67 protein-coding genes and 2 pseudogenes (1 of these 69 running past the window's edge) are annotated in these 115,343 nt (G+C 72.4%); 39 read left to right on the forward strand and 30 right to left on the reverse strand.

Going from position 1 to position 115,343, the window contains the following annotated elements:
- Window positions 1-204 precede the first annotated feature (204 nt).
- The 8 genes from ACIRVH_RS40825 to ACIRVH_RS40860 all read left to right on the forward strand — a co-directional run bounded on the left by ACIRVH_RS40825 (window position 205) and on the right by ACIRVH_RS40860 (window position 9,521).
- Window positions 205-2,580, forward strand: a complete 2,376-nt coding sequence (locus ACIRVH_RS40825; RefSeq protein WP_403964733.1) for a glycoside hydrolase family 65 protein — start codon at window positions 205-207, stop codon at window positions 2,578-2,580.
- Between the two features lie 45 nt (window positions 2,581-2,625).
- A complete protein-coding gene (locus tag ACIRVH_RS40830) occupies window positions 2,626-3,393 on the forward strand; it encodes a LytR/AlgR family response regulator transcription factor (RefSeq protein WP_403964735.1) in 768 nt (255 codons plus the stop codon).
- 113 nt (window positions 3,394-3,506) lie between these two features.
- On the forward strand, window positions 3,507-3,848 hold the full coding sequence (locus tag ACIRVH_RS40835) for a hypothetical protein (protein ID WP_403964737.1): 342 nt from the start codon (window positions 3,507-3,509) through the stop codon (window positions 3,846-3,848).
- A complete protein-coding gene (locus ACIRVH_RS40840) occupies window positions 3,845-5,590 on the forward strand; it encodes a cation acetate symporter (RefSeq protein ID WP_403964739.1) in 1,746 nt (581 codons plus the stop codon). The genes ACIRVH_RS40835 and ACIRVH_RS40840 overlap by 4 nt, the downstream gene beginning before the upstream one ends.
- Window positions 5,587-6,795, forward strand: coding sequence for a sensor histidine kinase (locus ACIRVH_RS40845; RefSeq protein WP_403964741.1), 1,209 nt, complete (start codon window positions 5,587-5,589; stop codon window positions 6,793-6,795). The genes ACIRVH_RS40840 and ACIRVH_RS40845 overlap by 4 nt, the downstream gene beginning before the upstream one ends.
- Before the next feature lie 28 nt (window positions 6,796-6,823).
- The gene (locus ACIRVH_RS40850; protein WP_403964743.1) at window positions 6,824-7,396 is read left to right on the forward strand and encodes a DUF6817 domain-containing protein; all 573 of its coding nucleotides are present in this window, start codon (window positions 6,824-6,826) and stop codon (window positions 7,394-7,396) included.
- 43 nt (window positions 7,397-7,439) lie between these two features.
- Window positions 7,440-8,198 (forward strand): IclR family transcriptional regulator, encoded by a 759-nt coding sequence (locus ACIRVH_RS40855; RefSeq protein WP_403964745.1) that lies wholly within the window; start codon window positions 7,440-7,442, stop codon window positions 8,196-8,198.
- Between the two features lie 126 nt (window positions 8,199-8,324).
- Window positions 8,325-9,521, forward strand: a complete 1,197-nt coding sequence (locus tag ACIRVH_RS40860) for a PP2C family protein-serine/threonine phosphatase (RefSeq protein WP_403964870.1) — start codon at window positions 8,325-8,327, stop codon at window positions 9,519-9,521.
- On the opposite strand, the gene ACIRVH_RS40865 is transcribed toward ACIRVH_RS40860, so the two are convergent.
- Window positions 9,461-9,886 carry an ATP-binding protein gene (locus tag ACIRVH_RS40865; RefSeq protein WP_403964747.1) on the reverse strand — a complete coding sequence of 142 codons (426 nt, stop codon included), beginning with the start codon at window positions 9,884-9,886 and terminating at the stop codon, window positions 9,461-9,463. The genes ACIRVH_RS40860 and ACIRVH_RS40865 overlap by 61 nt on opposite strands.
- Window positions 9,887-10,084: 198 nt before the next feature.
- Here ACIRVH_RS40865 and ACIRVH_RS40870 point away from each other — a divergent pair, with 198 nt between their 5' ends.
- Together ACIRVH_RS40870 and glpK are read left to right on the forward strand one after the other, a co-directional pair.
- A complete protein-coding gene (locus tag ACIRVH_RS40870) occupies window positions 10,085-10,852 on the forward strand; it encodes an IclR family transcriptional regulator (protein ID WP_403964749.1) in 768 nt (255 codons plus the stop codon).
- 46 nt (window positions 10,853-10,898) lie between these two features.
- Complete coding sequence (gene glpK, locus ACIRVH_RS40875; RefSeq protein ID WP_403964751.1) at window positions 10,899-12,413, forward strand: glycerol kinase GlpK; 1,515 nt, start codon at window positions 10,899-10,901, stop codon at window positions 12,411-12,413.
- Window positions 12,414-12,426: 13 nt separating this feature from the next.
- Here glpK and ACIRVH_RS40880 read toward each other — a convergent pair whose 3' ends face one another.
- Complete coding sequence (locus tag ACIRVH_RS40880; protein ID WP_403964753.1) at window positions 12,427-16,065, reverse strand: NB-ARC domain-containing protein; 3,639 nt, start codon at window positions 16,063-16,065, stop codon at window positions 12,427-12,429.
- Window positions 16,066-16,086: 21 nt separating this feature from the next.
- Here ACIRVH_RS40880 and ACIRVH_RS40885 point away from each other — a divergent pair, with 21 nt between their 5' ends.
- From ACIRVH_RS40885 to ACIRVH_RS40895, 3 genes are read left to right on the forward strand one after another with little or no spacing between them, the layout of a single operon-like run.
- Window positions 16,087-16,548, forward strand: coding sequence for a hypothetical protein (locus ACIRVH_RS40885; protein ID WP_403964755.1), 462 nt, complete (start codon window positions 16,087-16,089; stop codon window positions 16,546-16,548).
- Complete coding sequence (locus ACIRVH_RS40890; RefSeq protein ID WP_403964757.1) at window positions 16,545-19,385, forward strand: tetratricopeptide repeat protein; 2,841 nt, start codon at window positions 16,545-16,547, stop codon at window positions 19,383-19,385. The genes ACIRVH_RS40885 and ACIRVH_RS40890 overlap by 4 nt, the downstream gene beginning before the upstream one ends.
- A 34-nt stretch (window positions 19,386-19,419) precedes the next feature.
- On the forward strand, window positions 19,420-22,635 hold the full coding sequence (locus ACIRVH_RS40895) for a DEAD/DEAH box helicase (RefSeq protein ID WP_403964759.1): 3,216 nt from the start codon (window positions 19,420-19,422) through the stop codon (window positions 22,633-22,635).
- A 223-nt stretch (window positions 22,636-22,858) separates the two neighbouring features.
- Here the strand turns inward: ACIRVH_RS40895 and ACIRVH_RS40900 are convergent, their stop codons facing one another.
- Window positions 22,859-22,996: a hypothetical protein gene (locus ACIRVH_RS40900; protein ID WP_403964760.1), complete on the reverse strand. Its 138-nt coding sequence runs from the start codon at window positions 22,994-22,996 to the stop codon at window positions 22,859-22,861.
- On the reverse strand, window positions 22,996-24,570 hold the full coding sequence (locus ACIRVH_RS40905; RefSeq protein WP_403964762.1) for a GMC family oxidoreductase: 1,575 nt from the start codon (window positions 24,568-24,570) through the stop codon (window positions 22,996-22,998). Before ACIRVH_RS40905 ends, ACIRVH_RS40900 begins: the two co-directional genes overlap by 1 nt.
- Between ACIRVH_RS40905 and ACIRVH_RS40910 the strand changes: the two genes are divergently transcribed.
- Complete coding sequence (locus ACIRVH_RS40910) at window positions 24,563-24,952, forward strand: hypothetical protein (protein WP_403964764.1); 390 nt, start codon at window positions 24,563-24,565, stop codon at window positions 24,950-24,952. The two genes, ACIRVH_RS40905 and ACIRVH_RS40910, sit on opposite strands and share 8 nt — an antisense overlap.
- 319 nt (window positions 24,953-25,271) lie before the next feature.
- On the opposite strand, the gene ACIRVH_RS40915 is transcribed toward ACIRVH_RS40910, so the two are convergent.
- Complete coding sequence (locus tag ACIRVH_RS40915) at window positions 25,272-26,042, reverse strand: ATP-binding protein (RefSeq protein WP_403964766.1); 771 nt, start codon at window positions 26,040-26,042, stop codon at window positions 25,272-25,274.
- 77 nt (window positions 26,043-26,119) lie between these two features.
- Here ACIRVH_RS40915 and ACIRVH_RS40920 point away from each other — a divergent pair, with 77 nt between their 5' ends.
- From ACIRVH_RS40920 to ACIRVH_RS40945, 6 genes are all read left to right on the forward strand, one after another.
- Window positions 26,120-27,052 (forward strand): cyclase family protein, encoded by a 933-nt coding sequence (locus ACIRVH_RS40920; protein WP_403964768.1) that lies wholly within the window; start codon window positions 26,120-26,122, stop codon window positions 27,050-27,052.
- Window positions 27,053-27,220: 168 nt separating this feature from the next.
- On the forward strand, window positions 27,221-28,807 hold the full coding sequence (locus ACIRVH_RS40925; RefSeq protein WP_403964770.1) for a GMC oxidoreductase: 1,587 nt from the start codon (window positions 27,221-27,223) through the stop codon (window positions 28,805-28,807).
- A gap of 146 nt (window positions 28,808-28,953) precedes the next feature.
- Window positions 28,954-30,780 carry a glycoside hydrolase family 15 protein gene (locus ACIRVH_RS40930; protein WP_403964772.1) on the forward strand — a complete coding sequence of 609 codons (1,827 nt, stop codon included), beginning with the start codon at window positions 28,954-28,956 and terminating at the stop codon, window positions 30,778-30,780.
- 222 nt (window positions 30,781-31,002) lie between these two features.
- On the forward strand, window positions 31,003-31,842 hold the full coding sequence (locus ACIRVH_RS40935; RefSeq protein WP_403964774.1) for an SDR family oxidoreductase: 840 nt from the start codon (window positions 31,003-31,005) through the stop codon (window positions 31,840-31,842).
- A gap of 33 nt (window positions 31,843-31,875) precedes the next feature.
- Entirely contained in the window at window positions 31,876-33,321 is a 1,446-nt protein-coding gene (locus ACIRVH_RS40940) for a cytochrome ubiquinol oxidase subunit I (protein ID WP_403964776.1), read from the forward strand.
- Window positions 33,318-34,358 carry a cytochrome d ubiquinol oxidase subunit II gene (locus tag ACIRVH_RS40945; protein WP_403964778.1) on the forward strand — a complete coding sequence of 347 codons (1,041 nt, stop codon included), beginning with the start codon at window positions 33,318-33,320 and terminating at the stop codon, window positions 34,356-34,358. The genes ACIRVH_RS40940 and ACIRVH_RS40945 overlap by 4 nt, the downstream gene beginning before the upstream one ends.
- A 45-nt stretch (window positions 34,359-34,403) precedes the next feature.
- Here ACIRVH_RS40945 and ACIRVH_RS40950 read toward each other — a convergent pair whose 3' ends face one another.
- Both ACIRVH_RS40950 and ACIRVH_RS40955 read right to left on the reverse strand, forming a co-directional pair.
- Entirely contained in the window at window positions 34,404-35,354 is a 951-nt protein-coding gene (locus ACIRVH_RS40950) for a DUF389 domain-containing protein (protein WP_403964780.1), read from the reverse strand.
- Between the two features lie 23 nt (window positions 35,355-35,377).
- Complete coding sequence (locus ACIRVH_RS40955) at window positions 35,378-35,905, reverse strand: gluconokinase (RefSeq protein WP_403964782.1); 528 nt, start codon at window positions 35,903-35,905, stop codon at window positions 35,378-35,380.
- A gap of 127 nt (window positions 35,906-36,032) precedes the next feature.
- Between ACIRVH_RS40955 and ACIRVH_RS40960 the strand changes: the two genes are divergently transcribed.
- On the forward strand, window positions 36,033-37,004 hold the full coding sequence (locus ACIRVH_RS40960) for a 2-hydroxyacid dehydrogenase (RefSeq protein ID WP_403964784.1): 972 nt from the start codon (window positions 36,033-36,035) through the stop codon (window positions 37,002-37,004).
- A gap of 52 nt (window positions 37,005-37,056) precedes the next feature.
- Here ACIRVH_RS40960 and ACIRVH_RS40965 read toward each other — a convergent pair whose 3' ends face one another.
- Window positions 37,057-38,019, reverse strand: coding sequence for an alpha/beta fold hydrolase (locus ACIRVH_RS40965; RefSeq protein WP_403964786.1), 963 nt, complete (start codon window positions 38,017-38,019; stop codon window positions 37,057-37,059).
- A gap of 128 nt (window positions 38,020-38,147) precedes the next feature.
- The gene (locus tag ACIRVH_RS40970; protein WP_403964788.1) at window positions 38,148-39,104 is read right to left on the reverse strand and encodes a LysR family transcriptional regulator; all 957 of its coding nucleotides are present in this window, start codon (window positions 39,102-39,104) and stop codon (window positions 38,148-38,150) included.
- Window positions 39,105-39,220: 116 nt separating this feature from the next.
- Here ACIRVH_RS40970 and ACIRVH_RS40975 point away from each other — a divergent pair, with 116 nt between their 5' ends.
- Genes ACIRVH_RS40975 through ACIRVH_RS41000 form a run of 6 tightly spaced genes read left to right on the forward strand, consistent with a single transcriptional unit; the run spans window position 39,221 to window position 45,964 of the window.
- Window positions 39,221-40,093 (forward strand): FAD binding domain-containing protein, encoded by an 873-nt coding sequence (locus tag ACIRVH_RS40975; protein WP_403964790.1) that lies wholly within the window; start codon window positions 39,221-39,223, stop codon window positions 40,091-40,093.
- Between the two features lies 1 nt (window position 40,094).
- Entirely contained in the window at window positions 40,095-40,616 is a 522-nt protein-coding gene (locus tag ACIRVH_RS40980) for a (2Fe-2S)-binding protein (RefSeq protein ID WP_403964792.1), read from the forward strand.
- Window positions 40,613-42,985 (forward strand): aerobic carbon-monoxide dehydrogenase large subunit, encoded by a 2,373-nt coding sequence (locus ACIRVH_RS40985; protein ID WP_403964794.1) that lies wholly within the window; start codon window positions 40,613-40,615, stop codon window positions 42,983-42,985. The genes ACIRVH_RS40980 and ACIRVH_RS40985 overlap by 4 nt, the downstream gene beginning before the upstream one ends.
- A 10-nt stretch (window positions 42,986-42,995) precedes the next feature.
- Window positions 42,996-43,922: an XdhC family protein gene (locus ACIRVH_RS40990; protein ID WP_403964796.1), complete on the forward strand. Its 927-nt coding sequence runs from the start codon at window positions 42,996-42,998 to the stop codon at window positions 43,920-43,922.
- A complete protein-coding gene (locus ACIRVH_RS40995) occupies window positions 43,915-44,823 on the forward strand; it encodes an AAA family ATPase (protein ID WP_403964797.1) in 909 nt (302 codons plus the stop codon). Before ACIRVH_RS40990 ends, ACIRVH_RS40995 begins: the two co-directional genes overlap by 8 nt.
- Complete coding sequence (locus tag ACIRVH_RS41000) at window positions 44,816-45,964, forward strand: VWA domain-containing protein (protein ID WP_403964799.1); 1,149 nt, start codon at window positions 44,816-44,818, stop codon at window positions 45,962-45,964. Before ACIRVH_RS40995 ends, ACIRVH_RS41000 begins: the two co-directional genes overlap by 8 nt.
- Window positions 45,965-45,994: 30 nt before the next feature.
- Here ACIRVH_RS41000 and ACIRVH_RS41005 read toward each other — a convergent pair whose 3' ends face one another.
- The 11 genes from ACIRVH_RS41005 to ACIRVH_RS41055 form a co-directional block, all read right to left on the reverse strand.
- On the reverse strand, window positions 45,995-47,587 hold the full coding sequence (locus ACIRVH_RS41005) for a class I tRNA ligase family protein (protein WP_403964801.1): 1,593 nt from the start codon (window positions 47,585-47,587) through the stop codon (window positions 45,995-45,997).
- Between the two features lie 10 nt (window positions 47,588-47,597).
- The gene (locus ACIRVH_RS41010) at window positions 47,598-48,929 is read right to left on the reverse strand and encodes an HAD-IA family hydrolase (protein ID WP_403964803.1); all 1,332 of its coding nucleotides are present in this window, start codon (window positions 48,927-48,929) and stop codon (window positions 47,598-47,600) included.
- Complete coding sequence (locus ACIRVH_RS41015) at window positions 48,926-50,185, reverse strand: hypothetical protein (protein ID WP_403964805.1); 1,260 nt, start codon at window positions 50,183-50,185, stop codon at window positions 48,926-48,928. The genes ACIRVH_RS41010 and ACIRVH_RS41015 overlap by 4 nt, the downstream gene beginning before the upstream one ends.
- Window positions 50,185-51,513 (reverse strand): aspartate aminotransferase family protein, encoded by a 1,329-nt coding sequence (locus ACIRVH_RS41020; RefSeq protein ID WP_403964807.1) that lies wholly within the window; start codon window positions 51,511-51,513, stop codon window positions 50,185-50,187. Before ACIRVH_RS41020 ends, ACIRVH_RS41015 begins: the two co-directional genes overlap by 1 nt.
- An 83-nt stretch (window positions 51,514-51,596) precedes the next feature.
- Window positions 51,597-52,418 (reverse strand): hypothetical protein, encoded by an 822-nt coding sequence (locus tag ACIRVH_RS41025; RefSeq protein ID WP_403964808.1) that lies wholly within the window; start codon window positions 52,416-52,418, stop codon window positions 51,597-51,599.
- Window positions 52,419-52,450: 32 nt separating this feature from the next.
- The gene (locus ACIRVH_RS41030) at window positions 52,451-53,266 is read right to left on the reverse strand and encodes a hypothetical protein (protein ID WP_403964810.1); all 816 of its coding nucleotides are present in this window, start codon (window positions 53,264-53,266) and stop codon (window positions 52,451-52,453) included.
- A gap of 6 nt (window positions 53,267-53,272) precedes the next feature.
- On the reverse strand, window positions 53,273-54,046 hold the full coding sequence (locus ACIRVH_RS41035) for an ABC transporter permease (RefSeq protein ID WP_403964812.1): 774 nt from the start codon (window positions 54,044-54,046) through the stop codon (window positions 53,273-53,275).
- The gene (locus ACIRVH_RS41040; RefSeq protein WP_403964814.1) at window positions 54,043-55,014 is read right to left on the reverse strand and encodes an ABC transporter ATP-binding protein; all 972 of its coding nucleotides are present in this window, start codon (window positions 55,012-55,014) and stop codon (window positions 54,043-54,045) included. Before ACIRVH_RS41040 ends, ACIRVH_RS41035 begins: the two co-directional genes overlap by 4 nt.
- Window positions 55,011-56,084, reverse strand: a complete 1,074-nt coding sequence (locus ACIRVH_RS41045; protein ID WP_403964816.1) for a hypothetical protein — start codon at window positions 56,082-56,084, stop codon at window positions 55,011-55,013. Before ACIRVH_RS41045 ends, ACIRVH_RS41040 begins: the two co-directional genes overlap by 4 nt.
- A complete protein-coding gene (locus ACIRVH_RS41050; protein WP_403964818.1) occupies window positions 56,081-56,905 on the reverse strand; it encodes a hypothetical protein in 825 nt (274 codons plus the stop codon). The genes ACIRVH_RS41045 and ACIRVH_RS41050 overlap by 4 nt, the downstream gene beginning before the upstream one ends.
- Entirely contained in the window at window positions 56,902-58,143 is a 1,242-nt protein-coding gene (locus tag ACIRVH_RS41055) for a M16 family metallopeptidase (protein WP_403964820.1), read from the reverse strand. Before ACIRVH_RS41055 ends, ACIRVH_RS41050 begins: the two co-directional genes overlap by 4 nt.
- Before the next feature lie 408 nt (window positions 58,144-58,551).
- Between ACIRVH_RS41055 and ACIRVH_RS41060 the strand changes: the two genes are divergently transcribed.
- The gene (locus ACIRVH_RS41060) at window positions 58,552-58,743 is read left to right on the forward strand and encodes a hypothetical protein (RefSeq protein ID WP_403964822.1); all 192 of its coding nucleotides are present in this window, start codon (window positions 58,552-58,554) and stop codon (window positions 58,741-58,743) included.
- Between the two features lie 40 nt (window positions 58,744-58,783).
- Here ACIRVH_RS41060 and ACIRVH_RS41065 read toward each other — a convergent pair whose 3' ends face one another.
- From ACIRVH_RS41065 to ACIRVH_RS41085, 5 genes are all read right to left on the reverse strand, one after another.
- A complete protein-coding gene (locus ACIRVH_RS41065) occupies window positions 58,784-61,882 on the reverse strand; it encodes an AfsR/SARP family transcriptional regulator (RefSeq protein WP_403964824.1) in 3,099 nt (1,032 codons plus the stop codon).
- Between the two features lie 248 nt (window positions 61,883-62,130).
- A complete protein-coding gene (locus tag ACIRVH_RS41070; protein ID WP_403964826.1) occupies window positions 62,131-62,982 on the reverse strand; it encodes an NmrA/HSCARG family protein in 852 nt (283 codons plus the stop codon).
- Window positions 62,983-63,200: 218 nt separating this feature from the next.
- Window positions 63,201-64,349 carry an ABC transporter substrate-binding protein gene (locus ACIRVH_RS41075; RefSeq protein ID WP_403964829.1) on the reverse strand — a complete coding sequence of 383 codons (1,149 nt, stop codon included), beginning with the start codon at window positions 64,347-64,349 and terminating at the stop codon, window positions 63,201-63,203.
- 298 nt (window positions 64,350-64,647) lie between these two features.
- Window positions 64,648-67,431, reverse strand: a complete 2,784-nt coding sequence (locus tag ACIRVH_RS41080) for a SpoIIE family protein phosphatase (RefSeq protein ID WP_403964831.1) — start codon at window positions 67,429-67,431, stop codon at window positions 64,648-64,650.
- A 7-nt stretch (window positions 67,432-67,438) separates the two neighbouring features.
- Window positions 67,439-67,651, reverse strand: a complete 213-nt coding sequence (locus ACIRVH_RS41085) for a hypothetical protein (RefSeq protein ID WP_403964833.1) — start codon at window positions 67,649-67,651, stop codon at window positions 67,439-67,441.
- Here ACIRVH_RS41085 and ACIRVH_RS41090 point away from each other — a divergent pair.
- The 6 genes from ACIRVH_RS41090 to ACIRVH_RS41115 all read left to right on the forward strand — a co-directional run bounded on the left by ACIRVH_RS41090 (window position 67,650) and on the right by ACIRVH_RS41115 (window position 71,517).
- A complete protein-coding gene (locus ACIRVH_RS41090; protein WP_403964835.1) occupies window positions 67,650-68,363 on the forward strand; it encodes a FadR/GntR family transcriptional regulator in 714 nt (237 codons plus the stop codon). The two genes, ACIRVH_RS41085 and ACIRVH_RS41090, sit on opposite strands and share 2 nt — an antisense overlap.
- Before the next feature lies 1 nt (window position 68,364).
- The gene (locus tag ACIRVH_RS41095) at window positions 68,365-69,198 is read left to right on the forward strand and encodes a sterol desaturase family protein (protein WP_403964837.1); all 834 of its coding nucleotides are present in this window, start codon (window positions 68,365-68,367) and stop codon (window positions 69,196-69,198) included.
- A gap of 1 nt (window position 69,199) precedes the next feature.
- Window positions 69,200-69,907 carry a lysoplasmalogenase family protein gene (locus tag ACIRVH_RS41100; RefSeq protein WP_403964839.1) on the forward strand — a complete coding sequence of 236 codons (708 nt, stop codon included), beginning with the start codon at window positions 69,200-69,202 and terminating at the stop codon, window positions 69,905-69,907.
- Between the two features lie 155 nt (window positions 69,908-70,062).
- Complete coding sequence (locus tag ACIRVH_RS41105; protein WP_403964873.1) at window positions 70,063-70,356, forward strand: HAD family hydrolase; 294 nt, start codon at window positions 70,063-70,065, stop codon at window positions 70,354-70,356.
- Window positions 70,357-70,359: 3 nt separating this feature from the next.
- Window positions 70,360-71,064 carry a copper homeostasis protein CutC gene (locus tag ACIRVH_RS41110; protein WP_403964841.1) on the forward strand — a complete coding sequence of 235 codons (705 nt, stop codon included), beginning with the start codon at window positions 70,360-70,362 and terminating at the stop codon, window positions 71,062-71,064.
- Window positions 71,065-71,094: 30 nt separating this feature from the next.
- The gene (locus ACIRVH_RS41115) at window positions 71,095-71,517 is read left to right on the forward strand and encodes an HIT family protein (protein WP_403964843.1); all 423 of its coding nucleotides are present in this window, start codon (window positions 71,095-71,097) and stop codon (window positions 71,515-71,517) included.
- A gap of 25 nt (window positions 71,518-71,542) precedes the next feature.
- Here the strand turns inward: ACIRVH_RS41115 and ACIRVH_RS41120 are convergent.
- Together ACIRVH_RS41120 and ACIRVH_RS41125 are read right to left on the reverse strand one after the other, a co-directional pair.
- Window positions 71,543-71,737, reverse strand: a pseudogene (locus tag ACIRVH_RS41120) (UTRA domain-containing protein); the annotation flags it as partial.
- Between the two features lie 219 nt (window positions 71,738-71,956).
- Window positions 71,957-75,538: a BTAD domain-containing putative transcriptional regulator gene (locus tag ACIRVH_RS41125; RefSeq protein WP_403964845.1), complete on the reverse strand. Its 3,582-nt coding sequence runs from the start codon at window positions 75,536-75,538 to the stop codon at window positions 71,957-71,959.
- Between the two features lie 1,305 nt (window positions 75,539-76,843).
- Here ACIRVH_RS41125 and ACIRVH_RS41130 point away from each other — a divergent pair.
- Together ACIRVH_RS41130 and ACIRVH_RS41135 are read left to right on the forward strand one after the other, a co-directional pair.
- A complete protein-coding gene (locus ACIRVH_RS41130; RefSeq protein ID WP_403964847.1) occupies window positions 76,844-78,496 on the forward strand; it encodes a GMC oxidoreductase in 1,653 nt (550 codons plus the stop codon).
- Entirely contained in the window at window positions 78,489-79,181 is a 693-nt protein-coding gene (locus ACIRVH_RS41135) for a LuxR C-terminal-related transcriptional regulator (RefSeq protein WP_403964849.1), read from the forward strand. Before ACIRVH_RS41130 ends, ACIRVH_RS41135 begins: the two co-directional genes overlap by 8 nt.
- 81 nt (window positions 79,182-79,262) lie before the next feature.
- Here the strand turns inward: ACIRVH_RS41135 and ACIRVH_RS41140 are convergent, their stop codons facing one another.
- The gene (locus tag ACIRVH_RS41140) at window positions 79,263-79,970 is read right to left on the reverse strand and encodes a LuxR C-terminal-related transcriptional regulator (RefSeq protein WP_403964851.1); all 708 of its coding nucleotides are present in this window, start codon (window positions 79,968-79,970) and stop codon (window positions 79,263-79,265) included.
- Window positions 79,971-80,227: 257 nt separating this feature from the next.
- On the opposite strand from ACIRVH_RS41140, the gene ACIRVH_RS41145 reads away from it, so the two are divergent.
- A complete protein-coding gene (locus ACIRVH_RS41145; protein WP_403964853.1) occupies window positions 80,228-81,388 on the forward strand; it encodes a cytochrome P450 in 1,161 nt (386 codons plus the stop codon).
- On the opposite strand, the gene ACIRVH_RS41150 is transcribed toward ACIRVH_RS41145, so the two are convergent.
- Entirely contained in the window at window positions 81,378-83,300 is a 1,923-nt protein-coding gene (locus ACIRVH_RS41150; RefSeq protein ID WP_403964855.1) for an ABC transporter ATP-binding protein, read from the reverse strand. The two genes, ACIRVH_RS41145 and ACIRVH_RS41150, sit on opposite strands and share 11 nt — an antisense overlap.
- Window positions 83,297-85,033: an ABC transporter ATP-binding protein gene (locus ACIRVH_RS41155; RefSeq protein ID WP_403964857.1), complete on the reverse strand. Its 1,737-nt coding sequence runs from the start codon at window positions 85,031-85,033 to the stop codon at window positions 83,297-83,299. The genes ACIRVH_RS41150 and ACIRVH_RS41155 overlap by 4 nt, the downstream gene beginning before the upstream one ends.
- 184 nt (window positions 85,034-85,217) lie before the next feature.
- On the opposite strand from ACIRVH_RS41155, the gene ACIRVH_RS41160 reads away from it, so the two are divergent.
- The gene (locus tag ACIRVH_RS41160) at window positions 85,218-112,925 is read left to right on the forward strand and encodes a type I polyketide synthase (RefSeq protein WP_403964859.1); all 27,708 of its coding nucleotides are present in this window, start codon (window positions 85,218-85,220) and stop codon (window positions 112,923-112,925) included.
- A gap of 66 nt (window positions 112,926-112,991) precedes the next feature.
- A pseudogene (locus tag ACIRVH_RS41165) lies at window positions 112,992-115,343 on the forward strand (type I polyketide synthase); its annotated part runs 2,967 nt beyond the window's last position; the annotation flags it as partial.

Raw genomic sequence — 115,343 nt, forward strand, 5'->3', positions numbered from 1 at the left:
ACGAGCCACCCGTTGTCCGTGCCTAGCCGCTGCCGCTCGTTGTCCGTGCCTGGCTGCGGGCCGGTGGGGGCTGGTCGCGCAGTTCCCCGCGCCCCCATGGGGGGGGCGGCGGGGGGGGCCCCCGCCGCCCCCCCCCCCCCCTCCGCAGGCCGATCTCCCGACAGCGAGGCAGACTGGACCGAGGAGGACGGAAGGACCGCTTCGGTGACGGGTCTGCTGTGGGAGTACGACGGCTACGACCCCGCGGAGGAACGCCTGCGGGAGTCCCTGTGCACGCTCGGCAATGGCTACTTCGCCACCCGCGGAGCGCTGCCCGAGTGCGTCGCGGACGCCGTGCACTACCCCGGCACCTACGCGGCAGGCTGCTACAACCGGCTCACCTCCGAGATCGGCGGGCGCCGCGTCCAGAACGAGGACATGGTCAACCTGCCCAACTGGCTGCCGCTCCGCTTCCGCCCCGCCGAGGGCGACTGGCTCACCCCCGACACCGCCCCGGTCGTCGAGCACCAGCAGGTCCTGCACCTGGACCCGGGCGTACTGGAGCGCCGTACCCGCTACCGGGTCGGCCTCGACGGCACGCTCCTCGTCCGGCAGCTCCGCCTCGTCCACATGGCCGACCCGCACCTCGCCGCCCTGCGCACCGACCTCACCGTCGAGGGCCGCACCGCCGAGCTGGACGTCGAGGCCGCGCTCGACGGGAGCGTCACCAACTCCGGCGTGGCCCGCTACCGGGACCTGGACGGCCGCCACCTCGCCCATGTGGAGGCGGGCAGCGCGGCCGCGCCCGGCACGATGTGGCTGCGCTGCCACACCCGTACCTCGGACACCGCCATCGGGCTCGCCTCCCGGCTGGTCGCCGACGTGCCGGTGTCGGACGCCCACGAGACGGAGCGGGCCGTACAGCACCTGTGGCTGTCTCTGGAGCCCGGACGTACGGTCACCGTCGACAAGACCGTCGCGCTGCACACCTCCCACGACCCGGCCATCAGCGACCCGCTGTGCGCGGCCCTCGACCGGGTCACCGACGCGCCCGACTTCGACGAGCTGCTCACCTCGCACCTCACGGCCTGGGAGCAGCTGTGGCGGCGGGCCGAACTCGACGTACCGGGAGATCCCGGCCGCATCCTGCGCCTGCACCTCTTCCACGTGCTGCAGACCCTCTCCCCGCACACGGCCGACCTCGACGTCGGCGTGCCCGCACGGGGCCTGCACGGCGAGGCGTACCGGGGACACGTCTTCTGGGACGAGCTGTTCGTCCTGCCCTACCTCAACCTCCATCTGCCCGAGGTCTCCCGCGCCCTGCTCCACTACCGCCACCGCCGCCTGGACGCGGCCCGGCACGCGGCCCGCGAGGCCGGCCTGCGCGGTGCGCTGTACCCGTGGCAGAGCGGCAGCGACGGCCGCGAGGAGACCCAGGAGCTGCACCTCAACCCCCGGTCGGGGCGCTGGCTGCCCGACCACTCCCGGCTGCAGCGGCACGTCGGCTCGGCCGTGGCGTACAACGTCTGGCAGTACTGCGAGGCCAGCGGCGACATGGACTTCCTGCACACCGAGGGCGCCGAGACGCTCCTCGAGATCGCCCGCTTCTGGGCCGACTCGGCCACCTACGACGAACACCTCGGCCGGCACCGCATCCGGGGCGTGGTCGGCCCCGACGAGTACCACGACGCCTACCCCGGCGCACCCGAACCCGGCCTGGACGACAACGCGTACACCAACGTCACCGCCGCCTGGGTCCTCACCCGCACCCTGGACCTGCTGCGCACCCTGCCCGAGCCGCGCCGCCGCGAACTCGTCGAGAGCACCGGCCTGGAGGAGAGCGAACTCGCCCGCTGGGAGGAGGTGTCCCGCACCCTCCACGTGCCCTTCCACGACGGAGTGATCAGCCAGTTCGAGGGATACGGCAACCTCGCCGAACTGGACTGGCACGGCTACCGCGAACGGTACGGCAACATCCGCCGCCTGGACCGGATCCTGGAGGCGGAGGGCGACACCGTCAACCGCTACAAGGCGTCCAAACAGGCCGACGTCCTGATGCTCGGCTACCTGTTCTCGCCGGCCGAACTCCGCTCCCTCTTCGCCTGGTTGGGCCACCGCCTCGACGAGGAAACCTGGACCGCGACGGTCGACCACTACCTCCACCGCACCACGCACGGCTCCACCCTCAGTGGCCTGGTCCACGGCTGGATCCTGGCCCGTGCCCGCCGCGCCGACGCCTGGTCCTTCGTCCAGGAGGCGCTGCGCGGGGACATCGCCGACGTCCAGGGCGGCACCACCGGCGAGGGCATCCACCTCGGTGCCATGGCCGGCACCCTCGGCCTCGTCCAGCGCTGCCTGACCGGCCTGGAGACCCGCGACAGCGAACTCTGGCTCGACCCGGTCCCGCTCCCGGAACTCTCCTCGTACGGCTTCTCGTTGCGCTACCAGGGCCACTGGGGCGTACGGCTGCGGCTGCGTCACGGCCAGCTGGAGGTCGCCATGCCGAAGGCCTCGGGGCCCACACCCATCGACATCCGGCTGCCGGACCGCGTGGTGCGCGTCGGTCCGGGGGAGAGGGTGCGCATGCGGCTGCCGGACTGACAGTCTGGGTGTTCGCAGGGAAGCGGAGACGAGGAGATACGGGAGATGCTGCGCGCACTCGCGGTGGACGACGAGGAACCCGCCCTGGAGGAGCTGCTGTTCCTGCTGGGCGGCGACCCGCGGATCGGTACCGTCCTGCCCGCCCTGGACGCCACCGAGGCGCTGCGCCTGCTCGAACGGGCCAGGGAGGCCGGGCCGGACGACGCCGAGGCCGTCGACGTCGTCTTCCTCGACATCAACATGCCCGGCCTCAGCGGCCTCGACCTGGCGGACCTGCTCGGCGGCTTCGCCGCACCGCCGCTGATCGTCTTCGTCACCGCCCACGAGGACTTCGCACTCAGGGCGTTCGACCTCAAGGCCGTGGACTACCTCCTCAAGCCCCTGCGCAAGGAGCGCTTCGCGGAGGCCGTACGGCGCGTCGCCGAGCTGACCCGGGCCGTGCAGGGTCCGGCCGGCGCGCTCGGCGACCAGGTGCCCGTGGAACTGGGCGGGGTGACACGCTTCGTCTCCATCGCCGACATCACCTACGTCGAGGCGCAGGGCGACTACGCGCGCCTGCACACCCCGCACGGCAGCCACCTGGTGCGGATCCCGCTGTCCGCGCTGGAGGAACAGTGGCGCTCCCGCGGCTTCGTCCGCATCCACCGCAGCCGCCTGGTCGCCCTCGGCCGCATCGAGGAACTACGCCTGGACGGCGGCAACCTGACCGTCCGCGTCGGCGACCGGATCCTCGCCGTGAGCCGCCGCAACGCCCGGGAACTGCGGGACCTGCTGGCGCGGCAGGCCCAGGGCGCGGTGGGCAGGCCGCGGTGACCGCGGACGGCTGTGGCGAGCGGGTGCGAACCTCGTCCGGCGTCTACCTCACCGATGGCGCGCTGCGTACACTCACCGCAACAAGGTGATCACCGCGGCGTCGGGAGTGCGTCATGGGTGCGGAGTCCGTCCCTCGCAGAGAGGTGGTCACCGGAGGGCCCGGCACCGAACGCGCCGGCCCGCCCCGGCCCCGCCCCGCGACCGCCCAGGCCGACGACGGCTCGGCTGTGAGGTCATTGATGCGCCGTCAGTTCCGAGCGGCGCTCACCGCCACCCTCCTGCTCGCGGTCTCGCTGGGCCTGCTTCCCGTACTGCTGCGGATGCTTCCGCTCGCCGACACCCGGCCGGGCGTCTGGCTCGTCCTGGGCGTGGCGCCGTATCCCGCCCTGCTGTGCACCGGCGCCTGGTACGTCCGCCGTGCCGAGCGCAACGAGGGTGACGTGACCACGCGTTGAGCCAGACGTACGGAATCGCCGGTGTGACGGCCGTGGTCCTGGCCACGGTGCTCGTCGGCGCGCTGGGTCTGCGGATCTCCCGGACCACCTCGGACTTCTACGTCGCCTCGCGCAGCGTGCCGCCGCGGCTCAACGCGTTCGCCATCAGCGGCGAGTACCTGTCCGCCGCCTCCTTCCTCGGCGTCGCCGGACTGGTCCTCGCCCAGGGCGTCGACATGCTGTGGTTCCCGATCGGCTACACCGCCGGGTTCCTGGTCCTGCTGGCCTTCGTCGCCGCCCCGCTGCGCCGCTCCGGCGCCTACACCCTGCCGGACTTCGCCGAGGCGCGCCTGGAGTCCCGGGCCGTCCGGCGGATCGCGAGCGTGCTCGTCGTCGGCGTCGGCTGGCTCTATCTGCTGCCCCAGCTGCGCGGCGCCGGACTGACCCTGCGGCTGCTCACCGGCGCGCCCAGCTGGTTCGGCGGCCTGGTCGTCGCCGCCGTGGTCACCGTGGCGGTGGCCGCCGGAGGCATGCGCAGCATCACCTTCGTCCAGGCCTTCCAGTACTGGCTGAAACTCACCGCCCTGCTGGTGCCCGCCGTGTTCCTGCTGCTCGCCTGGCGCGCGGACCACACCCCGGCCCCGTCCTGGGACGAACGGCCCGTCTTCCAGCGCTCCACCCAGGTGCGCTTCGACCGTCCGCTGACCCTCACCGTCCACGAGCCGGTTCGGATCACCGCGACCGGAACCGTCGACGGACGGCCCCTGGACGGCGGCCCGCTCACCCTCGACGCGGGCCCCCACCGGATCGGCGCCGACACCACCCTGCGCTTCCCGTCCGGCGCCCCCGTGCCCCTGCGCGACGCAGGCGCTGCCCAGGCGACCCCGTCGAGCTGGGCGAACCCGCTGTCGGCCGGCCGTGAACAGCGGGGCCTGTACGCCACCTACGGGCTGATCCTCGCCACGTTCCTCGGCACGATGGGCCTGCCGCACGTCGTCGTGCGCTTCTACACCAACCCCGACGGCCGCGCCGCCCGCCGCACCACCGTCGTCGTACTCGGCCTGCTCGGCGCCTTCTACCTGCTGATCCCGCTCTACGGCGTGCTCGGCCGCCTCTACGCGCCCGACCTGCTGCTCACCGGCGACACCGACGCGGCCGTCCTCGTGCTGCCGCAGCGGCTGATGGGCGGAGTCGGCGGCGACCTGCTCGGCGCCCTCGTGGCGGGCGGCGCCTGCGCGGCGTTCCTGTCCACCGTCTCCGGACTCACCATGTCCGTCGCCGGCGTCCTCGCGCAGGACGTGCTGCCGACCCTCGGGATCCGGCACTTCCGGCTGGCGACGCTGCCGGCGATCGCGGTGCCCACCGCCGCCAACACGGTCGTCAGCGACCTGCCGGTGGCCGACGCGGTCGGCCTGGCCTTCGCCGTGTCCGCCTCCTCGTTCTGCCCACTGCTCCTCCTCGGCATCTGGTGGCGCGGCCTCACCCCGCCCGGCGCCGTCGCCGGACTGATCCTCGGCGGCGGCTCGGCGCTCACCGCGGTGACGGTGACCATCGCGGGCGGGGCCCGCTCCGGCCCGCTCCACGCCCTGCTGGCCTGGCCCGCCGTCTGGTCGGTGCCCGTGGGGTTCGCGGCGATGGTGCTGATCTCCCTGGCCACCCGCGACCGCGTCCCGGCGAGCGCCGCCGCCATGATGGCCCGGCTCCATCTGCCCGAGACAGTCGCCGGCCGGCCTGCTCTGCTCGGCGCCCAGGGGCGCCCGTGAGCGCACTCGGCACCGTCGCCCTGGTTCTCGCCGCGCTCGCCCTGTTCGCGCTCGGCGCCGCCCTCGGCCATGCCGGCGCCCGCCGGCAGCAGGAGAACCCGGCCGGTCCCGGCACCCCCGTCGAACGGGCCACCTTCCACACCCTGCACACCGCCTCGCTCGCCGCACCGCCCCTGCGCGCCGGCCTCACCCCGGACACCGCCCGCAAGGCGGCCCGGCGACTGCGCCCCCTGCTCGGCACGGTCGCCCTCGCCCTCACCGACGAGGAGTCCGTGCTGGCCTGGGACGGCGTCGGCGACCACCACCGCGACGAGGCCGAGGCGCACCTCGCCCACGCCCTGCGCACCGGCCGCACCCAGACCTTCGCACTGTCCTGCGACAACGACACCTGTCCCGTCCGCCGGGGAGTCGTGGCACCGCTCACCGTCGACGGCCGGAACCCCGGCACGCTCGCCGCGTTCGGCGACCAGGAGTCCGCCGTGATCGTCCGGGCCGCCGAGGAAGTGGCCCGCTGGGTCTCCGTCCAGCTCGAACTCGTCGACCTGGACCGGGCCCGCTCCAGCGTGATCGAGGCGGAGATCCGGGCCCTGCGCGCCCAGATCTCCCCGCACTTCATCTACAACTCCCTCGCGAGCATCGCCTCTTTCGTCCGTACCGACCCCGAGCGGGCCCGCGAACTCCTCCTGGAGTTCGCCGACTTCACCCGCTACTCCTTCCGCCGGGGCGGCGACTTCACCACCCTCGCGGAGGAGCTGCGTTCCATCGAGCAGTACCTCGAACTCGCCCGCGCCCGCTTCGGCAGACGCCTGGAGGTGACCCTGCGGATCGCCCCCGAGGTGCTGCCGGTCACCCTGCCCTTCCTCTGTCTGCAACCCCTCGTCGAGAACGCGCTCAAACACGGTCTGGAGGAGTCCGTCGACCGCAGCCGCATCACGATCGTCGCGGAGGACGAGGGCACCGAGGCCCGGGTCGTCATCGAGGACAACGGCGTCGGCATGGAGCCGCAGCGCCTGCGCGAGATCCTGCGCGGCAGGGGCGGCCCGTCCGCCGGCATCGGCCTGAGCAACGTGGACATGCGACTGCGCCAGGTGTACGGCGACGCGCACGGCCTGGTCATCGAGACCGGCGTCGGGGCCGGCACGAAGATCACCGTACGCGTCCCGAAGTTCCGCTCCGGTGTCCGTCCGGTCCACCCGACGACATGACCTCGACGACATGAGGGAGAAAGAGCGCATGGACGCGAACACCGAGCCCGCCTTCGCCGTGGCCGCCGACCGGGCCGTGGCCCTGCTGCGCGAGCTGGGGGCGGAAGGCATGACCCACCCCGGCGGCACCCTCCTCGCGCACCTGAGGCGTGTCCAGGACCGGCTCGCCCTGTGGCAGGCCCGGCCCGCCCTCCAGCTCGCCGGGCTCTGCCACGCCTGCTACGGCACCGACGGCTTTCCCACCGGACTGCTGCCCGTGGACCGCCGTACGGACCTCGCGGCGGTGATCGGCGCCGAGGCCGAGGAGATCGTCCACGTGTACGCCTCCTGCGACCGGAAGGCCACCTACCCGGACCTCGCCCGGCCCGGTGCCCCCTTCCACGACCGCTTCACCGGCCTCTCCCGGGTTCCGGAGCCGCAGCTGCGCCGGGACTTCGCCGAACTGTCGGCCGCGAACGAACTCGACCTCGCCCGCATCGACCCCGCCTTCCGCGACCAGTGGGGCCCCGACCTCTTCGCCCTCTTCACCCGGCTCCAGAACCTGCTCAGCGCCGACGCCTGGCTCGACTGCCGTACGGTCCTGGCCGCGCCCGCGATGTGACCCCTGCTTGCCTGAGCCCGGGTGCGCGACGCAGTCTGTTCGTATGGGCGCTCAGGACGGCCCGACGCTCATCACGTCCGTGCAGCGTGCCTTCCGGCTGCTGGAGGCGGTGAGCGCGCACGAGAACGGCGCGCCGGCGAAACAGCTGGCACGTGAGACCGGGCTGCCCCTGGCCACCGCCTATCACCTGCTGCGCACCCTGGTCCACGACGGATACCTGCGCAAACTCGACGACGGTGTCTTCGTCCTGGGCGAGAAGCTGACGTCGCTGCACTCGGCGGGCAACACACAGGCGCTGCTCAGCCGCGTCCGCCCGACGCTCTCCGCGCTGCGGGACGAGCTGGTCAGCGCCGCCTACCTCACGTTCTACGAGGACGGCGAGATCAGGGTCGCCGAGATCGTCGACGGCCCCCGCGCGCCCAGGGCAGAGCTCTGGGTGGGGTTCGAGGACGCCGCACACGCCACCGCACTGGGCAAGTCCGTGCTGCGGGAACTGGACGAGGACGGCCGCCAGGAGTACCTGTCCCGGCACCACCTCCCCGATCTCACGCCGCGGACCATCACCAGCCGTCCGGAACTGCTGCGCAGGCTCGACACCTCCCCCCTGGCACCGGCCGTCACCGACCTCGAGGAGTACGCACTCGGCACGGTGTGCGTCGCCGTGCCCGTCTACTGCGGGGACACACTCGGCTCGCTCGGCGTCTCCATGCCGGTGGAGCGGCACGCGCAGCTCCAGGAGGTCCGGTCCCGGCTGATCACGATCGCGAGCCGTGTGACCAGGAGCCTCTCGCTCACTATCTGAAAATCCACGCCTTGTGGCTGCCCACGCTCAGCACGTTTCCTGGTTTGACCGGATATTCCGGGATGTGTACACCGTAAAGGCGAGGACTTCGGACTAGACATGAGCCAGGCGCGACACCACTGGCCGATGCGGCTGTCGAACGAACGAGCTCTGCCCTGGGCAGACACCCACCGGCGTGCCGCCGGGCCGCTCGCCGCCGTTCTGCACGTGCTGCCGGTGCTGATCGTCGCCGTCATCGTGGTCGCCGACCTCGCCGGTGGCGCGGGGATGATCTGCCTGCCGCTGCTGGTGGCCGGACCCGCGCTGGCCGCCACCACCAACGGGCCGCGCGGCGTGCTCTGCGTCGGCCTCCTGGCCGTGGTGCTGGGCGCGGTGCTGGGCACCAGAGGCGGGGTTCCCGCGCGCGAACTGGCGGCCGTCCTGTCCGCCATAGTGGCCGTCACCGCGGCGAGTGCCCTGGCCAGCGCCCTGCGCGGCCGCCGGGAGCGGGTCCTCGCGGCCGTCCGCACGGTCGCGGAGGCCGCCCAGCACGCCCTCCTCCAGCCCGTCCCGGAGACCGTCGGCCCGTTCCAGGTGGCCGTCCGCTACTCCGCCGCCGCGGCGGAGGCCCGCATAGGCGGGGATCTCTACGCCCTGGTGGACACCCCGCACGGGGTCAGGCTGATCGTCGGCGATGTGCGCGGCAAGGGGCTGCCCGCGGTGGGGACCGCGGCCCTGGTGCTCGGCGTCTTCCGTGAGGCCGCCTACGACGAGCCCGACCTGCTCGCCGTCGTCGGCCGGATCGAGCGAAGCCTGGCGCGCAATCTCGGCCCCGACGACTTCGTCACCGCCGTGGTGGCCGGCTACCCCGGGACGGGGCAGCTGGAGGTCGTCAACTGTGGACACGCGCCCCCGCTGATGATCTCCGCGTCCGGAGAGGTCGAGGCGGTGGAGGCCGACGATCCCGCTCCGCCGCTCGGGCTGCGCGCCCTGTCGGGTCAGGACCCGCGACTCCAGGTGCTGCCCTTCGCCGACGGGGACCAGCTGCTGCTCTACACCGACGGGGTGACCGAGGCCCGGGATCACGCTCGCGAGTTCTACCCGCTGGCCGAAGGGGTGGCCCGGCACACGTGCGACGAGCCGGCGCGGACGCTCACCGCGCTCCATGAGGAACTGCTGGCCCATGTGGGCGGGCGGCTGCACGACGACGCCGCGCTGCTTCTGCTGCGCAAGCGGACCGTGGTCGAACCTGTCCCCGCGCAGTTCCGGTCGGATGCCGGGCTTCAGATCGCGACGAGGTCGGCCCAGCGGGTGACCCCGCCGGCGTCGACGCGTATGCCATGACGCGCAGCGAGGGCGTGCACGATCGCCTCGCCCCGGCCGTGCTCGTCCGGGTCCATCCCGGCCCGGGACCGTCCGCCCAGCAGCGCGGGGCCGGTGTCGGTGACCTCGACGCGCAGGGTGCAGTGCTCGTCGGACCGAATCCACGACAGCCGCAGCCTGGCCGGGGGCAGGGCGTGCACGATCGCGTTGGTGACCAGCTCGGACACCATCAGCAGAGCATCGTCGACGATCTCCGAGGACACGTCCCAGTCGTCGAGGACGGCGCGCACACGGCGGCGTACGGCCGGTACGGCGCCGGTGACCGGAGGCAGCGGACACACGTGTTCGCACGCCTCACGCAGCAGCGTGTTGAGCTGAGCCGCCATGTTCACTCCTCGGGTGTTCTTGCCGGTCGTGCGCCGTTCCGTGGTCACTTCTCCGGGCTTTGAAGCACGTTATGGAGACAAACCGGGCGGGTCAATGAACGGTGGTCGGCATTACCGAACGCCAGGCGTCCCGCCCGAAGCCGGGGCGCCCAACCCGCCCGTGAAGCGAAGCGCCCGTGGCGGTAATACGCTCGCTTCATGGCCGGCCCAGTCCAGTCGATCGAACGGGCGGCGGCGATCCTGCGGCTGCTGGCCGCCGGGCCCCGCCGGCTCGGGCTAGGCGAGGTGGCGGCCTCCCTCGGCCTGGCGAAGGGCACCGCCCACGGCATCCTGCGCACACTCCAGCACGTGGACTTCGTGGAGCAGGACGCGGCGACCGGAAAGTACCAGCTCGGGGCCGCCCTGCTGCACCTCGGCACCAGCTACCTGGACGTCAACGAGCTGCGGTCGCGCTCCCTCAACTGGGCCGACGCCCTCGCCGCCCGCAGCGGGGAATCGGTGCGCCTCGGGACCCCGCTGGAGGGCCGCGTTCTCGTGGTCCACCACGTGTTCCGGCCGGACGACACCTTCCAGACCCTGGACGTGGGCTCGCTGCTGCCCCTGCACGCCTCCTCGCTCGGCAAGGTACTGCTGGCCTACGGGGCGGCGTCCCTGGAGCCGGGCCAGGAACTGCAGCTGGAGTCGTACACCCGGCACACCCTGGTCACTCCCGAGCAGCTGACCCGGGCGCTCGCCGAGGTCCGGGAACTCGGCTGGGCCGCCGAGATCCAGGAGATGAGCATGGGCGAGGCGGGGCTCGCCGCGCCGATCCGGGGCCACGGCGGCCTCGTCGTCGGCGCCATCGGGCTGTCCGGTCCCGTCGAGCGGATCTGTGACAGCCAGGGCCACCCCCGCCCGAGTCAGATCACCCTGATCCGCGAGGCCTCGCGGGCGATCTCCAGAGACCTGGGGGCCACTCGCTGGTAGACCCGGACCCGCCGCTCCCCGACCCGTCGGAAGGCAGAACCCGATCATGGCTGAACGGTACGTAATGTCCATCGATCAGGGGACCAACTCCACCCGATGCATTCTGTTCGACCACCGTGGACGGCTGGTGTCGGTCGCGCAGAGGGAGCACCAGCAGCACTTTCCCCGGCCCGGCTGGGTCGAGCACGACGCCGTCGAGATCTGGCACAACCTGCAGCGCGTCGTGCCCGAGGCCCTGTCGGGCGCCGGCCTCGACACGGGACAGGTCGCCGCCATCGGCCTGGCCAACCAGCGGGAGACCACCGTGCTCTGGGACCGGCGCACGGGCGCCCCGCTGGGCCGGGCGATCGTGTGGCAGGACACCCGTACGGCGCCGCTCGTCGAGGCCCTCGGACAGCAACCCGGAGAGGAGTTCTTCCTGGAGCGGTGCGGTCTGCCGCCCTCCACCTACTTCTCGGCACTGCGGATCCGCTGGCTGTTCGACCACGTCAAGGGCCTCGAACAGCGCGCGGAGGACGGCGAGGTGCTGTTCGGAACGATCGAGAGCTGGCTGATCTGGAACCTCACCGGCGGCGCCGACGGCGGCCTGCACATCACCGACCCCACCAACGCCAGCCGCACGATGCTGATGAACATCCGCAGCCTCACCTGGGACGAGGAACTCCTGGCCTTCTTCGGCGTGCCCCACTCGATGCTGCCCGAGATCAGGTCCTCCGCCGAGACGTACGGCGACGCCCGTTCGCTGCTCCCGGGCGTCTCCATCACGGCCGCCCTGGGCGACCAGCAGGCCGCCCTCTTCGGCCAGACCTGCTTCTCCCCGGGCGAGGCGAAGTGCACCTACGGCACGGGCAGCTTTCTGCTGCTCAACACCGGTCATGATCTCGTGCGGTCCCGGAACGGACTCCTCACCACCGTCGCCTACAAGATCGGGGACTCGCCGCCCGTCTACGCCCTGGAAGGCTCGATCGCCGTCACCGGCGCACTGGTCCAGTGGTTCCGCGACCGGCTGGGACTGATCAGCAGCGCCCCGGAGATCGAGACCCTCGCGCGGTCGGTCGAGGACAACGGCGGCTGCTACATCGTGCCCGCCTTCTCGGGTCTGTTCGCACCCCACTGGCGCAGCGACGCCCGCGGGGTCATCGTCGGCCTCACCTCGTACATCACCAAGGGACACCTGGCCCGAGCCGTCCTGGAGGCCACCGGATGGCAGACGCGCGAGGTCGTCGACGCCATGAACGCCGACTCCTCGCTCGCCCTCAAGCAGCTCAAGGTGGACGGCGGCATGACGGCCGACAACCTGCTCATGCAGTTCGTGGCCGACGTGCTCGACGTGCCCGTGGTGCGGCCGATGGTCGCCGAGACCGTCTCCCTCGGCGCCGCCTACGCGGCCGGCCTCGCCGCCGGCTACTGGTCGGACCTGGAGGTACTGCGCCGCAACTGGCACCGGGCCGGCCAGTGGCTGCCCGACATGGACCCCGAGGTGCGGCAGTGGGAGTACGAGAACTGGCAGCGGGCCGTGGAACGGTCGCTGGGGTGGGTGAGACCGCCGCGGTCGCCCTGACCGGGGCCCGCGGTCAGGGTCGCGGTCCCGTGTCGGCGGCCCGGACCGCGGATGCGACCAGCACCTGCGTGAAGGCGGCGATGTCCGCCGTGTCCAGGCGCTCGACCACCTTGCCGAGCATCTCCCCCCAGTCGGGACAGAAGTCGTACGCGAGCAGGTGCCCTTCCCGGTGCGTGCCCACGCGGGCGTCGAGCAGGGCGTCCAGCCCGGGCGCCGGCAGGATGACGGGCGCCTGGAAGATCTTCCGCTCCGCGGCGCCGGGGCCGAACCAGCTCTGGCCCAGCAGCAGGGCCGGGTCCACCAGCCGCCCCGCGCCTTCGCACCAGACGACCACGTGCCCCAGAACCTCCCCGTTGCCCGCGACCATGGGCGGCAGTTGCCACTCGGGAAGGTCGAGTGCCCTTCCGTCGCCCCGGGTCACGCGCAGTGCGGCCGGGATCAGACGGCTCTGCAGACCCATGACGCGCAGCGCCGCGGTGAACGCCAGGGACAAGAAGATGGGGGAGGGTGCCTTCTGACCGCCCAGGTGATGGGCGGTCGCGCCGATCAGGCCGTACAGAGGGCGCGCGTCCGGCGGAGCGATCCGGGTGAGCGCAACGGCGTCGCGCCAGGCGAACTCGGGCATCCGGTGCGGACCGCTGCCGCCCGACGGCGGGAGCGGAAAGGCTTCGGGCGCGTCCGGCTCCTCGGAAGGCTCGTCCAGGGTGGCTTGTTCAAGGGGCTCCAGGAACTCGCGTGCCTTGGTCGCAAGAGGCAGGTGGCTCTGCCCCGCCGCCTCGAACAGCGTGAGGCTCTCTCGCATCAGGGCCCGGCACAGCTCCACGTCCCCGTCCGGATGCCCCACCCGATACCGCGTCCAGGCCAGAACCGCGCGCCGGTGGACGACCGTGGCCAGCACCTCCGACCCGGCTTCGGTGTGCGTGGTGAGCAAGGCCTCGGCCCGGTCGATCATCGACTCCGCGGCGTCCAGGATCCAGGTCTCCACGGTGAGCCCGGCGTCCTGCCTGGCGAAGCTGCCGACCATCACGGCGTGGGCGGCCTCCACCAAGTGGTCCGCGTGGCGGCGCATGACGATCACGGCCGTCCGGTCGGCGGGTTCCGGAATTCCGGCGGTGACGGCGAGGGACTCCTCGAGCCGGCCCGTGGAGGCCTTGACCATGGCGTCCAGGAAGCGCAGATCCGTACTCGCCTCCGCCTCGTCCGGGGCCTCGGCCCTGGCCTGGTCGATGACCAGCGCCGCCGAGTCCCACTCCTGGATCCACACAAGCGTCTGGGCCTGTTCCAGCCGGGTCCGGAAGGCGAGTTCCGGAGTCACGTCCTCGCGCCGCAGCACTACGTCGAGCCGGGAGTGGGCGCGGGCGATGTCGGAGATCCTGTTCAGCGCCACTGCCGCGCGCATCTCCGAGACAAGGGCCAGCACGAGGTGCTGCACGCCCTCCGCGTCGAGTGTGTCCATGCCCTCCAGCAGGGTCCAGCCGGTCCGGGCCGCCTCCGCGGCCTCCTCGAACCGTGCCAGGTTCAACAGGCACTGGGCCAGGCTGGTCGTCGTCGCGGCCCGCCGGTAGACCCGGTCGTCCACGGCCGCCCCGTCGGCCTCGTCCACGATCTCCAGCGCCTCCCGCAACAGCCCCTCACTGCGCGCCGGATCACCGTGCACCGTCGAGATCGCTCCGGCGACATTGGCCAGCAGCGCGACCGTGTTCTCGTCCGCCCGGCCACTGCCGTGCACGTTGCGCGCCACATGGACCGCGTGCTCGATCAGAGTGGCCGCCTCGCTCCACGTCTGTTGCCTCTGGCTCTCCGCCAGTCGTCTTGCCAGCTCGAACACGAACCGGCTCTGCATCCCGTCCACCGCGTCGCCGTCCAGCATCCCCCGCGTGATCTCCTGCACGATGCGATGGATCGCGAGCACGCCGTCCCGGGGATCGACCAGCGAGAACCTGCGCAACTGGGCCACGGCGCCGTAGACGGCCGGTCCGGTCGGCAGGTCGAGCGTGGCGAGGTGCAGCGGAATGAAGTCCGGCGCCAACAGGGCGCATCGGGCCAGCAGTTCGGCGGCGAGCCGGTGCCCCGAGGTCTCGGGCGAGCCGAACGCCTGCTCCAGTACCTTCCGTACGCTCAGAGTGACCGCGGCCGTCAGTGTCGCGCCCTGCCGGTAGTCGAGCGGCACGAAGCCGGGGTCGTCGAGCAACCGGGCCCGGCAGTCGTCCAGTTCCGTCAGGTACACCTCGACCGGGCACTGGGTCGCCGCTATGTAACCAGTGGCCTGGGCGATGGCGAGCGGGATGCACTCCACCGCGTCGACCAGCGCGGACACCTCGGCGCCCGAGGCAGCCGGCAGCCTCTCCCCGGCCCACTCGACGGCCTCCTCCTCCGCCATCCGCTCCACGACCAGCCCGCCGTCCGCCGCGGCCCAGGCCGAGTCGCGGGTGGTGACCAGCAGGTGCGCGCCGTCGCAGACGGGCAGCAGTCCGGCCAGTTGCTCGCGGTCGGCCACGTTGTCGAACACCAGCAGCAGCCGGGGGCCGAGGTGGGCCAGGCGGCGGCCGACCTGGGCGAGGATCTCCTCCTCGGTCGCCGCCTCGGTCTCCTGCCGCTCCTCGGCGAGCATCCGCCGGTAGGCGGCGAGGACGTCCTCCCGGGTGTCGGAGGGAATCCACCAGACGAACTCGTACGCGTCCCGGTGCCGGTGGGCGTACAGCCGGGCGATGCTCGACTTGCCGATCCCGCCGAGTCCCGACACCACCACGCGGACCGTGCCCGCATCGGGCTCCCGCAGGAACCGCTCCCTGAGCGCCGTCAGTTCCCGTCCTCGGCCGCGCACGCCCGCGGCCGACGGCACGTCACGGAACGGGGCCCGGACGGGTCCGGGCGCCTCGCCGGCCACTGCCCCGGACGCGGCCCGACGGCCGTGCAGGAGACCGGGAAGCTCGTCCAGCCGGACCGTGCGCCGGGCGAGGCGGCGGTCCCCGGACCACTGGAACATCTTCACGAACAGGGCGTCGACGGTGCTGTCGACCTCGGCCGCCGCCATCGCGACGGGGGAGAGCCGCAGCAGCTCCAGCCGGGCCTGGTCGAGGAGCTGCTCCCAGGGGCCGATCCGGGTCTCGATCTCCAGCCGGCGCAGCAGCGCGTGGTCCTCGCTGGTGAGACCGAGCGAGGCCGGAACGAGGCCCTCGCACTCCGCCAGCCACCGGCCGGGGTCCGGCACGGCCCGGGCCCGCGCCACCGCGTCCCGCAGGGCCTGCCCCGACGGGTGCACGGGGGCGTCCGAGAGGAACCGCAGCACCGCCGTACCGCCGGGATCCGCTGCTCCCCAGCGGCGGGCCAGCCGCACCAGCTCCGGACCGGACCACGAGCCCGGCTCGACGCGGGTCTTCGCCTGGGCGAGCAGCAGCGGCCGGTCCTCCGCGTCACGCACCTCGAAGTCGATGGCCTCGTCGGCGCCCTCCACCCGGAAGGTGCCGGCCTCAGGGTGCTCCTCCGGGGTCCGGATCAGCTGCAGAATGGCGCACGCCGTCTGGAACCCCATCCCCCGTGCCGTGTCGACTCCGCCCACGTGCCGCCCCCTGTCCCTCGACTCACCCACCAGCATGCCCGCCACCACTGACAGCCCTGCCCCGATGCCGGTCTTGATCTTCAGGATGGACAATAGGCGTACGGAGCAGGGTTCTTGAGAGCACAAGACGGGGGCATGATGCTGGAGGAACTGATTCTGGCCGGAGGCACCACGGTGGTCGGAGCCATGGCCACCGACTCCTGGACGCTCGCGCGGGGCGGGATCGCCAAGTTGTTCGGCCGCCGCGGAGAGGGGCAGCAGGCGTCCATCGAGGCCCAGTTGGACAACAACGCGGCGCTGGTCGTGCGGGCGGACGACGCCGAGCGGGTACGGCAGAGCCTGCTCCCCGTGTGGCAGCTGGAGTTGGAGTCGCTGCTCGGTGAACACCCGGACGCCGCCGGTGAACTGCGGGAGCTGATCGACGAGATCCGGCAGCAGCTGCCCGAGACGCAGCGCGCATGGGTGCAGAACAACGTCGCGAAGGACGGCGGTCAGGTCTTCGCGGTCCAGGGCGGCAACGTCATCGTGCACCAGGCTCCTCCGGGCCAGGGAGGCGGCGGCGGAGAAGCCAAGTGACCCATGCCGTCCCGGGGCCCCGGCAGGTGGTCCGTGTCGAGGGCGGGTTCGGGTACGGCGTCATCGGTGCCGATCTGCACGTCTTCCCCGACCGGGGCCCGGTCTACCTGCTCTCCGAGCACCGGCCGGCCGGCGCCCCCGCGGACCAGGACACCGCCTGGCTCACCGCCCAGCCCAGCCGCCTGCTCAACGCCCGTTTCCAGGCAGTCGACTTCACCGGTCGCGACCGGGAGCGGGCCGAGCTGGCAGCGTGGCGCGACGGCGACGGCCCGCGCGCAGCGGCCCGCTGGCTGCACGGCCCCGGCGGCCAGGGCAAGACCCGGCTCGCGTCCCGGTTCGCCGCCGACAGCGCCGCGGCGGGCTGGAAGGTCGTCACGGCCACCCACGGTTCCGGCGCCGTCCAGCCGCACCTGGGCAGCCAGGACCTGCGCCTCGACGGTGCCGCCGGGCTGCTGCTGGTCGTGGACTACGCCGACCGCTGGCCGCTCTCCCATCTGACCTGGCTGTTCAGCAACAAGCTGCTCGACCGGCAGCTGCCGACCCGGGTGCTGCTGCTCGCCCGGTCCGTGAGCCCGTGGCCTGCCGTGCGCGCCGCGCTCGACGACACCGGGACGCAGACCGGCGACCGCGCGCTACGGCCGCTGGACGACCGGACCGGTGGACTCGGCGAGCGGCAGACCATGTTCACCGTCGCCCGGGACTGCTTCGCCGCCCGCTACGGTCTGACCGACCCGTCCGTCATCGCCGCACCCGACTACCTGGACCGGCCGGAGTTCGGTCTCGTCCTCGCCCTGCACATGGCCGCCCTCGTGGCCGTCGACGCCCACACGCGGGGCAACAGACCCCCGCAGGACATGGCGGGCCTGTCCGCCTACCTGCTCGACCGGGAACACCGGCACTGGACCCGGCTCTACGAACTCCGGCTGGAGGGCCTCGACTTCGAGACCCCGCCCAGCTCCATGAGCCAGGTGGTCTTCACCGCGGCCCTCACCGGCGCCGCCGCGCACTCGGACGCCACCGCGTTGCTGGGCGGTCTCGGTCTGGAGCGCCCCGGGCGGCTGCTCGCCGACCACACCACCTGCTACCCGCCCGAGGAGCCCGGCGCCGTCCTGGAACCGCTCTACCCCGACCGGCTCGCCGAGGACTTCCTCGCCCTGAGCCTGCCCGGACACCAGGTGACCGGCCATCCCACCGCTCCCTGGGCGGCGGACGTCGTCGGCGCGCTCGTCGCCCGCACCCCGGACGGCTCGCCACCCGCCCACCTCGCCCGTGCCCTGACCTTCCTGGCCTCGGCGGCCGCGCCGCACCGCTGGCCACACGCCGTCCGGCACCTGGAAACCCTGCTGCGCGCGGACCCGGCCCTGGCGGTCGACGCAGGCGGTGCGGCCCTGACCGCGCTCGCCGCCCTCGACCTCGCCCCCGCCGTCCTGGAAGCCGTCGACGCGCAGGTGCCCCGCCAGGGTCAGCCGGACCTCGACGCCGGGATCGCCGCCTTCACCCGGCGCCTCACCGACCACCGGCTCGCCGCCACCGACGACCCCGCCGAACACGCCCGGCTGTACCAGGACCTCGGATTCCGCATGCTGCGCGCCGGGCATCGGGACGAGGCCATGGCCGTCACCGAGCAGGCGGTCGGCATCCTCCGGCGGCTGGCCGCCGCCGACGGTGGTGCGTACGAGCCGGCTCTGGCCACCGCCCTGGCCGAGCTGAGCGAGCGTGCCTTCGCGGCGGGCCGTGCGGAGGCGAGCCGCCGGGCCGCCGAGGAGGCCGTCGGCATCTTCCGGCGGCTGACCGCCCTCGACGCGGCGTACGAACCCGGCCTCGCCGTCTCCCTGTCCTACCTGGGCCAGGGCATGACGGAGGCGCGCAAGCCCGAGGAGGGCCTCGCGGCGACCGAGCGGGCCATGGGGATCTTCCAGCGGCTGGCGGCCACCGACCCCGCGACCTACGAGCCCGGTCTCGCCATGACGCTGGCCAACGCGGCCATCTTCTCCTGGCGATTGCGGCGTTGGCCGGACGCCCTGACCGCTGCCGAGCGCGCGGTGACCGTCATCCGGCGACTGGTGGCCGCCGGACCCGCGGCACACGCGTCCGCCCTCACCCGGGCCGTCGCGGTGGACGAGTCCGACCTGGCGACGGCCCTGGCCAACCTGGGCTTCTTCCTGTGGGGCGCGCGCCGCCGGGACGAGGCGGTGACCGCCCTCCGGGAGGCGGTCGGGATCAACCGGCGGCTGGCCGAGGCCAATCCCACCGCCCATGAGGCCGAGCTGGCCAGGGAACTGTCCTCCCTCGGCACCTACCTCTCGCACAGCGGGCAGGGGAAGGAGGCCCTGGTCGTCAGCGAGGAGGCCCTGGACCTCTGCCGGCGGCTCGCGGCGGAACGTCCCGCCGCGTTCGAGCAGCTGCTGCGCAAGGTGTCCGAGGCCCACGAGGCGGTGGTGAACCGGCGGAGCGGCGAGGGAAACAGGACCTGGACGCTGGAGGAGCACTACGTGGCCCTCCTCAACCAGGACGAGGTCTGGCAGGACGCGCAGGACCGCCGCCACCGTCTGGACGACATGGACCCCGGCTACTGCGGGAACGTGCTGCGCTTCCTGCTCCGGCGGGCCGACGTCGTCTTCGAGACGCTGGCCGACGGGCTCATCGTCTCCGCCGAGTCGCTCGGCCGGTGGGACGGCGAGGGCGCCGCGGCGTGGCTCGCCCGGCAGCCGCTCGCGGTCGCGCTGCGCCGCCGGTCGGAGGGCAAGCCCGCCCGGCCGGAGTCCTGCCACTGCGGATACGCGATCCAGCCCGGCTGGAATCATGATCACTGCTATCCCGGCATCATCGTCGACTGAAGCCGAAGTCGGCCGGGCGGACAAGGGGGGACTCGTGGGGGACGCGGCCGAGCTCGGCCTGACGGTGGTGGAGGTCGTGCGCGAGCGCTGGGGCGTCAGGCTCGACGACGACGGCCTCATCGCCCGCTTCACCGAACCGGGATGGAGCTACGAGGAGGAGGTGCCGCGGCCCTGCCCCGAGTGCGACGGCAGGATGCACGCACTGCGCAGGCCGTACGAGTCGGGCGGGCGGCTCTACCGCTACGTGGCCGTGGTCTGCCCGGTCTGCCCCGCGGCGTACACGCTCGCCGACCTCGGTGTGAAGACGTACGACAAGCTCGTCCCCCAGCCCGGGGCACAGGCGAGGTCCACACCGGAGGCGAAGAAGCCGACGGCCCCACGGCTGCGGGTGTCGCGGCCCACGACGGCGACGCGGGTGTCGTCCCTGCTCCTCGGGCCGTGCCCCACGGAGCCCGGCGTCACCATCACCCCCATCCACGCTTCCTCGCGCCCCGCATGGCCCGCCGACCTGCCGGTGCCGACGGAGAGCGAGGAGCGCCGGCTGCTGTGGTGCAAGGTGACCGACCCGGCCTGGCGCCCGCCCGAGGGCGCGGTGGCGGCGGCCGACGACGTCCGGGTCGTCCTCCCCGACGGCCCCGCCTTCGCCGACCTGCGCGGCCACCTCGCCGACCGGGGCGTACCGTTCCGTGCCGTCCGGCACTGGACGGAGAACGAACAGGTCGGCACGGTCTCCGACTTCGGCTCCACCACCGGGCTGACGGCCCACCCCGCCCGTACGTTCCCCACGGGCTCCGCGATGCCGCCCTCGCCCGTCGCCGGGCCCGGCGCCCACGCGGCCCGGGACGCGTTCGAGGCCCAGTGGGACGCCCTGGAGGACGTTCCGGACGCCGACGGCATCCCGCACGTGCCGGTGACCGACCTCGTCCCCGAGGACTGGACCCGGCTGCTGCCGCACCCCACCTTCAACCCGGCCCAGGCCGACGCCGTCCCCGCGGTGCTGGAGGGCGACGACCACCTGATCGTCGTCGCCCCGACCGGCGCGGGCAAGACACCCGTCGGCATGGTCGCCGCGCTGCGGGCCCACGCCGACGGCCGCAAGGCGGCCTGGCTGGTGCCCCAGCGGTCGCTGACCGACGAACTCGACCGCGAACTGGAGATCTGGCGGCGGCACGGGCTCACGGTCGTCCGGCTCACGGGGGAGTACGCCGTCGACGTCGACCTCATCCGCGAGGCCGACGTCTGGGTCGCCACCACCGAGAAGTTCGAGGCGATCTGCCGGAACGGCTCGCTGGGCGGCGCCCTCGCCGAGGTCGGTTGTCTGGTCGTCGACGAGATCCACCTGCTCGGCGATCCGGCGCGCGGCGCCGTGCTGGAGGCGGTGCTCACCCGGGTGCGCGAGGACAGCGCCCGGACACGCATCGTCGGACTGTCGGCGACCGTGGCCAACGCCGACGAGGTCGCCGACTGGCTGGGCGCCCGGCTGATCCGTACCGCATGGCGGCCCACCCGGCTGACCTGGCAGATCCCCCTGCTCCCCGCGCCGAGGGACGGCGAACGCACGACGCGGGCCGCCGTGGCCCGCACCGCCGCGGCCGTGCGACTGGCCCGGGCCGTCACCGACGAGGGCGGCAGCGTGCTCGTCTTCTGCAGCAGCAAGCGGGGCGTGCGCGCGACGGCCCTCGCCCTCGCCGCGGACCGGGGCGTGCCGACCCGCGGCGTCGACGCGGACGACACGGAACTCGTCGAGCGGCTGTGCGGCAAGGCCGGTGTGGGACTGCACTACCGCGACTGGCCGTTCAAGCGCGAGGCCGAGCGGGCGTTCCGGGCCCGCGAGACCGACGTCCTCGTGGCGACCTCCACCGTGGCCGCCGGGGTGAACCTCCCGGCCCGCGCCGTGATCGTGCGTGACGTCCGGCTCGGCCAGGACCGGATCGAGGTGTCCATGGTGCAGCAGATGTTCGGCCGCGCCGGGCGGGTCGGCGCGGGGGAACGGGAGGGCTGGGCCTTCCTGCTGGCGGACGAGACGGAGCGCCCGGAGTGGCAGGCCCGGCTGACCGCCGGATACACCGTGCGCTCACGGATCGGCGACCGGCTGCCCAACCACCTGCTCGCCGAGGTGGTGCAGGGTCGGGTGGAGTCGCTGGAGGAGGCCGAGGACTGGTGGACCGGGACGTTCGCCTTCCACCAGGGGCACGACAGCGTGGAACCGCTCCACGACGCCGCGCTCTATCTGGCGGAGGCCGGCCTCCTGCGCTCCGCCCGTGGGCCGCAGGGCCAGGAGTTCCTGGAGGCGACCGAACTGGGCATGCTGACCAGCCGGTTCATGGTCGACGCCGAGCCGGCCCACGAACTGGCCGAAGGGGTGCGCGGGCTGCCCGTACCGGAGGACGCGGACCGGTCCGAGCAACTGCTGACCAGGCTGCTGACCATGCAGCTCCCCGACCTGGCGGACGCGGCCTTCAGCGACCGGGCGCGCGCGACGCTACGGCGGGTGCTGCGCCACCAGGGCCGGGTGGAGCAGCTGGAGCAGGACCCGGAGCAGCCGGACCAGGACGAGGGGCTGCGTCCCGGGGAACTGGCCTACGCGGTACTCCTGCTGGCGGCCTGCAGCCCGCAGGCGTTCGCCACGCGCGGCGGTTACGTGCTCGGCATCCCGGCCGACAGCCTGACCGGCGTCCTGGACGAGGCCCAGCGCTATCTGGCCTGGCTGGGTGCCCAGGGCGAGCTCGGCACCGTCCACCCCTGGGCGGCCGTCGTGGCCGCTGACCTCGCCGAGCGCATCCGCTGGCGCACGCTGGGGCCGGGCCGCGGGGCCGGGCGGCTGCTGTGGATGTGCGGGCGCATGGCCACACCCCAGCTCGCCCCCCGCCTCGTACCGCGGATGTGGCGGGCGGCCCGGGACGCCGGGGTCGGCGCCCCGGACTGGACGGGCACCACCCCGCCGCGCGACAGCGCGCTCCCGCCCGGGCGCTACGAGGCGCTGCTGAAGCAGCGGACCACCGGCACCGTCCTCACGCAGAACTCCGGCTCCGTGCAGGTGACGGCCCCGCACGGCGCGGTGATCTGCCTCTGGAACGGCGCGACGACGGTCCGCTACGCGTCGGACGGCACCCCGGCCCGGCTGGACCACCCGCCCGCCGCTCCCGACGATCCCTCGGCGGGCCGGCGCGGCGCGGCGGTCTTCACCCGCGGCGACCACCTGGCCGCCGGCTGGCTCGCGGCCTACAACGCGACCGGGAACGGGGCATGAAGCGGCCGGACCCACCGCGCTCGTGTCCCCCGAAGGGGGCCGGACGCACCCTGGGTCCGGCCCGGCACCCGGTCACACACTGTCACCGCTCAACTCGGTGGTTGTGTCACGGACTTCCTGATGTGCAGCAGGGGTCCGCAGGGTCGGCGGAACCCTGCGTGCCGTGTGGTGTCGTCGCGGTTCGGGACGGGCCGTGGTCAGCCGCGCAGTGCGGAGGCGAAGATCACCGGCAGTGCGGAGCAGCGGGGTGCGGCGGCGAAGCCGGTGAGGAGACGGCCCAGGCGGCCTCGCCGCGGACCGGGCCGGCGAGGGCCCGGTCGATCTCCCCCACCTGGTCGGTGGCGGGTACGGAAGTCGCCATCACGCAGTTCCCTCGGCGCCGTTGCCCGCCTTGATGAGGTCGGCGGCCCTCTCCGCGGCCATGATCGTGGGCGCGTTGGTGTTCCCGCGCGTCACCGACGGGAACACCGAGGCGTCGACGACCCGCAGGCCGGCCACGTCGTACACGCGCAGCTCGGGATCTACCACCGCGCCGATGGCACAGGTCGACGTCGGGTGGTAGAGCGTCTGCCCGGACCGCTGCGCCCAGGCGAGGAGGTCCGCGTCGGAGTCCGAGGCCGGCACGTCGCCGTACGGCCCCGTGACGACGTCGGCCACCGCCTGCTGCGCCGCGATCTCCAGGGCGATCCGGATCCCGGCGACGATGCAATCCCGGTCCTCGGCCGTCATCAGGTAGTTGTGCAGGATCCGGGGCGCGGCGTCCGGCCGCGGGGAGCGCAGGCTCACCGCGCCGCGGCTGGTCGGGGCCACCACGCACGGGCCGAAGGCGAAACCGTGCTCGGTGACCGAGCCGAGCCCCTCCTGATGGAAGAGCACGGGGGCGGCGTGGAACTGCACGTCCGGCGCGACCAGACCGTCCCGGCTGCGGAAGAAGCCGCCGGCCTCCCCGATGTTGGAGGTCAGCGGGCCGCGCCCCTCGGTCTGCAGCAGCACTGCGTTCTCCGGGCTCGCCGCGCTGATCAGCGACTCGACATCGGTACGGAAGTTCAGCAGCGTCATGTAGTGGTCCTGCAGACCCTGGCCGACCGGCAGATCGCGTACGACGTCGATGCCGAACGCGGACAGGGCGGCCGCGGGGCCGATCCCGGACAGCATCAGCAGCTTCGGCGACTCGTAGGCGCCCGCGGACAGGAGCACCTCGCGCTCGGCACGGATCACCTCGACGGTGCCGTCCCGCTCCACCTCCACACCCGTCGCCCGGCCACCCTCGATCACGACGCGGTGGGCGCGGGCCGAGGAGAGCACGGTGAGGTTCGGCCGTTCGAGCGCGGGGTGCAGATAGGCGACGGCCGTGCTGCAGCGCATGCCGCCGCGCTGCGTCAGCTGGTAGCGGCCGACGCCGAACTGCGTCTCGCCGTTGAAGTCGTCGTTCGCCTTGTGCCCGGCCTGCTGGGCGGCCTGCACGAAGACCGAGGAGAGCGGGTGCCCCGACCGGCCGTCACTGACCGTCAGCGGCCCGCCCACCCCGTGGAACTCGTCCGCGCCGCGCTCGTTGTCCTCGGCGCGCCGGAAGTACGGCAGCACGTCGGCGTACGACCACCCCGTGGCCCCGGCCGCGGCCCAGCCGTCGTAGTCGGCGCGGCTGCCCCGGATGTAGACCATCGCGTTCATCGAGCTGGAGCCGCCGAACATCTTCCCGCGGGGCAGGTAGGTCCGTCGGTCGCCGATCCCCGGCTCCGGGTCGGAGTCGAGGTCCCAGTCGAGGCCGGACTTGAACAACTGTGGGAAGGCGGCCGGGACATGGACCTCCTGCGCGGTGTCGGGGCCGCCCGCCTCGATCAGCGCCACCCGGACTCCGGGGTCCTCCGACAGCCGGGCCGCCAGCACGGAGCCCGCGGATCCGGCGCCGACGATGACGTAGTCGTACATGCTCATTCCGTCCCCTTTGATTGAAGAGTGCTTTGCCTGCGATCCCGGGCCGCAACGTCCGGCCGGCCCGGTGCCGTCCCCGCTGACCGGTCGAACGCGGCGGGTCGAGGACGCGCACGAGGAAGTGGAGCCGGTCGGCCAGCTCCCGCCGTTGCCACGGTCCCTGGTGGACGCCGAAGTGGTCGAGGGGGTATTCACGCACCTGTGCCCACTTCCCGGCCTTCTTGGCGAGCCTGCCGTGACGGGTCGGTTCGGGCCGGCCTCCGGCGCCGCGCGTGCGCACACCTCCTTACGCCAGGTCGGGCCCGCCGTGCCGGCGCAGATCCCGTCGGCGTCGGGGGTGCTCGTCATCGCCATGGACCCGGGCGGCCCGACGGTCGGCAGGTGATGCGGCGGCCGCTTGGTGAGGGCACGGGCGTCGTCGCGCGGACCGTGCCCGGTCAGGCTCTTCGGCCGACCGGCCAAGGCATGGCGCACGACGTGCGCCGGCGTGGCGAGGCCGTCCACCGCCGGCGTCAGCGCGACCGCCGCGGCCATCCGTGCGTCTGGGGCCGCGACCGCGATCGCGACGACATGACGCCGACGTACGACGTCCCCCACAGCACGATCCGGTCGGATCGACGCCGGGCGGACGCGCGGTACTCCTGCCGCTGTCGCGGGTCCCGCCGAAGCCGTGCGCCACGGGAGAGCCCGTGGGCACAGGTGGCTCAGGAGGTTCGCTCGGCGGGGAGGGCCTGTTCCGCCCAGATGACCTTTCCCTCGCGGCCGTGCCGCGTGCCCCAGCGGTCGGCGAGCTGGGCGACCAGCAGCAGGCCGCGGCCGCCCTCGTCGAAGGTCCGGGCACGGCGCAGGTGCGGAGCGGTGCTGCTGGCGTCGAAGACCTCGCAGGTGAGCGTGGGGGCGAAATGGACGTAGTCGGCCCAGGCCGCTGAGCGGCCGCCGGGGAAGTCCAGCGCCCGCTCGTCCTCCACGAGGTTGTCGGCCTGGAAGGTGACGGCGAAGGACGCCACCACGCAGACCCAGGCGGTGACGACGAGACCGAGGGCCACCGCCACCCGGGGAACCACGAGAAACGCCGAGCCGAGGTGTCCGGGAAGCCAGACCACCGCCACCACCAGCGCGGCAGCCGCGATGAAGATCGACACCCCTGGTCCGGGCGCGGTCCCGAACACGTAGCGCTGCGTCCACGTGCCCCGCGATTCACGTCGAGCCCAGAGGCGCACTCGCTCGTCCGGGACGGTCGAGAAGGTGACCAGGGTCAGGACGAGATAGGGGAGGAGACAGGCGAACAGCACCAGCACGCCCACGTCCGCCGCCGGGATCGACGACGCGCGCGCGTCGAGGCCGAGGAGGACCGCTGTCGTGCAGGCCGCGACGACGGCGCTCGCTGTCGTTCGACGGCGTTCGGAGAGCCGGCGCTGCACGGACGAGCTCCACGGGATACGACGGTGGCGGACGTGCTCCGGTGCCGGTCGCATCGAAGGTACGGCATCCACCGGTTCTGCTGCGGGCGACTCGGTGTGCGGGAATCCGGCTGCTGCCGGATGGTGGGGAGATGCGGACGTCCCAGGTGATGAGCGAGGCCGACTTCCGGTCGCTGTACCGAACGCTGAGGGACTCGGCGCCCGGCGGCGACGCGGGCCGGGGCGCCCTGGAGACGATCACCGGGGCGCAGGTGCTGGCGGCCGTCCGCGAGGTGCGGTCCGGACGTACGGTGTCGCTCGCGGCCCCCGTCAACAAGCGTGTCGCACCGGACGACGCCGAACCGGCCGAGCACCGGCTCATCGCTCCGGAAGGCGGCCGCCCCAGTGCGAGCGGCCTGGATTTCGCCCGCGACCGATTCGCCATGAACATTCACGGCGACGGGAACAGCCACCTCGACGCGCTGTGCCACGTCATCTACGACGGCACGCTGCACGGTGGCCTGCCGGCGGCGGACGTGCTCTCACCGGACGGCGCCGACGCCCTGTCCGTCGATCTGGTCCGCGACGGCATCGTCGGCCGTGGAGTTCTCCTCGACATCCCCCGGCTGCACGGCGTGCCCTGGCTCGAACCCGGGTCGCACGTGACCGCCGACGACCTCGCCGCCGCCGAGGCCGAGCAGGGGCTTCGAGTGGGCCGGGGCGACATTCTTCTCGTGCGGGTCGGACACCGCCTGCGGCGCGAGGAACTCGGCCCCTGGGACGTGTCCGACGCTCGCGCCGGGTTCCATCCGGCCGCCATGGAGTTCCTGGCGGAGCGGGAGGTGTCCGTGCTCGGGAGCGACGGCAACAACGACACCGGTCCCAGCCCCGTGCAGGGAGTCGCTTACCCGGTGCATGTGCTCGCCGTCCACGCGATGGGACTGCATCTGCTCGACTACCTGCGGCTCGAGGACCTCGCGCCGGTCTGCGCCCAGGAGGGCCGCTGGTCCTTCCTCTGCGTGATCGCCCCGCTCCGGCTGCCCTCGGCCACCGGTTCCCCGGTCAATCCCCTCGCGATCCTGTGACGGGCGGCCCGGCCCGGAGAACCACCGCACCCCGGCTCACCCGAACAGCTCAACTCGCCGGGTAGATCACCCGGAGATACGTTGGTGTGCGGGGCGGGACGACGGCTGGGGTGGATTTCCCCCTCACCCCGGGCAGGACGGGACGAGGCTCCGAGGGCGGTGGCCTGCATGACCGAAGCGCAGCACTACGACGTCATCGTGATCGGCACCGGAGCGGGTGGTGGCACCATCGCCCACCGGCTGGCGGGCACGGGAAAACGGATCCTCCTTCTGGAACGTGGCGGTTATCTGCCCCGCGAACGCGACAACTGGGACTCGACCGCGGTCTTCGTCAAAGGCAAGTACCGCGCTCCGGAGTTCTGGTTGGACAAGAACGGCAACAAATTTCCGCCCGAGGTCAACTACTACGTGGGCGGCAACACCAAGTTCTACGGCGCCGCTCTCTTCCGGCTGCGCCCGGAGGACTTCGGTGAACTCCGTCACCACGACGGCATCTCGCCGGCCTGGCCGCTGCGCTACGAGGACTTCGAGCCGTACTACACACAGGCCGAACACCTCTACCTCGTGCACGGCCGGCACGGCGAGGATCCCACCGAGGGTCCCACCAGCGCTCAGTACGCCTGCCCGCCGGTCCAGCACGAGCCCCGCATCGAGCAGCTCAGCCACGACCTGGAGAAGCAGGGGCTGCACCCCTTCCACCTCCCGATCGGCGTGAACCTCACCCAGGACGACCGCGGCCGGGCCGTCCACACCAGCGCCTGCATCCGCTGCGACCGCGTCGACGGCTTCCCCTGCCTGGTCGGCGCGAAGTCCGACGCCCAGGTCATCTGCGTCGACCCCGCCCTGGAACATGCCAACGTCGAGATGGTCACCCACGCGGACGTGCGGCGCCTCGAGACGGACGCGACGGGCCGCAGTGTCACCAAGGTCGTCGCCACCGTGGGGGACGGAGACCCCGCCACCGTGGAGTTCAGCGCCGACATCGTGGTCGTGGCCTGCGGTGCCGTCAACTCCGCCGTCCTGCTGCTGCGTTCGGCCGACGAACGGCATCCGCAGGGCCTGGCCAACAGCTCGGACGTGGTGGGCCGGCACTACATGCGGCACAACAACCTGGCCCTCATGGCCGTGTCCAAGGAACCGAACGACACCAAGTTCCAGAAGACTCTGGCGCTGCACGACTGGTACCTGGGAGCCGACGACTGGGACTACCCCTTGGGCGGGATCCAGATGCTCGGCAAGTCCGACGCCGAGCAGATCCACGGCGAAGCGCCCCGCTGGGCCGGGGCGGTCTCCCCGGACATGCCGTTCGAGGTGCTGGCCCACCACGCGGTCGACTTCTGGCTGTGCGGGGAGGACCTGCCGACCGCCGAGAACCGCGTCACCCTGGACCGGGACGGCGACATCCACCTCGCCCTCGACGAGAAGAACAACATCGCCGGGCTGGAGCGCCTGCGGCACAAACTGCAGCACATGCTCAGCCACTTGGGCATGCACGAACATCATCTCCTGTCGCGCAGCATCTACCTGCACAAGGGGATGCCCATCGGCGCCACGGCGCACCAGGCGGGCACGGTCCGCTTCGGCAGCGACCCCGCGACCTCGGCCCTGGACGTCAACTGCAAGGCCCACGACCTCGACAACCTCTACGTCGTCGACACGAGCTTCTTCCCGAGCATCGGAGCGGTCAATCCCTCGCTGACCGCCATGGCCAACGCCCTGCGGGTCGGCGACCACATCGCTGAGCGGCTGCAATGACCTCCCTTCAGACCGGGCGCTCGTGACGTTCGCCGAGCTCTACGCCGACCAGAACGAGAGGGACCACCAGGCACTCGTCGACGCCGTCCGTACGGGACGGGTCACGGCGGCATCGGCCTGAGCAGGGGACCAGCAAGGAGACCTCCATGGATCGCTACCCGCCCATCGCCGAGCACGGGCTCATCGGGGACCTGCAGACCGCGGCTCTGGTGTCGTCGCACGGCGTGATCGACTGGTTCGCGGCACCGCGCTTCGACTCGCCCAGCGTCTTCGCCGCCCTGCTCGACCACGACGGCGGCGGCTACTTCCTGCTCGCGCCGGTGCACCCCGAGGGGACCTGGAAACAGCTCTACTACCCGGACACCGCCGTCCTGGTGACCCGCTTCATGTCTCCCGACGGAGTCGGCGAGATCATCGACTTCATGCCGGTCCAGCCGGGCACGAAAGCGACCGACCGGCATCAACTGGTGCGGGTCGCCCGTACGGTGCGCGGCACCGTGCGATTCGAGCTCACCTGCCGGCCACGGTTCGACTACGCGCGGGCGGAACACCGGCTCGACCTCACGCCCGAACGGGCGACGTTCCACGCCCCGGGCGCGACCGCCCACCTGCAGAGCACGATCCCGCTCGAACAGGACGGGCAGGACGTCCGGGGCGCCCGGACGCTCAACGCCGGGGAGACGGCCGCCGTGGTGTTCACCATGTGCCCGCCGGGCGGAGAGGCGCCGCCACCACCCACCGCCGAAGGGGTCAGCGCAGGCCTCTGGGAGAACGTCGACTTCTGGCAGCTGTGGGTGCGCACCTCGCGCTACCGTGGCCGCTGGACGGACACGGTGTACCGCTCCGCCATCACGCTCAAGCTCCTGACCTACGCCCCCACGGGTGCTCCGGTCGCCGCCGCCACCATGGGGCTGCCCGAGCAGGTCGGGGGTGAGCGCAACTGGGACTACCGGTACACCTGGGTGAGAGACGGGTCCCTGTCGATCCGGGCCCTGCTCGATCTCGGCTTCGTGGAGGAGGCGACCCGCTTCACCCACTGGCTCGGCGCCCGCCTCAGCGCCAACGCGGGACCGGACGGCGAACCCCTGCAGATCATGTACCGGGTGGACGGTGACCCTCATCTGACAGAGGAGATCCTGGAGAACTTCGAGGGGTATCGCGGCTCCTACCCGGTCCGGGCCGGCAACGCCGCCTCCGACCAACTGCAGCTCGACATCTACGGCGAGGCCCTGTACGGCCTGGCCGAGGGCCGCACGATCGGCGAGCAGATGGGCTATCACGGGTGGAAGGGCCTGACCGCCACCCTGAACTGGCTCGCCGACTCCTGGGACCGGCCCGACGAAGGGATCTGGGAGACCCGGGGCGGACGCAAGGACTTCACCTACAGCCGGGTGATGTGCTGGACCGCGTTCGACCGTGGTCTGAAGCTGGCGGCCGAGTTCAGCAGGCCGGCCGACACCGCGCGCTGGACCCGCGCCCGGGACGAGATCCTGGAGCAGGTCATGGAACGCGGCTGGAACGAGAAGGAGCAGGCCTTCGTCCAGTACTACGGAGGCGACGTCCTGGACGCGTCCCTCCTGCTCGCCCCCCGGGTCGGCTTCATCTCCCCCCGAAGCCCCGGCTGGCTCACCACCCTGGACGCCATGGACCGCGTCCTCGTCTCCGACAGCCTGGTCTACCGCTACGACCCCCAGGAGTCTCCCGACGGACTGCGCGGGAACGAAGGAACGTTCAGTCTCTGTACGTTCCTGTACGTCGACGCCCTCGTCCGCGCGGGGCGGCTCGCCGACGCCCGCTACGCCTTCGAGAAGATGCAGACCTACGCGAACCACGTCGGCCTCTTCGCCGAGGAGATAGGTCCGAGCGGAGAACAACTCGGCAATTTCCCGCAGGCTTTCACCCATCTGTCCCTCATCATGGCCGCCACGACGCTCAACGACGCGCTCGACCGGCTCTGGCGAACCCCCGACTGAACCCCGACCGGCGCACGCCCTTCGCGTGGGCGGTCACCCCATGGCGCGGTGGGTACCCGTGGCCCGACGAGCCCGCCTCCGATCGGGCGAAGATCCTCAGTCGGTCAGCCCAACGCGGGCTCACCCACGCTGCGGCCCCTCGTCCACGGTGTTTGTGTGGCGGCTGAACCTCCGGGCCACGGCCCGGCTGATCCGGGCCATGGAGTGGAGGAGACAGACATCGTGAGTTCCGCCGAGGGTGCACCGCAGAACGTGATCCCCGCACATCTGCTCAAGGGGCAGAAGGCGCTCGTCACCGGCGCCAACTCCGGGATCGGCCGGGCCACGGCCGTCGCCCTGGGCCGGGCCGGCGCCGACGTGGTCGTGAACTACGTGGCCGGGCGTGAGGACGCCGAGCAGGTGGTCGAGGAGATCAAGGCCCTCGGGGTGAAGGCGGCGGCCTACGAGGCGGACGTGTCCGACGAGGGCCAGGTCGTGGCGATGATGGACCGGATGGTCCAGGAATTCGGCACGATCGACATCCTGGTCGCCAACGCCGGACTGCAACGCGACGCCCCGTTCACCGAGATGACCGTCGCCCAGTGGCAGAAGGTGCTGGACGTCAACCTCACCGGACAGTTCCTGTGCGCGCGCGAGGCGACGAAGGAGTTCCTCCGGCGCGGCGTCGTGCCCGAGGTCTCACGTGCCGCCGGGAAGATCATCTGCATGAGTTCGGTGCACCAGATCATCCCGTGGGCGGGGCACGTGAACTACGCCTCCTCCAAGGGCGGGGTCCAGATGATGATGCAGACCCTCGCCCAGGAACTCGCCCCGAAGAAGATCCGGGTGAACGCGGTCGCCCCCGGAGCCATCAAGACCCCCATCAACCGCAGCGCCTGGGAGACCCCGGACGCCCAGAAGGACCTCCTGCGGCTGATCCCCTACGACCGCGTCGGCGATCCCGAGGACATCGCCTACGCGGTCGTCGGCATCGCCTCCGACCTCATGGACTACGTCGTGGGCGCCACCCTCTACGTGGACGGCGGGATGACCCTCTTCCCCGGTTTCGCCACCGGCGGCTGACCGTCCTCGTACCGGGCTACCAGGGACACACGCATGCACACGACGCTCACCTGGCTGGCGGACGCGCCGCCGCAGATGCTCCCGGCCAGATCGATGATGGCCTTCACCCTCGTCACCCATATCATCCTGGTGCCGCTGGGCGTGGCACTGCCGCTGATCACACTGATCATGCACGGCTACGGTCTGCGCCACGACGACGCGACCGCCCTGCTGCTGGCACGGCGGTGGTCGGCCGTCATGGCGGTCCAGTTCGCGATCGGCGTGGTCACGGGCACCGTGCTGTCGTTCGAGTTCGGGCTGCTGTGGCCGGGCATGATGGGCCGGTGGGGTGACGTCTTCGGCCTCGGTTTCGGGGTGGAGGGATGGGGTTTCTTCCTGGAGGCCGTCCTCATCGCCATCTATCTCTACGGCTGGCGCAGACTTCCCTCCCGCACCCACTTCCTGCTCGCGCTGCCGCTGCCCTTCGTGGCCCTGCTGGGCGCCTTCGGGATCCTGGCCGCCAACTCGTGGATGAACACACCGCGCGGCTTCACCCTCGACGCCGCGGGAAACCCCGTGGACGTGAACGTCCGCAAGGCGATCTTCACGCCCATCTTCGGCCCGGAGTACTGGCACTTCGTGGTGGCGATGTTCGTCACGGCGGGCTACGTCACGGCGGGCGTCTACGCGATGGGCTGGCTGCGTGGCCGCCGCGACAGGTACCACCGGCTCGGCTTCACGGTCCCCTTCACACTCGCCGCGGTGCTGACACCGGTGCAGTTCATGCTCGGCGACTCCATCGCCCGCCAGGTGTTCCACAAGCAGCCGGTGAAGTTCGCCGCGATGGAGATCGTCTGGAAGACCGACACTCATGTGCCGGAGTACCTCTACGGCCGACTGCACTCCGACGGCACGGTCTCCGGCGGCATCAAGATCCCCCAGCTCGACTCCATCCTCGCCGGCTTCCGCCCGGACACGAAGGTGACCGGACTGACCTCCGTGCCGGCCGACGACCGCCCGACCGCCGTCCAGGCCACCATCACGCACTTCGCGTTCGACACCATGGTCTTCATCGGCTCCCTGCTGCTCCTGCTCGCCCTCTGGTACGGCGTCCTGTGGCTGTGGCGCCGCCGACTGCCCACCTCTCCGTGGTTCTTCCGGGGGGCGGCGTGCGCGGGCGTGGCCTCCGTCATTGCCGTCGAGTGCGGCTGGATCACCACCGAGGTGGGCCGCCAGCCCTGGATCGTCTACCAGTACATGCGGGTCGCCGAGGCGGTGACCGCGACCCGCTCCACCAGCCTGTGGATCACGTTCGGCGTGGTCATCGTGGTGTACGTCTTCGTCTTCGGATCGCTCCTCGCCGTGCTGCTCAAGATGCGCACACGCTGGCGGCTCGCCGACGAGAAGGGCGGACCGCAGCCACCGAAGGAGACGCCGGAAACGGACACCCCCGAGACGGACACACCGTACGGGCCGCGCTCCACCGGGAGCCGGCTGTGATCGCCGGGGTCATCGCCGTCGTCCTGCTGATCGTGATCGCCGCCTATGCCTGCGGTGGCGGCACCGACTACGGCGCCGGATTCTGGGACCTGACCGCAGGCGGAGCGGAGCGAGGCAAGCGCCCACGGTGGCTGATCGACCACGCGATGGAGCCCGTGTGGGAGGTCAACAACGTCTGGCTGATCTTCGTGCTGGTCGTCATGTGGACGGGCTTTCCCGTCTTCTTCCAACAGGTGTTCACCACGATGTGGCTACCGTTGACGCTTGCCGCCCTGGGCATTGTGCTGCGTGGCGCCGGCTTTGCCTTGCGCAAGCCCGCCCGGCGACTGGCCGGCCGCCGGCTGTACGGAGCGGTCTTCGCCGTCGCCTCGCTGCTGACACCGTTCTTCTTCGGCGCCGCGATCGGGGGAGTGGCCTCGGGCCGGGTGTCCGCCACGACCACGGCGTCCACGGACGCCTGGGCCAATCCGACGTCTTTGCTGTTCGGTCTGCTCGCCGTCGCGGCCACGGCGATGCTGGGCGCCGTCTTCCTCGCGGCCGACGCCCGGCGCTTCGGCGCGCCGGACCTGGACGGGTACTTCCGCAGGCGTGCCCTGGGAGCCCTCGCCGCCGTAGCCGTGCTCGCCGTCATCACATTGATCGTCACTCATGGCGATGCCCCCCACGTGTGGCACGGGCTCACCCACGGCGTGGGACTCGTCTTCGTGATCGTGGCAGTAGTGGCCACCCTCGCCACCGCGTGGCTGCTCACCCGTCCCTCCGCGGACTGGTCCCGGGTTGCGGCGGTCGGGGTGGTGGCGTCGGCCGTCATCGCCTGGGGCATGGCTCAGCGCCCCTACCTGATCCCGACCTCACTCACCGTTGCACAGGGGGCGGGCGCGCACACCACGCTGCGCTGGCTCGGGCTCGTCACCCTCGTCGCCGTCGTGCTGGTCTTTCCCGCGGTCGCCCTGCTGTACTGGCTGGACACCCACGGTGAGCTGGAGGGTCTCACCGACGCCGAGTTGCAGCGCGGCGGGGCGGGTGACGAGGGGTGACCTCGGGGGGCCTTTCCTCGCGATCGGCGTGACCGGCCCGGATCGCTAGTGCTGCGGCCGCGTGGCGGCACGACGAGCCGCGCGGCGCCACAGATGCCGCTGCACGCGCAGGGTGATGACGCCGACGGCCACCAGAACGGCCACGTTGAGAAGGAGCTGGAACAGTGAGCCCCGCGCCTCGTGCCATTCGGAGAAGGCGAGCGAGACGGCCATGTCCGAGGCGGCGGGAATCGTGGTCACGGAGATGAAGACACCGAGCAGCGCACTGGTACGTGCCTCCGTGAGCGAGACGACTCCGACCACGCCGGCGAGGACGGCGACGACGACCGAGAAGACGTCCGGTGTGTCGATGAGGTGGGAGACGGGCCGCAGGCCCAGATCGAAGGCCGTGGACTGCAGGTCGGCGGCCCGCGCCAGCAGGGCGAAGACCAGCGTGATCGCGATGGCCAGCAGGAATCCGGTCGTCAGCGCGCGGGTCCCCTCCCAGATCCTGCGGCGGTTACGACGGTCGAGCCCGAGCGCGATGCTGGTGATCGCGTTGTACTCGGGGCCGACCACCATGGCCGCCACGATGAGGATCTGCGAGTTGGTCATGATGCCCACCGAGCCGATGAGCCCGGCGATGACCAGGAACAGGTAGAAGGACGGCGGGTAGGTCCCCCCGGCCCGGATGTGGGCCTCGACCGCGGCCCACAGCGGCGCGTGGACGAGCGCACTCGGCTGCTCGTCCTCGATCTGCTGCGCACGGTGCGAGAACATCAGGTCGACGTCGTCGACGGCGATCGCCCCCGCACGGTCGATCCCCAGCTTGCGCAAGCCGTCCAGCACGCCGTTCGCGGCACCCTTCACCACATCGCACTCCAACACGTCACCGTCCGGAACGTGGGCCGACTTCACGACCACCACGTTGAGGACGCGGTCGTTCGACGCCAGCAGGTCGACGGCCCGTTGGGTGAGCGTCGGCGGCATGACCATGCGGAAGTGGATCAAGTCCATCCGAACCTCCTGCGGGGCGCGAACTACAGGTGCGGCTCGGCCACTGCGCGCAGCGCCTGCGCCAGCACCTGCTCCCGGTCGCCGGACGCGTCGATGGTGACGCCCGGCTCGTCGGCCTCCAGCGGATCCAGAATCTCGTACTGGGAGTCGAGCAGCTGCGGGGGCATGAAGTGACCCTTGCGACGGGCGATCCGCTCCGCGGCCACGTCGCGGGCCAGAGCGAGATGGATGAACCACAGGTCCGCTCCGGTGCGCCGGAACTGGTCCCGGTAGGCGCGTTTGAGCGCGGAACACGTGGCGACACCCCCGTGCCCACCTGCCGCGGCCGTGCGAATCCACTCTGTGAGAGCCGCCAGCCAGGGTCGGCGATCGGCGTCGTCGAGGGGGTGCCCGGACGCCATCTTGGCCCGGTTGGCCGCGGAGTGGAGGCTGTCGCCCTCCAGGAAGGGCACACCGAGTCGCGCTGCGAGCGTTGGTCCCACAGCGGACTTGCCGGACGACGACACACCCATGACGATCACCACGCGTGAACCGCCGACCGCGCTGGTCAACGAGCCTCCCTGAGGTGACGGTGGAACACTGGTGCACATCCACTATCACCCGTCGTTCCATGACGTGCTGCACGAGCCAACCCGCTGTCCCCGACCGCAGCCGGCTGTCGCGCCAGGAGCCCGCCCGATGACCTCCGCCAAGACCTCGGACAGGGAGCGACTCCTGCTGCCGTTCACGCCGGGCGACCTCGGTGGTCTTCCTCCGGGATGGCATGCGCTCGTCTGGGACGGCACCGGTGGGGTCCCCGACGGCCCGGCCCTGGACGCCGTCGAGTTCTTCGTCATCCCGTACACCTTCACCAGCGCGGCGCTGCCCCTGCTGCCGGCGCTGCCGGCCCTGCGCGTGCTGCAGTCCCTGAGCGCGGGCGTCGACGACGTGCTGCCCCACCTGCCCGCCGGGGTCACGCTCTGCAACGCCAGAGACGTCCACTCGACCAGCACGGCCGAACACGCGGTGGCGCTGACGCTCGCCGCACTGCGGGGCATCCCCGACTTCGTCCGCGACCAGGACGCGGAGCGCTGGACACCCGGCTTCCGGCTCGCGCTGGCCGACCGGACGGTTCTGCTGCTCGGCTACGGCTCCATCGCCGCCGCCGTCGAAGCCCGCCTGACGGCGTTCGAGTGCCACGTGCTGCGCGTGGCCCGCACCGCACGACAGCTGCCCCAAGGGCCGGTGCACTCCATGGACGAGCTGCCGTCCCTGCTGCCACAGGCCGACGTGGTGGTGCTGACCGTGCCGCTCACGGACGCGACCCGCGGACTGGTCGGCGTACGGTTTCTCGGGCGGATGAAGGACGGAGCCCTGCTGGTCAACATCGCCCGAGGCCCGGTGGTGGACACCACCGCACTGGTCAGCGCCCTGCGCAGCGGGCGGGTGAGCGCGGCACTCGACGTGACGGACCCGGAGCCGCTACCGCCGGGGCATCCCCTGTGGACGACTCCGCACACCCTGATCAGCCCCCATGCGGCCGCCACCACCTCAGCGTTCCGCCCCCGGGCACTGGCGCTGGTTCGTGCCCAGCTGGCCCGGTACACGGCCGGAGAGGCCCTGGCCAACGTGGTGGCCGCGCCTCGAAGCGCTCATGGACCCGGTCGCTGACGAAGCTCCGGGCCGAACACGCGTGGCGGGTGGCCGGTCGATCTTCCGAGACTCAGGAAGTCGCCTCGAAGAAGTCGATGAGCGCCGCGTTCACCTCGTCCGGGCGCTCCTGCTGAGTCCAGTGGCCGCAGCCCGCCAGCTGGAGAGGCTCGCGCCGCAGGTTCGGCATCAGTTCGGGCAGGCGCTCGATGAGTTCGGGCGTGCCGGGGAAGGCGGGGACGACGTCACGGTCGCCGTAGACGTACAGGGCGGGCGGGGTGACGACGGCACCGTGCCATGCAGCGGTCAGTTCCCAGTTGCGGTCGAGGTTGCGGTACCAGTTGAGCGCCCCGGTGAAGCCTTGGGAGAAGCTCTCGGTGAGCGCGTCGAGGTCGTCCTCGGTGAACCACTCGGGCAGTACCTCGGGGTCGGGCATGGTCGCGAGCCAGCCGCGCTCGGGGTCGACCAGCGGCTGCCGGCCCTCGCCGGCGCCGGGAGCGTCACCGGAAGCCGCGTAGAAGATCTTCCGCAGAGCGCTGCGTGTGTCCTTCGCCAGCTCGGCGTCGGCGACGCCGGGCCGGTTGAAGTAGTTCCAGTAGAAGCGGCCCCCGAAACGCCGGTCCATGGAGGCCAGCGGAGGCTGGGTCCCGCGGAAGGGGGGCGGTACGCTCAGGCCGGCCACCCCGAGCACCATGTCCGGTCGCAGCAGGGCGGTGTGCCAGGCGACCGGCGCGCCCCAGTCGTGCCCGACGACGTACGCCTTCTCCTCACCCAGGGCCTGGATCAGTCCGACGACGTCACCGACCAGGTGGAGGATGGTGTAGGCGTCGACATCGCGGGGGTGGTCGCTGCGTCCGTATCCACGCTGGTCGGGGGCGACCACGCGGAACCCCGCGCCGGCCAGGGGGCCGAACTGGCGGTGCCAGGAGTGCCAGGACTCGGGGAAGCCGTGCAGCAGCACGACCAAGGGGCCGTCGCCCTGCTCGGCGATGTGCAGCCGAACGCCGTTCACGTCAACCATGCGATGCTCAACCATGGACCTGAGCGTAGGCACCGTGATCATCGCGTGGTGGTACCGCTCCTGAGCCTGTCGCGGGCCTGCCCTGTTCGCTCACCCGGGCTCCACAAAGTACGCCGCCACGTCGATGAGGGAGGGTCGTCTCCTCACGCGCCCCAGAGCGTGACGTACACCGGGGGCCGGAACCGGGAGGGCGGGACACCCGCGCCGGGTGCGCGCATGATGCGGGTCGCCGCGGGCGTGTGCAGGAAGTGCAGGAACGCGTCGGTGGCCGGTGAACGGTGCTCCGGCTGCAGAACGGTGGCGTGCCACGTGGCGTCCGACGGTGTGGCCGGGGTCTCCAGGATGCGCAGCTCGTCCCGGAGGATGCGGGGCGACACCAGATGGGCCAACGCCGGTGCCACTCCCGCACCCTCGGCGGCGGCCGCCCAGGTCGCGGCCTGGTTGGGGAACACCCACACATGCCCTTCGGCCACTCCGAGCCGGCGCAGCAGCCGCCCGGAGTCCGCGTCCGGATCGGTCCCGGAGGAATCGACCAGCCATGACCACCGCGGCGGGGGACCCGGCGGCCGCGGCGACCTGGCACCGGACACCACGACCAGCTGGGTGCGGAACAGCGGCTCGCTGACCAGTTCGCCCCTGCGGGCGGCGCCGAGGTACGGCCCGAGCGCGACGTCGGCCAGCCGGTTCTCCACCAGTACGCGGATCTCGTTGCCGGAGGCCACCCCGAACGAGGTCTCGGTCCTGCGCCCCGAGCGGGAGGCGAAGGCCTCCACGAGCGACGGGAGCACGAACTCGGCCAGCGTGCTCGTGGCGACGACCCGCAGTTCGTCGGGCGCGCCCCGTGCCGCCCGCACCGCGGCCTCGGCATCCGCGCTCAGTGCGACCATCCGCGACGCGACCGGCAGCAGCCGCGCCCCGGCGGGTGTCAGACGCATCCCACCGCCGCCGGTGCGCCGGATGAGCGGATCGCCGTAGTGGGTCCGCAGCGCGGCGAGCGCCTGCGACACCGCGGACTCGCTCACGTCCAGAGCCCGCGCCGCGGCGCCCACCGAACCGAGCCGGGCAACCAGCACGAAGGTGCTGAGCTGCGTGACGGTCACCGTCCGATTTTCTCGCGTTCGGGGTGATAAGTGAATGCTTATCCACCCATTGCACGGCCGGTACGGAAGAGCGCAACATCACTTCAGCAACGGGCACAGCGACCCAGGAGGGCCCGATGCAAGTTCCGGCTGCATTCCAGTACGAGAGGGCCACCAGCCTTGAGCAGGCCGTCGAGCTGCTCACACGGTACGGCCCCGAAGCCCGGGTGGTGGCGGGCGGACACAGCCTGCTGCCGATGATGAAGCTGCGGCTGGCCCAGCCCGAAGCCCTGATCGACATCAACGGCCTCGGCGAGCTGGCGCTCATCCGGGTGGACGGTCACGACCTGGCCGTCGGAGCGATGGTCCGCCACGCGGACCTGCTCGCCTCGCCGGTCGTCGGCGAGCACTTCCCCATCCTGCGGGACGCGGAACGGGTCATCGCCGATCCGCTCGTCCGCAACCGCGGCACCGTGGGCGGCTCACTGTGTCAGGCCGACCCGTCGGAGGACCTGTCCGCGGCGTTCTCGGCACTGCGCGCGACCCTCGTCGCCCAAGGGCCCGGCGGCAGGCGCACCATCCCGATCAGGGAGTTCTTCCTCGGACCGTACGAGACCGCGCTCAACGAGGCGGAGCTTCTGGTGGAGATCCGCGTGCCCATCCGTTCGCACGCCAGCGCCTACCGCAAGGTCGAGCGCCGGGTCGGCGACTGGGCGGTCGTCGCCGCGGGAGCGGTGCTGGAGATCTCCGGCGGGGTCGTCACCGAGGCCGGCATCGGCCTGACCGCGGTGGGTGCCCCACGGTTCGTGGCCGAGCAGGCCGAGGACTTCCTGCGGGGCGGACGACCGGACGACGAGGCCTTCGCCGAGGCGGGCCGGATCGCCGCGCAGGAATGCAGGCCGACGGCCGACCAGCGCGGCCCGGTCGACTACAAGCGGCATCTGGCCGGGGAGCTCACTATGCGGGCGCTGCGCGCCGCCGCCGCACGTGCCCAGGGGCAGGAGGCGTGACATGCGGATCACCGTGACCGTGAACGGCGAGCAGCACACGAGGGACGTGGAGCCCAGGCTGCTGCTCGTGCACTTCCTGCGCGACGAACTCGGACTCACCGGCACCCACTGGGGCTGCGACACCTCCAACTGCGGGGTGTGCACCGTCTGGCTGGACGGGACGCCGGTCAAGTCCTGCACCGTGCTGGCGGTGATGGCCGACGGCCATGAGGTGCGCACCGTCGAGGGCTTGGCGCACGGGGCCGAACTCGACCCGGTGCAACAGGGATTCATCGCCTGCCACGGGCTGCAGTGCGGCTTCTGCACGCCGGGGATGATGATGACCGCCCGCTGGCTGCTCGACCACAACGCCGACCCGTCCGAGGAGGACATCCGCGAGGCCATCTCCGGACAGGTGTGCCGCTGCACCGGTTACGAGAACATCGTGCGCTCCGTCCGCTGGGCCGCCGAGCACGGCGGCGGGCGGCAGACCGCCGATGCGGGCACCGAGCCGGCGCCCGGCCGCGAGGAGGTGAGGGCATGACGACCACCGAGGAGCGGCCGGTCGGTTTCGGACGGATGCCCCGCAAGGAGGACGCGCGGTTCGTCCGCGGCCACGGGACCTACGTCGACGACGTACGGCTGCCCGGCATGCTGCACGGCGCCATTCTGCGCAGCCCGCTGGCGCACGCCCGGATCGTGTCGATCGACACCAGCGCCGCCGAGGCGCACCCGAAGGTCAAGGCCGTGATCACCGGGGAGACCCTGGCCGGACTCGGGCTGGCCTGGATGCCCACGATCTCGTACGACACCCAGGCGGTACTGGCCACCGACAAGGTGCGCTTCCAGGGCCAGGAGGTCGCCTTCGTCGTCGCCGAGGACCGTTACGCCGCGCGGGACGCTCTCGAGCTGATCGACGTGGAGTACGAGCCGCTGCCGCCGGTCGTCGACGCGCTGCGGGCGATGGAGCCGGACGCACCGGTGATCCGCGACGACAAGGAGGGCCAGCGGGACAACCACATCTTCGACTGGTCGGCGGGCGACAAGGAGCGCACCGACGAGGTCTTCGCGGGCGCCGAGGTCGTGGTGGCGCAGGACATGCTGTACCCGAGGGTGCACCCGGCGCCGCTGGAGACCTGCGGCACCGTCGCGGACATGGACGCCATCACCGGGAAGCTGACGGTGTGGTCCACCACGCAGGCCCCGCACGCCCACCGCACGCTGTACGCGATGGTGGCCGGCATCCCGGAGCACAAGATACGCATCATCTCCCCGGACATCGGAGGCGGATTCGGCAACAAGGTCGGCATCTACCCGGGTTACGTGTGCGCGGTCGTCGGTTCGATCGTCACCGGCAAGCCGGTCAAGTGGGTGGAGGACCGCTCGGAGAACCTGATGAGCACGTCGTTCGCCCGCGACTACCACATGCACGGGGAGATCGCGGCGACCAAGGACGGGAAGATCCTGGGCCTGCGCGTCCAAGTGATCGCCGACCACGGCGCGTTCAACGCCACCGCGCAGCCGACGCAGTTCCCGGCCGGCTTCTTCGGGGTGTTCACCGGCTCGTACGACCTGGCCGCCGCGCACTGCACCGTCACCGGTGTCTATACCGACAAGGCGCCCGGCGGTGTCGCCTACGCCTGCTCGTTCCGCGTCACCGAGGCCGTGTACCTGGTCGAGCGCATGGTCGACGTGCTCGCCGCCGAACTCGACATGGACCCGGGCGAGTTGCGGATGCGCAACCTGCTGCGGCCCGGGCAGTTCCCGTACCGGACGCAGACCGGGTGGGAGTACGACTCCGGCGACTACCCACGCGCCCTGCGGCTGGCGATGGACATCGCGCACTACGAGGACCTGCGCCGGGAGCAGGCCGAGAAGCGCGAGCGCGGCGAGCTGATGGGCATCGGGGTCAGCTTCTTCACCGAGGCCGTCGGCGCGGGCCCGCGCAAGCACATGGACATCCTGGGACTGGGCATGGCCGACGGTGCCGAGCTGCGGGTCCACCCGACCGGCAAGGCCGTCCTGCGGATCTCCGTGCAGACCCAGGGGCAGGGCCACGAGACGACGTTCGCGCAGATCGTCGCCGAGGAACTGGGCATCCCGCCCGAGGACGTCGAGGTGGTGCACGGCGACACCGACCAGACCCCCTTCGGGCTCGGCACCTACGGATCCCGCTCGACACCGGTGTCCGGAGCGGCGGCCGCGTTGGTCGCCCGCAAGGTGCGCGAACGCGCGAAGATCGTCGCCTCCGCGATGCTCGAAGTGAGCCCGGACGACCTGGAATGGGAGAAGGGCCGCTGGTTCGTCACGGGCGACCCCGACCAGGGCAGGACCATGGCCGAGATCGCGCTCGCCGCACACTCCAACCTGGAGTTGCCCGAAGGCGTCGAGGGCCATCTGGACGCCAGCTGCGTCTACAACCCGCCGAACCTCACCTTCCCCTTCGGCGCGTACATCTGCGTCGCCGACGTGGACGCGAACACCGGCCAGGTGAAGGTCCGCCGGTTCGTCGCCGTGGACGACTGCGGCAACCGGATCAACCCCATGATCGTCGAGGGACAGGTGCACGGCGGACTCGCCGACGGCCTCGGCATGGCGCTCATGCAGGTGATCGCCTTCGACGAGGACGGCAACTGCCTCGGCGGGTCGTTCATGGACTACCTCCTGCCCACCTCGGTCGAATGCCCCTCGTGGGAGCTCGGCGAGACCGTCACCCCCTCCCCGCACCACCCCATCGGAGCCAAGGGCGTCGGCGAGTCCGCCACGGTGGGCTCGCCCGCCGCGGTGGTCAACGCCGTGGTCGACGCGCTGAAGCCGCTCGGGGTACGCCATGTCGACATGCCGCTGACGCCCGCCGCGGTGTGGCGGGCCGCGCAGGGCCGGCCGCTGCGCACGGACCTGGCGATCACCTGAGGCGCCCGCGATGACGAACCCCGAACTGCTGACCCGGGCGGACGCGCTCCGGCACGGCCGGACCCCGTTCGTGCTGGCCACCGTCGTCCACGCGGAACGGCCCACGAGCGCCAAGCCCGGGGACAGCGCGCTGGTGCTGCCCGACGGCACCATCGAGGGCTTCGTGGGCGGCAGCTGCGCCGAGACGACCGTGCAACTGCAGGGCCTGCGGGTCCTCCAGACCGGCGAGTCGCTGCTGCTGAGGATCACGCCCGGCGTGGACACCGGCACCGAAGGCGCGCGGGAGTCCGTCGAAGGCCTGGTCACGGTGGCCAATCCCTGCCTGTCGGGCGGGACGCTCGACATCTTCCTGGAGGCCAACCTCCCCCCGGCACTGGCGTACGTCTACGGACACGCCCCCATCGCCCGCGCCCTGCTCGACGTCGGCCGTGTGCTCGGCCTCGACGCCCGGCCGGCCTCGCCCGGGGAGCCGCTGCCGCCCGACCTGGACGTCGTCGTCATCGCCACACACGGCCGCGACGAGGAGACCCTGCTGATCGAGGCCGCACGCGCCGGAGTTCCGTACATCGGGCTGGTGGCCAGTCCGAAGCGCGGCGCGGCGGTGCTCGCCGGGCTGGACGTCACCGAGGAACAACGCGCGCACGTCCACACCCCGGCCGGTCTGGACATCGGCGCGCGGACCCCGGGAGAGATCGCGCTGTCGGTGTACGCCCAGATCATCGCCCTGCGGCCGCAGACGGCCCGGGCAACGCGCCCCAGAACCGGCACCGCCGCGCCGCAGGCCGTGGCCGAGGGCGTGGATCCCGTGTGCGGCATGACCGTGCCGATCACACCCGACACCCTCTCACTGGACCGGTCCGGGAGCAGGGTGTACTTCTGCGGGCCGGGGTGCCGGCACGCCTTCGCCGACGACCCCTCCCGTTACGCGCATGCCTGACCTCGACCCCCTCGTACCCGATGTCCCCGCCCTGCGCTCGCGTCTCGACGCGGTCGGCTACCTGGCCGACGACGCCCTGGCCACGGCGCTGCTGCTGGCCGTGCGCATGCGGCAGCCGATCCTGCTGGAGGGCGAGCCCGGCGTCGGCAAGACCGAGGCGGCCCGCGCGCTCGCCGCCGTGCTGGACACCCCGCTGATCCGGCTGCAGTGCTACGAGGGACTGTCCTCGGCCGAGGCCCTGTACGAGTGGAACTACCCACGGCAGTTGCTGGCCATCCGGCTCGCCGAGTCCCGCGGGGAGCCCCTGCGGGACGCCGACCTGTTCACCGAGGACTACCTGCTGCCACGGCCGCTGCTCGCCGCGATCTGCCACCCGGGACCGCGGCCCGCCGTGCTCCTCATCGACGAGGTGGACCGCGCCGACGACGAGTTCGAGGCGTTCCTGCTGGAACTGCTCGCCGACGCCGCGGTCACCATCCCCGAACTGGGCACGCGGACGGCCGCGGTACCCCCGGTGGCCGTACTGACCTCCAACCGCACCCGGGATCTGCACGACGCGCTCAAACGCCGCTGCCTCTACCACTGGATCGACTACCCGGACACCGCACGGGTCGCCGCGATCATCCGCAGACGGGTGCCGGAGTCGGCCGAGTGGCTGGCCCCGCGCGTGGCGCACGGAGTGGCGCGCCTGCGGGCCCGGCAGGAGCTCACCAAGCCGCCCGGCATCGCCGAGGCGATCGACTGGGCCGGCGCGCTGCACACACTGGGCCTGTCCGTCCTCGACGCCGACGCCGCCGACCGCACCCTGGGGGCGGTGCTCAAGTACGCCGAGGACCTTGCGGCCGTGCGCCGGGCGGGACTGGCGGACCTGATCGACGCGAAGCCAGGCACCGATGCCTGACCTGCCGGAACTGGCCGCCTCGTTCACCGCCGCCCTGCACGCAGCGGGGGTCGAGGCGGGCCCCGACCGTACCCGCAGCTTCGCCCGGGCGCTCACCCTGCTGGCACCGTCGACGACGCGCGAACTGCGGCACTGCGCGCTCGCCACCCTGGTGTCCGACCCCGAGCAGATCGAGCCGTTCGACGCGGTCTTCCGGGAGGTCTTCGGCGGCCCGGCCGACCGCGGAGCACAGCGCGGTCAGCCCGGTGACCCGGCGCGCTCGCTCCCGCGCACCCTTCCCGGCCGCGTCCCCGGCGCCCGCGAAGCCACCGCGGACGGACGCAGCCGGGAGGCCGACGCACAGCCGCGGGAGGCTCCGGTCCCGCTCGCCGCGAGTCCGCTCGACCGTCTCGCGAGCCGCGACTTCGCGGACCTGTCCGCCGAGGAACTGGCGCGGCTCGCCGAGGTGATGCGCACCCTCGTGCTCCGCACCCCGACCCGGCCGTCCCGCCGGCACCGCACCGCACGACACGGTGCGCGCATCGACGTGCGCCGCACCCTCTCCGACAGCCGCCGCACCGGCGGACACCCGCTGCGGCTACGCCGCTTCGTGCCCCGCACCCGCCCTCGCGACCTCGTCGTGCTCTGCGACATCTCCGGCTCGATGGAGCCCTACGCCCGCGCGATGCTGCAACTGCTCTACTGCGCCGCCCGCGCCACCCACGCCGAGGTCTTCACCTTCGCCACCCGCCTCAGCCGCCTCACGCCCGTCCTGCGGCGGGCCGGGCCGGACGACGCCCTGGCACGGGCCGGACGGGCGGCCCCGGACTGGTCCGGGGGCACCCGGATAGCGGAGTGCCTGGCGGAGTTCAACGAGCGGTTCGGACGGCGCGGCATGGCGCACGGCGCCGTGGTCGCCATCGTCTCCGACGGCTGGGACACCGGCCCGCCCGCCGATCTCGCCACCCACATGGCGCGGCTGTCCCGGGTCGCCTACCGCGTCGTCTGGGTCAACCCGCGTACGGCGAGCCCGCGTTACCGTCCGCTCGTGGCCGGCATGGCCGCGGCACTGCCCTACTGCGACGCCGTCGTCAGCGCCCACAACCTCGCGGCCCTGGACGACTTCACCGCCGCACTGTCCGCCCCGCGCCGCCGCCGATGACCACCGCTGCAGACAGCCCCTGCCGCTGTGTCAGTTGCCGGCGCCGGGCTGTCCGTCCGGCGCCTGGAGGTGGACGTAGGGCTGCAGTGCCGCCGCGTCCAGTGGCCCGTGGACCGGTGCGGGAGCAGTGGCCGGGCACTGCTGCGGGAGCGGTTCGAAGCGTTCCGCCTGTCCCAGCTCGGGTTCGCCGGGGAAGCCGAGCCGTGCCCAGACGAGGCCGGCCAGGTCCGGCAGCAGCGGCCGGCCGAGCAGCGCCAGGCCGACCAGCCACTCCGAGTCGGAGTCGAGTGGAGTGCGCGCCCAGTCGTCGAGCGCCCGCACGGCGGCCGTCAGGTCGGGTGAGTACGGGGTGAGCAGCGCGTACTGGTCGGCCGCAGCCTTGAGCGCCAGGTCGGGCCGCCGCACCGGACCGGTTTGCTGACGCAGCCGGTCGAGGGCCGGGCGCAGTACCTTGGCGTCCCAGTCGCGCAGGGCGTTGACGTGCCCGGTCAACGTCTCGGTCGACGTCTCGGCGGGGCCGTGGTCGAGTGGCGCGTGGAGCAGGGCGTAGCGCAGCTCGTCGGAGGTCACGGACGTGCCTTCCAGCAGCTCGGAGAGCCAGATACCGTGCCGCTTGCTGGTGGAGCACTTGCGCCCCTCGAAGTGCAGCATGCCGTTGACGACCGTGGCGTCGAAGGGGCGCAGTGTCCCCTGCGAGCCCTGTGCCAGCACGTCGGGGACGAGCAGCCCAGGGGTGGAGTTGTCGCTGCCGAACAGGCCGACCGTCGTGACGCCGCTGTCCGGAGCGAACGGGTTCACGGAGGCGCCGGTCAGTGCTTGGTGCACCTCACCGCAGTAGACGCTGTAGAGGAAGTAACCGTTGCTGATGACCTTCCCCGTGGGCAGCGTCCCGCTCCGGACGCCCCAGTCGCCCTGTCCGGTCAGCCGTACACGGCCGCCGTGCTTGTCCAGGGCACGCAGCAGCGGAGCGAGGAACACGGGCCGCAGCCCGGCCGCCCGGTGCCGGTCGGCGACGGCCTCTGGATCGGCGGCCGTCGCGAACCAGTTCTCCTCCGTGCGCCACTCGACGGGGCTGTCCGTGAGCCGGGACCGCGCCCGGAGGATCTGCTCGGGGACGAAGTACTCGCCGCAGTAGGTGCAGGTGCTGCCCCCGCACGGGCGCTCGCAGTGCGGGCAGTCGCCCGCGATCCACGGGCCGACGAGCGGCCGGCCCGTGTCCTGCGCGTAGGGGATCCGCTCCCTCTCCGGACGGGCGGCGCCGGTCGTCCGCAGCCGGGTCAGGACGTTCTCGTGCAGCCGCCGGTAGGCGTCCCGGTGGTCGGGGCCCGCCGGATCGATCCACACGTCCAGGTCGATGGAGAGGCGGGCGAGGTCGCGCGCGATCCCCGTGTGGTGGTCGCGGTAGGTCTCCTCCGGGGAGCGGCCCTCGCTGTGGGCGGCGGCCACCACCCAGTCCTCGTAGGCGTCGCTGCCGGTGACGACCGCGACCTCGTGGCCCTGGGCACGCAGCGCCCGGGCGATGACGTCGGCCCGGAGATAGGTGCCGCCGCCGTGGCCGATGTGCAGCCGGCCGTTGGGCGTCGGCTGCATGGGAACGAGCAGGACCCTGTGATGGATGGGCATGGGAGCGGGGTCACCCCTTGGCGAGGACGGTCACGAGCAGGTCGGTCAGGTCGGGCAGGGCGGCGATCCCGGGTCCGGTCCACGAGCGCGGCTCACCGCACTCCACCAGGACGGCGGTCATGCCCGCGGCGGCGGCACCGGCAAGTTCCCCGTCGGTGCCGTCACCGACGAATATGCAGGCCGACGGTGGCACACCGAGCCGGGCGGCGGCCGTGCGGAACAGTTCCGGATCCGGTTTCATGACGCCGGCCTCCGCGGAGAGCAGCAGTTCGTCGAAGCGGTCCGCGAAGGCCGACTCACGCACCATCTCCCGCACGTCGGAAGTGCAGTTGGAGACCAGTGCCGTGCACAGGCCCAACTGCCTCGCCACCGTCACGGCCTGGACGGCGCCCGGCAGCGGGGTGGCGAAGGCCTCGCCGTGCAGCCGGCGGCGGGTGGCCGCCGCCCGAGCCGCCTGGGCCGGCGACCAGGTACCCGCCAGATGGTCGCGCAGCCAGTCCAGGTAGTCGGCGAACGGCCTGGTCTCACGCACCTCCCTGGTGCGCTTCCACGCGTCCGCGAGATCCTCGGGCCGCTGCCCGAGCGCCACGGTGGTGGCCTCGAACGTGCGCCGTTTCAGCTCGTCCGGCAGCGGCACCAGTGTCTTCCACAGGTCGAACAGCACGGCGCGGGGCTCGCCGGGCCACGACAGTACGACGGGCTCCTGCCAGCGGGAGTTGTCGAGCATCACGTCCGCGAGCGTCCCTGGTGCGTGCTCGTCCAGATACGCCCGTTGGGCCGGCAGGTATTTGTCGCGGTACTTCCGCATCACCTCTTCGCCCTGGGCGGGCAAGTCGCGCGACCGGGCCCGTTCCAGCACCGTGTCCTCGTCCACGTGCAGGTGCACGAAGAGGTCGACATGGGGCTTGGTCTCCGCGCGGTACAGGAAGACGCCCTCCAGGATCACCACACTGCCGGGATCGAAGTCGTAGCGGATCGTGGTCCACTCGTCCGTCGGCAGGTCGAGGCGCGCCACGGTGCGGTGCAACCGCCCGTCGGCCCGCAGCGGGGCCAGGACTTCGGCGGCCAGCCGCGTGAAGTCGATGCTGCGCTCGTAGTACTGGCGCGGCTCCGGCAGCGCGGGGTCGTAACGTTCGGCCCGCGGGCGGTGGAAGTCGTCGACGTGCACCACTGCGGCGGGCACGCCCCTGTCCTGCAGCGCGACCCGCAGCCGTTCGGCCAGCCTCGACTTGCCCGCGGTGTCGACTCCGGTGACGCCGACCACGTACGGGCGTGTCGGGGTGCCGGTCCGCCGCTCGCCGATCAGCGCGGCCAGCGCGTCCAGAACCGGTCCGCCGCTCATACGCCCACCTCCGTCACCCGTGCTGCCAGGCGGTCCAGGCGGCTCGCCAGTCGCTCGTACAGGTCGCTCGCGTAGGCGGTGTCGTCCCTGCGGTCGAGCGGGGTGGGTTCCACCCGCAGCACGGACAGCAGGGGGTGCGCGGTCCCGGTCAGCAGCAGTGCTCCGTCGTCGTCGGCGAGCAGCCGGGCGGGGGAGTCGCCGGGGCGCGCCGGCACGCCGTCCGCGTGGATGTCCGGCGCCTGGCCGTGGTAACCGAGCGCCTGGACGATCAGTGCGGCCTCGTCGAAGTCGTAGGCCGCGTCGGCGAGTACGGGTGCGTCCACGAGAGCGGCGCCGGGCACCTCGCCCGCCCAGAGGGCGCAGTACAGGGCGCGTGACTGGTGACGCAGCCCCGAGTCCCGGTAGACGATGCCGGTGGCCGGGCACACGTCGGCGACGGGGACGAACGGGCGCTCCCGGCCCGGCACCTGACCGAGCCGGGCGAGGTCCGCGCTGTCGTACATGAGCCGGGCCGGACCACGCCGGACGACCCGGAGGGCGGGCATGGGCGCGTCGGGGTGCTCGGCGCGCAGTTCGGCCCGCGCATCGAGCAGGGTCTGCAGGGCGGACATCGCGCTGTGCGAGCAGCCGGCGACGACGACCGGCCGGCCGGCGGCCGCGAGGAGCCTGTCCTTGACGTCCTGACGGTGGCCGATGGAGATCACGGTTCCCGACGCCAGTACCTTCGCCCGCCAGGGGGCCAGTTCCGGATGCGGCCGCTCGGTGCGCCCGGTGGCGAGCACCACGTGCCGTGCCGACTCCGTGCTGCCGTCGGAGAGTTGCAGCACGACCCGCCGCTGCCGGCTGTCGGCGTGCACCGCGACGACCGCGCTGCCCAGGCGCAACCCGTCCGGTCCGAGGGCATCCGCGAGCGTGCCTCCGAGTGCGGTCAGGGCGGTGGCCAGCCGCTCCATGGCCACCGGCTGCTCGGCGTGGACGACGTCGGCCAGCGCGGGGGAGTGGGCCAGGGACGCGAACGGGCCGCTAGGGTCCAGGTGTTTGAAGAAGCGGGAGCCGATGGAGGTGGTGGTGATCCTGTACCGCGCGAACCCGCCGGGGCCCACCGTGGTGCCACGCTCGTAGACGCGGATCCGCCGGCGCAGCAGGCCGGGGGCGGAGGCGAGGAACGTGGTGGTGCGGAAGCCGCCTCCGACGAACGCGATGTCGCTGTCGGCGGCGGGCTGTCGCGGCGTCGGGCGTGCCGGCCGGTGAGACATCAGATTCCCTCCGCCAGCAGCAGTTCGGTGAACCGGTCGCAGATGACGTCGGCCTCCTCGGGGGTGAGGATCAGGGGCGGGCGGACCTTCAGCACGTTGCCGTGTCCGTAACGCGAGGTACGCAGGACCAGACCGTGGTCCAGGGCACGTTCGGCCAGCCGGTTGGTGAGCGCGGCGCTGGGGCGTCCGGACTCGTCGACGATCTCGACGCCGATCATCAGACCCACTCCCCGCACGTCCGCGAGGTGTGGGTGCGTGCGGCGCAGGCTTTCCAGGCGGCCGAGGATGTGCGCGCCGGTGGCCCGCACGTTGGCGAGGAAGCCCGGGTCGTCGATGACGTCCAGGGTGGCGAGCGCCGCGGCGGCGGCCAGCAGGTTGGCCCCGTAGGTGAAGGAGTGGTCGTTGGTGGGCAGGCCCGCCAGCTCGTCACTGGTGAGGATGGCCGCGACCTGGGTGCCGGAACCGCCGAGTCCCTTGGCCACGGTGATGGCGTCGGGGTCCACGCTGAAGTGCTCGGCGGCGAACATGTGTCCCGTGCGGCCGATGCCGGTCTGCACCTCGTCGAAGATCAGCTTGATGTCGTGGGCGTCGCACAGCTCGCGCAGCGCGGCGAAGTACCCGTCCGGCGGCACGATGTTGCCGCCGTTGCCCGAGATGGGCTCCACGAGCACCGCCGCCACGCTGCCGCTGCTGGCGTACTCCAGGAAGTCGTTGATGCGGTCCACGCACATCAGGCCGCAACTGCGGGGATCCTGGCCGTAGAAGCAGCGCATGCAGTACGGGTCCGGCACCTGGAGTCCGCCGTGGTACAGCTGGGCCAGCGGCTGCTTGCGGAAGGCGTTGCCGGACAGGCTGGCCATCATCACCGTCTGGCCGACGTGGCTGCGGAAGAGGGTGATCACATCCCGTCGTCCGGTCGCGCGTTGTGCCATCTTCACCGCGCCCTCGTTCGCGGCCGACCCCCCGTCCACCTTCAGATGGGCCTTGCTGATCGTCTTCGGGGCCAGCTTCACCAAGCGGTGGGCCAGAGCGTTGATGGGCGCCGTCTGGAACCCGGACGTGACATGGATGAGCTGGTCGGCCTGTTCCTTGATGGCCCGGACCACCGCGGGGTGGCGGTAGCCGAGACTGAGGTTGAAGGTCGCGGACGCGCAGTCGATGTATCCGCGGCCTTCGGAGTCGTACAGGTAGATGCCTTCACCGGCCACCATCCGGGTGTCGGAGACCGGATAGTAGACGGCGCTGGTGTCGTCGACCTGCTGCTCGGGCACGAGGTCCGGGGCTACGAGATGAGGGGGCAGGGGCATACGAAGGCTCTCCAGGCTCATTGACGCTCTTCGACGGGGAAGCGGGAGGCGGGGCGGCGGCGCATGGGCCGCGCGGCGGCAAGGGGTGGGACCGGTGCTGCCGTTCAGGTCTGCTGGGCCGGGGCCAGCGCCCTGACCTCGGTGTACAGGCCTCGCGCCGCCAGCAGACGGGCCAGTTCCCGGGTCTCGGCGCCGGTACCGGACAGAAGACAGGACCAGCCCTCCACCTCGGCCTCCACGTAGGCGGAGATCACCTCGCGCACGGTCAGTCCGGGCAGGGCGTCGGCGATCAGGGACATGCCGTGGTCCACGGAATGCGGATCACCGGGCAGCAGACAGGCACCGAAGCCACCGCCCACCGGACGGGGACGCCAGGCAGCGCGCCAGCCCTCCTTCTGCGCCGTCCGCCAGAAGGCCCGCGCCTCGGCGAGCAGCGCGGAACGTGGCAGGGCGGCCAGCCGGCCGCTGATCCCCTCGGTGACGCCCTCGTCGCGGTGCCGTGTGAACGGCTGCCCCGTCGGCAGGCTGACCAGGTACTTCTCCACGTTGGGGCCGATCTCCTGGGGCTCGGTCGGGGTGTGCACACAGTTGGCGAACGCCGAGGTACCGAACCGTGCCCGCACCTCGCCGCGCAGGTGCGCGCAACGGCGCACCACGTCCGGCCCACGCACCACGATGACCTCGCACGGTCCGCTGGTCAGGTACAGCCTCAGCAACTCCGCGGTGATCGGGTACTTGGGCCCGGCGAACTTGGGCCAGGTGTCCATGACGTCCTCGTCCTCCAGACAGACCTCGTAGCGCAGCTCGACGGTCAGCTGCGAGGCCCCGAGGAGCTCGTCGACGTACGCACGCACCTGGGGGCAGCGGTAGCCGTCCGGCTTGACGACCAGGACGCTCAGCTCCCCCGGCGCCGCCGGGTGGGACATGGGATGACCTTTCTGTTCGAACGGTTCGTCGCTCATACGGCGAACTCGTAGCCGTCGTGCCGGCGGGCCAGCCGTGCCGAGACACGGAACGCGGTCAGCGCGGCGGCCAGCCACAGCGCGCCCGCGAGCGCGGCGCAGGCAGCCGGCCGTGCGACGGCGGCCGGACCGGCACCGTCGGCGAGAGCCCGCACCGCTGCGACGCCGTGCGTGGCCGGCAGCGCACTGGCCAGCAGGCGCACGCCGAACGGCCAGAAACCGGTCGGCACCTGGACCCCGCCGATCGCCATGGTGACGAGGAAGGCGGTGTTGAACACGATGTTGCGGACGGCCGGCGCGGCGAGCACGAAAGCGCCGAGGAACAGCCCGAAGCAGTACGTGCTGAACGCCGTCAGCAGTACCAGTGCCACCAGCACCGGAAGCTGCGCCGCCGCGAACTGCACGCCGAACAGCGGATCCAGCAGCACCAGCGCGACCAGCGAGGTCGCGCAGCCGCTCACGGGCCACTGCAGGCTGCGGCCGAGGAAGACCCACCCCATCTCGCTGGGCGCGGCGGCCAGCAGCGCCAACGTGCCGTGCGCGCGCTCCCAACTGGTCGACACCACCACCGTCATGGCCTCGATGACGCATGTCATCACCGAGTTGCCGAGGACGAGATAGCGGGTCTGACCGGGTGAGTGCAGGTAGGAGCCGAGCAGAGCGAAGAAGGCGACCTGGCACAGCATCCGGCCCAGCCAGCCGAACGTCCAGCTGTACCAGGTGTAGGTCGCGCGGAAGTCGGCGAAGGCATTGGCGGCGGCCGCGCGGACCACCCGGCCGACGCCGGTCGCACGGGAGGCGGTGATGTCCATGCGGCCTCACATCCGGGCCAGGGTGCCGGTGACCCGGACCCTGCGCAGAATTCGGTCGATCAGCAGCGTTCCGGCGGCGTAGCCGGCCAGCCCCAGCAGCACCACGGCCAGCAGGCCGCCCGTGGTGTCCCGGGCCGGACCGGGACTCACGGCGTCCCGCAGGAGATCCGCGCTCCAGGTCAGGAACACGGCCTTGCTGGCCGGGCGCAGCCAGTCCGGGAGGTAGCTCACGGGCACCAGGACCCCGCCGAGCAGGAAGAAGGGAAAGCTCAGTGTGTTCTGCAGGATCCGGGCGGAGGGGGCCAGCACGAACAGGGCCGACACACAGCTCGCGGTGCCCGCCATGGCGGCCGCGGTGAGCAGTACACCGACCACGAAGAGCAACGGGTGGGCGATCGTCACCACCAGGCCGAAGCCGGCCCAGGCGACGAGCCAGGCCTCCGCCAGGCTCAGCGTGCTCAGCACCGTCACGGCGGCGATCCGGGCCGTGACCACCGCCGAGTAGCGCGCCGGTGTGGCCACCACGGCCTCCAGCGTGCCCCGCTCCCGCTCGTGACCGATCAGCTCTCCACCCGCCATCAGCGCCATCGACCACAGCGACATCAGCACCGGTGCCAGCACGGCGAATCCGGCGAGGTCGCGCCGGTCGGCGTGTTCGGTGATGGCGAGGAAGACGCATGTGTACAGCGGCGCCGTCACGAAGACGTGGAGGGTGTCCGGGGTCCGCAGGGTCATCAGCACCTGAAGGCGGAACACCTGCCAGAACAGGGCGGGGGTCACCGGGCCACCCGCATTCCGCGGTCCCGCACCAGGTGCCGGTAGACCTCGGCCAGCCCGGGGCTGACCGTGGCCAGCGAGGTGACGCCGGCCGCGACCAGCCTGCGCAGCACCTCGGAGGTGGTCTCGGCGGCCGAGATCTCCACGGTGATCCGGCCGTCCGGCGTCCGGTCGACCGAGGAGACGCCGGTGAGTTGCCGTAGCTCCTCGGCGACGGACGCCGGCACCCCGGCCGCCTGCACGCACTCGTAGGCGGACATCTGCCGGGCCAGTACCTCCGGCCGGTCGGTCACCAGCACCTGACCGCGGTCGATCAGCGTGACCTGGTCGCACACGGCTTCGGCCTCCGCCATGTCGTGTGTGGTGATCAGCACGGTACGGCCCTCCGTGCGCAGCTCGTGCACCAGCGTGCGGAAGTCGAAGGCGGCCAGCGGGTCCATACCGGTGGTGGGCTCGTCGAGGATGAGGACCCGGGGATCGCTGACCAGTCCGCGGGCGAGGTGGAGGCGCTGCTTCATGCCCCGGGAGAAGCCGTCGACACGGTCTCCCGCCCGCTCGCTCAGGCCGACCCGTTCCAGCAACCCGTCGACCCGGCGCGCGAGTTCGCGGCCGTGCAGGCCGTAGAGCGCGCCCCACAGGGTGAGGTTCTGGCGGGGGGTGATACGGCCGTACAGGCCCCGGTCGCCGCCGAAGGCGATGCCGATCAACGGCTTGACCGCACGCGGCGCGGCGGCCACGTCGTGCCCGCACACCCGGGCCGTGCCGCCGCTGGGCAGCAGGACGGTGGTGAGGATCTTGCACAGGGTCGTCTTCCCGGCGCCGTTCGGGCCGAGCAGGCCGTGCACCTCGCCGGTGCGGACGGTCAGGTCGATGCCGCGCAGCGCGGAGACCGTCGCGCCGGGCCGTCGTCGGGAGCCGAACTCGCGGGTGAGCGCGGTCACTTCGATCGCGGGTACGTCCGGGTTCGTCATGCGCCGGCCTCCTCACCCGCCGCCGCGGCGAGGGCCGCAGCATGCACGTCCGGATCCACGAGTTCGTCCGCCACCAGCAGGAAGTCACCGACCGGGGTGCGGGCCAGGGACAGCGCGGACCGGTGTTCGAGGAGACACCGCTGCCCGGGGCGTGCCGTACGGGTCAGGGGCATGCCCCAGACCGGCTGTCCCGCCGCCAGCCGTGCCGCCACCGTTCGGTCCGGTTGCGGTACCGGCCGGTCCGCGGCGGCACGGCGAGCGGACTCCTCGGCCGCGCCGACGGCCAGGGCCTGCCGAAGCTGCCCGGCTGCCGGGTGCGCGACGGCGTCGCTCAGCAGATCGACCAGTTCCAGGAGTTCGGGCGCCAGCCGGTGGCCGGCCGCCGCCTCGGCCATTGCCGCCGGTGCCGCCGCACCGCTGTCGAGCAGCATCAGCAGGTCGACGGCGTCCTTGGTGTGGAACTCCCGCTGGAAGCGCTCTTCCGCCACCGACAGCAGGTCGGCGAGAGACTGCTCGGCGGGCAGGTCCGGGCGGACGGGCACGGTGGCGAAGTCGCCGGAGAACGCCGCTGTGCACAGCTCCACACGGATCTCCTCCTCCAGCAACGCGTCGGGGGAGGGCCACAGCACGGCGAGCATGACGTGCAGTCGCCCATCGGCGGTGAACAGCGACAACTCCGCGGGCTCGCCGCCCAGCGAGCACAGGGTGCCCGCGGCCCGCCACAGCTGCTCCTCGTCCGATGCGACGAGGTCGAGGTCACCGACCGGGCGCCGGACACCGGGCGGATAGTGGGCGGCGAGGGAGGGCCCCTTGACGGTACGCAGCCCGCTGTAGCCGTCCAGCGCCGTACGCAGCTCGGCGTAGCGGGCCGCACGGGAGGCCGCCCTGGCCAGCAGATCCCTGCTGCCGCTGCCGGCCTCGACGCCTTCCACGACGGCCAGCGAGACGACCAACTGGGCGAGCGTGCCCGAGGTCTGCTGGGCGCGGCGCACCAGACGGTATGCGCCCTCGTGCTCCGGGACCTGCAACAGCCGGTGCAACAGTGCGAGGTCGAGTCGTGTGACGGTCATGCCGGGCCCGCTCCCTTCAGCGTCGCGGCCAGTTCTTCGGTACGGGCCCTCCAGTAGCGGTGGTCCACCGTCCAGCCCCGCGCACACAGGCTTTCGGTGACCTGGTCGCCGTTGCCGTCGGGCCCGTGCACCACGTGCCCGATCAACGGCGTCCGTGCCGCCCGGGCGAGGGACGCGCAAGCGGCGACCAGGGCCGCGCGGCCCGCGGGGGCGTCCGCGTCGGGCTCGACGAGAACGTCCACCAGTTCCATGTGGGACCGTGCCGAGATCTCGTCCCAGGCCCGGCCGATGACGGTCGCGTGCCCCACGGGCACACCGTGCTCCCATACCAGCAGGGAGTGCCGGGTCGGAGTGTCGAGCAGGGCGTCGGCCTCGGCGGCCGCGGCCCCGGGATCCACCGGCCGGCCCTGCTCGCGCGCGGCGTGCAGGATGGCACGCACCAGCCAGTTCGCCAGCATCGGCCGGTGTTCCTCCTCGGCCGGGGTGACGCGGGGGCCGGCCGGGGCGACCGGGACGTCGGCGTCCGCGGCCAGCCGTACGTAGGTGAGCTCTCGGTGCCACGGTCGCGGTAGCCGGACCTGCGCACCGGTGCGCACGACGACGACCGAGGTGTCGGGGTGGCCGGCGAGCAGGGCCCGCCACAGGGAGGGCGCGGTGGTGGAGTCCGACAACAGCCCGGGGTCCGCGTACTCCACCAGCAGACGCCGGGCGTCCGACAGGGGATCGGTGGAGTCGCCCGCCACAAAGGGCAGGCCGGACACCGTGCGCAGCAGACCTGCGTCGCGCGCGGCCTCCAGATAGCTTTCGACGGCGTACGTCATGCGGCCACCGATCGAACGGTCAGCAGGAGGTGCCGCCGGACGTCCGCGGCGGCGCGCCGGACGTCCGCGGCGCTCACCCGGCGCAGCTCGGTGATCTCTTCCTCCAGGCTCCAGGGGCGTCCCGCCGAGCAGCTGCGCTCGGCGATCAGCTTGGCGTACTCCAGGGGTGTCTCCGACTCCAGGACGAGGCTCATCTCCGCCTGCCGCACCGCCGCGTCGAAGTCGTCGGGTGACGGGCCCTGTTCGGCGACGGCAGTCAGCAACTCGTCCACGACGGCGTGGACCCGGTCGGCAGCGGACGCCTCCGCGCCGATCAGCAGCCGCCAGGCACCGGCCTCCCGGTAACCGCGGTCCCACGCGTGGAACGAGTAGGACAGTCCGTGCTCGCTGCGCAGTGTGCGGTACAGCAGGGAAGAGGGGCTGGAGCCGAGAAGGTGGGCGAGGACGCCATGGGCGGCGCGCCCCGGGACTCCGGCCCTGGGGGAGCGTGCGCCGAAGCAGAGCCAGGCGAAGTCGCGGCTCGCGGGGTCGGGCAGTGGATCGCCGGCGCCGACGGGCTCCAGGGGTACGTGCGGCGCCTCGGCCACCGGCCGACCGGTCGCGCGGGCGGCGGCCCGGGTCAGCACCTGCGGGACGCGCGGTCCCACGACGACCAGGAAACCCGGGGCCCGGACGAATCGTTCGCGGTGGACGGCCTGCAGGTCACTCGCGGTCACCGCGCCCAGCTGGTCCGGCTCACCGCCGACCGGGCGGCCCAGCGGATGTCCGGGAAAGAGCTGGGCGAGCACCGCGTCCTGGACGGCGTCCGCGGGGTCGGCGGCCCCTGCCGCCAATTCCTGCAGCACCACGGTTCGTTCGCTGTCCAGGGTGCTGTCGCCGAGCGCCGGTTCGAACACGGCGCGCAGGAGAGCGGCGGCGACGTCCTCCGCGTCGTCGGCGTGCACCTGTGCGTAGTAGAGCATCACTTCGAGGCCCGTCTGGGCATTGGCCTGACCGCCGCGGCGCTCCACGTACTCGCTGAACGACAGGTGCGTCCCGCCCTCGCCGAGAGGGCAGGACATCACCAGGTGCTCCAGAAGGTGGGCGATCCCGCCGCGGCCCTCCGGGTCGTCGCGGGAACCGTGGGCCAGCGCCCAGCAGATACTGGTGGTTTTCAGCCGTTCGTCGACCACGGTCAGCAGGGGGACGGACGCGGTTGCCGGCCCCGCAGGACGGGTGGTGAGGTCGTAGTCGGTCAAGGGCCACTCTCTCGGGGCCGTACGCGGCGGCGGGCCGACGCGATGTGCGGATGAACGAAGGGGGGAGGGGGCGGCGCACCGGCGGCTGCCGGGGAAACGGAACTCCCCGGCAGCCGCGCATCATGCGGGGCCTCAGGCCTTGGTGGCCTTGACCTTCACCTTGTCCAGGCGGGGACGCATGCCGACGGCGTGGTTGCGAGTCATGTCGCTCTCCTTCGATTTCTCGGTTCTCTGTGCGGCCGGAAGGCCCGACCGATGAGAACGCTAGGCAGCGCGTGTCAACAGGCCGTCGACAGCCGGTCGGTGACCGACTTCGATCAATCGTTGATCAACTGTTGACGCGACCGTGCCACCCTGTGCGCTGACAGGTACAAGCGGCCCCGCCGCACGGAGTGAGAGACACGCGACATGATGCGCACGAAGAAACGGAAGCCGACCCGGTGGCAGTACGCCGCCGCCCTCGGGCTCGTCGGCCTTCTGACCGGCATGATCGGCACCGCCGCGAGCGCGGGGGCCGACGCCGGGGCCCGCAGTGGCCACCACGTCGCCGCCTGGAACAGCACGGGCTCCAGCTGCAGCACCTGCACGATCACGAGCTGAGGGCGTCCTCAAGGGGGTGAGGGAGGGGTCGGCCTCTCCCTCACGGTCGGCCGGCCCGTCGATCGGGGTCGGCCGACCTTCCCGTGCGGGGCCGGCCGGATGTCGCGGAACCCCCAGGCGTCGCCAGCGCGTCGGCGGCCTGCCGCGCCTCGGGCAGGCCCAGCCGGGTGAACGTCTCATGGGCCTGCTCCAGTTGTGACCGGCCCCGGTCGACGTCACCACGCTCGGACAGCAGCCGGCCCAGCACCAGCCGGGCCGCCGCCAGATCGCGGTCCCCGCCGACCTCCTGCAACATCGTGACCGCGTCCTCCGCGTGCCGGAGGGCGCCGTCCAGGTCACCCAAGTGGCGCAGCGAGTCCGCGAGTCGATAGCCCGCGTGCGCGGCGCGATCCCGGATGCCGGCGTCACGGCACACGTCCAGGCACTCCCCGAAACGCCCGGCTGCCGCCTCCCACCGATGCTGAGCGTGCAGGGCCAGCCCGAGCACATAGAGCGCGTAGGCGGTCATGCCGGCGTCGTCGCCCCGGGACCGCAGATCCGTCAGCACCTCCTCGCACGGGGCGACCGCGGCGGCGGCCTGTCCGCTGCGGATCCGCGTGAGCGCTGCGTTCAGGGTGGTCGCCACCTTGCCGGAACGGTGCCCGAGTTCCTCGGCCAGTTCCAGTGACGCCTCCAAGTGGGCGAGCGCGTCCTCGTGGCGGCCGAGGAACTGTGCCGCCAGTCCGAGGTCGTTGAGGGCCTGCCGCAGGATGACCTGGTCACCCGTGTCACGGCAGGCCGCCACGGCCTCGGCGGCGAGCCGCTCGGCCCGGGCCGGATCGCCGACCCGCAGCGCGAGGGCGCCGCTGAGCCACCGGGCCCGGCCCAGTGTCCGCCGGTCTCCGTGGACGGCGGCGGCCTCCGCCAGGGCCTGCGCCCCCGTCATCAGCCGGGACGAGGGCACTTCCTGGCCGAAGGCGCTGAGAGCGATGAGCAGATCCGCCGCCATGCGCAGCGCGGCCGGATCGTGCACCGTGTGCATCAGGGCGGTCAGCATTCCGTCGGCCTCCTCGGCCACCCAGGCACGGGCCGCGGGCGCGTCGGCGAAGCACAGGCCCGGTGAACGAAACGGCCCGAGTGAGTCACTCACCGGGTCACCGGGAACGACATGGCGGAACGCGGAGCAGGCACTGGCCAGCAGGAAGTCGAACAGGCGACGGATCGTCGCCTCGGCCGGCTCCGCATCCGGCGGTGCCGGCAGCGCACGGGCGAAGGCCCCCAGCAGGTGGTGATAGCGGTAACGGCCCGGCGCGGGCGACACCACCATGGAGCCGTCCACCAGGGACTCCACGAGCTCCTCGGCGCTGTCCTGGTCCAGATCGAGTACCGCTGCCACGGCAGGCACCCCGATGTCGGGCTCGGCCACCGGTGCCAGGAGCCGGAAGGCACGGGCCTGAGGGGCGGACAATTGCCGGTAGCCCAGTTCGAAGGCCGCGTCGATGGCGACGTCGCCGAGACGCAGATGGGCTATGCGACCGCGTTCGTCGGCGAGCTTGCGGACCAGGGACGCGATGGACCAGGCCGGACGTGCCGCCAGTCGCGCCGCGACGATCCGCGTGGCCAGCGGCAGATGACCGCACGCGGTGACCAGCGCCCCGGCCGCGTCCGGCTCGGCGGCGAGACGGGCCGCGCCGACCGCCGCCTCCAGCAGGTCCAGCGCCTCCTGCCGGGTGAGCACGTCCACACCGATGTGGGCTGTGGCGTCCAGTCCCGACAGCCGGGGCAGGCTGGTGGCGATCACCGCGCAGCCGGCGTTGCCGGGCATCAGAGGACGTAATTGCATCTCGTCACGCGCGTTGTCCAGGACGACCAGGATTCGTCGGCGGTCGAGCAGGGACCTGAACAGCCGCCCCCGATCATCGAGTTCCTCGGGCAGCTCGTCGGCCGGTGCACCGAGAGCCGTGAGGAAGCTGCCCAGGACGACGAACGGATCGGCCGGTGAGACGCTGCTGCCGCGCAGATCCGCATAGAGCTGGCCGTCCGGGTAGTGGTCCCGGACGCGGTGGGCCACGTGCAGGGCGAGGGTCGTCTTGCCCACCCCGCTCATACCGGTGACGGCCACCGTGGTCAACGCGCGTTGATCCGTGGCGGTGAGCAGCTCGCACATCTGGCGGGTGAGCGCCTCGCGTCCGACGAAGGACGGTACGTCGGCGGGCAGTTGGGCCGGGACGGGCAGAAAGGCCGCGCGCGGTCCGTCCGCCGCCGGCCGGGCCGCCGGCGTCGGCTCCGGCCCGGCGTCGCGTTCCTCCGGCCGGTCGGACGTGCCGAGCGGAGCGGAACCGACCTCGGCACGCGGCCGGGGTCCGGTTGCTTCCGGAGGAACGTCGTCGACGGCGGGCACTCCGTTGAGGATCCGTGCGTACTCCACCGCCAGCTCGCGGCCCGGGTCGACGCCGAGTTCCTCGGCGAGGCGGCGGCGCACGCGGTCGTACACGGCAAGGGCCTCGGACTGCCGCCCGGTCGCGCACAGGGCACGCATCAACAGCGCGTAAGGCCGTTCGCGCAGCGGATGTTCGACAGTGAGCTCGGCCAGCTGGGGTAGCGAGAACTGGAAGCGGTGGAGCTGGACGGCCAGCGCGAGGCGCTCTTCCTGCAGTGAGACCTTGAGCTCCTCCAGCCGGTCACGCCTGCGCTCGGCGAACGGGCCGGGGACGCCCGCCAACGAGGTGCCCTTCCACAGGGCAAGGGCGCGGACGGCGGTTTCCTCGGCCTCCTGGGCACGGCCCTCGGTCCTGAGCCGGGCGGTCTGCCGGGCCAGCGACTCGGCGTGCCATGCGTCGACCGCGCCGCCCGCCACGGCCAGCCGGTAGCCGTCTCCCACGGACGTCAGGATCTCCGGTGCCGAGGGGTCCTCCTCCAGCACCCGGCGCAGCCGCCACACATAGGTGCGGATCGTCGTCGCCGAGGACTTGGGGAGGTCGCCCTCCCACAGGGCGTCGGCGAGCTCCTCGAAGGACGCGCAGTGCCCGGCACGCAGCAGCAGGACCGAGAGCACGGCCGCCTGTTGGGGAGGGCCGACGGGTATCGCGCTCCCACCACGTAAGGCCCGTACCGCCCCCAGTACCTGGAACGTCAGGTCCTCGGCCACCCGTGTGCTCAATGCTCTGTCTCCTCGACTGGAACGGGTGGTCATTGCTCCGTCACGTGCTCTTCACCGGCACGGCCACGCAAGCTGCACACCATCGTCACTTCGTCTTCAAAGATGATCACTTTTCGTTCCAGGTTGCGATCGGTGACACATGGTTATGTAAAGACAGCACGCTTACAACGCGGCTCGACCGACAGCACCAGGAGATCGAGGGACCGGCCGGCGCCGGCTGCGCGCGGCCCGGCGAACGGACGGCCGGCTCAGTCGGCGGTCGCCCAGGTGTGGAGTGCCCAGTCGGCGAAGCCGGTCCAGCGGATCTCCGGGTGAGCGGCCCGGAGCGCGGGGATGTCGACGCGGTAGCCGGGCCCGTTCAGGAACGTCCACATCGCGTGCATGTCCGGATTCCCGATGGCCGCGAGCGGTACGTACTCATGGCGGACCTCCCGTCCCAGCGCCGCGCCGAGCGCGGCCGCCATCTGCGTGGGCGTGGGCGCGTCGCCCGCCAGTTCGATGCGTTGCCCGACGTAACGAGCGGGGCTGAGCAGCACGTCCGCGGCGAACGCGCCGAGGTCGGGCCGGGCGAGCTGCTGCAACGGCCGGTCGGGCGGCAGCGGCAGATCGAGCACGCCGTCGAGGATGCGCCGGGCTCCGCCGAGCGCGTTGTCGAAGAAGTACGTCGGACCCAGGATCGTGTACGGCACGTCTCCCGCGGCCAGTTCCGCCTCGATGCGCGCCTTGCTCTCGAAATGCGGTACCCCGCTGTCCCGGTCGGCCCCGGCGACCGAACTGAACACGAGATGCGCGACGCGCTCCCGCGCCGCGGTGGCGAGGATGGCCCGCCCCTGCTCCACCTCCGCCTCGACACCGGCCTCGAAGGGCGTGGTGAACGCGAAGACACCGGCCACCCCTCGCATGGCCGCGGCGAGCGACCCGGGATCGCTCAGCGAGCCCGCCACCACGTCCACACCCTGGTCGGCCAGTTGCCGCGCGGCACTCCTGGCGGGGTCGCGGACCAGCGCCCTGATCCGGGCCCCGCGGGCCAGCAGCGCGTCGGTCACGGCCCTGCCCTGACCACCGGTCGCCGCAAGCACCAGGACTGGTTCATCGACCATCGAAGAACTCCTTTCCGAGCAGCAGGGGGGCGGCGGATCGGCTGCCGGCCCCGGCGTTCATCATCCGCGCCGGACGACGCCGCACGGTGCCGACAGGCGGGAGCAGGGCACCGGAGGACTCGACACCGTGCACGCACCGTCATGGTCGGTGCGGGAAGCGATGACGGGTCCGCTCCGTGTCGGTGCCCGTTCGCCGCACAGCTGACGGACGACGGGGATCATCCCGGCCGGCCGGAGACGGCCTTGGCCCAGCCCTTGGTGACGGTCTCCTTCGCCTTCTCCAGTTGCGCGTCCGTCGGGAACTGCGGCGTTCCCTCGACCGTCGGCAGTCGTTCGGCGGCGGCCTTGTCGAGGGTGCCGTCCTGCCTCATGGCGTCCATGAGGACCGGGCGGGCATAGGCGCGCAGCCGGAGGTTCTGGCCCTCCGGGCTGAAGAGGTACTCGTGCCACAGGCGGGCGGCCGCCGGGTGCGGGGCGTTCTTGTTGATCGCGAGCGCGAAATACTGGGCGAAGCTGCCGTCGAAGGGGATCGCGACCTGCCAGTTCACGCCCTTGTCGCGGAGCGCGTCGGCGTAGTGGAGGTTGACGTAGTCCCAGTTGATGCTGATGGGGGTCAGGCCGCTCGCGACCGTCGCCGAGTTGGAATTGAGCGGGGTGAAGTTGCCGCGATTCCTGAGCTCGGCGAAGAAGTCGAGACCGGGCTGGACGTCGTCGAACGACCCGTTGTTCGCCAGCGCGGCCGCGTAGACACTGGCGAAGGCGGTGGCCGACCGGGGCGGGTCGCCTTCGAGCGCGACCTTGCCCTTGTAACCGGGCTTCAGCAGATCGGCGAAGGTCTGCGGACAGGGTTCGACCCGGTTGGCATCGCAGCCGATGGAGATGTAGCCCCCGTAGTTGTTGGACCAGCGTGCCTTCGAATCCTTCTGACTACCGGGAATCGAATCGTAAGAGGCCACCTTGTACGGGGCGAGAAGATTCTGCGCCGCCGCTTTCCGTGCGAACGTGTCGCCCACGTCGATCACGTCGGGCGCCGTCGGCCGGTTCCCCCTCTTCCTCAGGGCGTCGATCTCGTCCTCGCTGTGGCCCAGCGGATTCTCGACCGTGACCTTGATCCCGTACTTCTTCTCGAAGCCGTTGATCAGGCCGCCGTAGCCGGCCCAGTCACGGGGCAGCGCCATCGCTCTGAGCGTGCCCTCCTGTTTCGCTGCGGCGATCAGTGCACGCATGCCGCCCATGCTCTCGGCGGACGTGGCCGCCGGCGGCTTCGCGAGGCCGGCGGTCGGTGTGTCCCCGCAAGCGCTCAGGCCCAGTGCCACGAGAGCGAAGCAGCCGAGGACCGCCGCTGCTCGGGCACACGGTGTAGTCACGGCTGCTCCCGGACGTGGGGGATGAGGTGGTCGCCTCGACCGGCTGCCGGCACCGCCACTGGGTCCGCAGTGGCGGGCTTCCCGCTGCGCCTCCCGGTTTCCTCGGCTCGTCAGTGCCGACGAAGTGGTCGTCGAGGCCAGGGTACCCGGCCGCCTCGATGGCGGTATGCCGCCCGGGAAGCCCGAGGTCACCGTCCCTTTCCCGGCACTCGGCTTCTCCGTATGTCCCGGGTCCCCGCCGGGCCCACCTGGGCACGTGGCGTGCGCGACGGTGGGGGACGGGACGTACCGGCTCACCTCACAGCGCGGTGTCGTCCCATTGGTCGAGCAGGAGCTCGCCGAGTCCTTCCGGCTCCGGCGTGGCGTCGTGACGCAGGGACTGTTCGGCCCAGATGACCTTGCCGGTGGTCGTGTAGCGGGTCCCCCAGCGTTCGGCGAAGCGGGCGACCAGGAAGAGTCCGCGGCCGCCTTCGTCGGTGACCTTCGCCCGGCGCAGCCGCGGCGAGGTGCTGCTGCCGTCGGCGACCTCGAAGATCAGGCTGCCCGCGTCGGGGCTGCCGACCGGCTCCGTGCGGAGCAGCCGCACGGTGATGGGCTCGGCTCCGTAGCGGATGGCGTTGGTGATCAGCTCGCTGAGGATGAGTTCGGCGGTGAAACCGAACTGCTCCAGCCCCCACTCCGCCAGCCGGCGGGTGCAGGCGGTGCGCACGGGGGCCACCGCCGCCGGGTCGCGGGGCACCTCCCACTCGGCGACCTGATCCGGTCCGAGCCGGCGCGTGCGGGCCACCAGCAGCGCGATGTCATCCCGGGGCCGGTCGGACAGCATGGCCTCCATCACCGCCGCGCAGGTGGCCTCCGGCGTGCGACCTGGCCCTGCCAGAGCGTCGCGCAGGGCCTCCAGGCCGGCGTCCAGGTCCCGGGTGCGGTCCTCGATCAGCCCGTCGGTGTAGAGCACCAGCCGGGAGTCCTCGGGCACGGTGAGCTCGGCGGTCTCGACCGGCAGGCCGATTCCGAGTCCCAGTGGCGGGGAGACGGGCAACTGAGGGATGTCGACGGTCCCGTCGGGCCGGACCACCGCTGGTCCCGGGTGGCCGGCGGTGGCGATGGCCAGTCGCCCGGAGGTGGGGTCGTAGACGGCGTACTGACAGGTCGCCCCTGTGATCATCCCCTGTCCGTCCTTCGCTGCGGCGACCTCCTCGGCGTCGATCTGCGCCACCAGCTCGTCGAGCCGGCCCAGCAGCTCCTCCACGGGCATGTCCAGACTGGCGAAGTTGTGCACGGCGGTGCGCAGTCGGCCCATCGTCGCCGCGGCGTGCAGACCGTGCCCGACGACATCGCCCACGACCAGCGCCACCCGGGTACCGGACAGCGGGATGACATCGAACCAGTCCCCACCCACCCCGGCCTGGGCCGGCAGATAGCGGTAGGCCACGTCGAGCGCGGACTGCTCGGGCAGCGCGCGGGGCAGCAGGCTGTGCTGCAGGGTGACGGCCATGGTGTGTTCGCGGGTGTAGCGGCGGGCGTTGTCGATGGACACCGCTGCCCGGGCGGCCAGTTCCTCGGCGAAGGACACGTCCTCCTCCTCGAACGACGGCGAGCCCTGCGCGCGCCAGAAGTCCACCACGCCCAGCACCACGCCGCGGGCGCGCAGGGGTACCACGAGCATGGAGTGGATGCCGTGATCGAGGACTTGCCGGGCACGTTCGGGCCGCGGGGCCCGCCAGGCGTCGGAGGCGCTCAGGTCCCCGACCAGGACCGGGCGCCCCTCGGTCATCGCCGTGGAGACGGGATGGGCGGGAACGAGCTGGATCAGCTCGCGGACGGGGTGGAGGGGATGGTCCGGGTCGAGACCGGCGACGGCGCTGCGGCGCAGCTCGGTGATCCCGGTGGGCGCACCGGAGGTTTCCTCGCCGCGCAGGACCGGGTCCAGCAGGTCGACGGTGACGATGTCGGCAAATCGGGTCGCCGCCACCTCGGCCAACTCCTCGGCCGTGCGTTTCACATCGAGTGTGGTGCCGATCCGCAGTCCGGCGTCGTAGAGCGACTGCAACCGTTCGCGCGCCACCTCCGCCCGGCCGGAGAGGGCCCGCAGCTCGGTGGTGTCCCGGAGCGTGACCACGCTGCCGACCGGTCCGTGAGGTGCGGTGAGCCGCTTGCTGACCGCGAGCAGCCGGTCGGCCGCCAGGTACACCTCGTCGGTGGCGGGGCGGTCGGAGGCCAGCAGCCCGGCGAGGTCCTCGTCAAGACCCAGATCGGTGATGTGCCGCCGCTCCGTGTCCGCGGGCAGGTCCAGAAGCCGTCGTGCCTCGTCGTTGGCCAGCAGCAGCCGGCCGTCACCGCCGACGATCAGCACTCCCTCCCGCACCGCGTGCAGCACCGCGTCGTGGTGCTCGTACATCCGGGTCATCTCGGTCGGCCCCAGGCCGTGGGTCTGCCGCCGCAACCGCCGGCTCACCAGGGCCGACCCGCCTGCGGCGACAGCCAGGGCCGTGGCGGCGCCGCCGAGGAGGAACGGCAGCTGCCGGTTCACTCTCTGCTGCACCGTCTCGACCGTGACGGGCACGGAGACGATGGCGATGACCGAGCCGTCGGGCGCCCTGACGGGCACCGCCGAGATCACGGAGAGTCCCAGTGAGCCCTTGAACGTACTCGTGAACGGCTTGCCGGTCGCTGCCGCGGCGTAGGGCCCGATGACGCGTTTCCCGATCTGACGCGGGTCGCTGTGGGCGAGGGTGATCCCGTTCAGCCCGTACACGATGACGGCGTCGACGCCCGCGGCCTTCCGAGCCGCCTGGACGTGCGGCTCCAGCTCCGCGGTCGGGTTCGCGCTGTCCAGTGCCGCCACGATGCCCGGGGAGTGCGCGAACGTCTGTGCCGCGGTGAGCGTCCGGTGGCGGGCGTCCGCCATCACGTCGCGTTGAGCCTGCACCACGAGCGCCAGCAGGGCGGCGGCGACGAGCAGCATCACCACCGCCAGCTGGAGCAGGAAGACCTGGCCCGCGACGCTGTGCACGCTCAGCAGTGAGCCCGACCGCCAGGCCTCCCCCGCCTGACGGGGCCGATCGGGGCGATGAGCCCTCATGGACGCATCAGGCAGATTGTGCCCGGATTGTCCTGAAGCTCGACTCATATCCCCTTTCTATCGTTTCTGGATGGCTGACCGCGAAGCGAACGGGACGGGCCATGGTGCTGTCCACGAGTGTGAGGCCGGTGTCGACGGCGATCCGTGTGCGCGGATCGCCGCAGAAAAACTGGTCCAACCAGTTGACCAGTGAGCCGCCCGCATCCACCCTGATCGCCATGAATGATGGACTCATCCGGCGCGAGGCGGTCTCCGACCAGCTCTTCGCCCTGCTGCGCGACAGAATCCTCGGCGGTGAACTGCCGGCCGGTGCCGCGCTCACCGCCGAACGGGGTTTGGCAGCCGAGTTCGGGGTGAACCGGCATGCCGTCCGGGAGGCCGTCAAGCGGCTCCAGCAGGCACGGCTGGTCGAGGTCAGCCACGGCGGCCGCACGCTCGTCCTGGACTGGCGGCACACCGCCGGCCTCGACCTCGCCATGGGCATCGCGGCGGCCGACGCCGGGCCCTCGGTGGAGGACCTCGCCCGCGACGCCCTGGAGATGCGGGCGTGCATCGGCGCCGACGCGGCCCGGCTGTGCACGATCAGGTGCTCCGAGGACGCCGCCGGGAAGATCGTCGAGGCCGCGGGCCGGTACGCGTGCGCCGGGCCCGATCTGACCGAGCTGGCCGATGCGGACGTCGCCTGGTGGCGGCTGATCGTGGAGGGTTCCGGGAACGTCGCCTACCTGCTGGCCTTCAACAGCCTGGTGGACGGCACACTCCCGGTCGCCGACGTGCCGGACGACCTGCGGACCGCCGAACTCCTCGACGTCGAAGCACATCAGCGGCTGGCGGCGCACATCGCGGCACGCGAGGCCGAGGCGGCCGAACGGCTGGCGCGCGAGCTGCTGTCCCGCAGCGTGCCCGCGACGCCGCGGAAGGCGGTGCGCTGACATGATCCCGGCCGTGGTCTACGCGATACCCGCGTTCGTGCTGTTGGTCGTCGTCGAGGCCCTTTCCTACCGCTTCCTCCCGGACGACGACGAGCGCGGCTACGAGCTGCGCGACACCGCCACCAGCATGTCCATGGGCGCCGGCAGCCAGGTGATCGCGATGCCCTGGAAGGCGGTGACGATCGTGCTGTACTCGGCTCTCTTCGCCGTCGCCCCCTGGCATCTGTCGCCGTCCTCCGTGTGGACGTGGGTACTGCTGTTCTTCGGCGACGACCTGGCGTACTACGCCTTCCACCGCGCCCACCACCGGGTGCGGGTGCTGTGGGCGAGCCATGTGGTCCACCACTCCAGCCTCCGGTTCAACCTCTCGACCGCCCTGCGTCAGAGCTGGACGCCTATGACGGGCCTGCCCTTCTGGCTGCCGCTGGCGCTGCTCGGCATGCCGCCGTGGATGATCCTGCTCCAGCAGGCCTTCAGCCTCGTCTACCAGTTCTTCCTGCACACCGAGCGGGTGGACAAGCTGTGGCGGCCCGTGGAGTGGTTCTTCAACACGCCCTCCCACCACCGCGTCCACCACGGCTCGAACAACGTCTACCTGGACCGCAACTACGGCGGCATCCTCATCGTCTGGGACCGGCTCTTCGGCACGTTCGAACCGGAGGGCGAGCGGGTGGTGTACGGCCTGACGACGAACATCGGTACCTACAACCCGGTGCGGGTGGCCTTCCACGAGTTCGCGGCCGTCTGGCGCGACGTCCGCACGGCGCGACGCTGGCGCGACCGTGCCGGGTATCTGGTCGGGCCGCCCGGCTGGGCACCCAGGGCGGACGCGTGACATGCCGCCGCTGATCGTCGCCTTCGCCGCGCTGGCCGCTCTCGACATCGCCGGGGTCGCGGCCGGCCTGCCTCCCCTGGAGTGGATCGCCAAACCCCTGCTGGCACCCGTGCTCGCCGTACACCTGTGGCGTCTGACCGGCACGCGGCATGTTCCGGTTCTGGCCGGCCTCGGTTTCGCCGCCGCCGGGGACGTGACGCTGATGCTGCCGGGCCGGGTGGCCTTCGTCGTCGGAATCGCCTTCTTCCTGGGCGCGCAGCTGTGCTGGACGGCCGCGTTCCTGCGGGCGGGCGCCCTGCGGTATCTGCGTCCCCGCCGCCGGCTGTGCGCCGTCCACCTGGCCGTGTGGGTCGCCGCGGTCGCCGCTCTCGCTCCTGCCCTCGGTCCGGTACTGGGCACCGCGGTCGCCGTCTACGCATCGGCCCTGGTCACCATGGCACTGACGGCGCGCGTGCTGGGGCGCAGGGCGGCCTGGGGCGGGCTGGTGTTCCTCGCCTCGGACCTGCTCGTCGGGCTGGGAGCCGCGGGGGCCGACTTCCCCGGACGTGCCGCGCTCGTCATGGTGACGTACACCGTCGCCCTGGCCCTGATCGCCACCGCCTTCACCACGGCGGAAGCACGGCAGGCGGACGGGATGCCCTTCGCCGACCAGACGATGCCCATGACCCGCGCGACGACGTCCGGGACGCCCGGTGGAGGTACTCCCTGATGAACCGGGGTCGCCTCCGGCGGAGCACGTCGAGTGCCAGGCGTACGCCACGCCTGGCACTCGACACCGACTCGAACGGAAGGCGCGCCGGGATCACGTGACGCGCGTGCGCACGTGACTGACGTGGTGTCAGAAGAGTCGGTAACGGGCTGGACCTGTTCGACGTCCTGATCACGTCCGACGACGTGACCCGCGGAAAGCCGGATCCGCAGGGTTGTCTCGCCTGCTGCGCGGCGCTGGGGGTGGAGCCCTCCACCGTCGTGGTGTTCGAGGACGCTCCGGCCGGGGTGATGGCGGCCAAGCGCGCCGGCGCCGACTGCGTGGCGATCACCTCCACCCAGTCGCCGGCAGCGCTGGCCGCGGCCGACCTCATCGTCCCCGACCTCACCGGAATGACCTGGCCACCCCCGACCCCCTCCGTGGCCGCGGCGACGCGGGCGGAGGCCTGAGCCATGAGCGAGGCGATTCTGGAAGTGGTCGTCACCTCCGCAGAGGAGGCACACGCGGCGGTCGAGGGCGGCGCCGATCGGCTGGAGCTGGCGACCTGCATGGAAGCCGACGGAGTGGCCCCCTCGCTGACGGAGTTCGCCCGCACGAGGGAGGCGGTCACCGTTCCGCTGCGCGTGATGCTGCGCGACAAGGGCGGCTTCCAGGCCGCCGACCTCGACAAGCTCTGCGCCACCGCCGACAGGCTGCGGGCGGCGGGCGCTCAGGAGTTCGTCCTCGGGTTCCTCACACTGGACGGCGCGCTGGACCTGCCCGCGGTCCGCGCCGTGCTCGACTCGATTCCGGGCTGCCGTTGGACCTTCCACCGGGCCGTGGACCACGCGGCCGACCGGACGGCGGTCCGACGCGCCATCGACGGGCTGCCCGGCCTGGACACCGTCATGTCCGCGGGCAGCGTCACCGGTGTCGCGGCCGGCCTGCCCACCCTGTTGGAAGAAGCGGACCGCCACGGGGAGACGGGCTACACCATGGCCGTCATGGCGGGCGGAGGGCTCGAGGCGGAGCACGTCCCTCTCCTGCGCGCCCGTGGCGTCCACGCCTTCCACGTGGGCACAGCGGTCCGGTACCAGGGCTGGGACAGCCCGGTCGACCGGGCCGCCGTACGCCGCTGGCGACGCCTCGTCGACGCCGGCCGGAAGGATGCCGGCTGACATGCCCTCCGAGATCGCGAGAGCGCCCGAGTGCGTGTTCTGCGACATCGTGGCGGGACGACTCCGCTCGTCCTCTTCGAGGACGAGCGGACGGTCGCCTTCCTCGACAACACCGCGGTCATGGAGGGCCACACCCTTGTCATCCCCAAGCACCACGCGGCGGACATCTGGGCCGTCTCCGAGGACGACGCGGCGGCGGTGATGCGTACGGTCCACCGCATGGCCGGGGTGCTCCAGGGCGTCCTGGAGGCGGACGGTATGACGCTCTTCCAGGCGAACCGCCCGGCGGGCTGGCAGGACGTCTTCCATCTGCACGTCCACCTGGTGCTCCGGCGGGACGCCGACCATCTGCACGCCCCTGGTACGTGGACCGCACCGATCCGGCCGCGCTGGCGAGGGCCCGCCGCCGCATCCTCGGGACGGCGGGAGCGGGGTCCACCCCGTCCGAGGTGACGCATGACCTCGGGTAGCGCGTTCCTCAGTCGGCCGCCTGTGTCAGGGCTGGCACGAACTTGCCCCGGGCGCCGCGGTAGACGGAGCGGACCCAGTCCACCGGCTCACCCTCCGCGGTGCGCGAGTGGCGCATCAGGAGCAGCATCGGCTGCCCCGCATCGGTGTGCAGCAGCGCAGCCTCGTGCGGGGTCGCCAGGGACGTCTCGATGGTCTCCTCGGCCCCTCCCTTCGCCGGTCGGCGAAGTCGTACGGGACAGCGGCGGGTGTGACGCGGACGGCGCCGCGCCCGACGACGGGGAGCACCGTCTTCCCGTGGGTGTCTCCGGCCTCGAAACGCCGGTGGCAGCGCCGTGCGGCGACGTCCGCGACCGCGTGAGCGGTGGCTCTCCGGGAGCCGGACGGCCCGGGCCACCGCTTGCCGGGATCCCGCAGTGGTGCCTCACGGGGACAGGGAACCGGTCGGGTCGAGCCACTCGTCGGCACCCCGGCCCAGCAGTTCGTGCAGTAGCGGGGTCGCGGGCAGTGCGGGGTGGAGGTACACACGCTCACGGCGTTGTCCGACCGCGGCCAGCATCGTCCGGAAGGTGGTCCTCGCCGCCTCGGCGCGCCCGCTGTCCACCTGCGCTTGCCCCAGCAGGCCCAGGTGGAGGGGGTAGCGTACGTACGTCCCGGACCGACCCAGTTCGGCCAGCGAGGTGTGCATGAGGGTCAGGCCGTCGTCGGGGTCTCCCGCCTGCGCCAGGCCCCACCCCTTGACGACGCCCAGCATCGCCTTCCAGTAGAGCAGTCCGTACTCGCCCGCGACCCGGACACCCTCGTCGCTCGAGGCGAGCGCGGTGTGGACGTCACCCTCCCAGGCCGCCACGACCCCGTCCACGTACAGTGCGAAGGAGCGGTCGGAGGGCCTGCTCTCGTACTCGGTGATGCTCAGTAGTTCCCGCCGGCGCGCATCGGCGGTCTGCCGGTTCCCGAGGAGCCAGTGGGTGAAGGTGTCGTAGGAGCGGCAGGAGACGCGCGGGTCGTGCTGGAAGGTACGTGCCAGCACATGGCCCTCGTCGGCCACACGGTCCGCCGTGTCGACGGCGAGCTCCAGTTCGCCGAGCGCCTGCGGCAGCATTCCGTGCACATGCAGCACGATGCCTTCGCCGTAGGCCGCGCCGAGCGCCGCCACGGGCTCCCAGGTCTGGCGCGAGATGTCCCGCAGCAGGCCGGACAGCTGCCGCGAGGTGTCGTAGCGGCCGGTGACCAGGTGCGCCGCGCACAGCGCCCAGAGCACCGACGGATCCTCGGGAGCCTGCGTAGCCGCGTTCAGGGCGCGACCGTGGGTCAGGGCCGTCTCGGCCTCGCGGTCTCCGTAGCCGCGCGTGGTGGCGAGTACCTGGCCGAGCTGGATGTGCAGTTTCTGCTCCAGCCGCACCATGGCGGGATCGTCCGGAGGCAGGAACCCGATCAGGTGCTGGGCGCGGCGCAGCCAGATCTCCACCTGCTCGTACGCCATGGACAGCTCTGCGTGTTCCGCGGCGAGCAGCAGCCGGGGCAGCACCTGGGCGGCGGGCAGCACGCTCTTGGCGTGCCAGCTGTGATGCGCCACCCGCTCCTCGTCGCCCATCTGCCCGCCCCGGCGTGCGCCCAGCGCCTCGGCGATCCTGGCGTGCAGGTGGTGGCGGTCCGCACGGGGCAGTTCGTCGATGAGCGTCTCCTGGACCAGGGCGTGAGCGAAGTGCAGCCGCCCCGGATCATGCGGCTCCTCCCCGAGCAGACCGGCGCGCAGGGCCGCTTCGAGACCGGTGCCGACCGGTTCGTCGGGCGTGGCGGTCCGGTGCAGCAGGTCGGTGTCCACCTCGGTGCCGATGACGGCGCACAGCCGGAGCAAGCGCAGCACCGGCTCGGGCAGCGCGGCGAACCGTTGGTGCAGCACCTCGCGAATGCCGGTGGGAATGTGCGCCAGGAGCGCGTCGGCCGCGTCCGGGCGACGGAGTCTGCGCGGGTCGCCCACGAGGGAGAGCAACTGCATCACGAAGTACGGGTTGCCTTCGCTGCGCCGGTGCAGTACCTCGACGACGTTCGGGTCCACACCGGGCCCCGCATGTGCCTCGACAAGGTCGGCGATGCAGTGCAGGGAGAGCCCGCCCAGCCGCAGCGTCTCGGTTCTGGGCCCGCGTAACACGTCGGAGACGATCCGGCGCAGCGTCCCGTCCGACTCGGCCTCGAACTCCCTGGCCGTGAACACGATCCCGAGCGGATGGCCCTGGCACCGGGTGCGCAGCAGCCTGAGGAGGTCGAGGGAGGCGGTGTCCGCCCATTGCAGATCTTCGAGGAGCAGCACGAGCGGGTGTCGCCCGGCGAGGTCGAGCAGCACCTCGCAGACGGCGTCATGGGCGAGGAAGAGGTCCTGGGGCCCGTTGGCGGACACGCCGGGGTCTCCGGTCCGGGCCGCCGACCGTTCGGGCATGAGCGGGGCGAGCAGGGCGTCGTACGGTCGTGTCGCCTCACGGAAGGCGTCCGGCCGGGTGGCCGACAGCCGCCGCAGGACCTGGGTCCACAGCCAGTAGGCGGGGACGCCCTCATCGGGGAAGCAGTGGCTCCAGACGACCTCCAGCCCGGTGTCCTCCTGCTGCGCCTCCATGCTTTCCAGACGTGTGGCGAGTTCGAGCAGCAGGCGGGTCTTTCCGACGCCCGGGGGGCCGAGGACGCCGGCCGCGTGGCCGTGGCCCACGGCGGCGCTCGCGGCAGCGGCCGTCAGACGGTCGAGTTCCTGGCCGCGGCCGGTAAACGGTGACGGGGCAGCCGACCGCCCCGACTCGGGCTCCGGGGATGCGTCGGCTCCCGGGGCAGTTGCCGGCTCGTACGCCGGCCTGGGTAAGCCTCGCCACCGTGCTCTCCCGTCCTGCGCGCCGTCGGCGTCCGCCCGTGCCCCGGGCGGCAGATCGGCCCGCGCCTTCGGGCGCGCATCGGTCCCCGTGTTCCCGTCGCGTCCGACGGACGATGGTGAGCCGGCTGCCGCGAAGGCGTCGTCGGTCGCCACCGCCCTGCGGTGCCCGCGATCCGTGACGGCCGTGCTGCCGTCCTCGGAGCCGTCGGAGCCGTCGGAGCCGTCGGAGCTTGCCGAGCCCGGTGGCACGCCGACTGCGGTCTCGTTCCTCACCGGCGGCGCAGGGGAGGGGTCGGTGGACGCGAGCTGTGCGGGAGGGAGCTTCTCGGACGGAGCGCTCGCTTCCGGCTCCTGGCGCACTATCAGGTCTCTGACCTGGCGCAGTTCGGCCGCGATGTCGACACCGAACTCCTCGACCAGATGGCTGCGCGTCCGCTCGTACACCTCCAGCGCCTCGGCCTGTCGGCCGAGTCGGGACAGTGCTGTCATGAGGTGGCCGACCAGTCGCTCGCGTGTGGGATGACGGCGCGCTTCCCCGTCCAGATCTGCGGCGACCTCCTCGGCCGCGCCGAGAGCCAGCCGCGCCTGCGCGCGGGACTCCACGGCGGTGAGCCGGATCTGTTCGAGTCGGGCACACTCGTCGCTGAGCGGCGGATGGCTGTCGAACTCCGCGTACGGCGAACCGCGCCACAGCTGGAGGGCCTCGGTGAGCCGGGCCTGCGCGGTACGCGGATCGCTCTGCCTGAGCAGCCGCCGTCCGTCGGTGACCAGACGCTCGAAGCGGCAGGCATCGACGTGCTCGGGATCGAGGTCGAGGACGTAGCCGGGTGTCCTGTGACGCAGCACCGAGGGACGCCCCGGTCCCGCCGCCGCGTGCAGTGATCGGCGCAGATGGGAGATATGGCTCTGCAGAGTGGCGACGGCGTGCCGGGGTGCTCCGTCACTCCACAGTTCCTCCACAAGCAGTTCGGTGGGCACTACGCGGCCGAGACGGATGAGCAGCAGGGCCAACAGCGTCCGTCGGCGCGGCGGCCCGAGCGGGAGGTCGTGTCCGTCGAGGTGCGCCGACATGGGTCCCAGAACGCTCAGAAAGGGCTCGGCCTGGCGGGTGTTCGTGGCTGACCCGTTCGAGGTCGGGGGTACGGGCATGACGGTCCCCATCGTTCAGCCGCGACCGGAGTTGATGCCGACGGTCGACAGCGGTGAAGTGCCATCGGCGATTTCGGCTACATCACGGAAGAGCGGGTATTGGGTCGAACTGATCATGAAGAGACCGTAATGGTGTTACCCGCGGTCGTGACAGGTGGCCCATGCGCGTGCATGGACGCTGATGGCCGATACCGCTGGGTAGGCACGCCGGAGGATCGTCGACCGCGGAGGCCGCGGCGGAGCCACGGGAGGCCGCGGTCCGGGTGACGCGCGACACGATGTCCCAGGCGGTGGCGGACGCGCCGGTCTGCTTCGGGCCCAGCGGATCGTGCCGCGAAATCCGGCCCCGTGATGAGGAACTCGACGAGTCTCGGGCCACCACCTTGCTCCGATCGGCAAGAAATCGGCAGGCCTTGGGCAAGGATTCCGTCCAGGGGGCGGAAGAAGGGCGGCGGCCGACGGCAAGGGGCCGTCAGTGGCTCGACCAGGACCCTGCAAGGGTGGTGACGCACGATTCCGGTATCCGAAGACACTGCTGGTCCAGGGCCGATGACGCCCCTGCGGACGGTCCGACGACCGCACACCGGCCTTCGGACTGATTCGTGCTCAAGTTTCGGACAGGGAGCCTTTTCTTGCTGAGTACAGCACTTGCAGCTCCGGGCCTGTGCGTGGCAAGCCTTGATATCGCACTGACCGTCCAGCGGGTGAACCAGGAATTTCCGGCAGTTCACCGGCTGGTTCAATGACCCGTCCGAGGACCTGTTCTCGGAATTGCTGCCTGCACCGTGCCTTTGGCGGAAAACTGCTGCTTCGGCCGCCAGAGCGTCGGACACCACACGACCTGCCTGCCGGCGCTCGGCCGCCCGAGGTCGTCGATGACATCGTGAGGTGAACGGGCGCGGGCACGCATCGCCGGTCACCCGCCGGCGACAGGGCAGGACGGCTGGAGCGAGTCCGCGCGCCGTGGTGAGGCGTCTCACCGGTGCCCGCCGCGGTCCCTGGTACGGGACGGCCCGGACCAGCCGCGTTCCACCGGCTGCCGCTCGGCCCGGCGCACGCCCGGAGACACACGTGTGAGCGTGGGTCCGCCCGTGAGCGAACCATGCCTCACGCCCTCTTCCGCACGTTGAGTGGCCGTCCGCCCATGGCCCGGCCTCCGCAACGTCCGCGAACCCGATCCGGATGTCGGCGACCGCCTTCGCACTTCACCGGACACACACCAGGCCGCGCAGGTCCGGCCGGCCTTCCGATTCCTCTCTTTCCTCTTTCCTCTTTCCTCGCCTTCACCGCTCAGGAGCACAGCACATGAACGCACACCAGTCCCTGCCGCGCCGCCGCATGCTCGGTCTGGCGGCCTTGGGCGCCGCCGCACTCGCAGGGCAGAGCATGATCACGGCGGCCCCCCGGGCCGCCGCCGCCACCGCGGCCGGTGTCTCCGACGGCACGTTTGTCCCCGCTGTCGTGGTCGGCACCGGATACGGCGCGGCCGTCTCCGCCCTGCGTCTTGGCGAGGCAGGAGTGTCCACCCTGATGCTGGAGATGGGCCGGCTGTGGAACCAGCCGGGTCCCGACGGCGATGTCTTCTGCGGGATGCTCCAGCCCGACAAGCGCTCCAGCTGGTTCAAGACCCGCACCGAGGCCCCGCTCGGCTCTTTCCTGTGGCTCGACGTCGCCAACCGGGACATCGAGCCCTACGCCGGTGTACTGGACCGGGTCAACTTCGACCAGATGTCCGTGTACGTGGGACGCGGTGTCGGCGGCGGTTCGCTCGTCAACGGAGGCATGGCGGTCACGCCCCGACGCTCGTACTTCGAGGAGGTGCTGCCCCAGGTCGACGCCGACGAGATGTACAGCACGTACTTCCCGCGCGCGAACTCCGGCCTCCGCGTGAAGAACATCGACAAGGCCTGGTTCGAGCAGACGGAGTGGTACAAGTACGCGCGCGTCGGGCGGGAGCAGGCGGTCAAGGCGGGCGTGGGCACCACCTTCGTGCCCAACGTGTACGACTGGGACTACATGCGCCGTGAGGCGGACGGCACGGTGCCCAGGTCCGCGCTGAGCGCCGAGGTCATCTACGGCAACAACCACGGCAAGGTCTCTCTCGACAAGAGCTATTTGGCCGCTGCCCTCGGCACCGGAAAGGTCGTCATCGAGACCCTGCACCAGGTCAAGACGATCCGGCAGCGCAACGACGGCACCTATCTGCTGACTGTCGAGCAGAAGGACGCCGGCGGCAAGCTGCTCGCAACCAAGGAGATCTCCTGTCGCCACCTCTTCCTCGGCGCCGGCAGCCTCGGCTCGACCGAACTGCTGCTGCGTGCCCGGGAGACCGGCACGCTCGCGGAGCTCAACTCGGAGATCGGCAGCGGCTGGGGCCCCAACGGCAACGTCATGACCGCCCGGGCCAATCATGTGTGGAACCCCACGGGCGCCAAGCAGTCGTCGATCCCCGCCCTCGGCATCGACGACTGGGACAACCCCGACAACCCTGTCTTCGCCGAGATCGCCCCCATGCCTGCCGGCCTGGAGACCTGGGTCAGCCTGTACCTGGCCATCACCAAGAACCCGGAGCGCGGCACGTTTGTCTACGACGCCGCCAAGGACCGGGCGGACCTGCGCTGGACCAGGGAGCAGAACGCGCCCGCGGTCGCGGCCGCGAAGTCGCTGTTCGACCGCATCAACAAGGCCAACACGACCATGTACCGGTACGACCTCTTCGGCAAGCAGCTCAAGGCCTTCGCCGACGACTTCTGCTACCACCCGCTCGGCGGCTGCGTCCTCGGCAGGGCCACCGACAACTACGGCCGCGTCACCGGGTACAAGAACCTCTATGTGACCGACGGCTCGCTCATACCCGGCAGCATCGGCGTCAACCCGTTCGTGACCATCACGGCGCTGGCGGAGCGGAACGTCGAGCGCATCATCCTGGAGGACGTCAAGGATTCACACCGTGATTGACGAAACGCGTGCCACCACGGTGGCCCATGTTTCGTCCGCCGCGACGAAACAAAGATCGGAGTACGGTGAGATATTCCGGTTGATGTTCGAGCGGTCCGGGCTGTGCATGGCCACGCTGGATCGTTCTTTGTGCCTGCGTGAAGCCAACATCGACTTCCTCGCACAGTTCGGCCGCAACCCCCAGGACAGTTACGGTCGTCCGTTCTCGGCGTTCCTGCATCCGACGGTACGACGATCCATAGGCCGCGATCTGGAACTGCTCAGCGCCGGTAAGCGTGACCGTGTCGGGGGAAAGTTCATCGCGGTCAGGCAGGACGGCGCGCTGCTGTTCGGTGAACTGATCGCCGTATCGGTGGTCAGGTCACTCGGTGAGGTCGATTCCATTCTGGTGTTGGTGGGCCGGACTTCCCGGGTCGGCGAGGCGCAGGCAATGGTTCAGCGTGGAATGCTGCTCGCCCCGATGGATGCGAAGATCCTGGAAGGTGTCGCGGCAGGGATGTCCACGGGCAAGCTGGCCGCCGTTCTGCACATGAGCCGGGGCGGGGTGGAGTACCGGATCACGGCTCTGTTGCGCAGGTTCAAGGCCATCAACCGAACCGAACTGACCTCCAAGGCCTACTCCATGGGCGTGCTGACCACCGAGAGTTGGCCGCCCACCGTGCAGTCGGCCTACGTGCAGGCCTGAGGAGACGACAGAAGGCGGAGCCGCCCGATGGTCTGCCGGGCGGCTCCGCCTTCTGTCGGATCAGGGTTTCAGCCGGACTCGTCAAAGGCTTTTGACGTACTCCTGCTGCACCCGGGGTGGCCAACTGCCGCTGCTCAGGATGCCCAGCGTGTAGGCACGGGAGACAAGCGCAGGCCGGTTGGGCACGTCCAGCTTTCGGAGCATGGCGCTGACGTGGTACTCGATGCCCTTACAGCTCAGGTGCAGCTGACCGGCCAACTGTACGGTGGAGGCACCGGCGGCGACCCGCTCGAGGATTCTGGCCTCCATCTCGCTCAGCAGAGTCGACCGCGCACCGCCTGGCGGGCATTCGGGGATCGGAGGGTCGACCTGGACCAGCACGAGGAGCGGGCTGTCGGCGCGGGCATCGGCCCGCATCCGCAACGCCGTGAGATTGCCCCCCACCACGTTCTCCGGACGCGCTACCTTGACGTACTCGGTGAAACGGCCGGTGCGGCCGAGACGGAGCTGATCGAAACCGACCTGTAGCCGGGAGCGGCTGTCAGGGTGGAGAAGGTCGGCGAACGCGATGTCACGGACCTCGGAGGTGCTGCGGTCCAGCAGGGCGAGCATGGCATCGTTGGCCCGCCGGATCCGGCTGTGCGAGTCCAGGGCCGCCATTCCGACTCCGGAACGCTCGAAAAGGGAACGGAACATGGCCGCCGACCGGGACGGTGTCCGTTGGTGCTGCAGAGAGGGATAAATATCATCCCGGGGGCGTTCCGTCGGGCAATCTAATGCATCTGGCATGAAGTTCCTCGTAGGAAGTTGTCAGACGAAGCGTCAGTGTCGGACGGAAGTCTTCGGAAAATCGGTTCCAGCCCACATATCGCGTGTGTCGAAGGCTAGTTGCACGTTTATCTGCGACGCAACTCGACGTGATTAGTGTCACGGTTCCCTCCCAGTGTCATCGCGTCGGGCATCAGTCGGCTGTCTAGGGATTTCCGGCAGACGGCGTCGTGAGACTGTCCGGTGCTACCGGCCTTCACGCGGAGAGGACGCGAGCCATGACCATGGCCGAAAACAACATTCCCTCGATGGCGTCCCTGACCGCGCCACTGCTCGGCATCAACGAGGAACTGCGGGCGATGCAGGCGGAACGGCCCATCTGGAAAGTCAGGACCTACACCGGTGACGAGGCCTGGCTGGTCATGGGCGCTCCGGAGATCAAGCGGCTGCTTGTCGACAGGAGGCTGGGCCGCTCGCATCCCGACCCGGCCAACGCACCGAAATACGCGCCGAGTCCGGTTTTCGAGCAGATCATGGCCGAGTTCGAACGTCATGCCGATATCCGGGCGTTGCTCACGCCGTACTTCTCCCGCACGTCCATGCGGGTGATGCAGCCCAAGGTCGAAGCGACCGTGGCGGAACTGGTCGAGACGATGCTGGCCGGCGAACCCCCGGCGGAACTGCAGAAGGTGCTGGCGCGGCCGTTGGCCATGCGAGTGCTGTGCGAGCTCGTCGGCATCCCCGTGGCCGACCAGGAACTGGTCGGCCGACTTCTGCACCGGATGGCCGGCCTCGGCGCGGGCGGCGGCGACGCCACCCTCGACGCCTACCTGGCCGGGATCGCGGCGCAGAGGCGGGCCGAACCGCGCGAGGACATGATTTCCGGGCTGGTCGCCGCGGGACAGAGCGACGAGCGGGTGGCGACGCTGGTCGCGATGCTGCTGTTCGCCGGCGGCGAGAGCGTCGCCACGCACATCGGGTTCGGCGTGGCTCGCCTGGCCACCGATGACGCGCTGCGAGAGGCGTTGAGTCACGACCCCGCGCTGGTCGAGCCGGTGGTCGAGGAGATGCTGCGCACCGCGAGTCACGGTGGCGGGGCGCAACCCCATTACGCCAACGCGGACATCGAGATCGCAGGGATGACCATCCGGGCCGGAGACCTCGTGCTGCCGGACTTCGCGCTGGCCAACTTCGACGCACGGGCCTTCGAGAACCCGGAGGTCGTCGACCTCACGCGCAGCCCGAACCAGCACCTGGCGTTCGCGCACGGAATCTGGCACTGTCTCGGTGCGCCCCTGGCCCGGATGGAGCTGCGGACCGTCTACACGACCCTGTTCGAGCGAGCGCCCTCCATCCGTCTCGCGGTGCCGCTCGACGAGCTGAACCGCGAGACGGACCGGCTGTTCTCGACCATGCCCGAGCTGAGCATCACCTGGTGAGACCGCTCTGTCGGGAGGCACCCCTTTGTGTGTCTCCCGACACCGCTTCGAACTGCGCCGTGTGCAGGCGGGCGTAGGTGCCGTCGGCGGCGAGGAGTTCGTCGTGCGTGCCCTGCTCGACGATCCGGCCCTGGTCCATGACGAGGATCAGGTCCGCGTCGCGGATGGTGGACAGCCGGTGCGCGATCACGAAACTGGTGCGGCCCCGGCGCAGCCTTGCCATGGCCTGCTGCACCAGCAGTTCGCTGCGTGTGTCCACCGAGCTGGTCGCTTCGTCGAGGATCAGCACGGACGGCGAGGCGAGGAACGCCCGCGCCACCGTGATGAGCTGTCTCTCGCCGGCGCTGATGCCCGCTGCCTCGTCGAGCACCGTGTCGTAACCCTTCGGAAGCGTCCGCAAGAAGTGGTCCACCCGCATGGCCCCGGCTGCGGTGACGATCTCCTCGCGCGTCGCCCCCGGGCGCCCGTACGCGATGTTCTCCGCCACCGTGCCCTCGAACAGCCACGTGTCCTGGAGCACCAGCCCCATGCGCGAGCGGAGAGCCTCGCGACTCATCGTCGCGATGTCCACGCCGTCGAGCAGGATCCGCCCGGCATCGGGTTCGTAGAAGCGCATCAGGAGGTTGCCGAGTGTCGTCTTGCCCGCGCCGGTCGGTCCCACGATCGCGACCGTGGTCCCCGGCGGCACCGACAAGGAAAAGTTCTCGATCAGCGGACGGTCCCGTCTGTAGCGGAAGCTGACGTCCTGGAACTCGACGTGACCGGACACGGTGGCGAGCGAGGCCGGTTCGGCGGGTTCGGCCGATTGCTCGTCGGCGTCGAGGAAGGCGAAGACGCGTTCGGCCGAGGCCAGGCCGGACTGGAGCTTGCCGACCACCGCGCCGATCTGGCCGGCCTGGTTGCTGAACTGGTTGGTGTACTGGAGGAAGGCCTGCACCTCGCCGAGGGACAGCGCGCCCGAGGCGACCCGCAGCACACCGATGACGGACACGGCGACGTAGTTCAGGTTCGAGACGAAGCCCAGCGCGGGTTCGACGGTCGCCGCGAGGAACTGCGCGGCCGAGCCCGCCCGGTACGCCTTCTCGTTGTGCTCGTCGAACTCCGCCTCGCTGTGGGCCTGCCGTCCGAACACCCGTACAAGCGCGTGTCCGGTGTACATGCCCTCGACGTGCGTGGCCAGGGCGCCGGTCGCGGCCCACTGCTCGGCGAACCGCGGCCGTGCCCGGGCACTCAGCTTCGCCGCGATCACGGCGCACACCGGGAGGCTCGCCAGCAGCAGAGCTGCCAGCAGCGGCGAGATCACGAACATCACCGCGGTGAGGCCGCTCGCGTACAGTACGGCGGTGCCCAGCTGGCTGAGCGTCTGCTGGAGCACCTGTTGCAGATTGTCGACGTCGTTGGTGACGCGGTTCAGCAGCTCGCCGCGCGGCTGCCCGTCGAAGTAGCCGAGGGGCAGCCGGGCCAGTTTGGCCTCCGCCCGGGTCCTGACGTCCCGGGCGATCGCCTGCACGACGTTCGCCGCCATCCGCTCCTGCACGAAGTTGGCGGCCGACCCGGCCGCGTACAGGGCCAGCGCCGTCAACAACACCGACGCCACCGCCGCGAAGTCGATGCCGTGACCGGGTGTGAAGTCGACCGTGTCGTACACGGATGCGAGGGTGCCGTGGCCTTCCGCGCGGAGCCGGGCCAGTGCCTGCTCCTTCGTGAGCCCGGCCGGCAGTGCCGCACCGGCCACGCCGGCGACGATCAGATTGGTGGCGTGCCCGAGGCGGAGCGGGGCGATGATGTTCACCACGACACCGGCGAGGCTCACCAGAACGGTGACGGCGAGGACCGTCCGGTGCGGGCGCATCAGCCGCGCGATCGCCCGCAGGGTTCTCCCCGGGGCGGCGGCCTGTTTCTTCTCGGTCACGCCGCTTCCTCCACGTTGTCGAGCTGGGACCGCACGATCTCCCGGTACGTCCCGTTCTCCGTCAGCAGTTGCTCGTGAGAGCCCCGGCCCACCACGCGGCCGTCCTCCAGCACGAGGACCAGGTCGGCGTTCTTGATGGCGCCCACCCGCTGCGCGACGATCACCACCGTCGCGTCGGCGAGTTCCGGGGCCAGTGCGTTGCGCACGGCCAGGTCCGTCGCGGCGTCCAGGCCGGAGAAGCAGTCGTCGAACAGGTAGATCCCGGGCCGCCGCAGCAGGGTTCTCGCGAGGGCGAGCCGCTGCCGCTGCCCGCCCGAGACGTTCGTGCCGCCCTGGGTGATCTCCGCTTGCAGCCCACCCGGCATCGCCGCCACGAACTCGCGGGCCTGGGCGGTCTCGAGCGCGTGCCACAGGTCCGCGTCGGTGGCGTTCTCGTTGCCCCAGCGCAGGTTGGACGCGACTGTTCCCGCGAAGAGGTAAGGCTGCTGCGCGACCAGACCCACGGTGCGACTCCGGGTGCCGGCGTCCAGATCACGCACGTCGACCCCGTCCACCAGCACCGATCCGGACGTGGCGTCGAACAGCCGCACCACCAGGTTCAACAGGGTGGTCTTGCCGCTCCCGGTGCCGCCGATCACCGCCACGGTCTGGCCGGGCCCGGCGATCAGGTCGATGTCGTGCAGGAACGGCTCCTCCGCGCCGGGATAACGGAACCCGACGCCGCGCAGTTCCAGGTGCCCCGGCCGCGGCCCGGACACGACCGGCTGGGAGGACGTGGCCATCCCCGGGGCGGTGTCGAGTACCTCACGGATGCGCCGCGCGGCAGCGGCGGCCCTCGGAACCGTGAGCATGACGTACATGGCGATGACCATCGAGGTCAGCACCAGCACGATGTAGCCGAGGAACGCGCTCAGCGCTCCGACCTGCAGCGCGCCCGAGGCGATCCGCTTCGCGCCGATCCACGCCACCACCACGGTGAACCCGTTGCCCAGCAGCCACACCAGCGGGAACATGCCGGCCGCGAGCCGACGCACCCTGCGGGTCAGCACGAACATCTCGGTGTTCGCCGCGCCGAACCGCTCCTGCTCGTGCGTGTCCCGGACGAAGGCACGTACCACGCGCACGCCGGTGATCTGCTCACGGAACAGCCGGCCGATGGTGTCCATGCCGCCCTGGATGCGGTCGTAGAGCCGGCCCATCCGGGTCAGGATCACCGCCACCACGACCGTCGTCACCGGGATCAGCACGATCACGACCAGCGCCAACGGCACGTCCTGGCGCAGCGCGAGCACCACGCTCACCACACACATGATCGGCGCGGTGATGATGCTGCTCAGCCCGTCGGCCGCGAGGGTCTGGACCTGCTGCACGTCGTTGAGTGTCCTGGTGGCCAGGGAGGACGTGCCGAAGCGCCCCACGTCATGTGCGGAGAACCGCTGCACGTGGCGGAACATCGCCGACCTCAGATCCCGGCCGACCGCGGTGGCAGCACGCGCGGCGAAGTACTCGGCTCCCAGCCGCGCGGCGAGGTGGGCCACGACGACGAGCAGCATCCCCGTGCCCAGCCAGATGATCCCCGGCAGCGACCCCACCAGCAGTCCCCGGTCGATGACCTGTGCACTCAACGTGGGGAGCATGAGGAGCGCCAGCGTCTGCGCGATCTGGAGGGTGACGGTCAGCGCGACCCAGGTCCGGTAAGGGCGTAGGTACGTCCTGAGCAATCGCAAGGGCACGCCGTACTCCGGAAGTCGATGGCGGTTGGCCGCCGGGCGCGTGCGTCCGGCGCGGGCAGCGTCACCCGGACCGGGTCGGTGATTCCCTAGTGCCCCCGCACATCTTTCGCTCCCGACACTAGGAAATTCCGGCTGCCCGGAGATCGAGACTGCACGAGGGTGTCCGCGAGTGAATGGAAGCGACATGGATCGTGCGATGGGCAACGAGCAGCGCCTTCGGGACTACCTGAAGCGTGCCACCGTCGACCTTCGGCGCACCCGGCAGAAGGTGCAGGAACTGGAGGAGGCGGCGGCCGAGCCCATTGCCATCGTCGGCATGGGCTGCCGTTACCCCGGTGACGTGCGCGGCCCCGAGGATCTGTGGGCGATGCTGGAGCAGGGTGGCCACGGCGTCACCGACTTCCCGGCCGACCGGGGCTGGGACCCGGAGGCGCTGGGCACGTCCTCGACGCTGTCGGGTGGATTCCTGCACGACGCCACCACGTTCGACGCCGACTTCTTCGGCATCTCACCGCGTGAGGCGCTGTCCATGGACCCCCAGCAGCGGGTGCTGCTGGAGACGACGTGGGACGCGCTGGAACGCGCGGGCATCGACCCGACGGGCCTGAAAGGCACTCAGACCGGCGTGTTCGTGGGCGCCATGCCCCAGGAGTACGGGGTCGGTCCGGCCGACGACATCGATGGGTACCGGCTGACCGGCAACACGTCCAGCGTGATCTCGGGCCGTCTGTCGTACTCCTTCGGACTGGTCGGACCGGCCGTCACCGTGGACACCGCGTGCTCCTCCTCGCTGGTCGCGCTGCACCTGGCGGCCCAGTCGCTCCGGGCGGGGGAGTGCGACCTCGCGCTGGCCGGCGGCGTCACCGTCATGTCGAGCCCGCTCACCTTCGTCGAGTTCTCCAAGCAGGGCGGTCTCGCCGCCGACGGGCACTGCCGTTCCTTCGCCGAGTCCGCGTCCGGCACCGGCTGGGCCGAGGGGGTCGGCGTGCTCGTGCTGGAGAAGCTGTCCGACGCACGCCGACGCGGGCACACGATCCTCGCCGTCGTACGCGGCTCGGCCGTCAACCAGGACGGCGCGTCCAACGGCCTGACCGCCCCCAACGGGCCCTCGCAGATCCGCGTCATCGAGCAGGCGCTGCTCAACGCGCGCCTGTCCGCCGACCAGGTCGACGTGGTGGAGGCGCATGGCACCGGCACGACGCTGGGGGATCCGGTCGAGGCGGAGGCGCTGCTCGCCACCTACGGCCGCAACCGCCCCGCCGGCCGTCCGCTGCTGCTCGGCTCGGTGAAGTCCAACATCAGCCACACGCAGGCCGCCGCCGGTGTGGCAGGCGTCATCAAGCTGGTACTGGCGATGCGCCACGGAATGCTGCCGAAGACGCTGCACATCGACGCACCGACATCCCATGTGGACTGGTCCGGCGGGTCGCTGGCGCTCGCGACCGAGAACACGCCGTGGCCCGAGGAGGCGGACCGTCCGCGCCGTGCCGCCGTCTCCTCGTTCGGGCTGAGCGGCACCAACGCGCACGCCATCATCGAGCAGGCACCTGCCGACGAGGACCAGGCGTCCGACGAGGACGAGCCGTCCGTCGGTGACGTCGCGGCCGGCGCGGTGCCGGTGCTGGTGTCCGCGCGTACCCGTGAGGCTCTCGGGGAACAGGCGGCGCGCCTGCTGTCCGCGGTCGACTCCGGGACCCTGGCCGACACCGCCTTCTCGCTCGCGACCACTCGCGCCGCGTTCGAGCACCGCGCCGCCGTCGTGGCGACCGATCACGAGCACGCCCGGGCCGCGCTGGCCGCGCTGGCCGCCGGCGGGACGCCGGCCGGGCTCGTCTCGGGTGTCACGCGCGGCAAACCCAAGCTGGCCGTGGTGTTCACCGGTCAGGGCGCGCAGCGCGCCGGCATGGGCCGCGGACTGTACGACCGCTTCCCGGTGTTCGCCGCGGCACTGGACGAGGCGTGCGCGGCGCTGGACGCCCACCTCGACCGCCCGCTGCGCGAGGTCATGTGGGCCAGGACGGCAGGTACGCTCAACCGCACGGAATACGCCCAGCCGGCGCTGTTCGCCGTCGAAGTCGCGCTCTACCGGCTGGTGGAGTCGTGGGGCGTCAAACCGGACTACCTCGCCGGCCACTCCATCGGCGAGCTGGCCGCCGCGCACGTGGCCGGTGTCCTCGACCTGACCGCGGCGGCGGCTCTCGTGGCGGCACGCGGGCGACTGATGCAGGCGCTGCCCGACGGCGGCGTGATGACGTCCGCGCGGGCGTCCGAGGCCGAGGTCGCGCCGCTTGTCTCCGGGCATGCCGACACCGTGTCGATCGCGGCCGTGAACGGCGTGCGGTCGGTGGTCGTCGCGGGCGAGGCCGACGCGGTCGCCGAGATCGAGGCGGCACTGGTCGAGCGGGGGCACAGGCCGAAGCGGCTGCGGGTGTCGCACGCGTTCCACTCGCCGCTGATGAACCCGATGCTGGACGAATTCCACGCGGTCGCCGAGGATCTGACGTTCCGCGAGCCGTTACTGCCGGTCGTGTCGACGGTGACCGGTGAGCAGGCCACTGTCGAGCAGCTGACCAGCGCGGACTACTGGACCGACCACGTGCGCCGGCCGGTCAGGTTCCACGACAGTGTCGGCTGGCTGCGCGAGCACGGAGTCGGCGCGTTCCTGGAGCTGGGCCCGGACGGGGTGCTCAGCGCGATGGTGCGGGAGGACTTCCCGGACGCCGGCGTGGTCGCGACGCTGCGCGGGGCGCAGCCCGAGGACGCCGCCCTCGCGGCCGCGGCCGCGGGTCTGCACACGCTCGGTGTCCCGCTGCGCTGGGCCGACTACTTCGCGGGCACCGGCGCCCGCCGCGTCGACCTGCCGACGTACGCCTTCCAGCGCCGCCGCTACTGGCCGCGTGACGCTCACGCTTCGCCGGGAGACATGCGCGCCGCCGGACTCGGCTCGGCGAACCACCCCCTCCTCGCCGCTGCCGCGTCCCTGGCGGACTCGGACGGCGTGCTGCTCACAGGCCGGCTCTCCGTGGCGTCGCACGCATGGCTCGCCGACCACGCCGTCCGCGGCACGGCCGTGCTACCCGGCACCGCGCTGCTCGAACTCGCGGTGCGAGCCGGAGACGAGGTCGGCTGCGGCAGGATCGAGGAGCTGACGCTCGCCGCGCCGCTGGTGCTGCCCGACCAGGGAGGCGTACAGGTACAGCTGTGGATCGGCAGCCCGGACGCCCGCGGCCACCGCACCCTCACGGTGTACTCGCGGTCCGACGCGGGCGACGCCACCGACTCGGGCGAGGACCGCCCCTGGACCCGTCATGCCGACGGCGTCCTGGCCTCCGGCGGGCAGGCCGGTTCCTTCGGTGCCACCGTGTGGCCGCCGGCCGGGGCGGAGGCGATCGGCCTCGACGGCTTCTACGATCGCGCGGCCGAGGCGGGGCTGGAGTACGGACCGGCGTTCCGCGGCCTCGCCGCGGCCTGGCGGGTCGGCCCGGACGGCACGGTCGCCGCCGAGGTCGAGCTGCCCGAGAGCGTCGCGGCCGAGGCGCCGTCCTTCGGCATGCACCCAGCGCTGCTGGACGCCGCCCTGCACGCGGTCGCCCTCACCGGTCTCGGCGACGGCGGCGCCATGCTGCCGTTCTCATGGGAAGGCGTGCGCCTGCACGCCACGGGTGCGACGGCGGCCCGCGTGCTGCTGGTGCCGGTCGGTGATTCCGCGGTGTCGATCGAGGTGACGGACGCCGCCGGCGCGCCGCTGCTGTCGGTGGCGTCCCTGGCGCTACGGCGTCTCGGGGACGAACGCCTGGCCGCCGAGCCAGGCAGGGACGCGCTGTTCCGCCTGGACTGGATTCCGGTGTCCGGTGGAACGGCGCCGGAGACCGTCGCGGTCCTCGGGCCGGACGCCCCCATGCTGCCCGGAGTGGAGGTGCTGGTCGCCGCCGGTGTCGCCGACCTGCCCGGCGCGGTGCCGCCGGTGGTGCTGGCACCGGTGCCGGCGGGCACCGGTGACCCGGTGGCCGATGCGCACGCGAACGCCGTCTGGGCCATGGGCATCGCACAGGACTGGCTCGCGGACGAGCGCTGCGGTGGCTCCCGTCTGCTGTTCCTCACGCACAACGGCGTGGCCGTGCGGCCGGAGGACACGGTCGACCCGGCTCAGGCGGCCGTGTGGGGTTTCGCGAGGGCGGCCGAGGCGGAGAATCCCGGACGGTTCGGTGCGATCGACGGCGTCTCGGTGCCGGCCCTCGGTACCGGCGAGCCGCAGACGGCGGTGCGGGACGGCGAGGTGGTCGCCGCCCGCCTCGTCCGCGTGCGGTCCGCCGACCACGGTGCCGTGGACTGGGGCGACGGTGCCGTCCTGGTCACCGGTGGTACGAGCGGTCTCGGCGCCCTGGTGGCGCGGCACCTCGCCGAACACCACGGTGTGCGGCGGCTGGTCCTGGCCGGCCGTCGTGGTGCTGCCGCCGAGGGCGCGGCGGAGGTGGCGGCCGAGATCGCCGAGCTGGGCGCGCAGGTGACGTTCGCCGCCGTGGACGCTGCCGACCGGGACGCGCTGGCCGCCGTGTTCGCCGCCGAGGGGCCTGTCACGGGCGTCGTGCACGCTGCCGGCGTCCTCGACGACGGCGTCCTGCCCTCGCTGACGGCCGACCGGATCGACGCCGTGCTGCGGCCGAAGGCCGACGCGGCCTGGAACCTGCACGAACTGGCCGGGGACGTATCGGTGTTCGTGGTGTTCTCCTCGGTCGCCGGTGTGGTGGGCGCGGCGGCGCAGACGGCTTACGCGGCCGGCAACGCCTTCCTCGACGCACTGGTCACCAAGCGGCGCTCCGAGGGCCTGCCGGGAGTGTCGCTGGCATGGGGGCCATGGACGCAGGAGATGGGCATGACCCGCTCCCTCGGCGCGTCCGGTATGCGCCGCCTGGCCCGTGCCGGCACGTTGCCGCTGTCCGTCGAGGACGGTCTCGCGCTGTTCGACACGGCGGTTCCCGGTCCCGACGCCGTGGCGGTCCCGGTACGGCTCGACCTGCCCGCGCTGCGCGCCCACGACGAGGTGCCGCCCGTGCTGCACGCCCTGGTCCGGCCCCGGGCCCGCCGGGCCACCGCGGAGAGCGTCGCCGCGAGCGGCCTGGCGCAGCGGCTCGCGCTGCTGAGCGCCGTCGAGCGTGCCGATACCGTGCTGGGGCTGGTGCGGGCCGAGGTGACCTCCGTGCTCGGGCACACCGGCACCGATCGCATCGACCCCGACCGGACCTTCGCCGACCTCGGCTTCGATTCCCTGACGGCTGTCGAACTGCGCGGTCGGCTCGCGACCGCCACCGGCCTGCGGATGCCGGCCACGCTCGTCTTCGACCACCCGACCGTCGGCGCGCTGTCCGCGTACGTGCTGGACGAACTGCTCGGCGCCGAGGAGCCGGTCGAGCCGGTCACCGGTTCGAAGGCCGTCACCGACGACCCGATCGTCATCGTCGGTATGTCCTGCCGCTACCCGGGCGGCGTCTCCTCACCGGAGGACCTCTGGCGGCTGGTCAGTGAGGGCGCCGACGCGATATCGGGCTTCCCGACCAATCGCGGCTGGGACCTGGACACCCTGTTCGATCCGGATCCCGACCACATCGGCACGTCGTACGCGCGTTCCGGCGGCTTCCTACACGACGCGGGCGAGTTCGACCCGGCCTTCTTCGGCATGAGCCCCCGTGAGGCGCTCGCCACCGATGCCCAGCAGCGCCTGCTCCTGGAGGCGTCCTGGGAGGCCGTCGAGCGGGCCGGGATCCCTCCCGCCGCGCTGCGCGGCAGCCGCACGGGTGTGTTCACCGGCGTCATGTACAGCGACTACGTCCACGCGCTCGGCGGCGGCGAGTTCGAGGGCCACCAGGGCACCGGCACGTCCCCGAGCGTGGCCTCCGGCCGTGTGTCGTACACGCTCGGCCTGGAGGGCCCGGCGGTCAGTGTCGACACGGCTTGCTCGTCCTCGCTGGTGGCGTTGCACCTGGCTGCGCAGTCGCTGCGTGCGGGGGAATGCTCCCTCGCCCTCGCCGGCGGCGTGACGGTCATGTCGACCCCGACGTCGTTCCTCGAGTTCTCCCGGCAGCGTGGCCTCGCCGCCGACGGCCGGTGCAAGGCCTTCGCGGACGCGGCCGACGGCGTCGCCTGGTCCGAGGGCGTCGGCGTCATCGTGCTGGAACGCATGTCCGACGCCCGCCGCAACGGGCACGAGATCCTTGCCGTGGTCCGCGGTTCCGCAGTGAACCAGGACGGCGCGTCGAACGGCCTGACTGCGCCGAACGGTCCGTCCCAGCAGCGGGTGATCCGGGCCGCGCTGGCGAACGCCGGGCTGTCGCCCTCCGATGTGGACGTCGTCGAGGGGCACGGCACCGGCACGGCGTTGGGCGATCCCATCGAGGCGCAGGCGTTGCTGGCCACGTACGGCCGTGACCGGGAGGCGCCGTTGCTGCTTGGATCGGTGAAGTCCAATATCGGTCACACGCAGGCGGCGGCGGGTGTCGCCGGGATCATCAAGATGGTGCTGGCGATGCGGCATGGTGTCGTGCCCCGCACCCTGCACGTGGACGCGCCGTCGACGCAGGTCGACTGGGCAGTCGGCGCGGTGAAGCTGGTCACCGACCAGACCCCGTGGCCGGACTCCGGCCGGCCGAGGCGCGCGGCGGTGTCGTCGTTCGGCTTCAGCGGCACCAATGTGCACACGGTCCTGGAAGCCCCGCCCGCGGTGGCGGAGTCCGTCCCGGAGCGGGTGACCACCGCCGGTGTCGTACCGGTGCTGGTGTCCGGGCGCGGCCGGGACGCGCTCAGGGCGCAGGCGGAGCGCCTGCTGGCGTACGTCGACTCGGCCGATCCGCTGGACCTGGCCCACTCGCTGGCGACCACCCGTTCGCGGTTCGAACAGCGGGCGGCGGTGATCGCACCGGACGCCGGGACACTGCGTCGGGCCCTTGCCGCGCTGGCAGCCGGCCGGCCCGACCCGGCCCTGTCGGAGGGGGAGACGGTCCACGGCCGTACGGCCTTCGTGTTCGCGGGTCAGGGTGCCCAGCGCCTGGGCATGGGCCGTGAGCTGTACGTCAGGTTCCCGGTCTTCGCCGAGGCGTTCGACGCGGTGACAGCGGAGCTCGGCGAGGGCGTTCGCGAAGTGATGTGGGGCGAGGACGCGGAGGCGCTGAGCGAGACGGGCTGGGCGCAGCCGGCGTTGTTCGCGCTGGAGGTGGCGCTGTACCGGCTGATCGAGTCGTGGGGCGTGCGACCCGACTTCCTGGCCGGGCACTCGGTCGGTGAGATCGCGGCGGCGCACGTCGCCGGCGTCCTGTCGTTGAGCGACGCGGCGGCGTTGGTCTCGGCGCGCGGCCGGCTCATGCAGGCACTGCCGGCCGGCGGCGGCATGACGGCCATCGAGGCCGGTGCGGACGATGTCGCCGCTGAGCTGGTCGAGGGCGTGTCCATCGCCGCGGTCAACGGTCCGCAGTCCGTCGTCGTGGCCGGTGGGACCGACGCGCTCGCCCGGATCGAGACGGTGTTCCGCGAGCGGGGCTGCCGTACGAAGGCGCTGCGGGTCTCGCACGCGTTCCACTCGCCGCTGATGGATCCGATGCTGGACGCGTTCCGGTCCGTGGTCGAGGGCCTGTCCTTCGGCGAGGCGCGGATCCCGCTGGTGTCCACCGTGACCGGCGTCGTCGCCGGTGACGAGCTGGCCACGCCGGAGTACTGGGTCAGGCACGTCCGGGAGGCCGTGCGGTTCGCCGACGGCGTACGGACCCTCGTGGACCGTGGGGTGCGCGCGTTCGTCGAACTGGGGCCGGACGGCACCCTCTCCGCGATGGTCGAGGACAACGCCGCCGATGTCGCCGCCGTCGCCACGCTGCGGGGCGAGCGGGACGAGGAGCGCGCCGCCGTCACCGCCCTGGCGCGGCTCGACACATGGGGCGTGCCCGTCGACTGGGCCGCCTTCTTCGCCGGCACCGGCGCACGCCGCGTCGACCTGCCGACCTATGCGTTCTCCCGTGAGTTCTACTGGCCCGAGGCCCGCACGCGGCCGCCCGGCGACCCGGCGGGCGACCGGCTGTGGGCGGCCGTCGAGGAGGGCAACGCCGCCGGGCTCGCCGAACTCCTCGGCCTCGGTGAGGACCAGCGCAGCTCGCTGGACGCGCTGCTGCCCGCGCTGTCGTCGTGGCACCGGGACCGTCACGAGCGTGCCCTGCGCGACACGTGGCGCTACCGCGTCGAATGGGCCGCCTTGGCAGAGCGCGCGGCGACGCTGCCGGGTGCCTGGCTGCTCATCGGCACGACCGAGCATCCCGATCTCGCCGCTGCGCTGCGGGCGCACGGCGCCGAGGTCCGCACCCTGGTGGCGACCGAACCCGACCGTGCCGCGCTCGCCGCTCGGCTCGCCGAGGTCGGCGATCACACGGGGGTGGTGTGGGTGCCGCCGTCCGAGGAGGAGCCGACGGCGTTCCCGCGCGGACTGGCCCTGACCGTCACGCTCGAACAGGCGCTCGGCGACGCCGGCATCACCGCTCCGCTGTGGGTTCTCACACGCGGAGCGGTGTCGGCGGCCCCCGGCGACCCGGCGCCCCGCCCGTCGCAGGCCGCAGTGTGGGGTCTCGGCCGCAGCGTCGCGCTGGAGCATCCGGACCGCTGGGGCGGCCTGATCGACCTGCCCGCGGTGTGGAACGACCGAGCCGCCTCCCACCTCGCCGCCACCCTGGCCGGGACCGACGGCGAGGACCAGGTCGCGGTCCGGCCGGCCGGGCGCAGCGGTCGACGTCTCGTCCGGTACACCGCTCCCTCGCCCGCCGGCGAGTTCACCGCTCGCGGGACCGTGCTCGTCACCGGGGGCACCGGTGGCCTCGGCAGCGAGGTCGCGCGCTGGCTCGCCCGTTCCGGTGCCACCGACCTCGTGCTGACCAGCCGACGTGGCCCGGACGCGCCCGGAGCCGTCGAGCTCCGCGCCGAACTGGAGGAACTGGGCGCGCGCGTCGAGATCACCGCCTGCGACGTGGCCGACCGGGCCGCGCTGGCCGCGGTGCTCGCCGAGCACCCGGTGACCGGTGTGGTGCACACGGCGGGTGTCAGTGACATGAAGGCGCTCGCGGAGACCACCCTCGCCGAGGTCGACTCCGTGCTGTCCGCGAAGGTGGCCGGCGCGGTCAACCTCGACGCCCTGGTCGGGGACGTGGACTTCTTCGTGCTGTTCGGCTCCGTCGCCGGCACGATCGGCAGCGGCGGCCAGGCCTCCTACAGCGCTGCCAACGCCTGCCTGGACGCCATCGCCGAAACCCGTGCCGCACGCGGCCTCACCGCCACGTCCGTGGCGTGGGGACCGTGGGCCGAGACCGGCATGGCGACCGACGGCGCCATGACCGCGAACCTGCTGCGGCAGGGCCTGCGGTTCATCGCGCCGGCCGCCGGCATCGCCGAACTCCGCGACGCCATCGTGCGCGGCGACACCACCGTCACCGTCGCCGACGTGGACTGGACGCGCTACGCGCCGGTCTTCACCGCCCTACGTCCGAGCCCGCTGCTCGCGGCGCTGCCGGAAACGGCGGCGCAGGCCGATGAACCGGACAGCCGCACGGAGTTCGTCGCCCGCCTGGCCGTACTGCCCGCCGAGGAGCGGGAACGGCAGCTCGTCGACCTGATCCGCACCGAGGCGGCCGGCGTGCTCGGCCACGATTCCGTGGACGGCATGCCGGAGCAACGGGTCTTCCGCGACGGTGGGTTCGACTCGCTGACCGCCGTCGAACTGCGCAAGCGCCTCAGCGGTATCACCGGACGCGCCCTGCCCAGCACCATGGTGTTCGACTACCCGACACCGTCGGCGCTGGCGCGCTACCTGGCCGGGGAACTGCTCGACGCCGACAGCGCCGCCGCGCGGGTGACCGCCGTGGCCGGCGCCCCCGACGAGCCCATCGCGATCGTCGGCATGGCATGCCGGTTCCCGGGCGGCGCCGCCACGCCCGAGGAGTTCTGGGCCCTCATCGAGGACGGCGTCGACGCCAGCAGTGAATGGCCCGTGGACCGAGGCTGGGACGCGACCGCGCTGTACGACGCCGACCCCGACGAGCCGCACACCACCTACACCACGCGGGGTGGCTTCCTGCACGACGCCGGCGACTTCGACCCGGCGTTCTTCGGCATCTCGCCGCGTGAGGCCCTGTCCATGGACCCGCAGCAGCGCCTGCTGCTGGAAACCTCGTGGGAGGCACTGGAGCGGGCCGGCATCGACCCGGCAGCACTGCGCTCCACCACGACCGGCACGTTCGTCGGTTCCAGTTTCCAGGAGTACGGCGCCCAGCACGTCGAGGACCTCGAGGCGCACGTCGTCACCAGCACCATCCCCAGTGTGCTGTCCGGCCGCCTCGCCTACGTGTTCGGGCTGGAGGGTCCGGCGGTCACCGTGGACACCGCCTGCTCGTCGTCGCTGGTGGCGATCCACCTCGCCGCGCAGTCGTTGCGCAACGGCGAGACCACGCTGGCGCTCGCCGGCGGCGCGACGGTCATGCCCAACCCCGGGCCGTTCACGGCGTTCAGCCGGCAGCGGGCGCTCGCCCACGACGGCCGGTCCAAGGCGTTCGCGGAGGGCGCTGACGGCATGGCGCTCGGCGAGGGCGTCGGCATGCTGCTCCTGGAGAAGCTGTCCGACGCGCAGGCCAACGGCCACCCGGTGCTCGCGGTGATCCGCGGCTCCGCCGTCAACCAGGACGGTGCGTCCAACGGTCTGAGCGCGCCGAACGGGCCCGCGCAGCAGCGGGTCATCAGGCAGGCCCTGGCCAACGCTCGGCTGGCGCCGTCCGACGTGGACGCCGTGGAGGCGCACGGCACCGGCACCGCGCTGGGCGACCCGATCGAGGCCCAGGCGCTGCAGGCCACCTACGGCGTGGACCGGGACCCGGAGTGGCCGCTGCTGCTCGGCTCCGTGAAGTCCAACATCGGCCACACGCAGTCCGCCGCGGGCGTCGCCGGCGTCATGAAGATGGTGCTGGCCCTGCGAAACCGCGTGCTGCCGCCCACGCTGCACGCCGGGACACCGTCCTCGCACATCGACTGGAGCGCGGGCACCGTGCAACTGCTGCACGAGGCCCGGCCGTGGGAGCCGGGGGAGCGGGTGCGCCGCGCCGCCGTGTCGTCGTTCGGCATCAGCGGCACCAACGTCCACCTCGTGCTGGAGGAATCGCCGGCCGTGCCGGCACCGGACGAGCGTGCGCCCATGCCGGTTCCGGCCGTGCTGCCGCTCGTGCTGTCGGCGCGGTCCGCGCCCGCGCTGCGTGACCAGGCCGCCCGCCTGGTCGGCTGGAACGCGGACCCGGTCGATGTCGGCTACTCGCTGGTGACGTCGCGGTCGCTGTTCGAGCACCGGGCCGTGGTCCTCAACCGCGACGCCCTGGACGGCTACGCCCGCGGCGGGGCCACGACCGAGGTGGTCGAGGGCGTGGCGGACGTCGAGGGCCGGACCGTGTTCGTGTTCCCGGGCCAGGGCTCGCAGTGGGCCGGCATGGGAGCGCGGCTGCTCGACGAGTCGCCCGTGTTCGCGGAGCACATCCAGGCGTGCGCCGCCGCGCTGTCGGAGTTCACGGACTGGTCCCTGCTGGACGTGCTGCGCCAGGCGGAGGGTGCGCCGGGCCTGGAGCGCGTCGACGTCGTACAGCCCGCGTCGTTCGCGGTGATGGTGGCGCTGGCGGCGCTGTGGCGGTCGCAGGGCGTGCACCCGGACGCCGTGGTCGGACACTCCCAGGGCGAGATCGCCGCGTCCGTGGTCGCTGGTGCGCTGTCCCTCGGGGACGGTGCCCGCGTGGTCGCCCTGCGCAGTCAGGCCATCGCGCGGCGGCTGGCGGGCAACGGCGGCATGATGTCGGTGCCGCTGCCCGCGGACCGCGTCGAGCCGCTGCTGCCTTCCGACGGTACGGTGCAGATCGCGGCCGTCAACGGGCCGGGTTCCGTGGTCGTGGCCGGTGTTCCCGCCGCGCTGGACGCGCTGTTCGACACCCTGGCCGCGGACGGCGTCCGGGTGCGGAAGATCGCCGTGGACTACGCCTCGCACTCCGCCCAGGTCGAGGACATCCGGGACGAGCTGCTCGAACTCCTCGCCCCGATCCGGCCGCGGACCGCTGAGGTCCCGTTCTACTCCACCGTGACGAGCGAGTGGCTCGACACCACGGTCATGGACGCCGGCTACTGGTACCGCAACCTGCGCGGCACCGTGCACTTCGGTCCGGCCGTCACCACCCTGCTCGGCGAGGGCCACCGCGCGTTCATCGAGTGCAGCGCGCACCCGGTGCTGCGGCCGGGCATCGCCGAGGCGGTCGACGCGGCCGGCGTGCGAGCCGTGGTGACCGGCACACTGCGCCGCGAAAGGGGCGGCCTGGACCGCGTCCTCACGTCCTTCGCCGAGGCGTTCGTCCACGGCGTCGACGTGGACTGGGCCGCCCTGTACCAGGGCGGTCGCCGGACCGACCTGCCCACCTACGCGTTCCAGCACGACCGCCTGTGGATCCCGGTGCCGTCACCCGTGGTGTCCGACGGTACGGACCCGGTCGAGGCGGACTTCTGGCAGGCCGTCGAGACCGGCGACCTGGCCTCGCTCACCACCGACCTCGCCGTGGACGAGGAGGCCCTCGCGGCCGTGCTGCCCGGCCTGTCGGCATGGCGCGGCCGCCGCCGCGAGCAGACCCTCGTGGACGCCTGGCGCTACCGCGTGGCGTGGACGCCGGTCCGCACGGGCACCGCCGCGCTGACCGGACGCTGGCTCGTGGTCACCGCCGACGGCGTCGCCGACGAGGACGTGCTCTCCGCGCTGGGCGCGCACGGTGCCACGCCCGAGCGGCTGGTCCTAGACGCCGCCTGTGCCGACCGGGCCGTGCTCGCCGCACGCCTCGACGGCATCGACGCGGTCACGGGTGTGGTGTCGCTGGTGGCGGGTGCCGAGCGCCCGCTCGCGGGCCGTTCCGCGACGAACGAGGGTCTCGCGCTGACCGTGGCGCTCGTGCAGGCCCTCGGCGACGCCGGAATCGACGCCCCGCTGTGGTTCCTCACCCGTGCCGCCGTGTCGACGGGCCGCGCCGACGAGGTGCTCAACCCCGGCCAGGCACAGGTGCTCGGCGTCGGCTGGACCGCCGCGCTCGAGCACCCGCGGCGGATCGGCGGCACTGTGGACCTGCCGGTCGAACTGGACACTCGCGCGGCGGGCCGGCTCGCCGCCGTGCTGTCCGGCGCGACGGGCGAGGACCAGCTCGCTGTGCGTGCCGCCGGCACACTGGCGCGGCGGATCGTGCGTGCGCCGAAGACCGCCGACGGCTCGGGCTGGACCGCCCGCGGCACCGTCCTGGTCACCGGCGGTACCGGCACCCTGGCCCCGCATCTGGCCCGCTGGCTCGCCGGCCAGGGCGCGGAGCGGATCGTGCTCACCAGCCGCCGCGGCCCGGCCGCCCCCGGCGCGGCCGAGCTGGTCGCGGACCTGACCGAGCTCGGTGCCGCCGCCGAGGTCGTGGCCTGCGACATCACCGACCGCGACGCCGTAGCCGCACTGCTGGACCGGCTGCGTGCGGACGGGCCGCCGCTACGGACCGTGGTGCACACGGCCGCCGTGATCGAGCTGTGCACCATCGCCGACACCACCCTCGACCAGTTCGAGCGGGTGCTGGACGCGAAGGTGACCGGCGCCGGCATCCTGGACGAGCTGCTCGCCGAGGACGAGCTGGACAACTTCGTGCTCTACTCGTCCACCGCGGGCATGTGGGCCTCCGGCGCGCACGCCGCATACGTCGCGGGCAACGCGTACCTGCACGCCCTGGCCGCGCGCCGCCGTGCCCGCGGGCTGCCGGCGATGTCCCTGTCGTGGGGCATCTGGGCGGACGACATGAAGCTCGGCCGGGTCGACCCGGAACAGATCGTGCGCAGCGGCCTCGTGTTCATGGAGCCGCCGCTCGCGCTGACGGCCCTGCGCAACGCCCTCGAGGGGGACGACACCGCACTCGCGATCGCCGACATCGACTGGGACCGCTACCACGAGGTGTTCACCTCGACCCGGCCGACGACGCTGTTCGACGAGATCCCCGAGGTCAAGGCGCTCACCGAGGTCCGGGAGCAGAACACCGTGACCGGTGGTGCCAGGGGCGGTTTCGCCGCGTCACTGCGGGCGCTGCCCGCCGCTGAGCGGGAGCGCACGCTGCTGGACCTGGTGTGCGGCCAGGCCGCCACCGTGCTCGGCCACACCTCCGGCGACGCGCTCGGCGAGCAGCGGGCGTTCCGTGACGCCGGCTTCGATTCCGTGACCGCGATCGACCTGCGGACCCGGATCGCCGACGCCACCGGCCTCACGCTGCCCAGCACCATCGTCTTCGACCACCCGAACCCGGTCGCGCTGACCGAGTTCCTGCTGGCGGAGATCGCCGGCCACGCGCCCGCGGCCACGAGCGCCGCCGCCGCGGCCGCGCCGGACGAGCCCATCGCCATCATCGGCATGAGCTGCCGCTACCCGGGTGGGGCCGACTCGCCCGAGGACCTGTGGCGGCTGGTCACCGAGGGCGTCGACGCGATCAGCGGCTTCCCCGCGGACCGCGGTTGGCCCGCGGACGAGCTGTACGACCCGGACCCCGACCGTGCCGGCAAGACCTACTCGGTGCAGGGCGGCTTCCTGAGGGACGCGGCGGAGTTCGACGCGGACTTCTTCGGCATCTCACCGCGTGAGGCGCTGGCCATGGACCCGCAGCAGCGGCTGCTGCTGGAGACGGCGTGGGAGGCCTTCGAACGGGCCGGTCTCGACCCGCACGGTCTGCACGGCAGCCTCACCGGCACGTTCATCGGAGCCAGCTACCAGGACTACACGGCGTCGGTGTCGCGCACCGCGGACAGCTCCGAGGGCCACATGGTCACCGGCTCACTGGGCAGCGTCCTGTCCGGCCGCCTGGCGTACCTGCTCGGCCTGGAGGGTCCCGCCGTCACGCTGGACACCGCCTGCTCGTCGTCGCTGGTGGCGATCCACCTCGCCGCGCAGTCGCTGCGCACCGGGGAGAGCACACTGGCGCTGGCCGGCGGCGTGAGCATCATGTCCAATCCGGGCGCGTTCATCGGGTTCTCCCGGCAGCGGGCGCTCGCCGCGGACGGGCGCTGCAAGGCGTACTCCGACGACGCCGACGGCATGACCCTCGCCGAGGGCGTCGGCGTGGTCCTGCTGGAGAAGCTGTCCGACGCGCAGGCCAATGGCCACCAGGTGCTCGCCGTGCTCAAGGGCTCGGCGGTGAACCAGGACGGCGCGTCCAACGGCCTGACCGCGCCGAACGGACCCGCGCAGCAGCGGGTCATCCGCGCGGCGCTGGCCAACGCCCGGCTGACGGCGTCCGAGGTGGACGCGATCGAGGGCCACGGCACCGGCACCGCGCTCGGTGACCCGATCGAGGCGCAGGCACTGTTCGGGACCTACGGCCGCGAGCGCGACCCGGAGCGGCCGCTGCTTCTCGGCTCCGTGAAGTCCAACATCGGCCACACCCAGATGGCCTCCGGCGTGGCCAGTGTGATCAAGCTCGTGCTGGCCATGCAGCGGGGCGTACTGCCGCGCACTCTGCACGCGGAGACGCCGTCCACGCACGTCGACTGGTCCAGCGATGCCATCGGCCTGCTGACCGAGCAGGTGCCGTGGCCCGAGACGGGCCGGCCGCGCCGCGCCGCCGTGTCGTCCTTCGGGCTCAGCGGCACGAACGCGCACGCGATCCTGGAACAGGCGCCGGTCGCGCAGGAGCCCGTCACGCCCCGCGTCGACGGCGTGCTGCCGTTCGTCCTGTCCGGCCGGACCGACGCCGCGCTGCGGGCGCAGGCCGGGCGTCTGCTCGACCTCCTGCGCACGCGGCCCGACACGCACCCGACCGACCTCGCGTACTCGCTGGTGACCGGCCGCGCGGCGTTCGAACGGCGCGCCGCCGTCGTCGCGACGGACCCGGCGGAGCTGGGCAGCGGCCTGACGGCCGTGCGGGACGGAGCGCCGGGCGCGGGTGTGCTGCGTGGCTCGGTGGAGCGGGGCGGCCTGGCTGTGCTGTTCACGGGCCAAGGCGCGCAGCGCAGCGGCATGGGCCGCGAACTGTACGAGCGCTTCCCGGTGTTCGCCGACGCCCTCGACGAGGTGCTGCTCCACCTCGACAACGAGCTGGACCGTCCGCTGCGGGATGTCATGTGGGCGGACGACGCCACCGAGCTGGACCGCACCGGCTACACCCAGCCGGCGCTCTTCGCGGTGGAGGTGGCCCTCTACCGGCTCGTGGAGTCCTGGGGCGTGCGGCCGGACCACGTCGCCGGCCACTCGGTCGGCGAGCTCGCCGCCGCGCACGTCGCCGGAGTGCTGTCGCTGGCCGACGCCACCAAGCTCGTCGCCGCGCGCGGCCGGCTGATGCAGGCGCTGCCCGAGGGTGGCGCGATGGTCTCCGTCCGGGCGTCCGAGGCGATCGTCGCGCCGCGCCTCGACGAGCGGCGCGTGTCCATCGCCGCGATCAACGGTCCGGAGTCCGTGGTGATCGCCGGCGACGAGGACGTGGTGCTGGCGCTGGCCGAGGGCTTCGAGGCCGACGGGTACCGTACGCGGCGGCTGCGGGTGAGCCATGCCTTCCACTCGCCGCGCATGGACGCGGTGCTCGACGACTTCCGCCGGGTCGCGGCGACCCTGACGTACCAGCCGCCGCGCATCCCCGTCCTGTCCAACGTGACCGGCGAGCCCGTCACCGCCGGGCAGGTCTGCGACCCCGAGTACTGGGTGCGGCACGTACGCGCCGCGGTGCGGTTCGCCGACGGCGTCACATGGCTGGCCGGGCACGGCGTGCGCGCCTTCCTGGAGCTCGGTCCGGACGCGGTGCTGACCGGCATGGCGCAGGAGAGCCTGCCCGAGGACGGAGTGGCGGTCGTCGCGTCGCAGCGGCGCGACCGCTCCGAGATCTCCGCCCTCGCCGCGGCCGTCGCGGCCCTGCACGTGCACGGCGTCCCCGTCGACTGGACGGCGTTCTTCGCGGACACCGGCGCCCGCCGGATCGACGTGCCGACCTACGCGTTCCAGCACGAGCGCTTCTGGCCGGAGCAGGACGTCAACGCGGCGCCGCGGCCCGGCGACACCGTCGACGCCACGTTCTGGGCGGCCGTGGAGGAGGCCGACGTCGAGTCCCTCACCACCGCCCTCGGTCTGCCCGCCGACACCGTCTCGGCGATGGTGCCGGCGCTCTCGACCTGGCGTCGCCGCCGCGACGAGGAGTCCGCCGTGGACTCCCTGCGCTACCGCGTCGTGTGGGCGCCGATGCCCAGCGGCTCCCCGTCGCTCGGCGGCACCTGGCTGGTGCTCGCGCCCGGCGACTCGGAGTGGTCGACCGCGGCCGTCGGCGGTCTCGTCGCCGCCGGGGCGGACACCGTCCGGCTCGACGTCACGGAGCCCGACCGGGCCGCGCTCGCCGACGCGCTGCGCGACCAGGCCGCCGGGGGCGGCTTCGCGGGCGTGGTGTCGCTGCTGTCGGCTGCCGCGCCCGGCGACGGCGAGGTGCCCGCGGGCCTGGCGCTGACCACCGTCGCCGTGCAGGCGCTCGGCGATGCCGGGATCACCGCGCCCTTGTGGTGCGTCACGCGGGACGCCGTCGCCGTCGACAGCACGGAGATCCCCGACCCCGCCCAGGCCGCGGTCTGGGGCCTCGGCCGGGTGGCGGCGCTGGAGCAGCCCGCGACCTGGGGCGGTCTCGTCGACCTGCCGTCACGACTGGACGCTGTCACCGCACAGAGGCTCGGCGGAGTCCTCGCCGGGGCCGGCGAGGACCAGGCCGCCGTGCGCGCGGCCGGCGCGTTCGCCCGCAGGCTCGCCCACGCCGCCTCCGGCACCGGCCGGCCGTACCGCCCGCGGGGCACCGTGCTCATCACGGGCGGTACCGGCGGCATCGCCGGGCACCTGGCGCGCTGGCTGGCCGGGGCCGGAGCCGAGCACCTCGTGCTGACGAGCCGACGCGGTCCGAACGCACCCGGCGCCGTGGAGCTCGCCACGGAGCTGGAGGCGCTCGGCGCGCGGGTCACCGTCGCCGCGTGCGACGCCGGTGACCGCGAGGCGCTGGCCGCGCTGCTCGCCGACGTGACGCCCACGGCTGTCTTCCACGGCGCAGGGGTGCTGGCCGACGGCGTGCTGGACGCGCTCACGCCGGAGTCGTTCGCGACCGTGCTGCACGCCAAGGCGACGGCGGCCCGGAACCTGGACGAGCTCACCGCGGGGCTGGAACTCGACGCATTCGTGCTGTTCTCGTCCACCGCCGGCACGATCGGCGCGCCGGGACAGGCGAACTACGCCGCCGCGAACGCCTGGTTGGACGCCTTCGCCGCGTGGCGGCGGGCGCAGGGCCGGGTCGCGACCTCGATCGCGTGGGGCCCGTGGGCCGACGCGGGCATGGTCGCCGACGGCGGGTTGGCCGCACGGGTACGGCGCGGCGGGTTCGAGCCGCTGCGTGCGCGGACGGGTGTCGACGCGCTGCGCCGGGCCGTCGAGCTGGACGACGTGGCGGTGGTCGTCGCCGATGTCGACTGGGCGACGTTCGTGCCCGCGTTCGCGCCGATGCGGCCCACCCGGCTGGTCGAGGACCTGCCGGCGGTCAGGGCGCTGCGTACGGGCCCGGCCGTCGAGCGGCCGTCGGGGTCCGGCCTGCGCGCGGACCTGTCGGGCCGCAAGGAGAGCGACCGCAAGAAGGTGCTGCTGGAGCTGGTGCGGGCGCAGATCGCCGCCGTGCTCGGGCACTCCGACACCGGCCGGATCGAGCACGACCGCGCGTTCCGGGACCTGGGCTTCGACTCGGTGACGACGCTTGAGTTGCGCAACGGTCTGGCCGCGGCGACCGGCACCACACTGCCCGCCTCACTCGTCTATGACCATCCGACGCCGACGGATCTGGTGGACTTCCTGCTCGCCGAGATCCTCGGGAACGCGGAGGTGCCGGCGGCCGTGGCCGCGACGCGCCCCGCGGACGACGAACCGATCGCCATCGTCGGCATGGCCTGCCGCTTCCCGGGCGGCGTCAACTCGCCCGAGGAGCTGTGGGAGCTCGTCGCCGGCGGCCAGGACGGCATCGGGGCGTTCCCCACGGACCGCGGCTGGGACCTGGCCGCCCTCGCGGCGGGTGCGTCGGCCACCATGGAGGGCGGTTTCCTCGATGGCGTCGCCGACTTCGACGCGGCGTTCTTCGGCATCTCGCCGCGCGAAGCCCTGGCGATGGACCCGCAGCAGCGGCTGCTGCTGGAGACGGCGTGGGAGGCGGTGGAGCGCGCCGGCATCGACCCCACCGCACTGCGCGGCTCGCAGACCGGGGTGTTCGTCGGCACCAACGGGCAGGACTACCTGACCGTCCTGCGGACCGCCACCGAGGACGTGCGCGGCCACGCTGCCACCGGCAACACGGCGAGCATCCTGTCCGGCCGGCTGTCGTACACGCTGGGTCTGGAGGGCCCGGCCGTGACCGTCGACACGGCGTGCTCTTCGTCGCTGGTGTCGATGCACTGGGGCACGCGCGCGCTGCGCTCCGGCGAATGCTCGCTCGTGCTGGCGGGTGGCGTGTCCGTGATGTCCACACCGGACTCGATCATGGAGTTCACCACACAGGGCGGCCTGTCGCCGACCGGTCGGTGCCGGTCGTTCGCCGACGACGCGGACGGCACCGCCTGGGCCGAGGGCGTCGGCGTCCTGGTGCTGGAGCGGCTGTCCGACGCGCGGGCCAACGGCCACCACGTGCTGGGCCTGGTGCGCGGCACCGCCATCAACCAGGACGGCGCGTCCAACGGTCTGACCGCGCCCAGCGGCCCGTCGCAGCAGCGGGTCATCCGCGCCGCGCTCGCCGACGCCGGTCTGTCCATGAGGGACGTGGACGCGGTCGAGGCGCACGGCACCGGCACCTCGCTCGGCGACCCGATCGAGGCGCACGCGCTGCTGGCCACCTACGGCCGGGACCGCGAGACGCCGCTGCTGCTCGGTTCCGTGAAGTCGAACATCGGTCACACTCAGGCCGCTGCGGGTGCGGCCGCTGTCATCAAGATGGTCATGGCGATGCAGCACGGCATCGTGCCGCCGACCCTGCACGCGGACCCGCCGTCCTCACACGTCGACTGGTCGGCCGGCGTGGTCGAACTGGTCACCGACTCGATCGCGTGGCCGGAGACCGGCCGTCCGCGCCGGGCCGGAGTGTCGGCGTTCGGCATCTCCGGCACCAACGCGCACGTGGTCGTCGAGCAGGCCCCGGAGGCGGAGTCGGCCGCCCGCTCCGTCAGCCCGGAGATCCTGCCGTGGCCGGTGTCGGCGCGCACCCGCGAGGCGCTGGACGCGCAGCGCGGGCGGCTGGAAGCCTTCGTCACCGACCACGAGCGGGTCGACGTGGCGTGGTCGCTGGTCAGCACCCGCGCCCACCTCGCCCACCGCGCGGTGCTGCTGTCCGCACCCGACGGTGTCGTGGAGACAGTCACCGGCACGGCACGCGGCGACGGCGCACTGGCGGTCGTGTTCTCCGGTCAGGGTTCGCAGCGGCTGGGCATGGGGCGTGAGCTGTACGCACGGTTCCCGGTGTTCCGGGAGGCGTTCGACGCGGTGGTCACGGAGCTGGAGGCCGATGTCCGTGCCGTGATGTGGGGCTCGGACGCCGACGCCCTGAACGGCACCGGGGGGACGCAGCCGGCGCTGTTCGCGGTGGAAGTGGCGCTGTACCGCCTGATGGAGTCGTGGGGCGTCGAGCCCGGCTTCGTCGCCGGTCACTCCGTCGGTGAGATCACGGCGGCACATGTGGCCGGCGTGCTGACGCTGGCCGACGCGGCGGCACTGGTCTCGGCACGGGCACGGCTGATGGCCGCGCTGCCGGCCGGCGGCGGCATGACGGCGATCGAAGCCGGCGAGGACGAGGTCCGCGCCGAGCTCGTCGACGGCGCGGTGGTCGCGGCCGTCAACGGCCCGCGGGCCGTTGTGGTCGCCGGTGAGACCGAGGCGGTCGCCACGGTGGCGGCGCGGTTCACGCGGTCCCGTGAACTGCGGGTGTCGCACGCGTTTCACTCACCGCTCATGGACCCGATGCTGGCCGAGTTCCGCTCCGTGGTCGAAGGCTTGTCCTTCGCCCCGGCGCAGATTCCGGTGGTGTCCAACGTGTCCGGCGGTATCGCCGGCGATGAGCTGGCCACGCCGGAGTACTGGGTCCGGCACGTCCGCGAGGCGGTGCGGTTCGGCGACGGCGTGGCGACGCTGCTCGACGCGGGCGTGACGACCCTGCTCGAACTCGGCCCGGACGGCGTGCTGTCCGCGATGGCGGCCGAGACCGTGCTGGAGCGTGGCGCCGAGGCCACCCTCGTGGCGGCGCTGCGTCGCGACCGGGGCGAGGAACGCGCTGTCGTCACGGCGCTGGCGCGCCTGTACACGCAGGGCGTCGACATCGACTGGACGGCGTACTTCGCCGGCAGCGGCGCACGCACCATCGACCTGCCCACCTACGCCTTCCAACGCGAGCGGTTCTGGCCGACGGCGGCGCCCGTCACCGTGGCCGATCCCGTGGACGCGGAGTTCTGGGCGGCGGTCGAACGTGCCGACCTCGACACCCTGGCATCGGCCCTGGAGCTCCAAGGCACTGAGCTCTCCACGGTGGTGCCGGCGCTGTCGCAGTGGCGTCGCCGTCGCCGCGACCGTGCGGCCACGGCCGGCCTGCGCTACCGCATCACGTGGCGTCCCGTCCGGCAGAAACCCGGCGACGGACGGTGGCTGGCACTTGTGCCGGCCGGCTGGCAGGCGGACGAGACCGTGGCCTCCGTCGTGGCGGCGCTGGACGTGGTGCCCGTGGTGCCGGGCGCGGACCTCCCCGACACGGACGGTTTCGCCGGGATCCTGTCCCTGCTCGCCGCCACCGACAGCGACGACGTCCCCGACGAGGCGTGGCCCGAGGCGCTGCTGGCAGCGTTCGAGGGAACCGGGCTCCCGGTCTGGCTCGTGACGCGCGGGGCCGTCGCCGTCGTCGGCGGCGAGCAACCGGTGCCCGCTCGCGCCGCGCTGTGGGGCGCCGGCCGGGTCGCGGCCCTCGACCACGCCGACCGCTGGGGTGGCCTGCTCGACTTGTCCGGCCCGGTGACGACGACCACCGTCGAGCACGTCAGGTCGGCGCTCGGTGGAGCGGAGGACAACGTCGCCGTGCGCGATCACGGCGTGCTGGGCCGCCGGCTGGTCCGTGACGTGGGTCTCGCCGCGGAATGGACCGCCACCGGCATGGTGCTGGTCACCGGCGCGGACACCCCCGAAGGTGCGCGCACGGCGCGCTGGTTGGCCGACCGTCGGGTGCCGGGCCTGCTGCTGCTCGGCAGCAACCCGGGCGACCTGGGCGTGCCGGTCACGGCGTCCGATGTGGACCCCGAGGACCGGGACGCGCTGGCCGCGCTGCTCGCCGAGCACGCCGTCTCGACGGTCTTCGTCACCGGCGACGCCGGAGCCGACAACCTGGCCGCACTGCTGCACGACACCCCGCTCGACGCGTTCGTGCTGTTCGGGTCGGTCGCCGGCACCTGGGGCGTGCGGGACCGGGCCGGGCAGGCCGCCACCGACGCGCGGCGCGAGGCCGTCGCCGCCGCGCGACGGGCCCGTGGCCTGGCCGGAGTCGCGGTGGCGTGGGGCGCCTGGGCCGGCAGCGAGGGCGACGGGATGGCCCGGCACCTGCACCTCAACGGCCTGCCGGCCATGGAGCCCGGCCGGGCGCTCGCCGCCCTGGACGGCGTGCTCGGCGGCGCCGTCGATGTGACGGTCGCCGACGTGGCATGGGAGACCTTCGCCCCCGCCTTCGCGCGAACCCGGCCCAGCAGGCTGTTCACCGAGCTGCCGGAGGCCGCCGTCGCGGAACCGGCGGGGCACGGTCTGCGCGACCGCCTGCTCACCCTGCCCGAACAGGATCGCGCCCCTGAGGTGCGCGCCCTGGTCCGCGACCGGGTGGCCGCGGTGCTCGGCCATGCGGGCGGCACGGCGATCGATCCGGACCTGCCGTTCAAGGACCTCGGCATCGACTCGCTGACCGCGGTGGACCTGCGCGACCAGCTCACCGAGCTGAGCGGGCTGCCGCTGCCGGCCACCCTGGCCTTCGACCACCCGACGCCGGCCGTGCTGGCCGACCACCTGCTCGCCGAACTGCTCGGCGAGCGGACCGAGGACCTCGCGCCGGTGCGCGCCGTGGCCGCCGACGACGACCCGGTGGTCATCGTCGGCATGGCCTGCCGCTACCCGGGTGGGGTGGGGTCGCCGGAAGAGCTGTGGGAACTGATCGTCGTGGGCACCGACGCCATCGGCCCCATGCCCACGGACCGCGGCTGGGACCTGGCCGGGCTGTTCGAGCCGGGCCCGGCCGGCCGGCCGCGCACGGTGGCGCGCGCCGGCGGATTCCTCGCCGAAGCGGCCGACTTCGACCCGGCGGTCTTCGGTATCTCACCGCGCGAGGCGGTCATCATGGACCCGCAGCAGCGGTTGGTGCTGGAGTCGGCGTGGGAGGCGCTGGAGCGAGCCGGCGTCGACCCGGCCGGGCTGCGGGGCTCGGACACCGGCGTGTACGTCGGCGGCATCAGCGGCGACTACCGGCCCGTCGCGGAGGGGCGTGACTGGCAGACCGCGCAGTCGGCGAGCCTGCTGTCCGGCCGCCTCGCCTACACCTTCGGCCTCGAGGGACCGACCGTCTCGGTGGACACGGCGTGCTCGTCGTCGCTGGTCGCGATGCACCTGGCGGCCCAGGCGCTGCGGTCCGGAGAGACGGACCTGGCACTGGCCGGTGGCGTGGCGGTGATGTCCACGCCGGTCAACTTCGTGGAGTTCACCGACCTCGGTGCGCTGTCGCCGGACGGCCGCTGCAAGGCGTTCTCCGACGCGGCGGACGGCACCGGCTGGGCCGAGGGCGTAGGCATGGTCGTTCTCGAGCGGCTCTCCGACGCACGGCGCAACGGCCACGAGGTGCTGGCGATCCTGCGCGGCTCCGCCATCAACCAGGACGGCGCTTCCAACGGCCTGACCGCGCCGAGCGGCCCCGCGCAGCAACGGGTCATCCGCCGGGCGCTGGCCGCTGCCGGCCTGGCACCGTCCGCCGTGGACGCCGTGGAGGCGCACGGCACCGGCACCAAGCTGGGTGACCCCATCGAGGCGCAGGCGCTGCTGGCGACGTACGGCCGAGACCGGGAACGTCCGCTGCTGCTCGGTTCGGTGAAGTCGAACATCGGCCACACCCAGGCCGCGTCCGGTGTTGCCGGTGTCATCAAGATGGTGCTGGCCATGCGGCACGGCATGCTGCCACGGACCCTGCACGTCGGCGAGCCGTCCTCGCACGTGGACTGGTCGTCCGGTGCGGTACGGCTCGTCACGGAGGCGACGGCCTGGCCGGAGACCGACCGGCCTCGCCGCGCGGCGGTGTCGTCCTTCGGCGCCAGCGGCACCAACGCGCACCTGATCCTGGAACAGGCGCCGTCGGCGGTGACCGAGACCGTCTCCGAACGACCGCACGGGGTACTGGCGTTGCCCCTCTCCGCGGTGACCGGTGCGGCACTGCGCGATCAGGCCCGCCGTCTGCTCGACACGGACGTCACTTCGCTGCCGGACCTGGGGCTCTCCCTCGGTACCACCCGCGGCATGTTCGACCGGCGCGCCGCCGTGCTCGCGGCCGACGTCGACACCCTGCGGGCCGGGCTCACCGCCCTCGCCCAGGGCACGCCGTCGGCGGCCGTGCGCACGGATCGCGCCGGCAGCGGCGCATTGGCGTTCCTGTTCACCGGGCAGGGCGCGCAGCGCGCCGGCATGGGCCGTCGCCTGTACGAGCTGTACCCGGTGTTCGCCGAAGCGTTCGACGCGGTCGTCGCGGAGCTGGACCCGCATCTGGCACAGCCGCTGCGTCAGGTGATGTGGGACGGCACGGACGGCGCGCTCGACCGCACGGAGTTCACCCAGACCGCGCTGTTCGCGCTGGAGGTGGCGCTGTACCGGCTGGTGGAGTCGTGGGGCATCAGGCCCGACTTCCTGGCCGGGCACTCCGTCGGCGAGCTGGCCGCGGCCCACGTGGCCGGTGTGTTCTCGCTGGCCGACGCGGCGGCGCTGGTCGCTGCCCGCGGGCGGCTGATGGAGGCGCTGCCGACCGGCGGCGCGATGGTCTCCGTGCAGGCGTCCGAGGACGAGGTGATCCCGCTGCTCACCGATGCCGTGTCCATCGCGGCGGTGAACGGCCCCGAGGCGGTGGTGATCGCCGGTGACGCCGACGCGGTCGACGCGGTCGCCGTGCACTTCGCGCACCGGGGACGCAGGACCAGGCGGCTCAACGTCAGCCACGCGTTCCACTCCCCGCACATGGACGCGATGCTCGCCGACTTCGAGCGCCTCGCCCACCAGGTGACCTACCACGTTCCGACGATCCGGCTGGTCTCCACGCTCACCGGCGTGGTCGTCGAGCCGGGGAACCTCGTCACCGATCCGGCGTACTGGGTCCGGCACGTCCGCGACGCGGTCCGGTTCGCCGACGGTGTGCGGACCCTGCTGGCCCGCGGCGTCACGACGTTCCTGGAGATCGGCCCCGACGGTGTGCTCACCGCGATGGCCCAGGACACCATCGCGATGAACGGCGCAGGAGCGGTCGCGGTGGCCTCGCTGCGCCGCGACCGGGACGAGGACGCGGCGCTGGCCGCGGCACTCGGCACGCTGTTCACGCGGGGCGTCCGCGTCGACTGGGCCGCCGTGCACGCCGGTGCCCGAAGGATCGGGCTGCCCACCTACCCCTTCCAGCACGAGAGGTTCTGGCCGGAGATCACGGCGACCACGGTCGTGCCCGCCGGCCGACGCGACGACGACGGGTTCTGGGCGGCCGTCCAGGACACCGACCTCGAAGCGCTGGAGTCCATGCTCGACGTCGACGGCGAGGCGCTGGCGAAGGTCATGCCGAAACTGCTCGACTGGCGGCGCGCGAGGGACGAGCAGTCCACGGTGGACAGCTGGCGGCACAGGATCGCCTGGCGCCCCGTCGCCGGACGCCGTACCGCCGTCACGGGCACATGGCTCACGGTGCTGCCGGCCGACCGGGTCGGCGACGCCTGGGCGGACACCGTGGTCGGCGCGCTCGGCCCGGACTCGGTCCGGGTCGAGATCGGCGACACCGATCGCGAGCGGGTGGCCGTACAGCTGCGTGAGGCCGTGGACGGCACGCGGGTCGCGGGCGTCCTGTCGCTGCTGGCGCTGGACGAGACCATCGTCGGCGCCGTACCGAACGGCGCGCTGCTGACCACCGCGCTCGTGCAGGCCCTCGGCGACGCCGGCATCACCGCGCCCCTGTGGTGCGCGACCCGTGGCGCGGTGTCGGTGGACGCCGACGAGCCGTTGACGCACCCGGTGCAGGCGGCGGTGTGGGGCCTCGGACGCGTCGTGGCTCTCGAACACCCCCACCGCTGGGGCGGTCTCGTGGACCTGCCGTCCCTTCTGGACGGGGCCACGGCGACCCGGCTGCCGGGTGCGCTGTCCGGCGAGGGCGGTGAAAACCAGGTCGCGGTGCGGCCGGGCGCGGTGTTCGGCCGCCGGCTCGTGCCAGCGTCGGCGGCCGACCCGGACCGCCTGTGGACGCCGGACGGCACGGTCCTGGTGACCGGCGGCACCGGAGCGCTGGCCGCGCACGTCGCCAGGTCGCTCGCCGCGGAGGGCGTGCCGCACGTGCTGCTCGCCGGCCGTCGCGGCGAGGCCGCGCCGGGTGCCGCCGAACTGCGGGCGGAACTGGAGGGCCTCGGCACGCAGGTCACCGTCGCGGCGTGCGATGTGGCCGACCGGGCCGGCCTGGCCGCGCTGCTGGACGGTATCCCGGACGAACACCCGTTGACCGCGGTCGTGCACACGGCGGGCGTGTTGGACGACGGCGTCGTCGATGCCCTGACGCCGGACCGTTTCCAGGACGTGTTCCGCGCCAAGGTGACCTCGGCGCTACTGCTCGACGAGCTGACGCGTGATCTCGACCTGACCGGATTCGTGCTGTTCTCGTCGGCGTCGGGCGCGGTGGGCAACCCCGGCCAGGCCAACTACGCCGCCGCGAACGCCGTGCTGGACGCGCTGGCCGAGCAGCGCCGGTCGAAGGGCCTCCCGGCCACGTCGATCGCGTGGGGCGCCTGGGACGGCGGCGGCATGGCCGCCACCGCACGTGCCGAGGAGGGCGCGCAGCGCACCGGCGTCGGCGCGATGGACCCGGCGCTGGCCGTGACGGCGCTGCGGCAACTCGTCGTGGAGCCGGTGGCGGCCGCGGTGGTGGCCCGAGTGAGCGCGGCGGCGTTCCTGCGCGGCGCCACGGGATCCCGCCTGCGGACGTTGCTCCAGGAACTGCCCGGCGGCGAGGACCTCGACACCCCGGCGCGGCGGCAGGAGGAGGCGCCGAGGCTGCTGACGCGGCTCGCCGGCCTGACGCCGGTGCGGCGCCGGGAGCAGGTGCTGCGGCTGGTGCAGGACAGCGCGTCGGCGGTGCTCGGCCACGCCGATGCCGAGCTGGTCGGACCCGACAGGGCGTTCCGGGACATGGGCTTCGACTCGCTGAGCGGCGTCGAGCTGCGGAACCGGCTCACCGGCGCGACCGGGCTGACCCTGCCGTCCACGCTGGTGTTCGACCAGCCGACGCCCTCGGCGATGACCGCGTACCTGCTCGACGAACTCGGGCTGGACGAGGCGAGCGACGGCGCGGTGGTCGACGGCGACGAGGTGGCCATCCGTTCGCTGCTCGCCTCCGTGTCGCTCGGCCGGCTCCGCGAGATCGGCGTGCTGGAACCCCTGCTGCAACTGACCGGCCGCGGCACCCAGCCGGCGGACAGCGGCGAGCCGAACGACGCCGCCGAGCAGGTGGACGTCGACGAGATGACCGTGGACGACCTGGTCCGAACCGCGCTGAACGGCTCGTCCGACCTGACGGTCGACTGAGGGAGGGAAATTCCGGTGTCTACACCCAAGGACAGCACCGACAAGGTCGTCGAGGCGTTGCGGGCGGCCGTGAAGGAGACCGAGCGGCTGCGCAGGCAGAACCAGCGCCTGGTCGCCGCCACCACCGAGCCGATCGCGATCGTCGGTATGGCGTGCCGGTTCCCGGGCGGCGTCAGGTCGCCCGAGGACCTGTGGCGGCTCGTCGCCGACGGCGACGACGCCATCAGGCCGGTCCCCGCCGACCGCGGCTGGGACATCGGGGAACTTGCGGGCGGCGACACCACGCTGCTCGGCGGGTTCCTGCCGGATGCCGCCGACTTCGACGCCGCCTTCTTCGGCATATCGCCCCGCGAGGCGCTGGCGATGGACCCGCAGCAGCGGCTGCTGCTGGAGACCTCGTGGGAGGCGTTCGAACGAGCCGGCGTCGACCCGGCGTCGCTGCGCGGCAGCCGGACCGGCGTGTTCGTCGGCACCAACGGCCAGGACTACGCGTACCTGATGGTGCGGTCTCCCGCGCAGAGCACGGGTGAGGTCGGCACCGGCATCGCGGCCAGCGCGATGTCCGGTCGGCTCTCCTACACGCTGGGCCTCGAGGGGCCGGCGATCACGGTGGACACGGCGTGTTCGTCGTCGCTGGTGGCACTGCACTGGGCGGCGCAGGCGCTGCGCTCCGGCGAGTGCACGCTTGCGCTGGCCGGTGGTGTGAACGTGATGAGCACGCCGGGCGCGCTGGTGGAGTTCTCCAAGCAGGGCGGCCTCGCCCCGGACGGGCGCTGCAAGGCGTTCGCCGACGAGGCCGACGGCACCGGCTGGGCCGAGGGCGCTGGCATGCTCCTGCTGGAGCGGCTGTCCGACGCCCGCCGCAACAACCACCCGGTGCTCGCGGTGGTGCGCGGCTCGGCCGTCAACCAGGACGGCGCGTCCAACGGCTTCACCGCGCCGAGCGGGCCGTCGCAGCAGCGGGTGATCCGCGCGGCGCTGGCCAACGCCCGGCTCACCGAGAACGACGTCGACGCCGTGGAGGCGCACGGCACGGGCACCGCGCTGGGCGACCCGATCGAGGCGCAGGCACTGCTGGCGACCTACGGCCGCGACCGGGAACGCCCGCTGCTGCTGGGCTCCGTGAAGTCGAACATCGGGCACACGCAGGCCGCCGCGGGCGTCGCAGGCGTGATCAAGATGGTTCAGGCGATGCGGCACGGAGTGCTCCCGCGCACCCTGCACGCGCGCAATCCGTCCTCGCACGTGGACTGGTCGGCGGGCTCGATCGAGCTGCTGACCGAGGAAGTGCCCTGGCCGGAGACGGGACGGCCCCGCCGTGCCGCCGTGTCGTCGTTCGGCATCTCCGGCACGAACGCGCACACCGTCCTGGAGCAGGCGCCCGAACCGGCGCCGGCCGAGCAGGGCCCGGTGCGCGACGCGGTGGTGCCGTGGGTCGTGTCCGGTCGGACGGTGCCCGCACTGCGGGACCAGGTCGCGCAGCTGGTCGCGAACGTCGCGGTGACGACGAGCGCCGCCGACGTGGCCGCAGTGCTGGCCACCGGCCGTACCGCCCACGAACACCGTGTCGCCGCCGTCGGCCGGGACATCACGGACCTCGCGGCGGCGCTGTCGGCGTGGGCGGCGGGCGACCCCGCGCCGGGCGTCGTGTCGGACACAGCCGCGCGGACCGGGAAGCTGGCCGTGCTGTTCACCGGCCAGGGCGCGCAGCGGCTCGGCATGGGCCGCGACCTGCACGCCCGGTTCCCGGTGTTCGCCAGGGCCTTCGACGAGGTCGCTGCCGAACTGGACCGGCATCTGCCCGGCTCGATCCGTGACGTCCTCTGGGGTACCGACGCCGACAGTCTGAACAGCACGAACTGGTCGCAGCCCGCCCTGTTCGTCGTAGAGGTGGCGCTCCACCGGCTCGTCGAGTCCTGGGGCGTGCAGGCCGACCTCGTCGCCGGCCACTCGCTCGGTGAGATCACCGCCGCGCACGTGTCCGGGGTGTTGAGCCTCGCCGACGCGTGCCGGCTGGTCGCCGCCCGCGCCGTGCTGATGGGTGCGCTGCCGGACGGCGGCGCGATGCTCGCCGTGGCGGCGACCGAGGAGGAGGTCGCGCCGCTGCTGGACGCAGCGGTGTCGGTGGCGGCGGTCAACGGCCCGACGGCGGTGATCGTCGCCGGCGACGAGGATGCGGTCGAGCGCGTCGCCGGCGACGCCGACGAGCGCGGCTGGAAGCACAAGCGGCTCACGGTGTCGCACGCCTTCCACTCGGCCCGCATGGACCCGATGCTGAGCGACTTCGCCGACGCCATCGCGGACATCGAGTTCGGCGACGCGCGGATCCCGCTGGTGTCGTCCGTGACCGGCAGCGTCGCGGAGGCGGCGCAGATCCGGGACGCCGCCTACTGGGTGGCGCACGTGCGACGACCGGTC

Source organism: Streptomyces sp. NPDC101165 (assembly GCF_044768135.1).
In the GTDB taxonomy this organism is placed as follows: domain Bacteria; phylum Actinomycetota; class Actinomycetes; order Streptomycetales; family Streptomycetaceae; genus Streptomyces.

Excerpts from the sequence above, each read along its gene's own strand:
- ACIRVH_RS40830 (WP_403964735.1), top strand. The coding sequence starts at position 2,626 with ATGCTGCGCGCACTCGCGGTGGACGACGAGGAACCCGCCCTGGAGGAG.
- ACIRVH_RS40835 (WP_403964737.1), top strand. The coding sequence starts at position 3,507 with ATGGGTGCGGAGTCCGTCCCTCGCAGAGAGGTGGTCACCGGAGGGCCC.
- ACIRVH_RS40850 (WP_403964743.1), top strand. The coding sequence starts at position 6,824 with ATGGACGCGAACACCGAGCCCGCCTTCGCCGTGGCCGCCGACCGGGCC.
- ACIRVH_RS40855 (WP_403964745.1), top strand. The coding sequence starts at position 7,440 with ATGGGCGCTCAGGACGGCCCGACGCTCATCACGTCCGTGCAGCGTGCC.
- ACIRVH_RS40860 (WP_403964870.1), top strand. The coding sequence starts at position 8,325 with ATGCGGCTGTCGAACGAACGAGCTCTGCCCTGGGCAGACACCCACCGG.
- ACIRVH_RS40865 (WP_403964747.1), bottom strand. The coding sequence starts at position 9,886 with ATGGCGGCTCAGCTCAACACGCTGCTGCGTGAGGCGTGCGAACACGTG.
- ACIRVH_RS40870 (WP_403964749.1), top strand. The coding sequence starts at position 10,085 with ATGGCCGGCCCAGTCCAGTCGATCGAACGGGCGGCGGCGATCCTGCGG.
- glpK (WP_403964751.1), top strand. The coding sequence starts at position 10,899 with ATGGCTGAACGGTACGTAATGTCCATCGATCAGGGGACCAACTCCACC.
- ACIRVH_RS40900 (WP_403964760.1), bottom strand. The coding sequence starts at position 22,996 with ATGGCGACTTCCGTACCCGCCACCGACCAGGTGGGGGAGATCGACCGG.
- ACIRVH_RS40910 (WP_403964764.1), top strand. The coding sequence starts at position 24,563 with ATGCTCATTCCGTCCCCTTTGATTGAAGAGTGCTTTGCCTGCGATCCC.
- ACIRVH_RS40905 (WP_403964762.1), bottom strand. The coding sequence starts at position 24,570 with ATGAGCATGTACGACTACGTCATCGTCGGCGCCGGATCCGCGGGCTCC.
- ACIRVH_RS40915 (WP_403964766.1), bottom strand. The coding sequence starts at position 26,042 with ATGCGACCGGCACCGGAGCACGTCCGCCACCGTCGTATCCCGTGGAGC.
- ACIRVH_RS40920 (WP_403964768.1), top strand. The coding sequence starts at position 26,120 with ATGCGGACGTCCCAGGTGATGAGCGAGGCCGACTTCCGGTCGCTGTAC.
- ACIRVH_RS40925 (WP_403964770.1), top strand. The coding sequence starts at position 27,221 with ATGACCGAAGCGCAGCACTACGACGTCATCGTGATCGGCACCGGAGCG.
- ACIRVH_RS40930 (WP_403964772.1), top strand. The coding sequence starts at position 28,954 with ATGGATCGCTACCCGCCCATCGCCGAGCACGGGCTCATCGGGGACCTG.
- ACIRVH_RS40940 (WP_403964776.1), top strand. The coding sequence starts at position 31,876 with ATGCACACGACGCTCACCTGGCTGGCGGACGCGCCGCCGCAGATGCTC.
- ACIRVH_RS40950 (WP_403964780.1), bottom strand. The coding sequence starts at position 35,354 with ATGGACTTGATCCACTTCCGCATGGTCATGCCGCCGACGCTCACCCAA.
- ACIRVH_RS40960 (WP_403964784.1), top strand. The coding sequence starts at position 36,033 with ATGACCTCCGCCAAGACCTCGGACAGGGAGCGACTCCTGCTGCCGTTC.
- ACIRVH_RS40965 (WP_403964786.1), bottom strand. The coding sequence starts at position 38,019 with ATGGTTGAGCATCGCATGGTTGACGTGAACGGCGTTCGGCTGCACATC.
- ACIRVH_RS40975 (WP_403964790.1), top strand. The coding sequence starts at position 39,221 with ATGCAAGTTCCGGCTGCATTCCAGTACGAGAGGGCCACCAGCCTTGAG.
- ACIRVH_RS40980 (WP_403964792.1), top strand. The coding sequence starts at position 40,095 with ATGCGGATCACCGTGACCGTGAACGGCGAGCAGCACACGAGGGACGTG.
- ACIRVH_RS40985 (WP_403964794.1), top strand. The coding sequence starts at position 40,613 with ATGACGACCACCGAGGAGCGGCCGGTCGGTTTCGGACGGATGCCCCGC.
- ACIRVH_RS40990 (WP_403964796.1), top strand. The coding sequence starts at position 42,996 with ATGACGAACCCCGAACTGCTGACCCGGGCGGACGCGCTCCGGCACGGC.
- ACIRVH_RS40995 (WP_403964797.1), top strand. The coding sequence starts at position 43,915 with ATGCCTGACCTCGACCCCCTCGTACCCGATGTCCCCGCCCTGCGCTCG.
- ACIRVH_RS41000 (WP_403964799.1), top strand. The coding sequence starts at position 44,816 with ATGCCTGACCTGCCGGAACTGGCCGCCTCGTTCACCGCCGCCCTGCAC.
- ACIRVH_RS41005 (WP_403964801.1), bottom strand. The coding sequence starts at position 47,587 with ATGCCCATCCATCACAGGGTCCTGCTCGTTCCCATGCAGCCGACGCCC.
- ACIRVH_RS41010 (WP_403964803.1), bottom strand. The coding sequence starts at position 48,929 with ATGAGCGGCGGACCGGTTCTGGACGCGCTGGCCGCGCTGATCGGCGAG.
- ACIRVH_RS41015 (WP_403964805.1), bottom strand. The coding sequence starts at position 50,185 with ATGTCTCACCGGCCGGCACGCCCGACGCCGCGACAGCCCGCCGCCGAC.
- ACIRVH_RS41020 (WP_403964807.1), bottom strand. The coding sequence starts at position 51,513 with ATGAGCCTGGAGAGCCTTCGTATGCCCCTGCCCCCTCATCTCGTAGCC.
- ACIRVH_RS41025 (WP_403964808.1), bottom strand. The coding sequence starts at position 52,418 with ATGTCCCACCCGGCGGCGCCGGGGGAGCTGAGCGTCCTGGTCGTCAAG.
- ACIRVH_RS41030 (WP_403964810.1), bottom strand. The coding sequence starts at position 53,266 with ATGGACATCACCGCCTCCCGTGCGACCGGCGTCGGCCGGGTGGTCCGC.
- ACIRVH_RS41040 (WP_403964814.1), bottom strand. The coding sequence starts at position 55,014 with ATGACGAACCCGGACGTACCCGCGATCGAAGTGACCGCGCTCACCCGC.
- ACIRVH_RS41045 (WP_403964816.1), bottom strand. The coding sequence starts at position 56,084 with ATGACCGTCACACGACTCGACCTCGCACTGTTGCACCGGCTGTTGCAG.
- ACIRVH_RS41050 (WP_403964818.1), bottom strand. The coding sequence starts at position 56,905 with ATGACGTACGCCGTCGAAAGCTATCTGGAGGCCGCGCGCGACGCAGGT.
- ACIRVH_RS41060 (WP_403964822.1), top strand. The coding sequence starts at position 58,552 with ATGATGCGCACGAAGAAACGGAAGCCGACCCGGTGGCAGTACGCCGCC.
- ACIRVH_RS41070 (WP_403964826.1), bottom strand. The coding sequence starts at position 62,982 with ATGGTCGATGAACCAGTCCTGGTGCTTGCGGCGACCGGTGGTCAGGGC.
- ACIRVH_RS41080 (WP_403964831.1), bottom strand. The coding sequence starts at position 67,431 with ATGAGGGCTCATCGCCCCGATCGGCCCCGTCAGGCGGGGGAGGCCTGG.
- ACIRVH_RS41090 (WP_403964835.1), top strand. The coding sequence starts at position 67,650 with ATGAATGATGGACTCATCCGGCGCGAGGCGGTCTCCGACCAGCTCTTC.
- ACIRVH_RS41085 (WP_403964833.1), bottom strand. The coding sequence starts at position 67,651 with ATGGCGATCAGGGTGGATGCGGGCGGCTCACTGGTCAACTGGTTGGAC.
- ACIRVH_RS41095 (WP_403964837.1), top strand. The coding sequence starts at position 68,365 with ATGATCCCGGCCGTGGTCTACGCGATACCCGCGTTCGTGCTGTTGGTC.
- ACIRVH_RS41100 (WP_403964839.1), top strand. The coding sequence starts at position 69,200 with ATGCCGCCGCTGATCGTCGCCTTCGCCGCGCTGGCCGCTCTCGACATC.
- ACIRVH_RS41110 (WP_403964841.1), top strand. The coding sequence starts at position 70,360 with ATGAGCGAGGCGATTCTGGAAGTGGTCGTCACCTCCGCAGAGGAGGCA.
- ACIRVH_RS41125 (WP_403964845.1), bottom strand. The coding sequence starts at position 75,538 with ATGCCCGTACCCCCGACCTCGAACGGGTCAGCCACGAACACCCGCCAG.
- ACIRVH_RS41130 (WP_403964847.1), top strand. The coding sequence starts at position 76,844 with ATGAACGCACACCAGTCCCTGCCGCGCCGCCGCATGCTCGGTCTGGCG.
- ACIRVH_RS41140 (WP_403964851.1), bottom strand. The coding sequence starts at position 79,970 with ATGCCAGATGCATTAGATTGCCCGACGGAACGCCCCCGGGATGATATT.
- ACIRVH_RS41145 (WP_403964853.1), top strand. The coding sequence starts at position 80,228 with ATGACCATGGCCGAAAACAACATTCCCTCGATGGCGTCCCTGACCGCG.
- ACIRVH_RS41160 (WP_403964859.1), top strand. The coding sequence starts at position 85,218 with ATGGATCGTGCGATGGGCAACGAGCAGCGCCTTCGGGACTACCTGAAG.